The organism is Pseudoalteromonas sp. SANK 73390 (genome assembly GCF_054966645.1).
This window is the reverse complement of record NZ_ARPN01000088.1, coordinates 1-100,315: the sequence shown is the minus strand read 5'-3', so window position 1 is coordinate 100,315 and position 100,315 is coordinate 1. Positions and strand designations below refer to the sequence as shown.

Sequence of the window (100,315 nt, the reverse complement as noted above, 5' to 3'; positions counted from 1 at the left end):
CGCCACTATCGTATGTATTGCTTTTTCAAATGCTGCTTTATCTAGCTTCCCTTCAAGTAGCAAAGTGTTAAGCAAGTTATATTGCACCTCATTTTCTTCAAGCTGAGAAGCCAGCCACAGTCTTTGCTGAGAAAAAGATAAAGGTAATTTCTGTGTCCGCGCAATAGGCTCAATCTCAGCATATTGGTAAGTTCCGGCACCTTGCTCACATATTTTTGCCAGTGCCGATATGGTAGGGTTTGAGAAAAGCGTTCTCAAATGAAGATCAACTTTATATTTAGAACGAACGGTACTTAAAAACCGCATCGCTAACAGAGAATGACCACCAATATTGAAAAAATTGTCGTGTATACCCACCAGCTCAATGTCAAGTAAGCTCTGCCATAATTCAGCGAACTGAAGCTGTATAGCCGTTGTAGGTGCAACGTATTGAGTACGTGCTATTTGCTCTAAATTTGGTTCTGGTAATGCTTGACGATTCACTTTACCATTCGCTCTAAGTGGGTAGCGATCTAGAAATACAAATTGGCTTGGCACCATGTATTGCGCTAACTTGCCAGATAGCTGCTGCTTATAATACTCCACGACTTCAGCTTGCGATTGATAAAGCAATGAGGTTAAAAAGCCGGTAAACTTAGGGATCACATAAGCCACTAATTGTGCATTGTCATCAACACCACGAACAATAACCCTAACATCCTCAACTGACTCTTCTTCAAGTAGTTGAGCTTCAATTTCGCCAGGCTCAATCCTAAAACCTCTAATTTTTAACTGGTCATCAATACGGCCTAGATACTCATAGGTATAACTTTGAGTAAGTTCATCCCACACTCTTCGGCCCCAGTCTCCTGTTCGGTAAATGCGCAATCCGAATTCATCGCCAAAGCGATGAGCCGTAAATTTATCTTCGGTAAACTCTGGTTGATTCAAATACCCCGTAGCAAGGTTTTTACCGGATACACAGATTTCTCCTGGAATATGATCTGGCATCAGCTGCCCTGATGGCCCGAGTATCAATAAGCTGCAATTTGAAATTGGCTGACCTAGCGGAGCGTCCGCTTTTTCTGTCATTCCATCAAATTGCCAAGCAGTGACATCAGATGTGACCTCTGTCGAGCCATATAAGTTAATTACGTTAACGCTTGGTAGCGTGTTTTGAATATCTTGCGCAAGTTTACTCTTCAGCGCTTCACCACTGATGAACCAATATTGCAAAGATGCCAATTCTTCACTATTAGCAACCTCAATCAAACTCCTTGCCAAAGAAGGAGCGGTTACAATTCGGCTAATAGAGTATTCTTGTAAGCGTTTGAGCAGTAAATTGCCATCTAGTAGATCAGACTTTTGAATGAGTACCATGGTTTGTCCAGCCATTAAGGGAGTAAATAGCTCCCATACAGCTCGTATAAATGACACGGACGTTATATGACATGCACACTCATTATGCGAATAAGGGAATGCTTGATTACTCCAAGATACTCGATTTAGTAAAGCGAGATGCGAACCAATAACACCTTTAGGCGTACCAGTTGAGCCTGATGTAAAAATAATATGCGCAGGAGAACTACCACTAAGCTCAACCGTATGAGTAAAAGGCACATCCGCTTGTATGACCGTTTCTATCTCATGAATACCACTTGAGTCCTCAAATGCTTTTAAACGTAGCTCATCCACTAACGTCAATTTTGGTTCAGAAACTTCAAGCATCTGCGCGATGCGCCCATGTGGCAGATCTGTGGCAAGCGGAACATAGGCAGCTCCTGCTTTTAGTATACCAAGGATAGAGACCACCATATTAAGGCCTCTTTCCATGTACACACCCACGTATTCGCCAGGCAATACACCTTGATTTACTAAGTAGCCAGCAACGGAATCTGAACGCTGTTTCAATTCTTGATAAGTCAAACTATACGCGCTTTCCCCTTCCACACTGATCAATGCTCTTTTGTTTGGTATATCAACCGCATACTGGTCGATTTTTTGATGAGCAAAAAATGTATCTAGAGGGGCAACCTGGGGGGCAAGTCTACTTAGCATCGTGCCTATCTGTGCTGGCTGGGTATATTGTAAATGGTCCAAACAAATATCAGCATTCTCTGTTACCTGCTCTAGAGTAAACTGTAATACATCTAGAATCGCTTCAGCTGTGCTAGGTTTAAATAGCGCTTTCTTATACTCTAGACCAAGTATGATATTGTTATTTGCATGGGTCACATATAGAGTTAAATCAAATATGCTATTGTGTTCATCACCCGTTTCTTTAATTGGCCTATAAGGTTCAATTTGCAACTCACTATCAGCTGACGAGGCTACATTAAAATCTTCAAATACATTCAATAAAACTTGTATTAAGGGGTTGTAACTGGTGCTGCGTTCCACTTTTAACTTATCTACCAACATATCGAATGGTACTTTTTGATGTTGGAAGGCTTCAGAAGTGCCTTTTTTAACTTTCTGTAATAAAGTTTTAAAAGTATCGCTAGCCTCCAGCTCAGTTCTCAAAGGGATGGTATTAATAAACACACCAATTAGCGATTCAAGATCTTCGTGGTAGCGACCAGATACGGGCGTTCCCATAACAATGTCTCGACTATTTTGTAGTCGACTTAAGACAATATTAAAGGCGGCTTGTGCAAGAATAAATAATGTAACGCCCTGCTGATTACATAGCTTTCTGACCTCAGTGTATAAACTATCTGAGATCTTACGCGTTATTGTACCTGCAACATAAGATTGGTTCGCAGAACGTGAGGAGTCCAATGGAATACTATGTATTGCTGGCGCATCAGCAAGTTTACTTTTCCAATACTGGATATCTTTCTCAAGTAATTGACTATTACTTTCTTCACGTTGCCAAGCTGCAAAGTCAGCATACTGGATATGTATAGGGGCAAGCGGGCTTGGATTTCCTTTTGCAAATGATTGGTATAATTGATTAAACTCTTTACCAATAATATTCAATGACCAACCATCACACACTAAGTGGTGAATATTGAAAATCAGAACGTGCTCGGAACTATTGAGCTTAAATAGTAGAATTTTAATTAACGTATCTTCCATTAAATCAAATGAAAGAAACGCCTCAGAATTAGCTCTTTTGGCAATTTCAGACTCTTGCTGATTAACGTCTAAATTACTTAGATCCTGTGTTATAACTGGTAAAGAAATTTGCTCACGTACGACTTGATAAACCCCCCCCTCGCGTTCAATAATATTACTGCGAAGAGTTTCATGACGCTCTATAATTGCAGCGATAGTGCGATCGAAAATATCATGGTCTAAATCACCCAGAACTCGCAGGTTACTGATCATATTATATTGACGACTATCAGACTCTAGCTGCTGTACAAACCACATTCCCTGTTGAGCATATGACAGTGGGATAGAGTGGGTTCTATCAAATTTAGGAATGTCCAATGCATCATTTTGCTTTATTTGAGAGTGGCTACTCAAAAACTTAATGATCTCAGCCTTATTCTCTTTCAAGTAATCAACAATGTCTTTAGTTAAAAGCTGCTTGTTGCCCGCAACTTTGATGTCTGAACCATTAAGTCCAATTTTTATATTTTTTGACCGACAAAACAAAATAAAGTCTGTTACTAGCATTAATCAGCATCCACTCAAAAAAGCACGGTATAACATAACCACTTAATAACTATACTCGTGCCTTTAAAAACAAACTTTAGCCGTTCACCAAAGCTTGCTCTTTGTTTTTATTATTATCTTAATGCTGCTACGATTGGCATTCTAACAATGCCCAGTAGCGCAAAAAGGCCACCTATAAGGCTAATTAATATGGATACTGCAACGCCTAGCATTAGCGTCTCTGGCGTTGCCGTAAGCATAAAATTCACCTGTGAAAAGCTCATATCATTAACGGTTGATAGCTTTACTCCATCCACTAATAAATAAACCCCTAACACACCTATTAATCCACCTATCAAACCTAAAAAGGCGGACTCAAGCAAAATTGACAAACACACCTTGGTCGATGAAAAGCCAATAGCTTGTAACGTCGTTACTTCTACTCTTCTAGCAGCAATCGTTGAACTCATGCTACTCAACGTGACCAGTACAGTTCCAAGAGCCATTAAACCTAGCAATGGATATCCAATATAAGTCACAAATTTTTCAATATCTTCTGATTGACTGGCGTAGTATTGAGACTCTGTCATGATCGAAACTCGTAATCGTTTATCATTACTTAAATCATGCTGTAACTGCTCCAAGTCAGACTCACCATTTAGCTTGACCCGTACTGAAGAATATCCCCGGTCATACAACTGCCTTAGCAATAACGAGTCGAGCCAAATTTCAGACTCAAGCACACTGCCATTGTCTTCAAAGACACCAACTATTTGCCACTTTGTGTTGCCAATTTCCAACATGGAATTGAGTGCGACATTATCCAGTTTACTGAATATACTCCTGCCAATAATAAGCTCCGTAGTACCCCACTTAAACATGCGCCCGGCCAGCAGTTTTACATCTTTTCGAATTGTTAAAGATTCTTGACTTAATCCACGCAAAGCAACATTTATGGTGTTCTCAGCCCCGCCGACATTAAGATCAAAACTAGTAAACAACTCCTTCGCCGAGCGCTCTGGTCCAGCGATATCTGTAACAATATTGGCGTGAAAAGCGGGCATAAAGCTTCGCATTTCAGACTGAGCACCATGTTTTATAACAACAGCGATATCATCTGAACCAGCCAACTTCATGGTTGACTGAAAGCCATTTAATACGGAAAAAATCCCCATCAAAATCGCCACCGCGCCCGCAACACCAATAATAGCGACAAAGCTGCTGTACCAACGCTTGGGCAAACTCAGTAAGTTCACCATAAAAAGGTGGAGTACCTGTTTAAATCCTTGCATTTGCTTACCCTCTCAATACATCAATAATTTTCGCTTTGTTGACTCTTAGAGCCGGAATCATCGTCGTCACAATACTCAACAGTACAACAATGATAAGTGCTTCATTGACGGTACCTACATCAATGTTAATACCATCTAGCATGGGGTAGCTCACCAAAAGCGGCGCTGTAACCACTAATGTCAACTTGGCGATTCCCAGCCCTAAGGCAGCCCCTATTGAAAACAAATACAAACCTTGTGTTAAAATAAGCAAGTAAATATTTGAGCTATCAAATCCTAAGACTTTTAAAATTGTATACTCAGAAAACCTCTCTCTGATTGATGATGCAATGCTGTTACTCACGATTAATACCATGGTTATAAAAACAGCAAAAAGTACAACACTAAAAACAGTTTTCAATAACTCATATCGCTTTGTGAACTGTTTTTTAAATAAGTTTTCAGGTCGAGATCTTGTTGCTTGACTATAATCAGAAAAAAGATCATCTATTTGCACTGCCACTTGATTAACATCATAATCATCATTAATGCGAATAAGCAGTTCATCAGTATTTCCCTTTGAATAAAGATTCGCTTCTTCAAATAGGTCAAACCTCATTAAAACTTGGTTTTCAACACCAACTGAAGCCTTTTTATCTAACACTTCAACAATTAAGAATTGCCAAATAAACCCCTCTTTATTTGGCCATATACTTGAACCTATAGGAACAGTATCTCCAACTTTCCATTTAAACTTATCCATTAGTTCTTTTGTGACTAATATCCCATTTATAGTGCGAGTCCACTTATCTATAGCCTCGTCACTTATATTATATTCTGAATATATTTTGCTATACTCAACTGGGTCCACAGCATATTGAGCAAAGTCATTACTTTGTTCTTGATAATAAGCGCCAAACCAATTTTGCCGAGAAACAGCCAGTACACTATCGAACTTTTCTATTTCTTGTTTGTAAGTATACGGAAGAGACTTAGTTAATGTTAACCTGTTATAAGTGACGATCCTTTGGTCACTGTTGGTCAGTGAAGTCTTATCCGCATCGTAAATTTGGCTTAATGCGTTCATTAAGCCAAAGAGTAAAAACGCAAGCATGATAGAGAGTAAATTCATGGCTGTGCGCCCAGGTTGGCCAATAAAATTAAGCCATGACAATTGACCTAACTTCATGACATACCTACCTCTGTGACCTGGTTATTGGATAGAGTAACTTGGCGAGACGCAAAACTTGCTGCTATCGGGTCATGAGTAACCATGACAATTGTTTTACCATAATCCTCATTTAGGCTTTTTAAGATATTTAGAATTTCCTTTGCTGTTGTAGCGTCTAATCCCCCAGTTGGTTCATCGCAAATAAGAATGTCAGGGTTTGTCACAATAGCTCGTGCTATCGCCACACGCTGCTCTTGACCACCTGATAATTCTTTTGGGTAATGATGAGCATGCTCAGATAGACCAACTATCGCTAATGCTGCTTCAGCTCTCTTTTTTCTCTCTTTACTATTCAAAGGCTTGAGTAATAAAGGCAATTCAACATTTCGCTCTGCGGTCAGTACAGGAATAAGATGATAGGCTTGAAAAATAAACCCTATATGTTCTGCTCGCCAATTGGTTAGCTTACTATCAGTTAGTTTGTATACGTCAACATCTGCTAAACTTACTGAGCCAACATCCGGCTTATCTAGCCCACCAACAATATTTAGCAACGTTGATTTACCCGTTCCAGAAGGCCCCATTATTGATAAAAACTCCCCCCTATTAATCGATAAATCAAAATTATTTAAAACTGTAACTTCATGACTCCCTTTGGTATAACTTTTACAAACACCTGCTAGCTCTATGATTTTTTTATTTTTTTTCATTTTTATTTTCGTCCTTTACAAATTTTTAGTTTGCCTAGTTAAGAAACTAGGCTCCCTCAAGTATGGATAGCTCTTCATTGATCGCCTGAGCCATCCCCTCGATAGTTGGAATGTCGAAAATTTGATCAACCGTTAGCTCAACACCGAACCCCTTGTTTATTTTTGCTTGCAAACCTGTTTGCTGTAACGATGTACCACCTAAGTCAAAGAAATTATTGTCAATACTGATATCGCGAATATGGAAAACATCCTCCCAATATTTCAGTACTTGTTTTTGGGTGTCATTAGTAGGTGCAAGATAGTCTCGGGTTTCTTTTTTGTAAGTTTCTGGATTCGGTAGTTTTTTATAGTTAATTGTACCGTCTGAAAATCTCGGTAGTGATTCCAAGAAGATGTAAAACTCAGGAACTAGATTAGGTAATAAATTATCTTTGAGTGACGATTTACAGCGTTCGATCGCCTCGTAATAATCTTTATTGTCACTATAGTCATCTAAGTAACCAACAAAATGTTCAGTCTCCATATAAGCAACTAAAAACTCCCCGCCAGATAAATCATCCCTAACAATCACTGAAGCACTTACAATATTGTCGATACTCTCCAGATAGCCTTCTATTTCTGTAAGCTCGACTCGAAGGCCTGCATGCTCAACACGCCTATCATTACGCCCAACAATAACAAATTCACTATTATGCGTTTGATATGCCATATTACCTGTTCTAAAGGCAAATAACTGGGCACCTGATTGCGTATCCATTTGAATAAATGCATGTTCATTTAATTGTGTATCACCAACATACTCTGGTATTACTTGCTCACTCACAATGCACAGCTCACCTAACATGCCAGCACCTTGCACATGGTTATTGTGATTAAGCAAAATAAAGCGTCCTTGAGAGTCAAATGCATTACCAACATTATCAATATTTAGAGCATTAATTTTTAATTCTTTGATTGCATAAATAAGTGTTGACTCAGCCATATATCGCAAGAAATATGCATGTATATCTTTGTATTTCTTAAACGCTCTCATTTCAGACGCAGAAGGTTGCACACCATAAAAGTTGATTACTTGTACACTTGAAAAATCAAAGCCCCGCCCTTGCAATTCATCAAACTGCTTTGCTGTAAGGTTAATAAAAGTGGGGGCTGACTCTTCATTTAATAGCAACTCATAAACTTCATTGACCAATACACTGATATTTCCCTTAACTAAAGGCAGAAATAGCTCTAACAACATCAGATCATTACTCATCGCTGAACTGCACAACACACGTTCTAAAAACTCATCCGTATAGTGCTCATCACACAAGGTCAACAATCTGGAGAAGCGAGCCCGGCTGGTTTTGATATATGTCATTTTCCCTGAGGCATTCGCTACAAATGAAATGAACGCAGTCTGATCATTCGTGATAGGTTTAGATAAATAATCAGCAGATGTCTTATTAATCTTTTTAGCCACTTTTCGTTTATCTAAAATAATCACATTAGGCAGTTTGCTAGGCAGGTAGTCTTCCACCGATTCCTGCGTCACCACCATTTCTACATTGGCAAGCTCAAGCATAGAAACTATCTTGCTCGCTGGTTGATTCCAATCAACCAGCAAAAAGTTAGCACCAGATTTAAGTACTGCGAGTAAAGTTGCCACTAACAATGGGGTTTTTTCTAACGATATCGCAACTGTTGCATCCTTGTGTAAGGATTGCTCTTCTAAATAGTTAGCAATACAATTTGCTTGTGTGTTAAGTGCTTCATAAGAGACCTCTTCATCATCAAACACCAACGCACTTGTTGAAGGTATATTCCGTGCATTAAAGTCAAAACGTTCAACAAAGTCCTGAGTACTTTCATAGACAGCTGGAGGCATATCTAAAGCATTTTGTAATGTCAGCTCTCTTAGCTTAGTGCCAAGCTCATGTTCAGCATACCAACCAAGAACGTTGGCGAAATGCTGTGCCACTTGCTCTATTTCGCGACGTGTGTAGTTTTCCTGCGCAAATTCAAAGTTGACCGTAAGTGCATTATTTGAATTGAATGCTTTCACCGTCAGCGGCATGTTGTACGTCTGCTCAAGGCTTGAAGAAGATGACGACAACTCAGCAGTTGGGTCCTGTGTGGGCTCAGCGACGGTGTCATTATTTTGAATATTGTAGTAAATCAACAAACTCTCAAACAAGCTTGCCCTCGAGTCAAAATCACTAACAGATTTGATACGCTCTAGAGGAAAATAGTTATATTGTTGGCTTTGAGCATTGCTTTGATGAACGCGCTGCAATGCGTCTTCAATCGAGTCATTGTGATTAAAGTCTACCCGAACTGGTATCGAGTTAATAAACATACCAACAACCTGTTCAATCCCCGAAACTTCTGGGGGTCGGCCTGACACGGTTGTACCAAATACAACCTGATTAGCGTTACTATATAAGTTCAGTAGCTGAGCCCAAGCCAGCTGTAAAACACTAAAAAAAGTTGTATTACAACGCTTTGCTAAGTGTTCCAAGCTCGCTGTTACACCCTTATCCAATACCGTGGTAACTTCCGTATTTCCAGACAGGGTCTTCTCATCCGTAGATAGAATGGATGTCGCACTTCTAATACCACTTAAATAGTCTTGCCAAAATGACTCTGCCTGCTCGCTGTGTTGACCTTTAAGCCATTGCATATACAAGTTAAGCTGAACTGCCTCACCGAGCGTATCCGCTCTGTTGTGTAATAATGATTGATATATCTCAAAAACCTCATTGAGCACAATCGGAATTGACCAACCATCAACTATCGTATGGTGATATGTCCAAACAACTTGTGTTTTTTGTTGTGGTAATTGAATGAGCGTCACTCGCATCAAAGGCGGGTTTGCATAATTAAACCCTAGCAATTTATCTTTTGCGATGAACTCTGATATCGCACTGTCCACTTGTTCAGTATTCAAACTTGAAAAATCTAGCACTTGCCAAGGAAGGTCAATATTTGTAGACACAAGCTGGTGTACTTCGGTAGCTGCAAAACCAACAAATGCAGTTCTGAGGCTTTCATGTCTGGCAAGTACTTTTTGCCAAGCTTGACGCAATAAGGTGGAATCCAACTCACCATTGAGCTGATTTATGTACTGCATCACATAGACACTTTCAGAGTTACTTACCTGTTCTTCATGAAGCATACCTTTTTGCAGTGGTGTGGCGACGTAAAGAGAACTGACATTAGGGTAATCATCAACAATTTCCAAAAACTCCTCTTGCTCTAAATTTGCAAGAGGGAAATCTGACAATGCTAATTCTGACTTCGATGTTAAAAATGCAATTAACTCTTGTTTATGCTCTTTTAACTTAGCTATCAACGTCGCGTCTAAATTTTTTTCTTCATCAACCACTTTTAAATTATCGTTTGCAACGCCAATTTTAATATTTTTTCTTTTAGTTCTTTTAGTATTTGCTCGTACATTATAAAAACTCCTGCTTTTATTCTTTTCTATCACTTACTTTGATATTCATCTTATCGGTTACATACCGAAGAACTGACTATATGGTCAGCTCTAAATCGTGTTCGTCTTGCTCAATACCCTCACACTCCTCAGTGTCATCAGTTGCTAAAACTTTTAACGCTTCAATGGCTGAAGCAAATGCTGCCACCTTTGAATATTCAAATAAAAGTCCTACATCCACCGTTACACCGACTTGTTTTGAGAGCCTATTAGTGATTATCGTTGCCAGCAGAGAGTGTCCTCCAAGCGCAAAGTAATCGTCATGAATGCCCACTTGATCTAATTCCAGTACCTCTTGCCAAACCAAACACACTAATTTTTCTATTTCGCTTCTTGGTGCTACATAAGAACACAGTGATAATTGAGCTTCTGTCGGTTCTGGTAAGCGTTTAACATCGATCTTGCCACTTGTATTCACTGGTAGTGACTCCATCACAATACAAACTTGAGGCACCATGTAATCTGGTAAACGCAGAGCCAGTTTTGCTTTAAGTTCCTCAACAAAAGTAGCTTTACTCTGAGCATCAGCTAAGGAAGCGCCTATATACGCAACAAGTTCCCTTTCTTGTGATGTGCTGCTGCGCTTAATCTTGCAAAGTTTAACAACAGCCGCTTGAACTTGGTCTAGCTGCTGTAAGTGATACTCAACTTCACCCACCTCAATACGCATACCTCTGATCTTCACTTGGTTGTCCTTTCTACCGAGGTAAACTAAGTTGCCATCCGGTAGCCAGCTAACAATGTCACCGGTTTTAAACATCACTTCATTATCATCAGAGTAAGGGTTAGGTATAAAAGATTGTTCGGTTAAATCTGGTCGGTTTAGATAGCCATTGGCTAACGCTTTACCACTTACATAAAGTTCGCCCTTTGCACCTACGGGTACCAAAGACTTATCTTCGTTAAGCACGAGTAACTTAGTATTGGCAATTGGCTTACCGATAGGTACCATCCAGTTATCTAATGATTCTCTGTCTAAACGACCATTTGGAATTGCCATTAAGTCCATAAGCTCAGATAACCGACTATCTTGCTCCACTGTACTGGCGGCTACTGATAGCTGATCTTTCATAATTTCATGGAACATTTCATTCTGAACTAGTGGGTTAGAAATCACGACTCGAAATACCGAGATCAATTTGTCGTGATATCGCTTGTTAATAATTTTTGTGCGAGAGACAAATGTTTGCCCTCTTAAGAACTGCTCTTGTTGAATTGTGTCAGTTGCTTCGCTGATCTGATCATTTTGCATATCATCAAAGCGCTCTGTATTTAGCCCTCTCAACTCTCGAGGAATATAACGATAGTTAATAATATTGGTATGCGGCTCACCTATCAGCTCAAATGCCTCATGACTTTCTATCATCTCTTGGAAGTACTTCACTCGCTGCATACTTCTGTCGACCAAAGAGGCATAGCCTTGAGATGATATTAAGTGATAAGCAGCATGCAAAAGTAGTGACAGCGCGGGTCTGGACCCCTCTAAAGAATACTGACCTAAATCATAACTGCCATTTTGCGCCTGATAGTTCGTGTGTGTTGAAATGATCCCTGTATTTTCTATATCTTTGACTAAGCACAGACTAATACCTTGTGGTAGATAAAGTTGTTTGTGCGCACAAAGAGTAATTGAGTCAGCAAGTTCAACGCCCGCAATGCGATGCCTATGTTTATCAGAAAACTGGAATACCCCCCCCCAAGCTGCATCAACATGGAAATGGATCTTGTACTGCTTAGCAAGGGCATGCATATCTGGTAGTGGGTCAACGGTGCCCGTTTCAGTAGCTCCCGCAATACCAACCAGAGCGATAATCAACTCTCCATTTTCGTTACATTCAAGAATTTGATTTTCTAATGCTTTAATATCAACTTTTTGATCGTCATCTTGAGGAATAAGCCTAATATTTTGCTCTCCGATACCCAGCAGTATTGCCGCTTTTCTCATGGAGTAGTGAGCTAAACGCGAACTTAAAATCACCATGCGTTTGAACGGTGTTTGTTCCAGCAAAGAGAAGGCGCCTTGCATACCAATATCTCGGGCACTAAAGCCAAGCTGCATTAATGCTTTATTTCTCGCACATTGCAATAAAGTTATGTTAGCTAAGCTTCCACCACTTGTTACTAGGCCAAATACCTTGAATGGGTCTTGGATATTTTGTTTATACAGCGAATCGTCAAAGCCATAGAACTTTTGATGAGTCATAGCCAAAACCTGCCGCTCAAGTAATGACAGGCTTTTAGATGTTTCAACTTTCACCATATTTTGATTGAGCATAGAAATTAAGCGCGAAAATTCGGGCATAAAGTCCGGCAGTGCCGATGTCATATGGCCAATAAACTTACCTTCTGACACATTAACAATGTAAGGCATTACTTTTTCATTAATATAATCAACATAGTCTGCAAGGTCACAAGCCGTATTCGGAATTTCATGATCAGAAAAGTTACCTAACAATTCTCGCAATTCTGTTTTCGGGTGGGTGATGGACTCATTCAAATCCACTTGAAATTTGAAATTTTGCCCATCTTGCTCAACTCGCTTGAGTTCCACTTTGTTAGTGGTTGAGAAATACCTATCAACACTTTTATTTTGACCATGATGAACAACAAATGCAGTTACATCGGCACCAACCTCTGTTGAACCATAGAAATTCAACAAGCGAGTATGTGAAAGTAGCGCTTTAAACATAGATACTAAACTAATTGACAGTGCCTCACCGCTACTAACAACTAAGCTCAGGTTTGCCAACTCACCCACATTGTCATGTTGCATCATGCTCTGCAAAAATGAGGGTACAACGGTAATTCGGCTGACATTATGCGTAGCCAATAGTGCATTGAAACGTCTGGTATCAAGTATTTCTTGGTGTCCAACAATAACAATAGGCACCCCTGTGCTGAGTGGATGAAACAACTCAGCAACGTGATCAACAAAGTTGAGAGACGTTTTATGACACGCAACTTCGTAAGCCTGCATTGGATAGGCATTTTCAATCCATTGAATACGATTAACCAAAGTATCATGAGAAAGCTCAACGCCTTTTGGTATACCGGTGCTACCAGATGTATAAATCACACATGCAATACCTGGTGGCCCATAAAATTCTTGCGGTAAATCATCTGACTCTAGCAGCTCAATATCTTCATAAACAGCTTGCTCATTCAGAATGATAGGTGCAACGTTCTCCAACGACAAAGCAGGTATAATATCTGATGTTGTTATGACTCGTTTAAGTTGAGCGTCTTGAACAATATTGTTTAAACGATGCTGCGGATAGTCATGACCTAATGGCACATATGCTGCGTCAGCCTTAAGCACAGCTAACATCGCCGTAACAGAAGCAAAAGAGCGCTCTAAGCAAATACCGACAAGCTCACCTGACTCAACTCCTTGCTTAATCAAATAACGCGCAAGCTGATTCGCTTTTTGGTTCAATTGTGCAAAGCTATATGTTGTTTGCTCATGACGCACTGCAACTTTGTCTGGCCAATTAAGCGCTTGTTGTTCAAATGCTAAATGTAAATGACTTTGCTCTTTGAAGGTCTGGCTCGTTTTGTTCCAATCATGAATAAGTTGCTTTTGGGTCAACTGTGATACAACTGGTAAAGACTGAATGCGCTCATTTGGATTACGTATGATGCTTTGCGCAAGTACATCAAAGCTATCAGACATCCGCTTAAGAGAGCTTTTTCTAAATAAATCAGTATTAAAGTGCCAGTTGAGAACAATTCCTTTTTCAAACTCAACAGCATATAGCTCTATGTCGTATTGGATCGAGTTGGTATCTTGGCGTAAATTCTCTAATTCCAAATTAGGCAATGAGAGGCTTTCCCTGTCACTGTCTTGTAGTACAAATTGAATTTGAAATAATGGGCTGTGGCTTCGACTTCTCACTGGCTTAAGTTCATCAACCAACATATCAAAAGATACATCCTGATTAGCATACGCATCTAAAGTCATTTGTTTATTGCGTTGTAGCAGGTCGACAAAGCGCGGATTGTCACTGAGGTCGTTTCGCAATACTAACGTGTTGATAAAAAAGCCAATAAGCGGTTCAATTTGATTATGATTGCGTCCTGATATTGGCGAGCCAATCACGATATCTTGTTCATTACTATAACGGCCAATTAGCAGTGCAAATATCGTTTCTAACAACATGAAAAGTGTTACTTGCTGTTGTTCACAATACGACTTCAAGTTGGCTAATAAGTCGGTATCAAGTACTGTTTGTAAGCTGCTGCCAATATAGGTTTGCTTTGCAGGCCTTGGCATATCAAGCTTTAAACTATGCGCCTGAGGAATGTCTTGTAACTGCGCTTTCCAATATTGAAGCTGCTGCTCAATATCTCCCTCGTTCAGTAATTGACGTTGCCAGTTGGCGTAGTCATGGTACTGAATAGGTAAAGCAGCTAAGGAGCTTGGCTTATCGTTAATTAGTGTCTCATACTGAGCCGCGAACTCCTTTACAAGAACATTTAACGACCAACCATCTGCAACGATATGATGTAGATTATAAATAAGAATATGCTCTTCATCAGCTAGCTCTACTAAGTTAAATCGAGCCAAAATATCCTTTTCAAGATCAAAGGTTTTTAGCGCATCTTCTGCTATTAATGCCTTTAGTTGCTCATCTTGAATTGCAAATGTACTAGCACGCCAATCATGTTGAGTTAATGGCAACTCAAACGTTTCACTTAACACTCCTTGTGGCTCACCGTTCACAGAGTGTATCTGCGTTCTCAACACCTCATGGCGTTCAATAATTGTAGTTAGCGCTTGAATTAAGCAATGCTTATCTAAGCTCCCTTTTAATGCAAAGGCACCATTAATGTTAAACTGCGCACTTTGTCCCTCCAATTGATGCACAAACCAAAGCCGCTGTTGGCCATAAGATAAAACCAATTTATCTTCTGACGACATTGGTTGAATGGCCATTTCACAAGCCCGCTTTTCTTTGTCATCAATCGCACACGCTAACTCTCTTACAGTAATAAAGCTAAAAATATCACGCAGGGTTACTTTGCAGCCAAATATATCCGATAACTTATTTGCAACTCGCGTTGCCAGCAACGAATGACCACCCAAGGTAAAGAAGTTGTCATTTATACCGACTTGCTCCACATTTAATGCGGCTTGCCAAACGGAGCAAATAGCTCTTTCTGATTGCGTCGTAGGGCCAACAAAATCATTAACAAATAGATCTTTTGTTATCAATGCTTTAAGTGCCTGCCTATCTAACTTTCCATTGGCATTTAATGGCAGTGAAGGCAACATAACATAAGCATGCGGAAGCATATAATCAGGCAGGTTCGTACTTATCGTATTTTTCACCTGCTCAATGAATACAGGCTCATTCTTTGCTTGTGGGCTGTGAGGGTGTTTCGCAACCAAAAATGCAACTAACTTATCTTGTTCAGCTAAAACTAAAGCGTCTTTTATCTGCACATCAGCGAGCAAATACTCTTCAATTTCAGATAACTCAACACGCATGCCACGGATTTTTACTTGCTGATCAACTCGACCTAAATAATGTAACTGTTGATCGGCTCCCCACCTTACTAAATCCCCTGTTTTGAACAACCTTTGCCCGACAATAAAAGGGTTTTCAATAAACCTGTCTTGTTCCAGCTCTTTTTGTAAATAACCGGATGCCACTCCAGCGCCACCCACATAAAGTTGACCAACGGCACCATACGGTAAAAGGTTTCGAGACTCGTTCAATACATACAATTGTAAGTTATCTATTGGTCGGCCAATGGCAACCGACTCTTGATCCCTCCCAAGCGCCTTATCAAATAAATAATAGCTTGCATCTGCACCGACTTCCGTGGAACCGTATAAATTGAGTAGCTGAATATTTTCTAAACGGCTCATCACTTCGTTTGCCAATGATCTTGGCAATAATTCGCCACTGCTTATGATCATTTTTAAACTACTTAATATACTAAACTGAGGCGTATCAACCATTGCTTTAAGTAATGATGGCACCAGTGTAATACGAGAGATGCCCTCTTTACCCAATATCTGAATAAAGTTTTCTAGATTTATTTGTTGAGACTTATCGATAATAACGCTGACACAACCTACTGAAAGAGGGTGAAAGATCTCTGCTATATGGTCAACAAAGTTAATTGATGTTTTCTGCGCACACACATCGTGATAATCATTATTCTGAGAGATTAATGGGAATGTCTTTTGCATCCAGTGAATGCGGTTAACTAAATTACTATGTGATACCTCCACGCCTTTTGGTACACCAGTAGAACCAGACGTAAAAATTATACACGCGGTTGATTGCGCTGATATATTGATATCTAAGGCTTGCTCTGACAACGGTGCAATTTTTGACATGACCTTATTGCACTGCAAGTTAACCGCGTTCAACCCAAGCGTAGCCAACTTAGACTCACCTTCATTGTCACATATTACGGTTGCTAAGTTAGCTTGTCGCACGATTGCTTCGAGTCGATTTTCACTCAGATTTATTTCTAAAGGAACGTAGGCAGCACCTGCTTTTAAAATCGCCAAAATTGCTAAATTCATCTCAAATGAAGGTGCTACATTTACCCCAACTAGAGTGCCAACGCCCACCCCTTGGGAGAGCAAATAATGCGCTAGTTGATTTGCTTTTTGATCTAAGGCCCCGAAACTGAGGCTCTGTTCGTGACGTGTAAGTGCTTTCCACTGAGGATGCTCTTGTGCAACTGCTTCAAACAACATATGTAATGTCGAGTCCGACACGTCTGTTTGCTGGGCGTAGCCACTAACTTGATTTACTAATTGCTCAAATACATGTCCATCAACAGCTTGAAGTTTACCCACCTGCTGATATGGCTGTACTAATACATTTTGTAGTAGCTTGTTGAATGTCTCACCTAAGCGGCTAATAAACTCATGCTCAAAGAGCTCGGTATTATAGTGCCAATCACATGTTATCCCCTGCTCATGCTCCGTTGCATAAAGCTCAAGATCATATTTAATAGCAGCACCTTGTACATTGACAGGCTCAAGTTCTAACTCGTACAGGGATAGACCTGATTGCTCATTATTTTGTAAGGTAAATAATATTTGAAATAATGGGCTATAACTCATGCTTCTAGCTGGGTTGAGTTTCTCAACTAGCAGCTCAAAAGGAATATCTTGATGCTCAAACGCAGACAAGATCATTTCTTTATTGGCAAGCAATAAATTATCGAACGACTGCGCTTCTTCTACTTGGTTTCTAAGTACAAGCGTATTGACGAAAAATCCGATAAGTTTTTCAAGTTTAGAGTGATTTCGCCCCGCTATTGGCGAACCAATAACAATGTCTTTCTCACTGCTAAAAACATGTAATGTCACTGCTAACACGGTTTGTAAAAACATAAACAAGCTGACATCTTTTTCTAAACAAAACGCATTGATTTTGTCAGCAAGTGGCTTTTCAAGCTTTAGTAATAACTGGTTACCATGGTCACTTTGTGTAATCGGTCTCGTCTGTTTTAATGGCAAACTGTGTACCTGTGGCACATCTGAAAGCTGTTTTTGCCAATAGGCCATATGCTGCTCAAGTATATCGCCTTGCAACCACTCGTTCTGCCAACTTGAGTAGTCACTGTACTGAACTGGTAACGCTTCTAACGGGCTTTCAAAACCAATGCAATATGACTGATATAGATTACTAAACTCGTCAATTAGTACACCCAATGACCATCCGTCTGCAGCAATATGGTGCATATTGAACACCATCACATGCTTATCTTGAGCAAGCTGACATACATCAACTTTAAGTTGAATATCTTTTTCGAGATCAAATGCATACTGCATTTTATCTTCACAAAACTTGTCGATAAACTGCTGTTGCTCATGCTCTTTAAGATACATCGCACCATGTTGATATACGGGCGTATCAAAACTTTCATTAACGGTCAGTATCATTTCTTCATCACGCTGATGATATTGGGTCCGTAAAACTTCATGACGCATCACTATTGTTTGAATAGCTTGGTACACAGCTGAACAATCTAGCTTGCCTTTGACTAAAAAAGACCCAGTAATATTGTTCTTAACGCTACCTTGATCTAGTTGCTCCACCAGCCACATACGTTGCTGCGCAAACGACACGGGAATATTATCTGTGGCCCCAAGAGCGAGTAACTTTGGAACTTGTGAGGCATCACTTTTACCGTCCAGCATAGACCCAAGTTGGGCAATGGTTGATGCTGAAAACCAGTCTTTCAAAGATAAATCTTTATTCAAATCTTCACGAATTTTACTGATGATTCGCGTGGCCAACAATGAATGACCACCGAGACTAAAGAAGTCATCATTTACCCCGACCCTCTCAATTTTTAGCATAGACTGCCAAAGAGCAGATAAGTAAGTTTCCGTCTCTGTTGATGGTGCCAAAAAGGTGGTATGTTCGCCCTGTAGGTAGCTCAACTTAGGCAGTGCGTTTCTATCAATTTTGCCATTTGGAGTCATGGGCATGGCATCAAGGAAATGAAACAAGCTAGGCACCATAAAATCTGGTAACTGTTGTTTTAAAGTGCTTTTAAATTCAGTGATCAAACTAGATTGTTCAGCTTCATCGACCGACTCATGACACACTAAATATGCCACCAGCACCTTGTCACCTGAAGCCACGTCATTAGCTATTACAACGCAGCTCTTTACCTGCTCAAGTCGAGATAAATTCGCTTCAATTTCACCTAGCTCTATTCGAAAACCGCGCACTTTTACTTGTTGGTCAATTCGACCTAAAAACTCAAGTTCACCCTGATTATTCCATCGTACTAAGTCCCCTGTTCGATAAATACATCCTTGCTCAGAAAATGGGTTTGGCAAAAATTTCTCAGCCGTTAACTCTGGACGCGCAAGGTAACCACGGGCTAACCCTTGACCCCCTATGCACAGTTCTCCCGGGCAACCGATTCCGAGTAAATTCATTTTAGGGTCAACAACATAAAACTGCGTATTTGCTATTGGTCGACCTACTTTTACATTGGTATCAGTGATCTTATTAACGCCGGACCAAATAGTGGTTTCAGTCGGACCGTACATATTCCAAAGGGTGGCATCACTTTGCTTAGTTACATTAAGTAGTTGCTGAGCAAGATCGGCGGGCATTGCTTCACCACCGCACAACATTTTAAACCCTGATACAGCTTGCCATTTGCCGCTTAACATGACGGTTAGCCAACCTGAAGGTGTGGCCTGCATCATGTTAATCTCATTTGCATTGAGGTATTTAGAAATGAGCATGCCATCTTTAGTAACAGCAGATGAAGCAATATGTAGCTGAGCACCATTGACCAGCGGTAAATATAGCTCTAGAGCAGCAATATCGAAACCAATTGACGTTAATGCTAATAGACGCGTTTGCTCGTTGACGGCAAATACTTCTTGCATGCTATTAAGGAAATTTTGTAGAGATCTGTGTTCTATTACGACGCCTTTTGGCTTACCTGTCGAACCTGAGGTGTAAATTACATAAGCGACATTATTGGGATTAACATAAATTCCATGCTCAGACAGATTATCAACTGCATAACTGCTCAAAGTTTGTTGTAATCTATTATCGAAAACCAGACTTTCTATATCTTTTAAATTATCTAACAGAGGGTTTCCAGCATCACTAAGTAACAGTTTAACCTTGCTATCCTCTAGCATATATATCAACCTGTCTTTTGGATAGGTTGGGTCAAGCGGTACATAGCCTGCTCCAGATTTCATAATAGCAAGCGCTGCAATTAGCATGTTTATGCCACGCTCAAACGACAATCCAACCAAGTCGCCAGATGTAACCCCTTGCTCAACCAAATAATGAGCCAATTGATTTACTTTGGTATTTAGTTCTTTATAAGTAATTGTTTGTTGGTCAAATACAGCCGCAATTTTATTTTGAGAAGTGATTGCTTGGCGCTCAATGAGCTGATGGGTGCACTGTGAGGTCTCAAATACTTTTTCCGTATCATTAAATTGCTTTAACAGCTGCTTTTGCTCTGACGTGATCATGGAGTATTGCGCAATTTGCAAATCAGGTTGCTGTGCCACACTGCGCATCAGTAAAGCAAAGCTATCCATTAGATTAGTAATAGAGTCGCTATTGAACAGGCTACTATTGTAAATACACTTAAACGCAATTTCGCCTTTAGACTCTGATGCATAAAACTCAAGATCATGATTCACAGTGAATGCTTCATGCTCAATAGCGGTGATGCTCACATCACCGTCTTGCTCATCGGATATTTTAGTTGGCAGGAGTACAAAGAGCACTTGAAACAATGGGTTGTAACTTAAGCTGCGTTTGGGGTTTAATTTTTCAACCAATGAATCGTAAGGAACCTGCTGGCACTTAAATGTTTCTAGTATATTTTGCTTATTCTCAGCTAATAGCTGTGAAAACGTTAATGAACTATCACAATGAGTTCGTAAAACCAGAGTATTCAAAAAGCAACCAATCAACGAGTCAAATTCTGAACGATAGCGACCTGATACCGGTGTACCCATCACAATATCTTTATTATTTGAATAGCGACTCAGTAATACAGACAATGCCGTTTGCAAAAGCATAAACAAAGTAACATCATGTTGTTGACATAACTTCTCCACCATCTGCGTTGTTTGCTTATCTAGTCGAATAGATTGTTTGTTACCCTGCACTGATTGCATTGCAGTACGAGGATTATCAAGAGGAAGATCGTGCAGCTCAGGAATACCACTCAATTTAGCCGTATATTGCTCAAGTAAACTTTCAAAGGCACTACTTTGCAGCCACTCTCTTTGCCAATGAGCATAATCGATATAATGAAATTCTAATGCTTCAGGCTCTAACGGTAAGCCTCTTTGTGCTTCAAAATAATAACGACTCAGTTGCTCAAAAATAAGCTCCAACGATACACCATCAGCAGCTATATGATGCACATTAAGCATAACAACGGATTCAAAACCTGATAATTGCAATACCTTTACACGGATAGGGATTGCATTACTTAAATCAAATGCTTTTTTAATATCAATTGAGGCAACACGCTGAACTTCGATCTTTTGCTCAGATTTTGATAACGCCTTTAAGTCAGAAAACTCCAGCACGCCCTTAACAGGCTTTCTTACAGATTGCACGATTAAACCATCATCACTTTCATGATAAGTCGTTCTAAGCACTTCATGTTGGGCTATTAAGGTGTCTAACGCTTTTGAAAAAAGTTCTACATTGAATTTTCCCGTAACCTTAAATAACTGAGCTAAATTGTATTGACCACTATCTGGTCTTAGCTGATGAGTAAACCAAATTCTTTCTTGTGCGAATGAAAGACGGTTATCATCATCTCTAGTAACTTTTTGAATTTTTCCGCTTTCAACCTTACCAAGTTCAGATAGCTTTGAGATTAGAGCTTCTTTATGTAACTTTAACAAGCCTCTAATTTCATCATCGACAAAATTATGTTTATCCAGTATTTTTAGTTTACCGTCGGTAACAAAAACCTTAACACCGTTGTCGTTAAGTAGTTTAATTAATCCGTATAATTGCATTTATAAATCCCCAGTAGATTTAAGCTGGGAGCTATATCATGTATAGCTCCAAAATCAGCTTAAAAAGAAACGCTTGATAAATTTTTATTTTTCTTAGTAAAAACCACTATATTTTCCAGTCTTAGGGTCTCTTTGTGCATAATTGGTTGCTCTAACGCTTATACTCTCAGCGGAGCTTGGCTTATAGAAAAAAGCTTTACCTTCCTTTTTAAGGAATGTTTTCATAACTCTCTCTAAGATAAAACCTGTGCTTTTAGACAAGTTTTTGTCTAATTGAGAATATGCTTTACCATGTTTCAGAAGCTTCATACCGCAGACATATTTCCTTAGTTCCTTATCTGTTTTCGCATCTGTATTGATTAACTTATTGATAAAACCAAGCTTTCCTTGCCACATCAAGGCTGAACAGAGAAGCCAGTTGTCAACATAAATATCAATCATGCTATTAGAGCGATATACGGGAAATGAACTAGGATCATTTTTTTGCTCTAACCAAAATAACCTTGCAAGCACATTTTGCTCGGTAAGATTAATATTCATTTTTTTATGGTGACCATAATGTAGTGGGGAGTTATTAGACGCTTTTAAGCTGTCAGGGTGAGTCGCATCGTGAAAGCCATGCCATCTCATTATAAAGGCATAAGCACCAATTCCTGAGAGCATAGATGCAGCCAACATAACCAAGCCTAACATTGGAAACATATATGCTATTAAACAAAATACAATGATCCCTAATACGTAACCTCGGATAAACTTCTTCAGTATCTTTTTTTCTTTCTAGAATGGAAAAATCTAATAGAATCAATAGGTATAAACGATGTAAACAAAGAATACCAAGTTACTGATTTAATAAAATCTATGAAACTTGTGTGATTAAATCTCAAAGTAGATTGAAAATCTTTTGGACTATTGTTTTCCAAATGGTGGATATGTGTATGAGTACAAAAATAATAGTCGGCATACCAAAACGTCATCGGCCAGATCACATAAATCCGAATATATTCAACTGCAACAATAAACCAATCTTTGACTGATTTGGCATTCTCTTTTTTTACTAGTCTTCCCTTAGGTACATGTGAAGCGTGATGCTCAATAACCTCTTTGTCCATGAACACTGTATAGTAAGCAAGTGGCAAGAATACAGCCCAATACATGTAAGTGTAGTCATATAAAACCCATAGAAAAATCAACTGATAAGCTATGTGAAGCGTGATACACAAGTAAATAAACTGCAAACGCGAAGATAGCTTATTTATGATCAAATGCTCAGGCATAAAGTCGGCAAGAACAGTAAAAAAATCATGTGCCTTCCCCTGATTTGGGATCACCATTTTAAATAATGTGGCTATCAAGCTATAGGCAAAAGGAAGATATGCTGCTGCACACAACAGTTCAACCCAGCTCGGTAGATAAGAGGAAAAAGCCAATAACAATGTGATAGCAGGCAAAGCTAACAGATTTATTAAGCTTAAAAACATCAGCTTATTTTTACTTTGGTTCTCTAAATTACCCATTAGCAGGATATATGGAGACACCACAATACTGAATGTGATAGATGCCAACGGCTTGAACAAGAATTGATAGATACAACTCAAGATAAAAACCGGAATACAGTAAATAAGATCCAGATTAGTTAGTAATGTGATTGGTGTACTGCCACCTTTACCTGCATTTATTTTTATAGTTTTCATATTCTTATTTTCACTTTAATAATTTGATTCTTCCTGCCCGATTAGATCTCTTCTAATAGGGCTTCTTCGCACTCAATGTCAGTAGTTGTCACTTGCTTTAACATCACTTGCTCTTCGATATGCAATGCAAATAGCTCAACGGTAGAGTGTGTAAACAAAGCCTCTATTGAAACATCTAAGGCAAAGATTCTATCGACTCTCACTTTCACTCGAATCAGCATCAGAGAATCCCCCCCAGTTCAAAGAAGTTGTCATTTACTCCGATTTGCTCGATGCCTAAAACCTCCTGCCAAATTTCGCTGACTTGAGTCTGAGTCTGTGTCTTTGCTGGTACAAAATTTGAAGAAATGTTCGGACGTGCATACAAGGTCAGCTCAGAGCTAGGCTTATCAGCCTGAACCCATCGCTTTAAACGCGCATCAAGGTTACCCGTAGAGTTAATTAAATTTGAGAATGCACCGAATGCAAAAGCTTGCTTAAAGGCCTCCATACCTTCTTGCATATTCATCGTGTAACTTTTCGCACTGTATGTAGCCTTCGAAGAAGCTTCATCCTCTATTTGGCTAAAGTTCCAACCATCCCAATTCACAGCAAACCAATTCTCGTGACCTTGACTATGCATATGCTGGGCTAACGCATCTAGGTAGCTGTTACAAGCGGCGTAAATGGAATAACCTAATCCACCCAAGACACTCGACAGAGACGACATCAATAAACAATACTTCACATCTCGCTTTGCGAGTAGGCGAGCTAACACTTGCGCACCAGTTACCTTCGCATGATATAATTGTGTACACGCATCAAGTGAAATATTCGAAATACTATCTATGGTATTTTCCACACTGCCAGCGGCATGGATAACCCCCGTAACTCCCCCAAATTGCTCATCGACTAACGAAAATACTGCATGCATCGCCTCTAAATCACTCACGTCAGCCTGATAGATTCTTACTTCACAACCACGACTTTTAATCTTATTTAGTACTGTGATCTTTTTCGATATCGTGTTGTTTTCGGGGTGTTCGTCAAGCCAAGTATGCCAATCCTGTTGAGCTGGAAAGGCACTACGACTAGTCAGTGCTAAATTCACTTTCGCATGCTTTGATAAGTGCTCACATAACCCCAATGAGATACTGCCCAGACCACCAGTGATGAAAATGGTATCGCCATCCCTTGCTATTTGTTCACAACCAGCTTCGCACACAGTTTTGTCATTCACATCACTACCATTTAGTTGTGCATACTGCTTTTCCCAGCGAATATTGTTGCGATAGGCAATCTCTAATGACTTCTTAGGCAATGATACTTCTTGTAATAAGCGCTCAGCTAAACGACTCAAAGAGTCCGATTGAGATGCTTGCAAAACTGACTGCCCAATATCAACCATATGAGCCGTAGTATGCTCAAATTCCTGCGGAATAACTTTAATTAAAGGCGCAGCCATTGCCTGCTCACAGTTTATATTCTCATTCCCAGAAATACGCGCAATATCATTAACGACCACAGTCATATCAACCGGCGTAATAGGATAATTAGCTCGCAGCTGTCTAATGATATAAATCATACTTTCAAAGCTGCTATTGAATTGGGTTGGCAACCTTGCTTGTGAGCCTGAGCTGCTAAGGTTCGACAAATGCATAACAGAAATTGACTGCTTATCATTGACTGTCCAATGTTTAAACAGCTTTGTATAATCAGCTTCCTCGCCCAATCTGACTGTGCATTGAGCAAAACCCCTGGCTTCATCAGGTTCAAAGGAAAATGCACTCCCTTGGCCAATCAGCACAACATTATTGCCTTGCAAAGCTAATTCACTAGCGACAACACAAGCTAGACCAAACTGATCAGCACAAATAACCCAGTTTTGAGGTTTTTGTTGTACATTAGTTTGTTTTTTAAGAGGCCTCATTATCCACTGCGGCACAAAAAACCATTGCTCAACGTCATCGACTTTTCCTTCATGTTGATAACTTGATCGAACAGCGGATTTGGCGGTAGGTGAATCGATCCAATATCTTTTCTTTGTGTAACTGTATGGAGGTAATTTCACACGTTTACCGACTCCCCCTCCTTGTTGTTGATGCAATGCTAGCCAATCTATTTGTAAGCCTAAGGTCCAAAGCTTTGCAGCAACTGACAGCACTTTTTGCGTATCACTAACTTGCTCTTTTTCATGACGCATCGCCTGTATTGCGATAATGTTATTTTTCACACTACTTAAGTTCGAATTTGTCCGAGTTAAGAAGTTTGTTAGCCCAGCGCCAGGTCCAACCTCAATGAATATTTTGTTTGCACCTAAATACAAGTCATCTTGGATTAACGTACATAAACCATCGTGGAACTGCACTGAATTGCGCAAATGTTTAACCCAATAATCCGCCTCGGTAAAACACGCTGGATGAGCAAATTGACCTGTTAAATTGGAAACAATATGTTGCTTAGCTGGAGAAGCTTTAATGCTTGTTACCATACTTCTAAACTCTTCCAGTAATTCATCCATCATCGATGAATGATAAGCATGAGATGTATCGAGCTTTTTACATTGAACGCCTTGCTCCTTCAGTACTTCTGATATAGCCTGAACTTGCTCATTAGAACCTGACAACACACAATTTCTTGGGCCATTTACCGCAGCCATATTGAGTGATGAGCTTTCAATCAAAGTTTTAAGTGAGTCACTATCCAACTCAACGGACAGCATTGAGCCTGAATTAGCCCGTTGCATAAGCTTGCCTCTAGCGCACACCAACTTTATTGCATCAGCTAACTCAAACACATCGGCCAAACAAGCCGCAGTGTACTCACCTAAACTATGGCCAATGAAAGCATCAGGTATCACCCCTATCTCCATCAATGTTTTAGCTAACGCATATTCCACCGTAAATATGAGCGGTTGCGCGATGAGGGTCTGTTTAATATCACTTTGCGCTGAATCTTCCCAAACTAATGCTTTGAGATTCAAATCTAACTGTTCAATTACTAATTCATTACATTCATCAAAGTGGCGTTTAAAGACTTCTAAGTCTTGATATAGCTCTTTTGCCATAGCAGGGTATTGTGCGCCCTGACCTGGAAACATAAAAATAACAGATGGCTGATTTATTGCCTGTGGTGTATCTGCATAGCCTGACTTTTCCAATTCGCTAATCGCACTTGGTATATCATTGCACACGCCTGCCCAACGATACTTATGGGCAGTTCTGCCTACTTGCAACGTATAACAAATATCCTGCAAAGAAGTGTCAGCTTGAGCTTCATTTTGGTATTTAGCGAAGTACTGCTTTAAGTTTTGTATATTCTTCAAGAGTGACTCTTGAGTATTTGCAGATACCGTGAGTATTTGCTCACAACGATCACCTGGTGCGCTTTGATCTATGGTTGGTAAGTCCGCTTGCTGTAAAATTAAATGGGCATTAGTACCACCTATGCCAAATGAACTAACGCCGGCACGAGCTGGTGTATCAACGCTTGGCCATGGTAAAAGTTCGGTATTAAACTTAAATGGTGAATTATTTAGGTCAATAGCGCTGTTCAACTGACTAAAGTTTACCATTGGCGGAATCACTTGTTCTGCTAAAGCTTTGGCAGCTTTGATCACCCCCAACACGCCGGCTCCAGTATCGCAATGACCAACATTTGGTTTCACTGCCCCTAAATAGCAAAACGGGTAATCACTTTGTGAACCAAAGTAATTAAAGGCTTTTTTCAAACCTTCTATCTCAATAGGGTCGCCCACTTTAGTGCCTGTACCATGGGTCTCAATATAATTAAGTGTTGAGATATCAATATTGGCATCTTTGACAGCTTGGACGATAACTTTAGCTTGCCCAATCGCACTGGGCGCAGTAAACCCAGCTTTGTCTGCCGCATCATTATTAACTGCACTTCCTAAGACAACCGCATCAATCGTATCACCATCAGCAATCGCATCGCTGAGCCTTTTGAGTAATACTAAACCAACCGCATTACCTGTTCTGGTTCCATTCGATGACTTGTCAAAAGCACGACAGTGGCCATCTGGTGATAATATGCTGCCTTCTTCATAAATATACCCTGCCGCATTAATACCACTCACACCGGCACCACCTGCAATCGCCATATTGCACTCTCCACGGCGAAGGGCTTGGCATGCATAGTGAATGGTGACTAATGACGTTGAACAAGCTGTATTTAAGGAAACCGCGGGACCATTAAGATTTAACTTATAGGCTAATTTAGTGGCAATAAAATCTCCTGAGCTAGCTATATTCAAAGCTTTCGGCGGCAAGGGAGGTAAATTTTCAACTTGGCTGAGAATATTCTCATAGAGATAGCTATTATGGCCAACTCCGACAAACACGCCTACATTTCTTTGTGTGGTCCAATCCCCATACCCTGCGATATCAAGTACGTCATGTGCACACTCTAAAAGTAACCTATGTTGTGGATCTTGAATTTCAGCTTCACGAGGAGAAAAACCAAATAAGTCAGCATCAAACAGTTCAAGATCTTTAAGTAAAGCTCCTTTGCTCACATAATCCGGGTGATTACGTATCGACTGACTTACATATAACTTATCTTGTGAAGAATAATCTTCTATAAATTCATTACCTGTTTTAATATTCTGCCAAAAGTCTTCAACATTATCAGCACCAGGAAAAGTACCAGCCATACTAATTATTGCTATGGGTTCATGACTACTTGGCTGTGACGCTTTGCCTGACTCTGCATCAATGATCGGCTCATCAGTATTTTGCAATAAGAAGCGTGCTAAAGTAGCAACAGAGGTATAAGTAAATAAGTCAGTGGTAGAAAGTTCTTTATTTAGACGCTCAACAATGAGTTGTTTCACTCTCATCATTAACAACGAATTTCCCCCAAGATCAAAGAAATTATGTGTAACACCAACACTATCTAAATTCAGTACTTCCTGCCAAATTTCACAAAGCACTTTCTCTATATCGTGTTTAGGGGCTTTGTATTCATCTTTCCATAAGTCATTTTCAGTTGGCACAGGTAATGAGCTTTTATCTACTTTTCCATTGTTTGTTAGTGGTAATGACTGAATGAAAACAAAATAGTCGGGGATCATATAGCTGGGAAGCTTTGCTCTAAGCACTTGCCTAACAGATTCAACTAATTGACTTTTAAGCACCACACTTTCTACCTTGTCGTTTTCAACACCAGTCAGGTAAGCGACTAAGCGTGCGCCAAGCTTACTATCTTGGTACAAAACGACTAATGCATCTCCAATATCTTCGTTGCTGCCAATAACATTCGCAATTTCGCTAGGCTCAACTCGATAACCTCGAATTTTGAATTGCTCATTTTTGCGTTCAAGAAACTCTAGATTGCCATCAGGAAGCCAACGGGCAACATCCCCTGTTCTATATATTTTTTCATCAGGTAGATTAAGATTAGAGTGAGTAATAAAAGTCTCAGAGGTTTGTTGCTCATCCTGCACATAACCTTCAGCAAGCACTGGACCACTAATATAAAGCTCACCACTGACCCCTGTAGGAACAATCTGTAACTCTTCATCCAAAACGTATAAGCTTATGCCATTCATTGGCTTGCCGATTGGTACTGTATTAATTGGTAAAGGATCTTCTGGTGTAAGCGAATAAATGCTACACCCTACCGTTGCTTCAGTTGGGCCATATTCATTGATAAAGGTAGCTTGAGGGAAAAACCTCTTTTTCCATGTTTCCAAGGTCGAGGCTTGTAGTGCCTCTCCACCAATCACGAAGTTATGTTTTAATACTCTTGCAGGTTCACTCAGTGGCTTTTGACTCAGTGTATAAGAAAGCGCCATCAAGTGTGCTGGGGTTAATTTAAATAACAAAGGAGTGTCACTGGATCGTAATGTTTCAGCCAAATGATCTAGCATCGCGTCGGCTTCGGAAATGATTTTTACGGTTTTTCCATGGCACAATGGCATGAGCAAAGTTGTCACACTTGCATCAAAGTGCAATGGTAAACTGCCTACTGCTTGCTCTATATTATTATCAAAATAAAGCAGTCCACTATTTTCAATATAATGATAGGCTGCACGATGGCTGATCATCACACCTTTAGGTGCTCCAGTCGAACCAGAAGTAAAGATGATATATGCACAGGAGCTTAACGCAATATCTTCATTTAGATCTCCATCTGGCAAATTGACAAGCAAAGACTCTCTAACATCCTCATCTAGTACAAAAGTGATATCATCATCTGTATCACCTGTGCCATCATCTAAAATAAGTGCAGCTTGTGTGGTTTCAAGAATATGCTCCAACCTATTCTTCGATGTCTCTAATGAGACAGGCACATAACATGCACCCACTTTTAATACAGCCAACATGGCGATTGTTTGCTCTATACTCCGACCAAGTCTGAGAATAACCTTACTGTCAGCTAATACACCTTTGATAATCAATACTCGCGCCAGCTGATTTGCGTAGCTATTCACTTCATCATAAGTAAATAATTCACCACAGTCGTCGACTGCAATTGCCTCTGGATTAAGCTCGGCAAACTGTTCAAACAGACTATGAATACATTGAGTTGGGGTGGGCTGTTTCTTGCTCTGTCCCCACTCACAAAGTAACTTATTACTTTCAAGCTTGGATATCATTGATAAAGTACTGAGTGAGGTGTTGCTAAGCTCTGTATTTTTGAGCTCGCCAATGTGTGTAATTAATTGGCTAAAGTGTGACAGCAACATGTCTATAGTTGCTTGTTCAAAACGATCTGTTCGATAACTCAGCTCTATCTTAATCTCTTCACCGACTTTTATATCTAAGTTCAGTGGGAAGCCTGTTTGCGAATTAGTAAAGTTTCTATTTTTTAATATTAGTTCGACGTCTTCGTCAGCTTGTTCATTCTGGCTGTCATTTATTAGCGATGGGAAATTATTGATCACTAAAAGACTATCAAAGAGGTTGGCACCACCTTTTAAATTAGTTGTACCTTGAATTTGTGTTAAAGGTAAAAAACCATGTTCCTGCCGACCAATGTTAGTTTCACTTAAGTACTCTACTAATGATCCTATTGTAAGGTCATCTTCAAACTGAATCCGACATGGCACAGTATTAATAAATAACCCAACCATGGTTTCAAAATTTTCGATAGACGTTGGCCGACCTGATATGGTTGTTCCAAATACCACATCCTTTTGTTCACTGTAACGGCTAAGCAACAATCCCCACGCTAATTGTAATATTACATTTACTGTACACATTAGATGCTTAGCTGCTTGCTGTACCAACTCTGTTGTACGTGAGTCAATCTCGTATTTAACGATATTTGTACCGGGAGGTAGAGCCTTATTGGCAAATTTATCAACCGTTAAATGAGTTTTATCATTCATATTAAACAGATAGTTTTGCCAAAATTCCTTTGCACCACTTTGAGACTGTTGATTGAGCCAAGATACATACTTTTTAAACTCAACAGGGTCGGCTAAATGGCTTCTTTGCCCTAACAACTCACTTTGATAAAGCGTGATTAGCTCAGTCAAGATAACATTCAAACTCCACCCATCCACCACCGCATGATGGAACGTCCAGATTACGGTGTGAACTTGTTGTGCCGTTTTCACAATAGCCACACGAATTAAAGGCGGCTGAGTAAGGTCAAACTCTGCATCTAACTCTTGCTCTTGAACGGCCTTTAGTTGCGGCTCAATATCTCTTTCATCTAGCTGGCTTAAATCATAATTTGTCAAAGGTAGAGAAGCATCAGCTAACACTACTTGATGGATATTTTGTTGCTCCCCCCAAAAAAAGCATGTCCGCAAAATATCATGACGCTTAATGAGCAATTGCCATGCATTAGCAAACGCTTTAGGACAAAACGCTCCTTGAATATCGAGAGCAGATTGCAATGTGTAAGCCACCTTTTTATGTTCACTGGCACTATCTATTAACATTGCAGTTTGCATCGGAGTACTTATGTATATATCCGTTAGACTCGGATACTTATTTTTGATTGCCACCTTGTCAGCTGCTGTGAGTCGATCTAGCTGCTCTTTTTGGGCAGGCTCTCGATCATGCAAATATTCAATCAATTCAGGCTTATATTTCTTAACTAACTCGATTACCGAGTCGTCATACTGTTCATGGCTTGTAAATAGGTGCAATTGACCGTCAATAAGCTCGACACTGTGTGCTTTTTCATTAATTAAGCAAATAACTTTTTCAGGGGTCATATTTTCTCCAAATAGCTGATAGCTTCCTGAAAAAGGGGCTATCAGCTTAGAAATGTTACTTTTTTTCTTATTATTTTTTAAATTGTCGTTTCACAAGCCACTCTCACCTTTTCATCAAGCGATAAGTTGGGAGCGTGTTTAGGGGTAGTCACAGAGATAATTTTGCCACTTTCCATTTTTACTAGCTGATCTGCTTGATTAAAGTAACGGTCATCATGAGAAACGATAACCACTATCTTTCCTTTGGACTTCAGTTCGGGGATAATTTCATTATAAAAAATAGCTTTAAATTGTGGGTCTTGATCTGCAGCCCACTCATCAAATAAGTAGATATCTTTGTCTTCTAAGAAAGTAACTAATAAAGCAAGTCTCTTTCGTTGACCATCAGACAGCTTGGTCGTAGTGAACTTACCATCAACAATGTCCACTTTGCCTGTAAGTTTAAATTCTTTAAGATACTTTCTTATCAAGTTAGACTTATTTGCAGTTGCCCCATAGAGCTCAGGGAATAAATAGAAATCGGTATAAATAGTTGCGATATGCTGACGATACTGTTTTCGATTCAAATCCGTAATTTCAACATCATCAAAAGTGACACAACCACTATCAGGCACATAATGTAAAGTTAATAACTTTGCTAAGGTCGATTTGCCAGAGCCATTGCCACCGGTGATATAGGTTACATCTCCTCTATTTAACGTGATATTAATGTTAGAAATTTCAAATATATTCTCACTATCATCGTGACTATATTGGTAATGAAGATCTTTTATGTGGAGCTTGTTAAAAGGTAACGTTGGACTGCCATCACTGCATGGCTCACTGTGCAGTTCATTTAGGCATTTCCTCATCGACGCCATCGACACTCTGGTTGGAATTAGCTGCTCAATCGCGCTCATAATTCCAGCAATAGGTTCAGCCATATAAATTAAAATCATGATAATAGCGAGAAGGTTTGCCAGAGAAATACTTTCAACACTCACTAATAGAAATGCAATTGCGCCTAACAGCAGCATATGCATTAACTGTCCATACTGGTCTGCGAGCATAAACAGTGTATAACCCTTTAATTCCATTTTTCTGCGTTTGCTCTCAAGTACTAAAAGGTCTTCTCTTAAAATTTCTGCCTTTTCTTCATTTAATTTCAATTCCTTGTTGCCATATATCAACATTCGGTAGCTTTCAATAACTGGGTTAAGCATCTCTCGCACTTTTGTCAGCATCATTTCGCCAAAAAAGGTAATTAACCTGAATGTGACAACAACAAAAGTGATGGTCGCAAGCACAAACAGAAAGACATTTGCTTGCAGGTAAAATAACACAGTCATTAAACCAATCAGCATCACCGCATAACTGATCAGTACAGTCATCATCCTAGCGCCAAAAGTGATTCGCTCAACATCAGTAGTTAAAACTCCCAATATCCGCGCTGAGCCCACTTTTTCGATATTACTCACTGAACTATTGCTCACCTTTTTAGAAAAAAAAGCTTTTAGATCGAACGTTAACTGTGTAACCACGCGGTGCATCATTCGAGCTCCAATAGCCCTTAAGATTAATGCGAGAAATGCCAAAGACACGAAAAATATTGCGAATTTGGGCTCACGAACCTCATACCCCAAAAATAATGTTTCACTGTCTGAGTTCAAACTCATGAACTCTTCGCCATTTGAGATATTTATCGACATCAAAAGAATAGGTAGCAAAGCGACCTGAATAAGGCTCGCAAGGTTTGTGACACATAGACTTAAAAACACCCTATTTGGCGAGTTTTTGATTAAAAACCCCATCAAACTGGATGATTCGAAAGACAAATTCTTCACTGTTTTTTCCCCTAAGAATTTGCTGGCCCTATCAAGAGCCAGAAGTTATTAAATTTATCGTTTTTATTAATTATTGAAGTTCATTGGAATTAATTGCTTTTTAAGCATTTTTTCAAATTGATCATCATAATGCTCACTGAGGACATTTCCTGATTGCCCCGAGTTGGTGATATAACTTCCACTAGCTGGTTTTCCCAAGTCTATGACTTGGCGATATGTGGAGCCAAAATCTGACAGAAACCCTTCATCCTCGGAGAATTGCCCCGCAGCGACATTGATACTGTATTGGGTACCAGGAAATGGAGATTTACGATTGAAAAGCAGTTTGAAGAAATCGGTTTCATGAAAACTGCCATTTTTTAAAACCATGCTGTGCGCATTTCCCCAACGCCAGTTGTTCATATCAGTTCCAAGAAGCTTACTTAAATCAGATACTGTTTTGTTTAAAGCTAGACGGCCAATATCTTCACAAGATTCATACATTTCAGAGCTGTTGATATCACACCATTGTTGTAACTCTCCAGTAACAATCTTTTGAATGAATCGAGGCCTCATACTTGCTATAACCGAGCTGAGTTTTGCTCGTTTAGCCGGTGTAAGTCTCACCTCTCCAATAATGTCGTCTCTTACGATTAACTCATAAAAATGATGCTGCCAAGTATGGAAAATAGTGCCGCCAATCGTGTCACTCTCAAAACTACTATCCCAATTTTTAACATAAGATAACGCTTTTAAAAGCACCTCATCTTGTACACTTAAACCTTTCAAAAACTCAACAATGTCAATGGCTTGCAAACTTATAACATCACCTTGAAGTGCAGTGAAATCTGCTTCTAAAAATTTCTTACCATTATTTTGGGTCAGTAACTCTGTTATACGCTTTGCTCGATATCCAGGTGCCCAATCCGTTGATAAAACGAGTTCATTATCAGCAACCGCTTCATTCGCCGAAACAATGATGCCTGACTCAGGGTTAATGTTTTTAGGTAAGTCAGCAAAATCAATATAGCCTTTCCAATCAAAGCTAGAATCCCACCCTGGTAAAGGTAAGGCCCCATTTCCTTTCGATCTATTTGGCAATTTTCCGGCTACAAAATGTGCTATATTCCCTTTCGTATCGGAGTAAATGAAGTTTAAAGCTGGGTTTTCAAAAGTTTGCAAATGAGACTCAAACTGCTCAATTGTCTCACTTTGATTAATGCCTATAAGCGACTCAATTGACTTGTCTTGACTATTTAACGCCGTCCACCTTAATGAAGTAGGAAATTCAGACAACTGAATAATATCTGAAATCAATGGACCTTTATCTGTGAAACGAACTGTCCAAGTGACAGGCTTAAGCTCATCGCGCAAAAAAGCAGGAAAATCTGGCTTAATTTTGAACTTTTCCTCTACAAGGCGCATATCCTTCCATTGCCCATCCAATTTATATTGATTGTTATTATTTGGATTAATCCTTTCAATAAATAGGTCTTGCACATCGCCCGTTAAAGCCGTGACTCCCCATCCAATATGTTGATTCCGACCCATGAAAACAATTGGTAAGCCAGCAACTGTAGCTCCCGATACATTTAAACTCTGACCTTTAAGGTTTGCCAAATACCATAATGAAGGAATATCCATTGATAAATGAGGGTCTGATGCAAGTAATGGCAGGCCGCTCGACGTCAAATCTCCAGATACAACCCAAGCATTACTCCCCATTGCTTTATGACCTGACTTCAACGCATCTTCAATAAATGAACCAGAGTCAGGAATTAAACGCTCTTTTTTAATTGCCGTTTCTGCTACATAGCTATATAGCGCATCACTCAACTTATCAGGATATAGCATTCCTGCTTTTTCAATTCCAACTTGTTGAATAAGAGTATTAAATACCAACTCTTCAGTGTAATTTTTTGCTAGGTTAAGCTGTAATAACTTCATAACTAAAATACTATCTTTTGGCTGCCACATAGAAGGTTTGTGACCAAAGATATAAAACTCAACAGGTAACGTATAACTTTGCTCAAGCCAGTAATTTACACCTGCGGAGTACTCTTGGAGGATTATTTTTGATTGCTCATTCAAAGCAGAAAAATTACTTAGAGATAACTGTTCCAAACCAAGTGTTCGCATAAATATATCTTGTGCTAGATAACTTGCCCCAAACAACTCACTCATCCTACCTTGTCCCTTTAACCGCTGTGTCTCCATTTGCCACAATCGGTCTTGAGCATGCATATAACCAAGGGAAAAATAGGTTGATAAATCGGTCTCTCCTTGAATGCTCGGTATCGCATTTTCTGGATCTATATCAACATGAGCCATAACACCATTATGGGTCAATGAAACATTATTGGCTGGCACTTCAAGATCACTAGATAAGTATAAAAATACGACATATCCAAGAGACGCCAAAGGAAGCAATATAAATACGAGAAGCCTTGATATAAGTGGGAACATATCAAAAAATTTTTTTATCATTATAAAATCTCATTTATTACTTTAATTAAAAAACAGGGTTAATTAGAACAACACCAAAAGGCATGATTTTAATAAAACCTAAAATTTAAAGACGAAGCCTAATTAGAGAAAAACTTAAAAAGCTCAATCAAGAGAGTGCAAATCTAAACATCAAGCACAATATCAGTATGAAAAATATGCCAGCTTTAAAAAAACAATTAAACTGGCAGATTTACCACCAGAAAAAATTAAAGTTAAAAAAGCAAGACACTGTAAATAATTACAGATTAACTTTCCTAAAATTAATATATAATTATTCGTAGCTTTAGAAAGTAAATTATTAATTACTTTGAAGGAATGAGAGAGCAGGGTTATCTAACTTTCATTTCGAAGCTACATAACTCAAGTTACATTAAATATTTTCTTTATAAAAAGAATTGCAAAGAAGATAATAAGAAGGGTAGCCATACCTAGTAATTAAGATAAGGACAGCTTTAAAGCGACTCTAGCTTTACTATAAGGATATAATTTAGCCAACATTTTTGTTGGCTTTTTTATTGAAATAAAAAAGCCACAAAGTAATAGAAAAAACACTTATAACCTTACACTTCCAAGAAAACATAAATATTAATTGCAAAAATAGAAAAATCACTTCCATATATAAAAACCATCACACTATTAAAATAATTCCATTTCTGCATATCAATATGAAAAACATAAACAACATCAAGTTCGCATTAAATCAGTTTCACTTATAATCAATGAAATTTTCACTATGTAAGTAAAAATGTAATTAATGCTATATTTATAATAAAAACTCTAAATTATGTTATTTATTACACACTTTACTATCGCTTGCTGTCTGTTTGTACTGTGGGTTTTCTCAATACAATTTGTAAGGTGAAAGTTCACTGTTCGTTCAGCAATACCTAGTATCTGACTTATCTCCCAAGATGTTTTTCCTTCAGAAGCCCACAATAAGCAATCTTTTTCACGGTTCGTTATTTTAAAGCTGCTTGCACGACACCTAATTGCCGCATTTAGCAGATAAGGTGACAGAATAGTCCAAAACCAGTCTATGAGTTCAATATCTTTGTATTCAACATCGCTTGGAATGTTAAACACCAGAGCGCCCACTATGCCTGATACTCCTTTCATTGGTAAAATGTATAGTTGTTTTGACGATACTTTTGTTGTCAAAAAGTTTTCTAAAGGCACTAGACGAAACCCGCTTTTACAATACCTATAGATTTCTTCACTACCTAAATAACTCTCTACTGTTTCGCAATACTGTCCGTAAAAATACTGTCTATACGTCGTGGTTGACACTGGAACGTAGTCAATAAACGCTAGACATTCATAGCCTGAATCTATCGCAAAATTATTTAGGATAGACGACAGTTGCGCGTCATGATCGACAGCTTCAAGCATTGCTATAGAGTCTTTAACTGCCGCGCTGCTCTTGAATGGCTCATAAGATATAGTTTCTATTTTTCTTTTCACAATTAACTCTCTCATTTTAAGATGTTGAGACTAATGAAATGTAAGGCTTTCGAGATGTATTTTGAGGATAACCGCAACAATAGTCAAAAATCGAACAGCAAAAATAAAACCCAATAAATCAACATCTTAACGCTAAATATTATCGTAAAAATGATCTCAATATTGATTAATAATGGTATCTAAAAAGTGAGCTTTTATGTCACTTTTCAAAAAAGCACAGAGTACATCATTGCTATATGTGTAATTAATACCTTCCAGTAATAATCCTCAATATAACTAATACCAATAGCATTTTATAAATGTCTAACTATTACGACTGAGCCATTTTGTTCGCTAGGATGATCAATGTTTTAATAAGATTGGAATTACTACTGAAAGCAAGATTGATAGTTTTATTGGGCAGATTCACTTATCCTGAACAGAGGTCAATTTTTACATGTGAAATACACCAGCACTGTTCTTCTTGGGGATTTTTGCGTTGAATTTACCAGTAATAACCAACTATTGCGTACGCGCTCTCGCCTTGAACGACAAAAAAACTACAGCATAAAAAGATTAATTTTGGTAATTTAATGATTTTGTTTATTTTTTATAATCTATTATTCCGAGTTTAAATATATACTAACTTGCTAAATTAAGTAATCTATTTAGAGGAGATGAAACCTTGTCGGTAGCACAGATCTCACATCCGGCTACCACCAAAATGCCTTTATCCATATAGGCAAAGCAAAGGTTTTGCTATTTAGTTACTCTAAATAAGAAATGTTAACGCAACTAGCGCCAAGTTTGGTACGTAAAATAGTGAGTATTATTGCAAATTCGTTCCGCGAGTGCAGATAAGGATGTAAAAGCTAGTTGTAATATGAGATAAAGCAAGGCAACAGCACTTAGCAAGTTGAGCACTGCTGTGATTGAGTGTTTTATATATTACGATATGAGCTTAAATAAAGTGTAAAAAGAGAGGAAAAACTAGAAGGCCAGATATTTGTACTAATTACTATAATACGGCGTCCAAACAAGCTTGCTTTCTCGAATACATGGCTAAGTTTAAGCCTTGGCTGAGCTGGAACAGGGCGCTATAATTAGAAGAGGTAAGCGTTAAAGAAACCAGTAACTTACCCGGTTTAACCGCATCAACATTAAACTGCCAATAGCCGCTTTTACTACATGCCCAAAGTTGAGAGTTTTCCCGGTACTTTTGCATGTAAATATTATCAATAAAGTACCAGCCTAATACCAAGTCAGACTTAACTTTATACAACATTTCCCCTGTTGAGAAGCTACCACCAACTGAAAGCTGGTTATTGATATACTCTAAATAACCAGCAGTTCTGGACGTCATATGTCGACGCTCTTGATCTTCTCCTGTAGAGTAAGCTAAAAGGGTTTGACCTTTAATAACTTTATCTCCTTGACCCAAATCATAGCCCTGTACAACAGTCCCTTCCTCCCTAGAATAGTAGTACTCATGCGCAGGCTCCTGCAGTTGAAGCGTACCAACTACAGGTTCAGCCACCAACGATAGCACAAACATAAAATGAGTAAGGCCCAATTGTTCCTCCTTATGGAAACTTGCAACAGTAAATGTATAAATAGCCCGTCTAAAAGTTAAACTTAATCAGGAATTCTGGTAAGTGAAGTTTCTGTCTCTGATAATTGACCACCAGCAATATGCTTTGTTTGCTTTGCACCTAACACAGGGCTATGTGACAGTAATTTAACTTTCTTTGTTTTAAGCTTTAGTTTGAAATTAGATAACATAATATGTATTTCCTTTGTAGTTGTTGTATTTGAGAACGACTATTACATTAAACAAACTTTGCGCTTTTCAGTAATTATTAATCCTTACACTTGCTTTTATAAGGTTTCAATTAAACATTTGATTTTTATACTTATTTTATTTAAAAATCAAACATTACCTAAACCTTAGTGAAAACACCGGACAATCACTAAAATTTATGACTAATAAGTGGGTTAAAAAGCCTTTATTGCAGATGTACAAGTGATTTTAGAAGTTATTTTCTATTTCCTGAAACACATAACTTTTAAATAAAATACCAACCGAACAGCTTATCTTCTCAAACATTTGACTTCTTTTGATAGCACTAGGAGCTGTTGCTCTTTGAGGTATAAATTTGTTCAAATTAAAAGCTTTCATTACGTGAAATAAGCAATGCAGCATAATAGTTTATGTCAGTTGCGAATGACAAAGTGGTGGAAACCTTTGGTTGAGCTCTTTGGGCAGCCCTATTCGGGCATTTTTTCTACGTTATCGCCTGGCTTATTATAGTATAACTATGGATACAGGCTCTATCTTGGGAAAATACCCGAATGACTGCTGTAAAAACACACAACAAAGTTCAATAACCCCTAGGAAGCAATTGAAATATATACTCTTCGACCTCTATATTTACGGATCATAAATATACCGCCAAAAAATCTATGTTCAGCTTTATGAAGCCACCCTCACTTTATTTACAACATGTCTATTGGTTACAAATTAGCTATATTTACAGCATGTTGATCTAATAAAACAAATTTTTACCCTCTAGATGAACAGTATCTTGATGTACTTAGGGGGAAGTAGTGAGTTAGAGTGAGCGAACCATAATATGAAACCACTATAAATATCTGTATATTGATTACATAACTATCTATTTTTTAGTGAATTATATCAATCAGTTTTGTGTCGATAACTTAGTTAGCAACAAGGTACAAATTTCACTATTTTAGCTCAGAGCTCTGGATAAGCTAATTTACCCAATGAAGCTATTTGGGCTACTCTCTGCGTTGCATTCACTTGTAATATCATCTATTAAACGCCTTGATATTAAGAAAAATATCATCATTGATGACAAATAATGTAAATTATTACATCTTTACTATTTCAAAACCCTTACCCACACCTGAGGTTATTTAGCTGTCCTAAATTAGAAACTTTTCACGCAGTTAATGAGTCATGTAACTCCTAGAATAATCAATGTTATTAATAAAATAGGTATAATACGAAACTATTTGTTTTAAAGGTCATAACCAATTAAATAAAAACTCCTGCACATATGATAAACACTAAAATGCGAAAGAGTTTTATATAGCTACTAATTGATATGGGTTGTTATTTTACTTTTTCGCCAATTTTTATATTTAAAAGCTGATTTTCATTAGCTTCAAATACGTTCATCCACAATGCATCATCATGTTGCGTATAACTAATATCTTTAATGACAAATTTGGCATTATCGATAGCATGAATTTTTTCTACACTGCCTTTTTCGTCAGGATCTATACGATATATCCTCTCCCCATCAGAGTGATAAATGTAACCCCCACCAATAGCAATTGAATGTCTATATCGCGCTTTAGGTAAATCGAACTCTTGTAGCACTTTTCCTGAATTCATATCATAAAGTAAAATAGTATCATTAGAGGATAACGAAATTATTGTTTTATCATCAAAGCGGCCTATCCATAGTGCATTTAGTGTGGGTATAGGAATACTTTCCTTAGATTTTAATGAATATTTATATGAGCTACTATTAACCTTATGTTCTTCTAAAACCACATAACCTACATCTCTAGGACCCAAAAACTCTGCTGATATAACTCCACTACCTATCACAATGCTATCAACGAGCGAGAGGCTTGAATACTTATATATTTCAATTTTATGTCGGTAATGAACAAGCAATAAATCACTTTTTTCATGGTATCTAATACTACGAATGTTCCCAGGGGGTATATCTAAAACGTGACTATTCCCATTGTTATCAACTTGTGTAACAACCCGCTTGCTGCCATGTGCCGTCAATACCATATAGCCTTGTTTAAATTTTATTGGGCTTGCACTGCCTACACTCAACTGTATATCCGCATTCATCATCCCTTTGGCCGGGTCTAGCCTATAGATATAAGATACAAATGGATAACTCACTATCAACATCTCATCTTTGTTTAAAAACTGAAATATAGCGTAGCTTTGTGAAGTATTAAGCTTATCTTTTTTGACCAACTTCCTATCACTCAAACTATAACCGAAGACAGTATTATTTACATTATCAAACCATAACAGTAGATCTGATTCCACATCATAATTTACCGACCAAATTCGACTAGATGACTCTAGCAACTTAATCTGGTTGCCACCATCTGGGTCTGTCATATATAACTCATTAGTATCATATTGACGACGCTCAAATAGCAGGACTTCTTTTTCAGGAATATAAGTTAGAAATTGGTCTCCGTAAGAATTTAAGTTAGGAGAACTTATTTGAAACTCTTCACCTGTAGTTAAATCTCGACTTGTTAATGCGGCAAGCTCATCTCTATTACGATAACCAGATTTAGAGTAAATAATGCGTTCCTTACTGACACCACTGCCACGAACAAGGCCTCTCATATTACACTCAAATAGCATACGGTTGCCTTCGCTAAAATCGGCCCGAATTTGCCATATCTGGCATGTCTCTTCTGTTTTAGCTCGGTAATACAATATACTTGAATCTGTTGACCATCCTAATGGATAATAATTTACACCTTCTTCTCCTAAGCGTCGTTCGTAACCACCATCCAGCTCCTTTACCACTAACGAGTAATATTTAGTTCCCTGAGGTGCAAAAGAAAAAGCTAATAACTTTTTATTAAATGAAAGCCGTAAATACGCGTAGCGACCAGGCACCCATGACAAAACTTTCTCTTCGATGCTTTTCTTTGTTATGGGTAATTGGCTTTTTTGGGTAGGGTAATACGAAGCAACAAAATAACCGACTGCAATAATTAATACCATACTAATGAATACTGCAATTTTAAAGGGCTTCGCTGAGCCATTTTTCGGTGGTAAAGGTTTTTTGGGTATTAGTCGCCGATTCTCAACATAAGGCGTTTCTTCATTACCTAAGTCTTGATGGTAGATAACCTCTGGTTCAAGAAAGAAGCTGTAGCCTTTGCGATAATGAGTCTTAACCACAATACCTTTTTGCATCTCAGACTTTAAAATCTTGCGCAATTCAGACATAGCACGGTTAATAGCATTATCATCTACATATTTTTGGCACCACACATCATCAACCAGATCCTGACGAGTAATGATCTGTTCGTTATTAATAATAAAATAGCAAAGGAGTCTGAATAGTAGTGGTTCTAATTCTCTTTCTTCTGAACCATCATCAATACACTGCTTTTTGGGGTCTAAACTCCAAGCCCCAAATTTCACTTCCTTAACCTGTCGTGAAAATCTTACTTCATTCATTATCAGTAATGTAGTGTCCTTATATTCTATTCAGAATTGTACTGACTAATGCTTTAAACTCAATAAAAACATTCATAAACCACTAATTATCTGTAAATCTATCGTAACAAAACCCCACTCTGACTGCTCACATTTATGACTATTAATTTAATAATCGTCTAATAGCGTTTCCGAATAGTCTATATACTTGAATATTAAACTTATTAGAATAAAAAATAGAAAGAAACAAATCAATATCTAAATTACCTCACACCACAAAAGTACCAATTTAAGAAACTAAAAACAATAAAAACAATTGCGCAAAGACCTTCCATTCATATCAACGAGCTTAATTAAGCGATCTATTTTGAGGCTGAGACTGTGAAACCTTGTTGATAGCCCCGCTTTCGCATCCTGCTATCGCCAGGATACCTAGATTAATATCGGCAAGGCGGAATTTTGCTATTTAATTGTTTTCGATAATAAACCATTAATGCAGCTAGCAGAAAATTTAGTTCCTCAGAATGGTTAAGCCTTGTTACAGATTGGTATCAGTGCAAACTAATAGATACCTCTTTTTTACGCAGAATATAGTCATAAAAAAACCCGCACTGACCAGTGCGGGTTTTTAACCAGATAGGTTTGTATTTATTTGCGCAATTGACGGATAACACGTAGCTGAGCAATTGCTTCAGCTAACTGTGCAGCCGCAGCATAGTGATCAAGTTCACTTGCTCCACCTGCTTCCATTTGTGCTTGCGCTTCGCGTTTAGACTGCTCAGCAGATTGCTCGTCCAAGTCTTCACCACGTAATGCAACGTCCGCAAGAACGGTTACAATATTAGGTTGAACTTCAAGTGTGCCACCTGCAACATAGATGATTTCTTCTTCACCATCTTGTTTTACTAAACGCACCATACCAGGTTTTAGGCCAGTCAATAATGGGGCGTGACCTGGGTGAATACCCAGCTCACCTTCACTACCGGTCACTTGGATAGTAGAAACAGCGCCAGAGAATAAGTTTTGCTCTGCACTTACTACGTCAAGATGTACTGTCGAAGCCATATCAACCCCCTAAATTACATGTTTTTAGCTTTATCAACTGCTTCGTCGATAGAACCAACCATGTAGAAAGCCTGCTCTGGCAATTCATCAAAGTCACCATTTAAGATGCCTTTGAAGCCTGAGATAGTGTCTTTCAGTGAAACGTATTTACCAGATGCACCTGTGAATACTTCAGCTACGAAGAACGGCTGAGATAGGAAACGCTGGATTTTACGTGCACGAGATACAACTTGCTTATCTTCATCAGAAAGCTCGTCCATACCTAAGATTGCAATGATGTCTTTAAGCTCTTTATAACGCTGAAGAACTGTTTGAACGCCACGTGCAGTGTCATAGTGTTCTTGACCAATTACTTGAGGGTCAAGTTGACGAGATGATGAATCTAATGGGTCTACCGCAGGGTAAATACCTAAAGATGCGATATCACGTGATAGTACAACTGTTGCATCTAAGTGAGCAAAGGTTGTAGCAGGAGATGGATCCGTCAAGTCATCCGCAGGTACGTATACCGCTTGGATTGAAGTGATTGAACCAGCTTTAGTAGACGCGATACGCTCCTGAAGTACACCCATTTCCTCAGCTAGTGTAGGCTGGTAACCTACCGCTGATGGCATACGACCTAGCAGTGCTGATACTTCTGTACCTGCAAGTGTATAACGGTAAATGTTATCTACGAAGAAAAGTACGTCACGACCTTCGTCACGGAACTTCTCTGCCATAGTAAGACCCGTCAAAGCAACACGTAAACGGTTACCTGGAGGCTCATTCATCTGACCGTAAACAAGCGATACTTTATCAAGTACGTTTGAATCGTTCATTTCATGATAGAAGTCGTTACCCTCACGAGTACGCTCACCAACACCTGCGAATACTGAGTAACCACTGTGCTCGATTGCGATGTTACGGATAAGTTCCATCATGTTTACGGTTTTACCTACACCGGCACCACCGAATAGTCCAACTTTACCACCTTTAGCGAACGGACATACAAGGTCGATTACCTTGATACCTGTTTCTAGTAGTTCGATTGAACTTGATTGATCTTCATAAGAAGGCGCTGCACGGTGAATTGACATACGCTCGTCTTCACCAATTGGACCTGCTTCATCGATTGGCTGACCCAATACATCCATGATACGACCTAGGGTCTTTGTACCTACTGGAACTTTGATTGGCTCGCCAGTACCTTCGACTGCAGTGCTACGACGTAAACCGTCAGTAGTACCTAGTGCGATTGCACGAACAACGCCGCCACCTAGTTGTTGTTGAACTTCTAGAGTCAAACCAACTAAGTCGCCTTCTGTAATTTTTACTGCTTCATATACAGCTGGCACGCTATCTTGTGGGAACTCGATGTCCACAACGGCGCCGATAATTTGGACGACCTTACCTAAACTCATGTCTATTCCTCTCGTTAAACTTTGCCGAAGCGTTATACCGCAGCCGAACCACTCACAATCTCACTGATCTCTTGTGTGATTGCAGCTTGACGTGCTTTGTTGTAAACAAGTTGCAGCTCATCAATTAGGTCACCGGCGTTATCAGTTGCGGCTTTCATCGCAACCATACGGGCAGCCTGTTCAGAGGCAGCATTCTCAACTACACCTTGATACACTTGTGATTCAATGAAGCGTACTAACAAAGTCTCTAAAATAGACTCTGGGTTTGGCTCATACAAGTAGTCCCAAGCGTGAGCTGATACTTCTTCTTCAGCTTTTGGCAAAGGTAATAACTGATCGATTACTGGCTCTTGCTTCATGGTATTTACAAAATTGTTGTATACCACAAATAAACGGTCAATTTTGCCTTCTTCGTATGCTTCTAACATCACTTTTACAGGACCAATTACATCCTGAACAGAAGGCGTATCTCCAAGACCTGCTTTTTTAGCAAGTAGTTGACCACCAAAACGTTTAAAGAAAGCAGCAGATTTACCGCCTAAGGTTGCAAATTCTGCAGTTACACCTTTTTCTTTCCACGCTTGTACGTCTTGTGTCACTTTTTTGAACTCATTGGTGTTCAAACCGCCACACAGACCACGGTCAGTAGAGATAACAATATAACCAACTCGCTTCACATCACGCTCAACTAAGAACGGATGGTTGAAGTCAAGATTAGCTTGAGCAATACGACCGATCACTTTGCGTAAGTTTTCAGCATATGGACGGCTTGACGCTACGCGCTCTTGTGCTTTCTTCATTTTAGAAGCAGCTACCATTTCCATCGCGCTGGTGATCTTTTGAGTATTTTTAATACTCCCGATCTTGCTTTTAATCTCTTTTCCGCTGGCCATGACTCTCTCTCCGAATCAAGGTGAGTGTTAGCGATAACACCCACCATGCATAACTAAATTACCAAGTTTGCGTTGACTTGAACTTCTCAAGAAGTTCTTTCAACTGCGCTTCGATCTCGGCGTTATAGTTACCTGTTTCATTGATTTGAGCCATTAGCTCTGCGTATGTGCTATTCGCGTAACCGATAAGACCTTCTTCGAAATCACCGATTTTCGCGATTTCAACATCTTTCAAGAAGCCTTTTTCAGCAGCAAATAACGACAGAGACATCTCAGCAACAGACATTGGTGCATACTGTTTCTGCTTCATTAGCTCTGTTACGCGCTCGCCGTGCTCAAGCTGAGCTCGAGTTGCATCGTCAAGGTCTGAAGCGAACTGAGAGAACGCCGCTAGTTCACGATATTGAGCTAGCGCTAGACGGATACCACCACCTAGTTTCTTAACGATTTTAGTTTGCGCAGCACCACCTACACGAGATACCGAAATACCAGCATTTACTGCCGGACGGATACCTGCGTTGAATAAGTCAGTTTCTAAGAAAATCTGACCATCGGTGATTGAGATAACGTTAGTAGGTACGAATGCAGAAACGTCACCACCTTGAGTTTCAATGATTGGCAATGCCGTCAATGAACCTGTTTTACCTTTCACTTCACCATTCGTGAACTTCTCTACGTAATCAGCGTTTACACGTGATGCACGCTCTAAAAGACGTGAGTGAAGGTAGAATACGTCACCTGGGTATGCTTCACGACCTGGTGGACGCTTAAGTAGCAATGAAATTTGACGATAAGCAACAGCTTGCTTAGACAAATCATCATATACGATTAGCGCATCTTCACCGCGGTCGCGGAAGTATTCACCCATAGTACAACCAGCAAATGGCGCTAAGAATTGAAGCGCAGCTGATTCTGAAGCAGATGCAACAACAACGATTGTGTTCTCAAGTGCACCGTGCTCTTCAAGTTTACGTACTACGTTCGCAATAGTAGATGCTTTTTGACCAACCGCTACGTACACACATTTAACGCCTGTACCTTTTTGGTTGATGATAGCATCGATTGCTAGTGCAGTTTTACCAGTCTGACGGTCACCGATGACAAGCTCACGCTGGCCACGACCAACTGGGATCATTGCATCGATAGACTTATAACCAGTTTGTACTGGCTCATCTACTGATTGACGTTCAATTACGCCTGGTGCAATTTTCTCAACTGGTTCAAAACCGTCATTATCTAGTGCACCTTTACCATCGATAGGCTGACCAAGTGTGTTTACAACACGACCTAATAGACCACGACCAACAGGTACTTCTAAGATACGACCAGTAGATTGTACTTTTACGCCTTCTTTAAGGTCTGCGTAAGGACCCATAACTACTGCACCTACTGAGTCACGCTCAAGGTTTAGTGCAATAGCATAACGGTTGCCAGGAAGCTCAATCATCTCACCTTGCATACAGTCAGCTAGACCATGGATGCGGATGATACCGTCAGTAACAGATACAATAGTACCTTCGTTACGTGCTTCACTTACAACTTCAAACTGCTCAATACGTTGTTTGATCAGCGCAGAAATTTCTGTGGAATTAAGTTGCATGCTCTTTTTCCCAATTACGATTGTAGCGAAACCGCTAAGCGGTCAAGTTTGCCTCGGACAGAGCCGTCAATAACGGTGTCACCAGCTTTGATAACTAGACCGCTTACAACGGCTTCGTCAATGCTACAATTCAGCTTAACTTTGCGTGCGAAACGTTTTTCAAGTGCCGCGACCAATTTGTCTTGTTGCTCAGCAACAAGCTCAGTTGCAGAAACCACATCAACATCGATTTCTTTGTCATATTCTGCTTTAAAATCAGCAAAAATATCAGCAACTGCTGGAATGGCGGCTAAACGCTTATTTTCGGCCATCAGCTTGATAAGATTCTGACCCTGTTCGTTGAGTTGCTCAGCACACACTTTCAATAAAATGTCAGTTTGTTCTGATGCAGTCGGCATGCTTGAAAGCAAGGCTGACACTTGTTCATCGCTGGCCACTTGACCGGCGAAGAACAACATCTCATTCCAAGCTTCAACACTGCCTTTTTCAACGGCAAGTTCAAAAGCCGCTTTAGCGTATGGGCGAGCGATAGTAGTCAATTCAGACATGCTCATACCCTCCTAATTACAGCTCAGCGACAAGTTTTTCAACGATGTCACTGTGTGCGGCTTGATTGATTTCACGCTCTAAAATCTTCTCAGCGCCAACCACGGCCAGAGTAGCAACCTGCTTACGCAAGTCCTCTGTCACACGGCTACGTTCTGAATCAATTTCAGAGTGTCCTTGAGCAATAATTTTTTCACGCTCTTGCTGACCACGAGTCGTCTCTTCGTCAACAATTAGCGCTGCACGCTTTTTAGCTTGTTCAATGATATCAGCCGCTTGAGATTTTGCTTCTGTCAACTGCTCTGCAGCTTCTAGGCGCGCACGCTCAAGTTCTTGTTCAGCTTTATCAGAGGCAGCTAAACCATCTTCGATTTTTTTCTGGCGAGCTTCAATTGCACCATTTAGTGGTGGCCATACGTACTTCATACAGAATAATACGAAGACCGTAAATGCAATTAATTCACCGATAAGAGTGGCGTTTAAGTTCACAACCGCTCCTCCTTAAATAGTAAGCTGTTCAAAAAATAAAATTAAAGTACGAACAACAATACCATCGCGATACCAACACCAATCATTGCTACCGCATCGATTAGACCAGCTAGGATAAACATCTTAACCTGTAGTGAAGGTGCAAGCTCAGGTTGACGCGCACATGCCTCAAGGAATTTACCACCCATGTTACCGAAGCCAATCGCAGTACCGATAGCACCGAAACCGATAAGTAAAGCTACAGCGATGTACTTAAGACCTAATACTAGTTCCATTTTTTTCTCCAAAGTTTCAATTGTAAATTAAAGTTAAAAAATTAAATTATAAATATAAAAATTAGTGACTATTTTTAGCACTTGCCATGCTTAGGTATACCACTGTAAGCATCATAAATACGAATGCTTGTAGTACGATGACCAAGATGTGGAAAACAGCCCAAATAAAGTGCAACGGCAATTGCATTAAACCTACAGCGCCAATCAAGATGAAAATCAATTCACCAGCGTACAAGTTTCCGAATAAACGAAGTGCTAACGAGAAAGGCTTAGCGACCAGTGCAATTGTCTCAAGTAACAAGTTAAACGGGATCAATAACACTTGAACCAGCTTGTTGTTTGAGCTGAACGGGTGCAATGTCAGCTCAGCGATAAAACCGCCAATGCCTTTCATTCTAATTGAATAGCCGATCATCAATAAGAACACACCAATTGCAAGCGCAGCTGTTAAGTTAATATCAGTGGTCGGTACAATTTTCATGTACACATCATGTGGGTCCATACCAAATGCACTCTCGCCGACAAAACCAGCAAACGCAGGTAAAAAGTCAACAGGGATCAAATCCATTAGGTTCATTAAGAACACCCAAACAAAAATTGTTAGGGCTAACGGCGCAATTAGCTTGCTATTGCCGTGGTATGTGTCACGCACGTTGTCACCAACGAACTCAACTATCATTTCAATAAAGCACTGAAATTTACCAGGCACACCGGTGGTTGATTTTGAAGCGGCACTTCGGAAGATCCATAAAAAGACTAGACCTAAGCCGATTGACCATGCGAGGGTATCTATATGCCATGTCCAGAAACCACTGTCCGCACATGCTTTGTTGAAGGCCAAACCGGTATCGGTCGAACACATCTTAGCATTGGTCAAGTGGTGCTGAATATGGCTTGATAGAGTAACTTCTTCTGCAGCCATGTTTTATCCCAAAAGTTAATGATTAAAAAAAATCGGTGCAAACCATTGTGTGAACAACACCAGTATGTAGCAGCAAAAAAATGGCAAAGCCATGACTGAAAAATACTTAAATACCAGTGTAAACAAACACACAGAAAGCAAAAATTTTAATCCATTGCCTCGTTTTATCGAGTCAAATACTTGTTCTGCTTTACTTGCGCCCATATATCGAAACGCATACAAAGCAAAAACAAAATTAGGAAGTACCGAAACAAGCCCGCCAGCAAACGCTGAAGCGCCAGCTTGTACTCCCCAACCAACAAAAACGGTTACTGCTGCGACTACTGTCACTATTCCCTGAAGCATTATGCCTTTTAATGCGGCCCGACGATATGGGCTGGCTAACGATTGAGTCACTTTATATTAACCTTTATGGCACTGCATTGCATCAGGGCATGAAAAACTGGCGAAATTATACTTATTTTTGGTGATTTTGCAACTTGAAGGGGACAAATGAAGCGCTTTTTCGGCGCTACATTTGCGTATTTTTCACACTTTAGGAAGGTTGTTGCATATCTGACTGGATACGACCCAATATACCGTCTAATTCATCCAAACTTGCATATGAAATAACTAATTTACCCTTGCCTTTTTGGTTGTAGTTTATTTCTACCTTAGCCCCCAGATTTTCGGCCAGCTGTTGTTCTAACAGTTTGACATCTGGATCTTTTTCTTTTGCTTGCTTTTTATCCACCGGCTCTAAAATAGCACGCACTAGCTTTTCAGTCTCTCTTACAGTCAACGCTTTTGCAACTGCCGTTCTTGCAGCTTCTGATTGCGGTTCTCCGGTGAGTGCTAATAAGCAACGCGCATGGCCCATTTCTATATCACCGTGCTCCAACAAAATTTTAACATCATCATTAAGATTATTGAGTCTAAGTAAATTGGTGACCGTGGTACGAGATTTACCGACAGCCTCAGCAACTTGCTGATGGGTCAATTCAAATTCATGGAGTAACCTATCCAATGCAACGGCTTCTTCCATGGCATTTAAATCTTCTCGCTGAATATTTTCAATTAAAGCAATCGCGACCGCGGCTTCATCAGCTACATCTTTTAAAATACACGGTACGACATCAAGTTCAGCCAGTTGTGCTGCACGCCAACGACGCTCACCCGCAATAATTTCGAATTGATTTTTAGTTACACAGCGCACAACGATAGGTTGAAGCACGCCTTGAGCTCGAATTGAACTGGCCAGCTCCTCTAATGCCTGTTCAGACATATCTTTACGCGGTTGGTACTTGCCCGGTTGTAAAAACTCTATGGGGACATGCTGTAATTGCCCATCACTAAATCGCTCTACTGTAGTATCAAGTTCTTTACTATCGTGATGAACCGCAACAGGCTCTTTATCTGGAGCTGGTTTTGATGAACTGAGTAGGGCGTCCAAGCCTCGGCCTAAACCACGTTTTTTTACCGACATGTTATTATTATCCTCTTAGGCAACCGCTGCGGATTGTTTTTCTTTACGACGTAACATTTCGCCTGCCAAAGCTAAATAGGCTTTTGCACCACTTGATGCCCGGTCATAATACATTGCTGGCGCACCAAAACTTGGAGCTTCCGCTAAACGCACATTACGCGGGATCACCGTGCGGTATACCTTATCGCCAAAGTGCTGTTTTAGCTGCTCAGACACATCATTCGCTAAACGATTTCGTGGATCATACATGGTGCGCAAAATACCCTCTATCTGCAATTGAGGGTTCACTAGCTTAGCCAGTTGAGTAATAGTATCCATTAAGGCCGTTAGCCCTTCCAGTGCATAATATTCACATTGCATAGGCACTAATATTGAATCTGCTGCGGCCATCGCATTTACCGTCAACATATTTAACGATGGTGGGCAGTCTATAAAAATAAACTCATATTGATCTTGAATCGCTTCCAATGAATTGCGCAAACGTACTTCACGGGCAAACAATTCCATCAGCTTCACTTCTGCAGCTGTCACATCACCATTAGCGGCAATAAGATGGTATTCACCAGAGGTTTCTTTACAGATAACATCATCTAATGCTTGCTCTTCTATTAATAAATCATAAATGGTTGCGACATCACCATACTTGTCAACACCACTACCCATCGTCGCATTACCTTGCGGGTCTAGGTCAATTAATAATACCTTGCGCTTAGTTGCCGCCATCGATGCTGCTAAGTTAACAGCCGTCGTGGTTTTGCCAACGCCACCTTTTTGGTTTGCAATTGCAATGACTTTTGCCACGTTGCCCTCGAATACTAATCTTTAGAAAGAATAATTAAATGACGCTCTGCATCTAACTCTGGCACGTTAAGATGAATATCTTGCTGCAGTTTTACCCCTGCAGGTAATTGTTCAAGCTCTTGCGCCGGGAATTGTCCTTTAAGTGCCAAATAGTTTCCAGACGGGTCTATTAAGTGTCCACACCAATCAACCATATCTTGCAATGATGCAAAAGCACGACTAAGCACCCCATCTAATTTAACACTTGGTTGATATTCTTCAACACGAGACTGCACAGGAGTTACATTATCTAGTCCAAGTGCATGTTTTACTTGTGTTAAAAAACGTACTCGCTTACCTAAACTATCTAATAATACAAATTGCGTATGAGGCAGCGCAATTGCCAATACAATACCCGGTAATCCAGGGCCTGTACCAACATCAATGTAGTGTTGACCGTCTAGGTGAGGCGCAACCATTAAAGAATCCATGATATGTTTAACCATCATTTCTTTAGGACTGCGTACTGAGGTTAAATTGTAAGCTTTATTCCATTTGTCTAGTAACTCAACATAATGCACTAATTGCTGTTGTTGATGTTCACTTAGCGCAATGTCCGTTTGCGCTAATAAAGAAGTCAATTGTTGCTGTAACACAGTATTCCTATGCCGCTACGCAGACTTGCGCAGTAGCCCTTGCTTTTTCAGATACACTAATAATAACGAAATAGCGGCCGGGGTGATACCAGAAATACGCGAAGCTTGGCCTATAGTCTGTGGACGCACATCAGTTAACTTGGCGACAACTTCATTAGATAAGCCACTTACTTGTGAATAATCATAATCTGTTGGCAATAGGCTTTCTTCGTGACGAAGCTGTTTATTTATCTCGTCTTGTTGACGTGCAATATAACCTGCGTATTTAGTTTGGATCTCAACTTGCTCAAGAGCTTGAATATTAGTTGAATCAGATGCAAAACCATCGATAGCCATTAGATCATGATAAGCAACTTCAGGACGACGAATAAGATCCTCTAAACTCGCTTCGCGCGCTAAAGGCGTTTTAAGTAAATTGTTAACTTGATCAATTGCATGATGATCTTTGTGGATCCAAGTTGATTTAAGTCGTTGAGATTCAAGTTCCATCACTTCTAACTTATCGTTATAGGCAGCCCAACGATTATCATCAACAAGGCCAAGTTCTCGACCTTTTTCAGTTAAGCGTAGATCAGCATTATCTTCACGTAATAATAAACGATATTCAGCACGACTAGTAAACATGCGGTACGGCTCTTTTGTACCAAGTGTAGCTAAATCATCAATCAATACACCGGTATAAGCTTGGTCTCGACGCGGTGTCCAAGCATCTAAACCTTTTACTTGCAGTGCCGCATTCATACCTGCAATTAAGCCTTGTGCAGCCGCTTCTTCGTAGCCTGTTGTGCCATTAATTTGACCCGCAAAAAACAATCCATTAATAAATTTAGTTTCTAAAGATTGCTTTAAATCACGGGGGTCAAAAAAGTCATACTCTATGGCATAACCAGGACGACAAATATGTGCATTTTCAAAGCCTTTTATTGATTGAACTATTTGTAATTGCACATCAAACGGTAAACTGGTAGAAATACCATTTGGATATAATTCATAAGATGTCAGCCCTTCTGGCTCTACAAATATTTGATGCTTATCTTTGTCTGCAAAACGTACAATTTTATCTTCAATGGAAGGGCAGTAACGTGGACCAATGCCTTCTATTACACCTGCATACATAGGAGAACGGTGTAAATTTTCACGGATCACATCATGCGTTTGTTCATTTGTATAAGTGATATAACATGGGATCTGTTGTGGATGATCTGATTGTTTGCCCATAAATGAAAATACCGGCGTGGGTGTATCACCTGGTTGTTCTTGCATCACGGAAAAATCAACAGTACGTGCATCAATACGAGGAGGAGTACCTGTTTTTAAACGATCCACTCTAAACGGTAATTCACGTAGACGTTCTGCAAGTGCAATTGAAGGTGGATCACCTGCACGACCCCCTTTAAAGTTTTCCATGCCAATATGAATTTGACCACCCAAGAAAGTACCAACGGTTAAAACAACCGAATTGGCAGAGAAACGCAGTCCCATTTGAGTTACTACGCCTTTTACTTGATCTTGTTCAACAATCAAATCATCACAAGATTGTTGGAATATTTTTAAATTTTCTTGTTTTTGCAAGATATTTTGAATAGCTGCTTTGTAAAGCACTCTATCAGCTTGTGCTCTAGTGGCTCGCACCGCAGGGCCTTTAGATGAATTAAGAGTTCTAAATTGAATACCGCCTTGGTCGATGGCTTTCGCCATAGCTCCACCTAATGCATCAATTTCTTTTACTAAATGACCTTTGCCAATACCACCAATGGCAGGATTACATGACATCTGACCTAATGTGTCCATATTGTGAGTTAACAATAATGTGTTCATGCCCATACGAGCTGAAGCCAATGCTGCCTCGGTGCCTGCATGTCCACCACCTACTACAATTACGTCAAAATGTTCATGATAAATCATTTACGGGATCCTACTTAAAAACAACCAGCAAATTCTGAGAGGGAGCGTATTCTACCTAGAAATGCGAAGAAGTGAAATGTTTAAATAATGAGCAACACATAAAAAGGTTAAATTAGATCTCTAATAATATATAAGGATCTTTTTAAAGATCTTTTATTAGATCTTATTATTAGTGATCGCATTTTCTGTGGGTAAGGCTGTATTAGCATTACAAATCAATCATTTACGCCTGATCAATAGGTGTGAATTAGATCGGATCAAAGGGTAAATAAGCTCTGATCAAAACGGCTACTTATACACAAGGGGAGATCTGAAGATATTTATCCCATGGATAACTATGTTTAGATCACCCTTTAGATCAAGTGTTATCCACAATTATAAATAATATAAAGTAAAATTGTGTATAACTTATTGACAAGATCTTTATTTACCTTGTGGTAACACTGTAACAAGCTGAGGAAGCCAAGCTAATGCAGTATCTTCTGGCAATGCTTCATCTAACACATTGATCTCTAAATTTGGTAATAGCTGTTTAGCACCCTTATTGCTAAGCAATTGTTCGCAATTTCTAGCTGCATGGTTATAGGTGTCGTAGCTTGTGTCACCGAGACCGACAATTGCAAACTGAATGTGATCTAAATTATCTTGCTGATCTAGTTGGCTAATAAAAGGTAATAGATTTTCTGGGTAATCACCTGCTCCATATGTTGAGGTAACCACCAGCCAAACTGGCTGGGTGATATCATTCAACATAGGTGTTTCGTGTAGAACTGCATTAATATCTTGATCTTGCAGTACTTCTTTAAGCTGCTCTGCGACATATTCAGCCGAACCCATTTGACTACCAATGATGATCTCTAAATGTTGCATGCGTTAAACACCCTCGTTGCGAATGTCGACATCATAAAGACCTTGTGGAAGAAGTAAAGAGGCGTCAATTCTAATTGGATAAAAAATAACGGTCAAAAAATCCTCTAAATTGGGTTTTTATATTTAACTATATGAAAATAAAGAAGGTAATAATTTATTCTTACATGGTTTTGGGTAAGAAATTTGTGGATAAGCTGCTTGTATATTCTCTATAAAATTATCATTTCACCTTATATTTCTGAAAGAATTATACGTATTCTAGTTTAAACTTGTGTATATAAAGATTAAAAGTGGCTATGTGGACAGTCTGAGTGTGTATAAACTTTAAGTTGATAAATATGATCACGTTTTTAGATCTATTTAATTTGATCTATATAAGAAAACAATCTAAAAAAAGTATAAAAAAGATCGTTTCTCAGGTTTGTTTATAGGAGCTCGCTTACTTAAAGTGCTTTTTAACTTTATTTTTATAAGATGAGTGTCAATTTTCTGCACTAAAAAGCATTGTTAAGCGTTTTAAAATGGCAACTGGAGCGGTTGATGTTGAAATAGCGCACTATGATCTTGGTCATTGAGTGCAGCAACTATCATTCTTTGTATTAAATCTATACAGTGATCTGACAGAGTATTACCAAAAGATAGCCGTTTTATGCCCCAATGATGCAATTGTTCATTGTGGTTACAATACGGTAATGCCAATACATTTAATGGAATATGGAGTTGCCGACTTAGTACTTTTATATCGTGTCCGTTAATGATACCGGGTACAAATACACCATCGACTCCGCTATTTTCATAGGCTTTTGCATGAGAAAGAGTGTCTGTAAAATGATGAACAGGTGATAAGTGTGTATCGATACGCGCATTTATAAATACCTGTGAGAAACCAGCGCTGTGTAAAGTGCGTTTGATAGCGCTAAAAATTTCACTTTGTTGGTCCAGATCACGTAATTGGCCGGTTACTTTGGAGCTATCTTCAATGTTAATGCCCACAGCACCAAGTTCTACGATAGCTAAAACATGCTCACAGATGGCATGGATGTCATCAGAAAACCCTGATTCGATATCAACGCTTACACCGATGTCTACCGCATTAATGATCTGTTTGGTTTGCATTAAAAAAGCATTAAAAGCACATGATTCACCATCATTTTGTGTTCGTTCATTAGCCATTCCCAACTAGTTGTCCCAATTACTTGGCAACCTCCTTGCTGTAGTAATACTGCAGGGAGTGGGTCCCAAGGATTAAGCAATTTAAATAGTGTTGTTTGATTGTGAAGCTGATGAAAGTGATGGTATTTATTCATATTTACGAGTTCTTTATAATTTTGTAACACGAATATAAAGAGCCGTTTGTATGTGTGCTGGCTGTAATTGGAACTGAACTATAACCATAATAGCTCTATAGTAGAAAGGGTCAGCAAGGTTGCGCTTGTCATTTATTAGCGCTAGGCTTGTTTTTAGACACATAAACCAAGGATAAAAAATGGCCGAGCAATCAATAAGCTGCAAGCGTTCAAGTTGCAGTAATTGTGATAATGCAGATTCGCTTGGATTTGATTTTACCATGGCATTTCAGCCAATTATCGATGCTGAAAAACAACAGATATTTGGCTATGAAGCGTTAGTTAGGGGTATAAATAATGAATCTGCTTGGTCTGTTATATCGCAAATCAATAACGATAATAGATATACCTTTGATCAACTATGCCGAGTCAAAGCCATTGCCCTTGCTGCAAAACTAGAGATAAAGAGCTATTTAAGTATTAATTTTTTACCTAATGCTATTTATAAACCCGAGCGTTGTATTCGCACCACATTAGAAGCGGCAAATAAGTATAACTTTCCAACCAATCGCATTATGTTTGAATTTACTGAAGTTGAAAAATTTGAAGATTTTCAACATGTTAAGTTGGTCGTGAAATATTATCAGTCATTGGGCTTTTTAACCGCTACTGATGACTTTGGTGCTGGCTATTCAGGGCTAAATTTATTAGCGGATTTTCAAACCAATATCGTTAAATTAGACATGGCACTGGTGAGAAACATTGATAAAGATAGTGTACGCCAAGTGATTGTTAAAAATTGCTTGAATATGTTTAATGAACTCAATATTACCGCTTTGGCAGAAGGCATTGAAACGTTAGGAGAATATCAATGGCTACGCGATGCGGGAATCGTCTTAATGCAGGGTTATTTGTTTGCCAAACCCGGATTTGAATGCTTGCCTGAGGTGGATTTTTCGACTCTTTAGCTGCAATACACTGAAAAGTATATCCGTGCCAGTTTAATGCGAGGCTGGACAGCCTCGCATGTAAGTTGAATTAACCTTGTTATTTACCGATACAAAACGAGCTAAAGATTTTACCCAATAAATCATCTGAACTAAATTCACCTGTGATCTCATTAAGGTGTTGTTGAGTGAGACGCAACTCTTCTGCCAAAATTTCACCGGCTATGTGCATCTCTAATTGGGTTTGACCAATGTCTAAATGCTCAGCGGCGCGCGCTAGCGCATCTAGATGACGGCGACGGGCCATAAAGCCGCCTTCAGTAGCACCTTGAAAACCAATACATGCCTTAAGGTGCTCTCTAAGTAAATCAATACCTTGAGTATCTTTGGCGCTTAAGCGAATAAGCGTATGTTCATCAGCGTTATCAATCCCGACAGTTTCACCGCTTAAGTCTACTTTATTGCGGATCACGGTAATATCCATACCTTTCGGTAGCTGTTTAATAAAATCGGGCCAGATTTTAGCGGGATCAGTTTCTTTGGTGTCTGTACCATCAACCATAAATAGTACGTGATCAGCTTGGCGAATTTCACCCCAAGCACGTTCAATGCCTATTTGTTCTACTTTATCAGGGCTTTCTCGTAACCCTGCCGTGTCGATAATATGTAACGGCATGCCATCTATATGAATGTGCTCACGCAGTACATCACGCGTAGTACCTGCAATATCGGTAACAATAGCCGCTTCTCGACCAGCTAATGCATTGAGCAAACTTGATTTACCTGCATTAGGGCGACCTGCTATTACTACCCGCATACCTTCACGTATAATGCTGCCTTGTTTGGCTTGTTTACGCACCTCAGCTAATTGTTCAATAATGGTATTTAAGTCACCACTGACTTTACCATCGGATAAAAAGTCGATTTCTTCATCGGGAAAGTCAATGGCGGCTTCTACATACATACGTAAATGAATAACTTTTTCCACCAGCGTATTAATATGCTTTGAAAAGTCACCTTGTAGTGAGTGCAGGGCACTTTTTGCCGCTTGCTCACTGGTGGCGTTAATTAAATCAGCAATGGCTTCAGCCTGTGTTAAATCCATTTTATCGTTGATAAACGCGCGCTCAGAAAATTCCCCTGGTTGCGCTAGGCGGACCTTTTCTATTTGGCAAATCTCTTTTAGCAACATGTCAATCACCACCGGGCCACCATGGCCTTGCAGCTCTAACACATCTTCACCTGTAAATGAATTTGGGCCTTGGAAGAATAGCGCAATACCTTGGTCGAGCTGTTCACCATGTAAGGTGTTAAATGATAAATATTCTGCATAACGGGTTTTTGGGCATTTTCCCATTATTTGCTTGGCCACGGTGCGTGCTAAAGTGCCTGAAACGCGAATAATACCTACACCGCCACGCCCTGGAGCGGTAGCTTGTGCGACTATGGTGTCTTGTGAATTCATGATGATAAAAGATTTGCAGTTACTATTGAGCAAATTGTACAGCAAAGCGGCAGGCTCAGCCATGCGCTAAGGTTGTTTATCTTTGTGTTGGTGTGCAAACATGACAGGAGAGCTCGGTTTTTGTATATTAGTGGGTAGGATAAACCCAGATTAGCTAAGGAATGCCACGTTAGTGTATCAATTCAAGCAGTTTCAATTTGACCCCCAGTTAGAAACGCTTAAATGGGATGAGCAAAGCCGTATATTACGCCCAAAAGTTGCCCAGTTATTGGCGTTTTTTTTAGCAAACCCGAATCAGTTGCTTACCAGAGAGCATCTTCTCAGTAGTCTTTGGTTACATGGTGAATATCGAGATGCGGCGCTGACACAAAGCATTCAAGAACTAAGAAAGATATTATGTGATAACGCGCAGCAACCTGAGTTTATTAAAACGATGCCGCAAAAAGGCTATATGTGGGTTGCCGCAGTAAAACGTGTGCCTTTGCCTGCTGAACAAAGTAACACTAAGTTTTGGAAAATAAAATATACGCTGTTGGTATTGGGTTTTATTTCGGTGCTCGGGATTGCAATTGGGTCGGTGTATTATACTAAGCAGCAAGGACCAATAGCATCTTCTCAGCAGCAGTTACCGCGATTATTGGTTGCATCAGTTGAAAATTTAACCGGGCAAACGCAGCTGGATTGGTGGGGATATGCTTTGCAGCAGCAGCTAAAACAAGCCGCTCATCCGTATTTTACTGTACTCGATGAAGTTAGTTTTTCTGATCAATCTTTGCTTGATGTAATGCGTCATAATGCTGATATTGGTTTTAGTGCCAAGCTTACTCAACAGCAGCAGCGTTATGTTCTACATTATCAAATTAACCGTCGTGAGCAACCACCACAAAAAGGCCAAATGATAAGTGAAGACTTACATACACCTATTAATGATATTGTAAATCAACTAGTGGCTATTTTAAGTGGCCACACCGAAGCGATATGGACTGAGTCAGTCTCTGATGTTAGACAATCGCGACAAAATTACTTAGCGGGACTCCATGCGTTAACGTACCAAGGAGTAGGGGCAGCATTACCATATTTTAAGGCAGCTTTGGCGCATGATGAAAATAATCATGCGGCACGGCTTGAACTAGCTAATGGGTTATGGAAAGTGGGAAGCTGGCAAGCGGCGCTGGCGCACTTTGAACACATTGATAACTTAGACCCAAGTAGTTACTTATTTATTCGTTATCATCTTTACCTTGGCCGCTATTGGTTATATCGAGGAGATTTTGCGCAGGTAGAAGTTTCACTAAAGCATGCCATGGCAACAGCCCAAGCATTAAACCACCAGCGGTTACTCGCACGTAGTTATCAACTTCAGGCGGACTTAGGCTGGTTACAGCTTAATTGGCAAAAACACAGTAAAGCTATGCACAGTGCTAAAGTTTTACTGGGTGCTGGTGCTTTTAGCCATTCGGAGTCACAGCGTGCTTTTTACCTAGCCAATCCACCTCAAGCTGGGTTAGAGCAAAGCGCAGAGCTTGATATGGCAGATAATTTAAAGGTAGTTACAAAGGCGATTACTTATTATCGCCAACAAGGTCAACAGGCGTTATTAATGTTGAGTTATTTTGCATTGGGGCAGAATTATTTGGCAACCCTGTCTGTACGAGAAGATGCGCTAGCTCAAGCGTTAGATATGGCAACACAACAAAATAATCAGTACATTAAAAATAGTATTTTATTGTATATGGCCTTTTATGCTATTCAGCTGCACCAAGGGGAGCGTGCATTAGCCTACTTGGTAGAGCTAACGCTTGATGAACAAACAAATTCGCAATTGTTAGTACAGCAGCAGTTTTTAACTGCGATGGCCAATATGGATATTGCTCTGAGTTCAACCATGGTTGAACAAGACGCTTGGCATCGAGCAACAACGGCCTTTGAGTTGTTATTGTTAAGGTCGCAGCTTGACCCAATAACACGTGCAAATACGCAGCTTATGCTCGCGTGGTTATTGATTGCTAAGCAAGACTACGCACAAGCAGATATGTTAATTGTGGCAGCTCGGTTGGTATACAAACAATATGAGCTAACTGATAGTTATGCTTTTACGCGTTATACACAAATGTATATACAAGTTGCGCAAAGTAATTATCTTCATGCAATTACAATAATGGGTGTTGAGCCTGAGCAAAAACTTGAGGCACTTTATGGTAGTTATGCATATGCGCAGCTAGGGCAGACTGATAAAGCGCTTATGTTATTGCGTAACACCAAGCAAAAATTTAGCCGACAGTGGCAACCGCAAGACGAGGCTTTAGCTGATAAAATAGCGATTAGGCTGAATAATGGCGGTGGCAGATTGTTAACTCTAGCACAATTGCCGCCACCATATAGTGTGTATTGTCAGTCTGAATGGGTGTTGGAGTAGGGTGCTAGTAAACGTTTACTGGGTGCCGACGCGCCTCGATATAGTACCTCATTGTTTTTATCGAGTAACAACCAGTAAGGTAAACTAGTGATATTAAAGCGTCTAAACAGTGCATTATATGTATCAAGTAATACGGGGTGCTTTACATTGAAGCGTTGTTGATAGGCTTTTACATCAGCCAATGATATGTAAAACGGTTTGATCACGGTGAGTTTTTGTATTGTATTTAGTGGTGCAATACTATTGTGTATCTCGGCTTTTTGCTCGCATTGCGGTAAATGCCGGGCAGGACACAATGCATCAGCGAATAATATTAACCGTATTGTTGAGCTGGCAGTTTTAAAGTCATGTGGTTTAATGTCTAAATCGTGTAATTGCAGATGCTGCGCTTTTATTGCTATGTTCTCGTTTGGAGGTAAGCTCGGTGGTTCACTTAATAGCTGTTTATCTACGACTTTCCCCTGTGCGATACGGATAATAGTGGGGGTATTACGCACACCAAAGCGCATCCCCAATGTATTCTCTTTATCAATTTTCAGCGATTTATATTGTGGGTAAGCATTCACGAATTTGGCAATATCTGCAGGCGTTACATTCATATCTGGTTGTAGAAATTGCCTTGGATAATCACTCGTTGGCAACGTACTTAGCTGAGTATATTCACTCCAAATATCGATAAATACCAGCTCTTTGGTGCTATTTAACTGAACTTGTAAGGCAAAAACTGTGTGGTTATACAAACATAGTAGTAACAATAGCACGGCTTTATTCATGGTTGTTCTCCTTGGGTAAATAAGCCGATAGTACGCTGTTTAGTTCATCATTTATTAATGCAGTGCGGTAGATTTCTCGTCCTTGTTCATCAAGCAAAATATGAGTGGGGGTACCAATGACATTAAATTTTTTACTCAAGCTGCCATCATGATCAAAGGCTGTGGCAGTGTGATAGTCGTGCTTGTCTAAAAACCGTTTTACCAGCTCTGGCGATTGGTTTAACCCTATATTCACTGATACCACATTCAATTTTGCTGATCGGGCTTTAAATGTTTGCTCTAGATGTGGCATTTCTTCAATACAGTAGCGACACCAAGTTGCCCAAAACTTTAAATAGGTTACTTTACCTAAGGTGCTAATCTTCTCGCCTTGTAGCGTGGTTGTTTGTATTTGTAGCGGTTCAGCTTGGCAGTTCAGATTGTATAGACCAAATAGCAAAGCTATGAGTGGGTAGTGAAGTTTCATCGTTCTCTCCTGATATAAATAGTTAAAAGTAAATACTTTGTCCGGCCTTAATGAGGTAAAACTGTGCCACCAGCACCAGCATTATGGTGAATAAATTAGGGGCTAAGGTGAGCCATTTACCTGATTTTGGTAAACGCTTAAGTAGGTGACTCGATACGCCAATAGCGAACAGCAAAGCGCTCATACCCAAGGCGAAAGAAAATAATAACCCTGCACCTAGCCAAGCTTGTTGTTGTTCGGCTGCAAAGAGTAGAAGCGCTGCTAATACTGGAGATGTACATGGGGCTGCAACCAAGCCACTGACAGCGCCCATTAAAAAAGTATGATGCTGGTGGTTAGAATGCTCAAAAGGCAATGAAGGCAATCGTGCCCAGCCTTTGATGACAAGTGCCATATATAAGAGTAAATTTGCAAAGCCAATTTGCAGCCACGGATTACTGGCAACCTGTCCAAATAGCTGACCAGTTAACGCTGCGAGTAACCCTAATGATGCGTATAACAGTGCAAAGCCAAGACAATAATAAGCGGCGTTGCGTATATGCTTTGCTTGGCTGTGACCTTTTGGTGCAAGTGAAGCTACAGTGATTGGAATTAAGGGGTAAACACAAGGTGATAGGCTGGCTAACAGGCCTGCAAAAAAAGCACCGACTAGTAGCCACCAGCTATGATCCATAGATTGTAATTGTGCTAATAAAAAGCCGTTATATTCGTCAAACATACTTAACTTAGAAATAAAAATTAGGAATGGCGAGTATTCAAAAAAGTCCGCAGTGGCACCATCAAAAGGGTATAAAATCGAGATAAAAAAACATCAAATTATTGATATATATAATTTTTAAAGGAAGAGTGTTTTTGACAGAAGATGAGTTAGTAGAGGTCAGAGAAATAAAAACGCCCGCAAAGCGGGCGTTCATAAAAAGTGCTAAAAGGTTATCTTACTTTTAAGCCTTTTTTCTCCATACCACGGTAGATAATCAGCATTTGTGCGATAGTGATTAAGTTAGATACTAACCAATACAACACTAAACCTGATGGGAATGGGAAGATAATAAAGAAGAAGGTAAACACCAATGGCATATATGTCATCATCTTTTGCTGCATAGGATCTGTGACCGTCATAGGTTGCAGCTTTTGCGTTAGGAACATACTGGCACCAAATAATAATGGCAGCACATAGTATGGGTCTTTTGCAGATAAGTCAGTTAACCACAGCATAAACTCTGCATGGCGTAATTCGGTTGATTCTAAGAATACATAGAATAAGGCCAAGAAAATTGGCATTTGTAGTAATAGAGGCAAACAGCCACCCATAGGGTTTACTTTTTCTTTGCGGTATAGCTCCATAGTTGCTTGACCAAACTTCTGGCGGTCATCACCATAGCGCTCTTTTAATGCTTGCATCTTAGGTTGTAGCATACGCATTTTAGCCATGGAGGTGTATTGCGCTTTGGTAAGTGGGTATAAAGCAGATTTAACTAAAATGGTGATTGCAATAATGGCCACACCCCAGTTACCGACAACACCATAGATTAGTTTAAGCAACACAAACAAAGGCTGTGAAATAAAGAATAACCAACCATAGTCGACCGTTAAATCTAAATCAGTATGGATAGCTTCTAGTGCATCACTGTCTTTTGGTCCCATATAATAAGTAGCAGTGAGTATGCTGTTACTACCTGCTGCGATATTCGTCGGTTCGTTTTTAATACCAACAATACCTTGGCCATTACGCAATAAGGTATAAATGGTGTTATTAGTTGTTTGATTTGGCACCCAAGCACTTACAAAATAGTGCTGGATAAAGGCTATGTAGCCACCTTGGGTGCTTTTATTGAGCTTCGCATCGCTCATATCATCAAAGCTGTATTTTTCATACGGCTCTTCCGATGTACCATAAGCGGCACCTAAATAAGTTTGATCTACCATACTGCCTTTATTTTCAATGGTGCGCTTTACTTGGGTATAAAGCTGTACTTGAATAGGGTCAGCTGAGGTATTGTTTATATCATACTCTAGCGCAACATCGTATTTGCCAGCTTTAAATACATACGTTTTGGTAAAGCTAACCCCTTTGCTATCAACAAAAGTTAGAGGTACGCGCAGCTCGTCACCATTTAATGTATAAGCCGTTTGTGCACTTTGATAAACAGGACGACCATCACGAGAAGCATCAGGTCCATTTAGGCCAATCAAACCACTTTGTGAAATGTATTGTTTGTTTTTAAATTCGCCCAGTAATAAGTAAGGCTCCTCGCTGCCGTGGGTCTCGGCATGCTGGAGAAGTTTCGCCTCAACAATATCACCGCCCTTGGTATCAATTTTTACTTCAAACACATCTGTGATCACTGATACGGTTGAACGAATGGCCTTTGTTGCTGCAACAGGCACATCTCCTTGGCTTGATGAAGCCGGAACGTCATCTGATACAGGGGTTGATGAAGGGGTGGTCACTTGCGTGGTGGCACTGGTATCGATTATTGGTTGGTTGTAAGTATTGTTCCATTCTTGAAACAACAAATACGACACAAGCAATAAACCGATAAATAAAAACGTGCGTTGTGATTCCATAACAGCTCTTATTTCTCGTGTTGGTGTTTAACTTGGGTTGATTTATCAGGCACGGGATCATTCCCACCTGCGCTTAAAGGGTGACATTTTAATATGCGTTTAACCGCTAACCAACACCCTTTTCGCAATCCGTGACAATTAATTGCCTCAATTGCATAACTAGAGCAGGTTGGGTTAAATCGACAGTGTGGGCCCAACATAGGGCTAATAAAGCGTTGATAAACCTTAATGATAAAAACTAAGGCAGTTTTTGGTAACGCAATTAATTGTGTATACCAACACTGAAACACTTTATTTGTCATTGCCACATTAACTATGTTCAAAAGGTGAGCTAAAGATACCTTAAATACCGTTTTAAAGCTATGAACTGGGGGGATTATCGCGCTTTTGCTGTTTATTTGCAGGCGATTTATTTGCTTTGGCATTGTTAGCTGGACGCTTTTTGAACGGTTTAGGTTTTGGTGCACCAGGTTTGCAACGCTCATTGATTTTTCGCCACAGTTTATCAAGTTGCTTAGTTAACTCTTCATTACTTTGTTCGGCAATACCACTTTTAACCATTAAAACGATATCAATGTTATCAAGTTGGTGTTGGCTTAAACGAAAACTTTCGCGAGCAAGTCGTTTAATGCGATTACGTTGACAGGCGAGTTTACAGCGTTTTTTAGCCACAGTTAAGCCTAGACGAGCACGTCCAACATCATTAGGTTTTGCAAGTAAAGTAAAAAAAGGAGTTGCTGCGCGAGCAGGTTCTTGAAATATTCGAGAGTAATGCGAGGGAGTTAACAGACGTAACTCCCTGCCAAAGCTAAAGCTTTCCACTTATATTAAGCAGAAAGTACTTTGCGGCCTTTAGCACGACGACGTGCTAGTACTTTACGGCCATTTACAGTTGCCATGCGAGCACGAAAGCCGTGAGCACGTTTGCGTTTAAGAACGCTAGGTTGAAAAGTTCTTTTCATAACATTTCCGTCCGATCGGTTAAGTTTAAAACATCCTATGCAGGTCGCGATCCTGGCACAGGTGCCATTACGAGCGCGAGATAGTAATGCCGACAGGCCCTAAAGTCAATCATAATCTTACGCGCTGGTGGTTTTTTACTCTGAGCGTACAAATAAGCCTGTTAGTTAGGGTTGCCACTATTATATAGCAAGATCTTGCAACTCACCTAACAGATCGTGATCGATCTGATCTAATTGAAGTTTTCCACAGGCCTTGGGTGAAATATGGCACAAAGCTATGGAAAACTAAAATAGATCGTAAATTACAGGTGAGATCTTGATGGATTTTTGCTATGATCTACTTCTTGGATCTAAAATAAAATTAATATAAAAACAATAACTTGTATTTTTTTATCAACAAGATCCTCATTTTTAAAAAAGTCAATGTTGATGTTGTGGATAAGATCACTTCATAATACTCGGCTTCCACGAATAATTTTATGATAATAAACGGTAATTCCTGATTATATTGATGCCTTTAAGGTGTCCGGGAATATTAACTGCTTTTGGAGTTCAGAGTGTATCTGTCGGTTTGGCAAAGTTGTTTATATGTATTGCAAGATGAATTACCATCACAGCAATTTAGTATGTGGGTTAGACCACTACAGGCAGAAAGTACCGAAGATACCTTAACGATTTATGCGCCTAATCGTTTTGTATTAGACTGGGTCCGTGAGAAGTATCTTAATCGTATTAACGAGTTACTGATAGAAATTTGCGGTAACGAAGCGCCTGAGTTGCGCTTTGATGTGGGTAGTAAGCCTATTTTAGGGCAAGCAGTATCTAGTGATAAGCCTGCACAAGTGCAAACTGCAGTACATCATGCTAATGCAGGTCATGCCCCTACGCAGCGAGCACCTGAAAAGGTAGAGCCAGCGCCAAAATCAGCTTATAAACCGAATATCAAAGAAAATTACACATTTGATAGTTTTGTTGAGGGTAAATCTAACCAACTTGCAAAAGCGGCTGCAACACAAGTTGCTGATAACCCCGGCTCAGCATTTAACCCTGTTTTTATATATGGTGGCACGGGTTTGGGTAAAACCCATCTGTTGCATGCGGTCGGCAACGGTATTTTAGATAAAAAACCTGATGCAAAGATTGTTTATATGCATTCAGAGCGCTTTGTGCAAGACATGGTAAAGGCATTACAAAATAATGCTATTGAAGAGTTCAAGCGCTATTACCGTAGCGTGGATGCATTGATGATTGATGACATTCAATTCTTTGCTAATAAAGAACGCTCTCAAGAAGAGTTTTTTCATACCTTTAATGCTTTGTTAGAGGGGAATCAACAAATTATTTTAACTTCGGACCGTTATCCAAAAGAGATAGAAGGTGTTGAAGACAGATTAAAATCACGTTTTGGTTGGGGGCTAACTATTGCGATTGAGCCACCAGAGCTTGAGACGCGTGTTGCCATATTAATGAAAAAGGCGCAGCAGAGTAATATTAATTTACCACATGAAGTGGCATTTTTTATTGCTAAAAAATTGCGTTCTAATGTCCGGGAACTTGAAGGGGCGCTCAATCGAGTTATCGCCAATGCAAATTTTACTGGTCGGCCAATTTCAATTGATTTTGTTAAAGAGGCGCTACGTGATTTATTGGCATTACAAGATAAGCTGGTTACGATTGATAATATTCAACGTACCGTTGCAGAATATTATCGTATTCGAGTTTCTGACTTATTATCTAAGCGGCGTAGCCGCTCTGTTGCAAGGCCTCGTCAGGTTGCAATGGCATTATCAAAAGAACTGACTAACCATAGTTTGCCAGAGATAGGCGATGCGTTTGGCGGCAGAGACCACACCACAGTCTTACATGCTTGCCGTAAAGTAAAATCACTTCGTGATGAGTCTCACGAAGTAAAAGAAGATTATCAAAACCTTATCAGAACATTGTCATCCTAAGGGCTGTTTAAGTTATGCAAATTACCATTTCAAGAGAGCAGTTTTTAAAACCGCTCATCCAAGTGTCTGGCGCAATAGAGCGCAAGCACACGCTTCCTATTTTATCTAATGTGTTGTTAGAGATAAAAGACGGCACCTTGGCAATGACAGGTACTGACTTAGAAATTGAGTTGGTTGCAACTATTAACTTAGAGCAACCGTGCAATGATGCTAAAATTACTTTGCCTGCAAAAAAGTTACTCGATATTTGTAAGAGCTTACCAGATGGTAGTGAGCTTAAGCTTGAAAGCCAAGAGCATCAATTACTGTTAACCAGTGGCAAGAGTCGCTTTTCACTCACAACTTTGGCCGCTGAAGACTTTCCTAATCTGGAACAATGGGATGGTGAAGTTGAATTTCAGTGTTCTCGTTTAGAACTTAGAAAGTTATTAGAAAGTACGCATTTTTCGATGGCGAATCAAGATGTGCGTTATTACCTCAATGGCATGTCATTTGAAGTTGATAATAGTGAAATAAAAACAGTTGCAACTGATGGCCACCGTTTAGCTATTGCGCAAAAAACGTTGAGTGCCTCTGTAAATACACAGCGTCAATTAATCATTCCAAGAAAAGGCGTGCAAGAGATTATGCGCTTGTTGCCAGCAGATAATGAAAGCGTGATGATTCAATTTGGGGCCAATCATGTTCGCTTGATTGATGCTGAGTTTACTTTTACCAGTAAATTAGTTGATGGTCGCTTTCCTGATTATCGCCGAGTACTACCGCGAGGTGGAGATAAGTTAGTGCATGCAAATCGTGAATGGTTACGCAGTGCATTTCAACGTGTTTCAATTTTATCGAATGAAAAGTTCAGAGGCGTGCGGTTAAACTTGTCTAGTGGCTTTTTAAAGATCAGCGCTAATAATCCTGAGCAAGAGCAGGCTGAAGAAGTCGTTGAAGTAGGTTATCAAGGAGATGATTTAGAAATTGGTTTTAACGTCTCTTATGTGCTCGATGTGTTGAATACATTGAAAACTGAAGATGTACAATTTACTTTGCTTGATTCAAACAGCAGTGCCTTAATTGAAGGTGTTGGTGACGAAGAGGCAACTTATGTTGTAATGCCAATGCGTTTGTAATATGAGCTTAACGCATTTAAGTCTCGGTGATTTTCGTAACATCGAGACGCTGGCTTTTGAACCCAACCCCGACATAAATATTATTTATGGGGCAAATGGCAGTGGTAAAACGTCATTACTTGAGGCCATCTACTTTCTATCTCATGGTAAATCTTTTCGTACTAATAAGCATAAAATCCTGATCCGCCACGAACAAGTACACTGTGTTGTTCATGCTAAAAAACAAATACATAACTTGTCTATACCTGTTGGTATTAGTAAAAATAATAGCGGCGAAACAAGGCTTAAGATCCAAGGGCAATCCAGTAGGAAAATGTCTGAATTAGCGCAACTCATTCCTGTTCAAGTAATTACACCAGAGAGCTACGAATTATTTTTTGGTGGGCCAAAGGAGCGACGCAAGTTTTTAGATTTAGGAGTGTTCCACGTGGAACATGCTTTTTTTAATACATGGCGAAACTTTAATAAAATACTTAAGCAACGTAACGCTCTTCTTAAATCTAGGCCTGTAAATTATGCTGAGCAGGTTCAATATTGGGACAAGGAGTTCGTTAGCCTTGCTGAACAAATAAATAACTACAGAAAAGCGTATATAAGTAGGTTTGAGGCGCTATTTTTTGATAAAATAGTACGTCAAATACCCATATTTTCTGAGTTAGAATTACGTTATGATGCTGGGTGGAAAGATTGTCTTGCATCACAACTCAAGCAACAATTTGAACGCGACACCAAGCTTGGCTATACAAGTCGAGGACCTCATAAAGCTGACTTTAGTTTTTATAGTAAAGGTCATGGTGTGGAAAATATTTTGTCTCGTGGTCAGCTTAAATTACTTTTGTATGCACTTAAAGTGACTCAAAATAATTTGATAGCATCACAGACAGATAAGCAGTCAATACTGCTTATTGATGACTTACCTTCAGAGTTAGGTGAAGAAACGATGCAGAGTGTTTCTGCTTTATTGGCACAATGTCAGTCACAACTGTTCATTACAGCCATCACCGCTGAAAGTATTTCTGCTGTTGTGGAACCGATGCAAAGAGCATGTAGTATGTTCCACGTGAAACATGGCAGCTTAATAACAAAATAATTGGAAGAAACCATGTCTGAAAATTACGATTCGTCCAGTATTAAAGTACTGAAAGGATTGGATGCAGTTAGAAAGCGTCCAGGAATGTATATAGGGGATACCGATGATGGGACTGGTCTACATCATATGGTATTCGAAGTTGTTGATAACTCAATCGATGAAGCATTAGCTGGCCACTGTGACGATATCTTTGTCACAATTCATACCGATGGTTCTGTTTCTGTACGCGATAATGGGCGAGGTATTCCTACTTCAATTCATGAAGAAGAAGGTGTCTCTGCTGCAGAAGTTATCATGACTGTTTTACACGCGGGTGGTAAGTTTGATGACAACTCATATAAAGTATCAGGTGGTCTACACGGTGTAGGTGTATCGGTTGTAAATGCACTTTCTGAAAAACTACAATTAACAATTCGCCGTGAAGGCAAAGTGCATCAACAAAAATATTCTATGGGTGTGCCGGATGCGCCATTGGCAGCCATTGGTGAATCAGATACTACGGGTACTGAACTTCGTTTTTGGCCAAGTGGTGAAACATTCACAGATTTGAACTTCCATTACGATATTCTAGCTAAGCGATTACGAGAACTATCGTTTTTGAACTCGGGTGTGAGCATCATTTTAAATGATGAACGCGAAGAGAATAAGCAAGATCACTTTAAATATGAAGGTGGTATTCAAGCATTCGTAGAATACTTGAACCGCAAAAAAACACCAGTACATCAAAGTGTTTTCCACTTTACTACGGAACGTGAAGATGGCATCAGTGTTGAAGTGTCAATGCAGTGGAATGATGGCTTCCAAGAAAATATTTACTGCTTCACAAATAATATTCCTCAACGTGACGGTGGTACGCACTTAGCAGGCTTCCGTGCTGCGCTAACGCGTACATTGAACACTTATATGGAAAAAGAAGGGTTTAATAAAAAAGCAAAAACAACCAGTAATGCTACAGGTGATGATGCTCGTGAAGGTTTGACCGCTGTTGTTAGTGTTAAAGTACCTGACCCGAAATTCTCTTCACAAACCAAAGATAAATTGGTTTCAAGTGAAGTTAAATCGGCCGTTGAACAAGCAATGGCTGAGAAGCTTACTGAGTATTTACTTGAGCACCCTGCGGATGCTAAAACGGTTGTCGGTAAAATAATTGATGCAGCACGTGCGCGAGAAGCTGCTCGTAAAGCACGTGAAATGACTCGCCGCAAAGGCGCAATGGATTTAGCCGGTTTACCGGGTAAATTGGCTGATTGCCAAGAGCGAGATCCTGCTCAATCTGAACTATATATAGTGGAGGGTGACTCTGCTGGCGGTTCTGCTAAGCAGGGTCGTAATCGTAAAAACCAAGCTATCTTACCGCTCAAAGGTAAAATTTTAAACGTTGAGAAAGCACGTTTCGATAAAATGTTATCATCACAAGAAGTTGCTACGCTTATTACTGCGCTTGGTTGTGGTATTGGTCGTGATGAATATAACCCAGAAAAACTACGCTATCATCGTATCATTATTATGACCGATGCGGACGTCGATGGCTCTCACATTCGTACTTTGCTATTGACTTTCTTCTATCGCCAAATGCCTGAAATCATCGAGCGTGGTTATGTTTATATTGCTCAGCCACCATTGTATAAAGTGAAAAAAGGTAAGCAAGAGCAATACATTAAAGATGATGCCGCATTGACTGTTTACCTTACCGCTTTAGCATTGAATAATGCTGCTCTGTACCCAAGTGAAGGGGCTGCTGCGGTTGAAGGGGATGCTTTAGCTGAAATCGTTAATGACTATCAAAATACCGTTAAAATTATTGAGCGACTTAATCGTAAATATCCAGCTTCAGTGACGAATCGTTTAATTTATCAAGCTGAGCTCACTGAATCTGATTTATCTGATCAAGAAAAAGTAAAAGCATGGACAGATGCATTGATTAATGACTTAGTTGATTGCGATGAAGATGCCACTATTTTTAGCTCAGATGTTAGCTTTGATGATGAGCGTCGTATGTATTACCCGGTGGTGAAAATCCGTCAGCACGGTGTCGATAAGGCTTATACATTAGATTATAACTTTCTTACCTCTAAAGATTATGTTCGTATTGCGCATACAGGTAAGAATATCAGTAATTTGTTTACTGAGGGTGGCTATATCCAGCGTGGAGAAAAAACATATCCAGTTGATAACTTTGTAGATGCACTTGAATGGTTGATTGGTGAATCAAAACGTGGCTTGTATACACAACGTTATAAAGGACTGGGTGAGATGAACCCAAGCCAGCTTTGGGAAACTACCATGGACCCATCAGCACGAAGAATGCTAAAAGTTACTATTGAAGATGCGATTGCTACTGACCAACTATTTGCAACGCTTATGGGTGACCAAGTTGAACCGCGTCGTGAATTTATTGAAACCAATGCATTACGTGTTGTGAATCTAGATGTATAAAGCAGATTATTAATATTAAAAAAAGCAGCGATTCGCTGCTTTTTTATTTTCAGCACAAAAAAATCACGTATAAAGTGAGTGAGTTAAATCCATTAGTTGATTTGAACAATGAAGGCTTAAAGTTTCCTACGTTCTAATCAATAAAAAACAGTGTAAAAGAGGTGTATTAAATGGCTTTTTTGCACTTTAACGCTTAAAACGTGACACTGCTCGCGGTATACTGAGCGTAATTTTCAATCATTATTCCTTGCTGGCGCGTATTTGCATACCGCTTGGTTCAAGGGTAATAAGATCCTAATTATAATTAAGCCAACTATGCAAAAATATGACGTAAAAACCTTTCAAGGGTTGATCCTGGCTTTACAGGATTATTGGGCACAGCAAGGTTGTGTAATTGCACAGCCTTTAGATATGGAAGTTGGAGCAGGGACATTTCACCCTTTGACATTCTTAAAGTCAATTGGTCCAGAGCCAATGTCGAGTGCGTATGTTCAACCATGTCGTCGCCCTACAGATGGCCGCTACGGCGAAAACCCGAACCGCTTGCAGCAGTACTATCAGTTCCAAGTGGTACTTAAGCCATCACCAGAGAATATTCAAGAGCTTTACCTTGGGTCTTTGGCAGCTATGGGTATTGATACCCTAACCCATGAGGTGCGTTTTGTTGAAGATAACTGGGAGTCGCCAACATTGGGGGCGTGGGGCTTAGGTTGGGAAGTGTGGCTTAATGGAATGGAGGTAACGCAGTTTACCTACTTTCAGCAGGTTGGTGGCATTGAATGCGCGCCAGTAACCGGAGAGATCACATACGGCCTAGAGCGTCTGGCCATGTATATACAAGGTGTAGATAGTATATATGACTTAATATGGACGGATGGTCCTATGGGACGGGTGACATATGGTGACGTGTTCCATCAAAACGAAGTAGAGCAATCGACTTACAACTTCGAGCACGCTGATGTTGATGCATTATTTTTGCAGTTTGACCAATGCGAAAAAGAAAGCCAAAAGCTTATAGAAGCCAGTTTACCTTTACCTGCTTATGAGCAAGTGATGAAGGCGTCACATGCCTTTAATTTACTAGATGCGCGACATGCCATCTCAGTAACTGAACGCCAGCGCTATATTTTGCGTGTACGTGCATTATCAAAAGCCTGTGCACAGGCATATTATGATGCTCGTGAAGCCCTTGGTTTCCCGCTTTGTAAGGATTAAGCATGTTGACTGAAAATCTATTAGTAGAAATTGGTACTGAAGAGTTACCACCAAAAGCCTTACGAAAACTTGCTGAGGCATTTGCCGATAATATGGCGAGTGAATTAACGGGCCTTGAATTAAGCTACCAAGCAATTAGCTGGTATGCCTCGCCGCGTCGCTTAGGTGTAACCGTAAAGGGGCTTGAAACACAGCAACAAGATAAAGTTGTTGAAAAAAGAGGCCCTGCAACAAAAGCAGCATTTGATGCCGATGGTAATCCGACTAAAGCGGCACAGGGTTGGGCGCGTGGCTGTGGTATAGATGTATCACAGGCGCAAACGTTAGAAACAGATAAAGGTGCATGGTTAATGCATCGCGCTACGGTAAAAGGCCAACAAGCAAGCGAACTCCTTGCTGATGTGATCAATAAGGCGCTTGCGAAATTACCAATCCCTAAACCAATGCGCTGGGGGGCAAATAAAACACAATTTATTCGCCCAGTTCACACCGTTGCGGCATTACTTGGCAGCTTACAGATTTTAGGTGAAGTTTTAGGTAAACAGATAAGCAACCAACTGCAAGGTCATCGCTTTCATCATCCTGAGCGTGTTACTGTAGCGCATGCTGATGAAGTGTTTGAGGTGCTAAAAGGTGCCTATGTTATTGCTGATTACGAAGTACGTAAGCAACTTATTAGAGAACAAATTGAAGCCGCAGCGGCCAAAGTAAATTCAAAAGTTGCCATGGATGAAGATTTACTTGAAGAGGTTACGTCGTTGGTTGAATGGCCCGTGACGTTAACTGCATCATTTGAAGAAGCGTTTTTAGATGTACCAGATGAAGCGCTTATTTACACAATGAAAGACGACCAAAAATACTTTCCATTACTGGATGAACAAGGCAACTTGATCAACAAGTTTTTGTTTGTTTCTAACATTGAAAGTAAAGACCCTAGTGTGGTTATCTCTGGTAACGAAAAAGTGGTACGTCCTCGTTTAGCTGATGCACAGTTCTTCTTTGAAACAGATAAGAAGAAAACGCTGGAAAGTCGTTTAGCATCGCTAGAGTCGGTATTGTTCCAAAAGCAACTGGGTACACTCAAAGACAAGTCTGAGCGTATTGCGGCATTGGCAGGTTACATTGCTGAGCAAGTTGGTGCAGATAAAGTGTTGGCTGAGCGCGCCGGTTTGCTAAGTAAAACTGACTTGATGACTGAAATGGTTATGGAGTTCACTGATGTACAAGGCGTAATGGGTATGCACTACGCCCGTATTGATGGCGAAGCAGAAGAAGTCGCGTTGGCACAAAATGAGCAGTATATGCCGCGTTTTGCTGGTGATGATTTACCTTCAAACTCAATTAGCTATGCAGTTGCACTGGCTGACAAGTTTGACTCCTTAGTGGGTATTTTTGGTATTGATCAAGCACCAAAAGGTGATAAAGACCCATTTGCATTACGTCGTGCAGCTATCGGTGCATTACGTATTATGGTAGAAAAAGAGCTAGCATTGGATATCAATGATATTGTTGCTAAAGCGCAAAGTTTATTTGCTGATAAGATCAGTAATGACAAGGTCGCTGATGATGTGCTGGAGTTCATGCTTGGTCGTTTTCGAGCTTGGTATCAAGATGAAGGCATTAGCGTTGATGTGATTCAAGCGGTACTTGCGCGTCGTCCTACAGCCCCTGTAGATTTTGACCGCCGCGTTAAAGCGGTAAGCCACTTCCGTTCGCTACCACAAGCAGATGCTTTAGCTGCAGCAAATAAACGCGTTAATAATATTCTTGCTAAGAACAATGTCACATCTGATGACTCACAAGTTAATCAAGCATTATTAAGCGAAGAGGCTGAAAAGGTATTGGCGAAGCAGGTTGCTCAGCTAAGCGCTGAATTAGCGCCAATCTATGCCAAAGGTGACTATCAGCAAGCACTAACACGATTGGCTAGTTTACGAGATGCAGTTGATAGTTTCTTTGACAATGTAATGGTAATGGCTGATGACGAAGCGGTGAAGCAAAACCGTTTAGCATTACTGAGCCAACTAAGTAGTTTGTTTTTAAATACTGCTGATATTTCTGTATTACAGAACTAGTTAAAACTCGATGTAATAAAGCCAGCATCATGCTGGCTTTTTTGTTTAGCTAAGCGACTTATTAACTGCGTTAAAAATTACTCAAGTAGAATAATTACATACCGTAATTTTTGCTTAGCTACTAAGCCATTTATCTATCGAAATTGGTATTATTTATTTCAATCTGGCTTTGGTATAAGTGATTTACGGCAGGCCAATAAGGTTTATTGCGTAAGCAAGTATTCACTAATTAAAATATAGTCTGGGTTGATATTTTTGGAGTAGCGATTATGAAAAAGCACGTTATGGCTGTGTTGTCAGTACTATGTTTGTCAGCTTGCTCAAGTCAGGTGAGTGTACAAAGCGGCTCAGGCAGTGAGGTTATGAATGCGGGTACACTTGACCGTGCTATGTATTTACGCGGTGACTTTACACTATGGGACTTTGAACCTCATTATATATTAAAGGAGCAGAGTGCGGGTATTTATACGGTAAAAGCTAAATTTATGACACCGGGTAAGGTATATGAATTTAAAATTGCTGATGAACAATGGAGCCAAGGGTATAACTGTGGATATAAAGTACAGGGGGCATTAAAGCTGGGCCAAGCTAAACTGGCTGATTGTAATACTCTTTATAATTACTTTACTTTTATGCCAAATAAGAAAGGCTGGTACACTATTACTTTTGATTATAGAGATAGTCAGTCACCGACAGTAACAATTAACATGAGTTACTAATCAACGGCCTTTTTTCAATACATATCGAAAAGGGGCTTGTGCTACTTCTTTAGCTAATAATGTGTGATCCATAAACTCACAGAAGCTCGGAATATCACGCGTAGTCGATGGGTCATCAGCAATAATGAGTAGCGTCTCTCCTTTATCCATCTTACGGACCATACCACGGATCATCATAACAGGCTCTGGGCAGCGTAGCCCAAGTGCATCGAGTGTATGATCAGGATTAGAAAATGGCATACCTTAGTCACTTCACATTAATTGATAAATTAGTTAGCTATTTTAACCACAGTCGCGATACAAATAAACTGATGCTGAAAAAAACACAAGAAAAAAGGTAAAGCGACTAATCACTTTACCTTTGTCACCAAGTTGAATTGGGTTACAAGGGGGTGTTAATTATCAACGCGCTCAAATACGGTCGCAATACCTTGGCCTAAACCAATGCACATTGTTGCTAAACCATAGCGTGCGTTTTTCTCTTCCATAATATGAATTAAAGAAGTGCTAATACGTGAGCCTGAGCATCCTAATGGGTGGCCCAACGCAATCGCACCACCATTTAAGTTTACTTTTTTATCTGCTACTTCAAGTAAACCTAAGTCTTTAAGTACTGGTAAAGATTGTGCTGCAAATGCTTCGTTAAGCTCTGCCACATCGATATCATCAATGCTAATACCCGCTTGCTGTAATGCTTTTTTACTCGCAGGCACTGGACCGTAACCCATAATCGATGGGTCGCAACCTGCAACGGCCATTGACTTAATACGTGCACGAATTGGTAGGCCAAGCTCTTTTGCTTTGCTTTCGCTCATTACTAGCATGGCAGAAGCACCATCAGATAGCGCGGAAGAAGTGCCCGCTGTTACCGTACCTGAAGCTGGGTTAAATACAGGACGTAACTGACTTAAGCCTTCCACGGTGGTTTCTGGGCGAATTACTTCGTCGTGCTCTACGAGCACTGGTACGCCATTGTCGTCATGACCTTCCATAGGTAAGATTTCTTTAGCAAAACGACCTTCAACGGTTGCTGCATGAGCACGCTGGTGTGAACGGTAAGCGAAGTTATCTTGCTGCTCTCGGCTAATACCATGTAAGGTTGCAAGGTATTCTGCCGTTAAGCCCATAACTCCAGCAGCTTGTGCTATTGACGTTGAAAGGCCTGGGTGGAAGTCAACACCGTGAGTCATAGGTACATGTCCCATATGCTCAACACCACCAATCAGATAAGTATCGCCTGCACCAGTCATAATAGCGCGTGCTGCATCATGTAGTGCTTGCATTGAAGAACCACATAAACGGTTTACGGTGACAGCTGGCACTGAGTGTGGAATACCTGCTAATAGTGCAGCATTTCGTGCTACGTTAAAGCCTTGTTCAAGTGTTTGTTGTACACAGCCCCAGTAGATATCGTCGATAGAAGCGGGGTCAACACTTGGGTTACGCTCTAATAAACCTTTCATTAAATGCGCACTTAAATCTTCAGCACGGCGATGTTTAAACACACCGTTTTTAGAGCGACCCATCGGGGTACGAAGACAATCTACGATTACCGCTTGTTGCATTGCTGACATGTTACTGGCCCTCCACTGAATAGAACACTTTACCTTCGTTTGCCCATGCTCGGGTTTGCTCAGAAACCTGATAAATCGCACCAAGGTGCGCATATTTATCAGCCATTGCGACAAAGTTAGCTAGGCCAATTTGGTCGAGATATCTGAATGCGCCGCCTCTAAATGGTGGGAATCCGATGCCATAAATGAGTGCCATATCCGCTTCTTGTGCAGATGCAACGATGTCTTCTTGTAAACAAAGTAGCACTTCATTGAGCATGGGGACCATACAACGCTCGATGATCGTTTGCTTATCAAACTCTTTGCTTGATTCGCAAATAGAACTAAGTAGTTCAACTGACGCAGCATCTTTTGATTTTTTCAAGCGACCTTTTCTATCTGGCGCATACTGGTAGAAGCCTTGTTTATTTTTCTGACCGAAACGCTCCGCGTTTGCAAGTATTGCAACCGGGTCTTTTTCTTGACGTGCCATACGTTCAGGGAAGCCATCAGCCATAACACCAGTACAATGGTTAGCCGTATCAATACCTACAACATCAAGTAGGTATGCAGGGCCCATCGGCCAGCCAAAGATATTTTCCATGACTTTATCAACTTTAGTAAAGTCCGCACCTTCAACCACTAATTGACTAAAGCCTGCAAAGTAAGGGAACAATACGCGGTTAACGAAAAAGCCTGGGCAGTCGTTTACTACAATCGGTGATTTACCCAGCTTCAATGCGTAATCTACAACGGCATTAATGGTTGCTTCAGAGGTTTTTTCACCACGAATAATTTCAACGAGTGGCATTTTTGGTACCGGGTTGAAAAAATGCATACCACAAAAGTGTTCAGGGTTTTTCAACGCTGACGCAAGTTCATCAATACGAATTGTTGAAGTGTTTGAGGTTAAGATTGTGCCTTCAGGTAGCTGCGCTTCAAGTGCTGCTAATACGGTTTGTTTAACCTTAGGATGTTCAACAACGGCTTCAACAACAATATCCGTGTTCTCTAAGTCACGCTCTTCAAGGGTTGGTTTAATTTTACCAAGGGTTGCGACCATTTTATCCATGGCCATATGACCACGCTGTACTTTTTTACCTAAAATGGTTGCAGCTTCATTCATACCTAAATCAAGTGCTGCTTGGTTGATGTCTTTCATCACAATAGGTGTGCCTTTATAGGCAGATTGATATGCAATACCGCCACCCATGATGCCCGCACCTAATACCGCAGCTTGTTTGATTTCAAGCGTTGATGCTTTAGCTTGCTTTTTAGCAACCCCTTTAATGTACTGATCAGCTAAGAAAATGCCCGTTTGCGCAGCAGCTTCTTTGGTTTTAGCAAGCTTTGCAAAATTGGCATTTTCAATTGCCATGGCTTCAGTGCGGTTAGCGTTTGCAGCTGCTTGAATAGTTTTTACTGCCATAACTGGCGCTGGATAGTGGCCTTTGGTTTTACCCATAACCATGCCTTCGGCCATCGCAAAGCTCATGCCTTGCTCAACACGATTCATTTTTAATGGGCTAAGCTTTACTTGGCGCTTGGCACGCCAATCAAGCTTACCGGCAACAGCTTGCTCTAGCATACTGATTGCACCATCTAACAGCTTGCTTGGGGCAACGACACCGTCTACTGCACCAACTTTTAGGGCTTCTTCAGCGCGGTGCTCTTTGCCTGTTGTGATCCACGTCATCGCATTGTCAGCGCCGATTAAGCGAGGTAAGCGTACCGTGCCACCAAAGCCTGGCATAATACCGAGTTTAACTTCAGGTAAACCAATTTTGGCTGTGTTGCTTGCTAAACGGTAGTCGCAGGCGAGTAGCCATTCGCAGCCACCGCCTAGTGCTAAGCCGTGAATTGCAGATGCTGTTGGAAAAGGAAGATCTTCAATCGCGTCAAATACATCGGTTGCGTTTTTTATCCAACCAACTAATTCTTCTTCTGGACGTTGGAAAGTTGGAAGAAATTCAAAAATATCAGCACCAATAATAAAGTGCTCTTTATCACTGGTGAATACCATTGCGTCAATATCGTCGCGTTGGCTTAATGCTTGGAATGCTTGCGCACACTCTTGAAGGGTTTGCTGAGATAGTTTGTTAACCGAACCTGGCATACAAAACTTAAATTCAGCGATTTTGCCTTTGCAAAAATCAACAACAAAGGACTCGCTCTTGTATAACATGCTTGTTCTCCCGTGTAGTTACACTGGTACGATGAGTTGCTATTTCACCCAGTTTGGCTGCTTTAAATGAAAAATGCAATGAAAAATTTACTCAGCGTTTACCCATATCTTAAAAAGTGTACGCTTTGGTGATATGGTGGCTAAGTCTCTTTTTATAAACTTACAGCCTAGCCAGTATTTGCGGGTTTTGCTTGGTAAGTTGGGTTGCAAGGATGGCCACACTTTGACGCGCCTACCTTGCACGTTTTTAAGACAATTAACGATTTGAAGGTCATTATGAAGCCATGGTTCTTAAAGGTTGCTGTAACTGGTTTGACGGCGATAAGCTGCTTTTCTTTTGCAAACAGTGACCACGACGCATTTAAAAAGGCGGAGAGAATAGCTTGGTCGGGTAATTATAACGCCTTTACTCAGGTGCTCAATCAGCTAGAACACCCGCTAAAACCCTATGTTGAAATGGCGTTTTTTGAACGTCACCCCAAGCTTAAATATCAACAGCAAATTGGGCACTTTTTAACGGTATATGAAAGTACTCCATTAGAATGGCCTGTTCGTGAAAGTTGGCTTAAATATCTAAAGCGCAGAGACAAAAAAGCATTGTTTATTGATTATTATCAAGATACCAACGATGCTGCATTACATTGTACGTATTTACAATATCAACTTGAGCTAGGTGCGCCTAAAAAAGCTATCTTAGAGCAAGTGTCTGATTTGTGGGTGGTAGGTAAGTCGCAACCAAGTGCGTGTAACACTATTTTTAATAAATGGCAGCAGGCTGGATATTTAACCTCAGACCGACTCTGGTCGCGTATCACCAAAGCTGCGCAAGGGGGACAGGTGTCGTTACTGCGTTATTTAAAAACGCTATTACCTAAAAGCGATGCTTATTTAGCCGATCTATATACCACCGTTCGGCGTGATCCCAGTGCATCAGCTGGTTTATATCGCTATAAAAAGCGCAATGAAAAAGAGGCGCAAATTGCGGTGTATGGGGTGCGAAGACTCATATGGCGAGACCAAAAGCTCGCATTGCGGGCTTGGGATAAGCTGCAGGGTATGTTTGATTTCACCGAGCAACAAAAAGACAGCGTAGCCTATCGTTTTGCGTTAGCTTTGGCGTCCAAAGGTCATTCCGATGCTCGGTTTTGGTTAAATAAAGTTAAGCCAGAGCAACAAGACGCTAAGTTGCGTCAATGGATGATGAGCAATATGCTCAAAGAGCAGGATTGGTCAGGTATTGCAGCATTATTCACGGGAATGACAAATCTAAGCCATGGGCAAACCTATTGGCTTGCCTATAGTTATGCACAACGTGGTGAGATAGATAGAGCCAATAGGTTGTGGCAAGGCATTGCGAGTGAGCGAGATTATTACGGCTTCTTGGCAGCAGGGCGCTTGGGGTTGGATGTCTCTTTAAATACTAAGTCGCTAGATGTTCAGCCAAGTTTATTGACTAAAGTCTCTCAAGCACCGGGGTTTAAACGTGCCAAGGCACTTTACGAATTAGGTCGCTTCACTTCGGCACGTCGTGAATGGAACTATTTGACTAATACGTCGAGTGTGGCCGAAAAACTGGCTGCTTCTATTCTTGCCGCCGAGCTAGATTGGTACGACAGCACCATCTATACCTTAGCGCAAATTAAGGCATGGGATTACGTTGAGTTACGTTTTCCGATTGCCTTTGAAAAGTACTTTAGCCGCTATAGTAAACGCAATCATGTTGATATGGCTTGGAGTATCGCAATTGCGCGCAGAGAGAGCTCATTTGCACCTGATGCACGTTCTCATGCCAATGCATATGGCTTGATGCAGTTGTTACCTAGCACTGCCCGTTATATTTCTAAGCAGCGTGTTTCAAAACGAAACTTGTTACAGCCTGCGACTAACATTCGCTTAGGTACAGACTACTTAGAGTATTTAAAAAAGAAAAATCAGGGTAATGAAATGCTCGCAACGGCTTCGTATAATGCCGGATATCATCGAATTAAAAAGTGGCTACCTGATGAAGCGATACCCGCAGAGTTATGGATTGAGCTGATCCCTTATCGAGAAACCCGAGATTATGTGAAAAATGTGTTTGCTTATCGTCAGGTATATCACACCCGATTAGGTCGAGAAGGCAATATTGTGGCCCCATTGTTAGAAATGCGCATTGGTGGCTAAGGGGATGTGTATTCGATAGTGCACAGCTTGACACAAAGGTGTGGGGTAATCTGGCGACTTCGCTGGATTGCATTTTCAAGCCTGTGTTAGACTCAAAATCATCGCAACTAATAAAACGGTTAACCATGGAACAATTAGCACAATATTACGCTGGACACATTGCTACTTTGCAACAGCGCACGAAAACCATTCTTGAGCAAGAAGGGCTTGAGGGTTTAGTGATCCATTCAGGTCAAGCAAAGCGCCAATTCTTAGATGATATGTATTATCCATTTAAAGTTAACCCGCAATTTAAAGCTTGGTTACCAGTGATAGATAATCCGCATTGTTGGTTAGTTGTGAACGGGTTAGATAAACCTAAGTTGATATTTTATCGCCCTGTAGATTTTTGGCACAAAGTGCCTGATGAGCCAAATGACTTCTGGGCGGATTATTTTGATATTGAATTACTGGTTCAGCCAGATCAAGTTGAGAAGTTTCTGCCTTATGATAAAGCCAATTTTGCGTATGTTGGTGAGTATTTAGAGGTTGCACAAGCGCTGGGTTTTACCAATGTAAATCCTGAAGCGGTAATGAACTATTTGCACTATCACCGTGCGTATAAAACACAGTATGAATTGAGCTGTTTACGTGAGGCAAACCGTTTAGCAGTGACTGGCCACAAGGCCGCGCGTGACATGTTTTATGCTGGAGGCTCTGAGTTCGCTATTCAGCAAGCGTATTTAAATGCCACTGAACATATGGAAAACGACACACCCTATGGCAATATCGTTGCGCTTAACAATAATTGTGCCATCTTACATTACACGCATTTTGAGCGTCAGGCGCCTAAGCAACATCGCTCGTTTTTAATTGATGCGGGTGCAAACTTCTATGGTTATGCGTCTGATATTACACGTACATATGATTTTGCCAAACAAGGTGAGTTTGCTGAGTTAGTAAAAGTGATGAATGATCATCAAATTCAGTTGGGTAAACAGCTCAGTCCGGGCAAGCTTTATGGTGAATTACATATTGATTGCCACACCCGAATTGCCCAAGTGTTAGCTGACTTTGATATCGTAAAATTGCCAGCGCAAGACATCGTTGCCAAAGGCATTACGTCTACGTTCTTTCCACATGGCTTGGGCCATCACCTTGGGTTGCAGGTACACGATATGGGTGGTTTTATGGCGGATGCGTCAGGTTCTCATCAAGCACCTCCTGAGGGGCATCCATTCTTACGCTGCACGCGAAAGGTTGAAGCTAAGCAAGTATTTACAATTGAACCAGGACTTTATTTTATTGATTCGTTACTTGGCGACCTTGCGCAAACGAATAATAAACAATACATCAATTGGGATAAGGTGGAAGAACTTAAGCCATACGGTGGTATTCGTATTGAAGACAATATTATTGTCCACGAAGACAGATTAGAAAATATGACGCGTGATTTAGACTTGGGCTAAGCTCTCGGTGTATGATTGAGGGGAGCACAAGGCTCCCTTTTTTGTTTGTAAGGTGTTAAATGATTGATGTCTGAATACCAAATCCCCGCTGCAACTGTGAGCTACCACGAAGAAATAAAAAAAAGCACTTTCATCGTTCATTTGGCCCATACGCCGAATATTGAGGATGCTAAAGCTTTTATTAAACATGTTAATGACCAATACTCAGACGCAAGACATAATTGTTGGGCGCATGTTGCTGGGCAACCAGGTGGTAGTCATGTCTATGGCTTTTCGGACGATGGAGAGCCAAATGGTACGGCAGGTAAACCAATGTTAAATGTATTGGTAGGCTCTGGGCTTGGAGAGGTAACGGCAGTCACTACACGCTACTTTGGTGGCATCAAACTGGGCACTGGTGGTTTAGTACGTGCATATGGCGGTACGCTTAATAATGCTCTGGCACAATTACAGACGAGTTTGAAAATTCCCGCAACCTACCTAGTTGGCAATTCAGACTACGCTCTACAAGGGGTGATTGAGCAGCACCTCAATACCCACTTTACGGTGCTAAATTTGGATAAACAGTACGGGGCATGTATAGGTTGGCGCATTGAAATTGATCTTCGGCAAGCTGAACAAGCATGCCAAGAAATTTTAGATTTAACGCACGGTGTGGTTGAGTTAAAAATCAAAGCGTAAGACAATCAACATTCTATAACTTTAAATGACTGATAAGCGAAAAGCGGCATGCAATTTCGTACCATAATAAAAATACTTGGCCAATTGGTCGCACTATTTAGTATCACCATGGTGCCTCCGGCGTTGGTGTCTTTAATTTATAAAGATGGTGGCGGGGTGCCATTTGTTTTGGCTTTTGTGTTTAGTATCATAATTGGCTTAATGGCTTATTATCCAAACCGAAAAGAAAATGGTGACCTCAAAGCCAGAGAAGGCTTTTTGATTGTGGTTTTATTTTGGTTAGTACTGGGTTTTTTTGCTGCGGTACCTCTTATTTTTTTACAATCACCTAATTTATCTCTTGCTGATGCCGTATTTGAGGCTTTTTCTGGGCTCACCACAACGGGGGCAACCGTGTTAACGGGTATTGAATATTTACCTAAATCGGTCTTATTCTATCGCCAACAGTTGCAATGGTTAGGTGGTATGGGGATCATCGTTTTGGCGGTGGCGGTGCTACCGATGCTCGGTGTCGGTGGTATGCAGCTATATCGTGCTGAAACACCTGGGCCCGTTAAAGATTCTAAAATGACGCCGCGAATAGCCGATACAGCAAAGCATCTATGGTATATCTATGTATCGTTAACTGCTGCTTGTTCGATTGCTTATTGGGTAGCAGGTATGGGCTGGTTTGATGCGATATGCCATGCCTTTTCGACGATTGCGATTGGTGGGTTTTCTACCTATGATGCTTCTATGGGGCACTTTGATAGCCCTGCGATTAATTTTATATGTGTGTTGTTTTTATTAATTGCCGGCATTAACTTTTCTTTGCATTACGCTGCGGTATCAAGTCGTAACGTCAGAGCATACCTTCGAGATCCAGAGTTTAAAGTGTTTTTACTTATTCAGCTGGCGCTAGTGGTGATTTGTTTTGCGGTGCTCTCTTCCAATCAGGTTTACAGCAATGGCGATGAGACCTTAGATCAAGCCTTATTTCAATCTGTTTCAATTAGCACGACCGCAGGGTTTGCCACTGATAACTTCTCTGCTTGGCCATTGTTTTTACCTATCTTACTTATTTTTTCAAGTTTTATAGGTGGATGTGCTGGCTCAACAGGTGGGGGAATGAAGGTTGTTAGGGTCTTTTTACTTTATTTGCAAGGCGTTCGAGAGCTTAATCGCTTGGTTCACCCTCGTGCAATTTATTCCATTAAGCTTGGCCGAAAAGCATTGCCTGATAGAGTAGTGGAAGCAGTTTGGGGATTCTTTTCAGCCTATGCGTTGGTCTTTGTTATTATCATGATAGCTTTACTGGGCACAGGGCTTGATAATATTACCGCGTTTTCTGCCACTGCGGCATGCTTAAATAATTTAGGGCCTGGTCTGGGCGCCGTGGCAGCGCATTATGGTGATATTACTGATGCTGCTAAGTGGATTTTAACTATAGCGATGGTCTTTGGTCGGTTAGAAATATTCACACTTTTAGTACTGTTTACCCCTACATTTTGGCGTGGCTAAGTGGTAGTCTAATTATTGATATTGCCGTATTTAGTGTTTTTAAATGCGGCTATAATCAATAATTACAATTCTTAATCTGTTCTAAGCTTAATCTGCTATAGCCTAGACATGTATAGGTTATCTCTATGTTTAAAAATAAGTCCTCTTCTGGTTATCAAAAAATTGAGCTGATTTCGGTGGGCAATGTTGTTGACCTTGAAATTCTTATGGCCGCGAATTCTAAGCGAGTAAAAACGGAATTTATCGGCTATCTGGAGGGGCAGTATATAATTTTAAATTATCCAAACCAAAAGCTATTGGGTAAAGCGGCTGAACATGTCAAAGAAGGGGCTTCTGTGATTGTGCGTGCTGTGGCTGATCATAGCGATGGGCAAATTATTGCGTTTAAAACGGATGTTAAAGCCGTCGCCTATACTCCAACGAAGTTGATTTTTCTTTACCCCCCGCAACAAGTTCAAAGTCAAAGCTTACGACATCAAATACGTATACCTACCTTGATCCCCGCCACTTTAGCAACCGATAGCACTAACCTTGATGGCGTAATTAAAGATATATCTCATACGGGCTTATTGTTTAGTGTTTTGGGCTCTCAGGTTGACTTACCAAAACTCAATGGTCAATCATGTCATGTGGTCATTGCGGATAAGAAAAAACAAGAGACTCGCCTTCAGGGAGAAATATGTAGCACGACTTATCAAGATGATGCGTTATTACTTGGCATTAAGCTAATTGCTGATGAAGGTAAAGTAGAGGCTCTGATGCAGCAGTGCCTCATTGATTTGTCGGCACTGCATGACAAGTAAGGCTATTAAACAAAAAGGGCGCTTACTTGGAATAACTTTTCGACCACACTGATGTGGCGTTTATCAATCAAAAACATGATAACGTGATCGCCCGACAGTATCGATGTATCGTCATGTGCAATTAACACTTCATCATCACGTACAATGGCTCCGATAGTGGTACCGACGGGGAGTTTGATTTCGCCGATGGTGCGTCCGACCACTTTTGAGGTGTTTTCGTCGCCATGGGCAACCGCCTCAATAGCTTCTGCAGCCCCTTTACGAAGCGAATATACATTCACTATATCGCCTCGGCGTACATGCGTTAACAGTGCAGAAATAGTGGCTTGCTGGGGAGATATTGCAATGTCTATTTCTCCTCCTTGGACTAGGTCAACATAGGCACCACGCTGAATAAGTACCATGGTTTTTTGCGCGCCCATACGTTTAGCCAGCATCGCAGCCATAATGTTGGCTTCATCATCATTGGTGACCGCAATAAAGACATCAACTTGCTCGATGTGCTCTTCTGACAAGAGTTCTTGATCTGACGCATCACCACAAAATACCACGGTGTTATCGAGCATTTCAGACAGCTGTGAGGCACGTTTCTGGTTACGTTCAATTAATTTAACGCTATGGTTGCGCTCTAAAGACCGTGCTAAGCCCGCACCAATGTTACCGCCTCCAGCTATCATAATTTTTTTGTATGAACGCTCAAGTTTTTGCAGCTCATTCATAACTGCTCGAATGTGCTTGGTTGCAGCGATGAAGAAAATTTCATCATCGGCCTCAATCACGGTGGTCCCGAGCGGTTTAATGGCTTTACCTTGGCGGTAAATAGCTGCAACTCGAGTATCTACATTGGGGATGTGTTCTTTAAGCGTTGAGAGTGCATACCCGACTAATAACCCACCATAGTAGGCTTTTACCGCCACCAATGACAGCATGCCTTCAGCAAACTGTAATACCTGTAAAGCACCGGGGTAGTCTATTAACCGACGAATGTACTTGGTGACCAATTGCTCTGGGGCAATATAATGATCAACAGGTAAATCATCATTTTGGAACAGCTTCTCTTTGTACTTTAAATATTGCTCTGAGCGAATTCTAGCTATTTTAGTGGGCGTATTAAAAATACTATAAGCTACTTGGCAGGCTATCATATTCACTTCATCAGAGCTGGTTACCGCGATAATCATATCAGCATCTTCAGCACCGGCTTGTCGAAGTACATCTGGATGGGCACTATGACCGGTTACACCTTGTAGATCGTACTTATCTTGCAGTTCACGCAGCCTATCTCCGTCAATATCGACAACGGTGATTTCATTTTGTTCACCGACTAAGTTTTCTGCTAATGTTCCTCCGACTTGGCCGGCACCTAGGATGATGATTTTCATAGTGGTAACTTATTGTTGTTTTGTTATTTTTGCATAGTAAAAGCCATCACTAAGCCCAGGAAGTAGTTGTAACCCCGGTGTTGTTGGCGTGTCACTTTCGTGTAGCGGCTGGTGGATTGCATCAGCGGTGCTGTTTAAAAAGTTTGCTACTTGTTCACTATTTTCAGCGGGTAGGACTGAGCAGGTGGCGTATATCAATGTGCCGCCCGGCTTTAACAGTGGCCAGATGTTTTCTAAGATTTTCTTCTGCAACACTGCTAAGTCGTCAATATCAGAGTTGCGTCTTAGCCATTTTATATCTGGGTGACGGCGAATAACACCAGTAGCTGAGCAAGGTACATCTAACAATATACGATCATAGGCTTGTCCATCCCACCATTCATTGGGTGTTGACGCATCGGCATGAATGCAGTTTGCTTTAAGTTCCAGACGCTGTAAATTATCTTCAACTCTAAGTAATCGCTCACTATCAGCATCAAGTGCGTCAACATTTGCTTTGGCAAGTTCTAAAATATGACAAGTTTTTCCGCCAGGCGCTGCGCAAGCATCTAAAATACGCTCATTATCTTGTGGGTCTAAGTAGCGCGCAGCAAGCTGAGCGGCAGCATCTTGTACAGAGCATGCTCCTTCTCGAAAGCCTGGTAAGCTATAAACATCACACGGCTTATCTAACACAATGCCATCTTCAAAACGAGGTTCTAGGCTATGCTCAATACCGGCGTCATCTAGTAATTCGCTGTATTCATTCACACTATAGTGGGCACGATTGATGCGTAACCACATTGGGGCTTGTTCTTGGTTCGCCGCTAAAATATCTTGCCAATGCTCTGGGTAAGCTGCTTGTAGTTTTTTCATAAACCAGCCCGGGTGGTTATATTGGCATACTGAGACTCGAGCTGCGCTTTCTTGTAATTCACTAAATTGGCGCTGAAAAGTACGTAAGATCGCATTGACTAGGCCTTTTAGGCCCGGAGCACGCATGCTTTGTAATGCGTTGACTGTTTCGGCAACTGCAGCGTGTTCTGGCGTGCGCATATACTGAAGTTGATACATACCCACATAGAGTAAAAATTGGAATACGCGGCGTTTGCCCTTTAATGGCTGATCTAATAATTGTTGGCAATAATGTTCTAAAGTGGGTAAGTACCTAAGTACGCCGTAACAAATTTGCTGTAATAATGCTTTATCTTTTGGGCTTAGCTTTTGCGCAGCATAAGGCAGCTGAGCACTTAGAGATTGTCCTTTATCGACAACTTGAAATAGGGTTTCTGCTGCAAGCGCACGAACGTTCGTCATTAGTGACCTACCTTAGAGCCCGGAGTTACCCAATCGGCACGGCCATTTAAAAAATCTTGTGCTGACATAGGCTTTTTACCCTGCGGTTGTAGTTGTGTTACTTTGAGTGCTTGCTCGGAACAGGCTATAACAATGCCATTTTTATCACTGCTCAATATGGTTGCAGGCTCGCCTTGAACGTCAACAACCTCAGCTTGCCAAATTTTAACGGTTTGCTGTTGCAAAGTGGTAAAGCATACAGGCCATGGATTGAAAGCGCGTATGTTTAATGAAATTTGAGAGGCACTCATTTGCCAATCAATATCGGCTTCTTCTTTGCGCAGTTTTTTAGCATAATTCGCTTGGGTATTATCTTGCACTGTAGCGACCGCCGTACCGTTACTTATTTGTTCTAAAGTTTTAAGTAATGCAACAGGGCCTAGCTCAGCTAACTTAACGTATAAACTTGCGCTGGTGTCTTGGTCGGTGATTGAACAAGTAGCAATATGTAGCATATCGCCTGTATCTAAGCCTTCATCCATTTGCATGATAGTAACACCGGTTTGTTTATCGCCTGCCCACAATGCACGTTGAATTGGTGCAGCACCTCGCCAGCGTGGCAAGATAGAGCCATGCACATTTAAACAACCCATCTTTGGCGTATCTAAAATAGCTTTTGGCAACAAGACACCATAGGCTACCACCACCATAATATCTGCATTAAGTTCAGCTAACTGGGTTTGAGCTTCAGGCGTTTTTAATGACTCTGGTTGGTAAACTGGTAAATCATGCTCAAGGGCAAGGGTTTTAACTTCGCTTGCTTTGAGCTTTTTACCACGACCAGCAGGGCGGTCTGGGGTGCTGTAAACGCCAACAACATCATGTGGCGAATTAATAAGTGCGCTTAAATGACGCGCAGCAAAATCTGGCGTACCGGCAAAAACAATGCGTAATGGCTTGGTCACTGAACTATCCAAAATAAATGTATGAGGTTAGGGGGAAGTGTTTGCTGCTAGCGAGCAGCAAACTTGGCTTCTTTTTCAAGTTTTTTCCGAATACGCTGGCGCTTTAAGGGCGACAAGTAGTCGATGAACAACTTACCCATTAGGTGATCCAGTTCATGTTGTGTACATATTGCAAGTAGGCCATCGGCGTCATAGCTGAATTCTTCACCTTGTTCATTTAACGCTTTCACGGTAATTTTTTCAGCGCGGTCTACTTTAGCCCAAGAGTGAGGCACAGATAAGCAGCCTTCTTCACTGGTGGTAGAACCGTCTTTTTTGACTATTTCAGGGTTAATTATAACCAATGGTTCGTTGCGCTCTTCAGATACATCTATCACCACAATACGTTGGTGAATATTAACCTGAGTCGCGGCTAAACCAATGCCATTTTCGTCATACATGGTTTCTAACATATCTTTGACGATTTGACGTACTTCATCGTTTACTTCAGTGACAGGTTTTGCGACTGTGCGCAGACGCTCATCTGGAAATCTAAGTACTTCTAACTTTGCCATGGTTACCTTTTATCGTTAAGCTTAAGTGCAAAATATTATATGTTCTTATTTTAGCCATTCGCGTTCCCCTTTAACAGGTTTTGGTTGATAATATCGAAAAATAACTCAAGGAAGCCGTAATGAAACTCTCATTTGCAGCTATTATCGTGGCAACTTGTATTGCTGTTCCTGTTTTTGCTCAGGATAAGCTTAATGTTAAAGCTGATGCACCGACGCAATATGTCGTTAAAGAAGGTGATACATTATGGGATATTTCTAGACTGTATTTATCGTCTCCTTGGCAATGGCAAACATTATGGCAGCAAAATCCACAATTGGATGACCCTCATTTAATTTATCCTGGTGATGTCTTATCGTTGCAGTTTGATACACAAGGACAGCCAATGCTTTCTTTAGAAAAGAGCATAATAAAACTCTCACCAACGGCGCGAGTTAATGTCCAAAAAAGTACCGCTATACCAACTTTACCAATGTCCTTGATAGAGCCATTAATTTCATATGAGCAAGCGCTTAGCGAAAGTGACCTAAGTGACCATCCTTATATCCTAGGTGCTAACTATAATGTGAAGCTCGCCACCCAAGGGCATGTGTTGTACGTAAAAGGGAGCCTCACACAATATACTCACTACGGTATTTATCATGTTGGTAGTGCGTATGTAGACCCCGTAACGAATGAGACGCTGGCTTATGAAGTACGTCTTGTTGGTACCGGTCGGGTATTATACAAAGGTGATCTTACACAAGGTAAACCTGCAAAAGTACGAGTAGAAACCGCTAAGCAGGAGATTAAAGCTCGTGATATTTTGATGCCTATCTCTAAAGGGCATAGTTTCTCTGTGCAATTTAATATGCTAAGGCCATCGCATGCACTGGAAGGAGAAATTATTGCTAGTGAAAATAAACTCAGCGAGTTTGGTTCGACCTCGGTGGTGATATTAAATTTAGGTCGTGATCAACAACTTAAAGAAGGTCATATACTTGATATTAATAAGCGTTCACCTACAGTTATTGAAGGCAATCAAGGGCCACGCTATGTCGAAGATGCGAACAGCTTAGAGAAATTTTCAAAAAAAGTGAGAGAAGCATTTGGGTTAGAGAATAGCCAAAATAGTGTGGTTTGGAATATGCCAGAAGAAAAAGTCGGCGAACTGATGGTATTTAAGGTCTACGACAAAGTTAGCTATGCACTAGTGACTCGCGCACTGCAACCAATACGAATTGGAGATAGTGTTAGTGTAAACTAGTTGCTTTAATGCTCTAAGGAGGGAGCATGAAAAACTTAACGGCACTACAGTGCCTAGCATTGCACGCCTGCAAAGGGCTTGGTATGGCGACTATAAACGCCCTACAAGCAAAGTGCGAACTTTCATCACTATTTCGCTTGTCATTTAACGAATTGAAACTATTGGGTTTAAATGATGCATTAGCACAGCAACTACGCAGTATCGATTGGGATAATTTACAGCGTATAGAAGTGCGTTGTGCGCAATTAAACATCACTATCGTTAGCTATTTTGATAAACACTACCCCACGTTACTTAAAGAAATTGTCAGTGCGCCATTCGTTTTATTTTGTAAAGGGAATATACAGCTACTCGGTAAGCCTCAAATTGCAATTGTTGGGAGTCGCAGTGCCAGTGGCACGGGGCTTGAAATTGCAGCAGACTTTGCTTATCACTTAAATCAAGCAGGGTTAGTTGTTACCTCAGGCCTTGCTCGAGGTATCGATGGAGCTGCACATAAAGGTGCATTGGCTCAAAGTGGTGCAACAATTGCTGTATTGGGCACCGGGGTTGATATTGTTTATCCAAAGCGCCATAACTTGTTATATGAGCAAATATTAGCGCAAGGGTTATTGGTGAGTGAATTTTTTCCCGGTAGTGGCCCTTGTGCCAATCACTTCCCACGGCGCAATCGTATTATTTCTGGTTTGTCTCTTGGGGTGGTATTAGTGGAAGCGCAAATAAAAAGTGGTTCTTTAATTACAGCGCGGTATGCGCTTGAGCAAAACCGAGAGGTTTTTGCAGTCCCAGGTTCAATAAAAAGCCCTTTGTCACAAGGCTGTCATTACCTACTAAAACAAGGGGCAATATTAACTGAATGCGTAGAAGATATCATTGAAGATGTGAGCTTTTTGTCCCAAAACGGTCTATATAGTATAGAGAGCGTGATAAAAAGTGATGCACCACAGGAGGACTGCCCAGTATTGCAAAACCTTGGCTTTGAGGTTACCTCGATAGATACCTTAACGCAAAGGACCCAGTGGCCAGTAGAACGTGTAATAGCACGCTTATTGGACCTAGAGCTTGAAGATAAAGTAGAACGCGTCCTAGACGGCTACATTAAATTAGCGAGGGGTTAATCATGTTTGATATCTTAATGTATCTATTTGAGAACTATATCCATAATGAATCGGATATCTTTGTTGAGCAAAATGAGTTAACGGATGAGCTACTTAGGGCAGGGTTTAACCAAGAAGAGATTTATAAAGCCTTAGACTGGCTAGAGCAGCTCGCTGATTTACAACACAGCGACGAAATTCCTTATTTAAACAGTAAAGCAGACAGTGCCATTCGTATTTATACGGAACAAGAGTGTCAAATGTTAGATGTTGAATGCCGAGGCTTTTTAATGTTTGTTGAGCAAGTTGGTGTGATTGATTCAGTTACCCGAGAAATGGTGATAGACCGTTTGTTTGCGCTGGAGAAATCCGCTATAGGATTAGAAGATTTGAAATGGGTAATTCTTATGGTGCTATTCAATGTACCGGGCAAAGAGCAGGCCTATGCGCAAATGGAAGATCTTATTTTTGATGAGCCGGGTGGTTATTTGCATTGATAATTTTAGGGTTGGCCCTTGACCCTAAAATTATGGCAGTTATATTAGGCGCAAAATTGTGCACTGGCTAAGGTATTATGAGTAAAATTGATCATTCTTTATTTGATGCGAGTCGTCATGCGTTAGAAAAAGAGTATGAGATTTGCCCCGACTGCGGTGCTGAGCTAGTGATCAAGCATAGCAAAAATGGTCCATTTCTTGGATGTGCAAATTACCCTGCGTGTGAACACATTCGTCCATTGGCCAGCCACGATAATCATGATATCAAAGTGCTGGATGACTCACCTTGCCCTGATTGTGGGCATTCATTAGTTATTCGCAATGGTCGTTATGGTATGTTTATTGGTTGTACTGCCTACCCTGTATGTCATTATATTGTGCATGATGAACTTGAGCCTGATCAGGAGCAAGCGGTTGGTTGCCCTAAATGTCAAAAAGGATTACTAACTAAGCGTAAGAATAAGTATGGTAAATTCTTTTATTCTTGTGATCGATACCCTAAATGCAAGTATAGCCTAAACCAGCAGCCCGTTGCTCATACCTGCCCAGAGTGTGGTTGGGGTGTCATGTTGCAAAAGCAACGTGCAGGTAAAGCTATGTTACAATGCCCACAAAAAGCCTGTCAGCACAAAGTTGAGAACCAAAGTGAATAACATTAATTTGGATGCAGCCCTAGAAGCAATGAATGCTGGTGGCATAATTTGTTACCCTACCGAGGCTGTCTTCGGCCTAGGGTGTGACCCAGATAATGAAAAGAGTGTTACTCAGTTGCTTAATGTAAAGCAAAGAGATATTTGCAAAGGGCTGATTTTGATTGCTGATAATTATGGGCAATGTTTATCTTATGTAGATGATGCAAAAATCCCGATGGATAAACGGGCCGATATTTTTTCTTCTTGGCCGGGGCCAGTCACTTGGTTACTGCCTGCTAAAGCTAGTACGCCAAAGTGGTTAACAGGGAGGAATGACACAATAGCGATACGTATTAGTGCGCACCCTGTAGTTAAAGCGTTGTGTCAAAAGTTAGGCAAACCACTGGTTTCAACCAGTGCTAATATTTCTGGTCAAGAGCCAGTACACTCTCTTTTGCAAGCTCGTCAAACTTTTGGTGAGCAAATCGCGTGCTTCGTTGCAGGTGACTTAGGCGGCAATGCTGCTCCAAGCCAAATCAAACATGCACTCAGCGGTGCAACTATCCGAGGAAATGAATAGCAAATATGAGCAAGGTTAATCTGGACACGGTTAAAACATTTCTATTGTCATTACAAGATTCTATCTGTGCAGGCCTAGAGCAGGCTGATGGCAAAGGTAAATTTGTAGAAGAAATTTGGCAGCGTGAGGAAGGGGGCGGTGGTCGTACCCGTGTTATCCGTGATGGTGCAGTGATAGAGCAAGGTGGTGTGAACTACTCCCATGTATTTGGCAATTCAATGCCCGCATCAGCAACCGCACATAGGCCTGAACTTGCAGGTAGGAGCTTTCATGCTTGTGGTGTGTCTTTAGTTATTCATCCTAAAAACCCACATATTCCGACTAGCCATGCCAATGTACGATTCTTTATCGCAGAAAAAGAGGGAGAAGCTCCTATTTGGTGGTTTGGTGGTGGTTTTGACTTAACCCCATTTTACCCTGTTATGGAAGACGTAAAGCATTGGCACCAAGTGGCAAGTGACTTATGCGCACCTTTTGGTGAACAAGTTTATACGGATTACAAAAAGTGGTGTGATGATTACTTTTATCTCAAACATAGAGATGAAACACGTGGTGTGGGTGGACTGTTCTTTGACGATCTAAACCAGTGGGGCTTTGAAACAAGTTTTGCCTTTATGCAAGCGGTAGGTAAGGGCTTTTTAGATGCTTATCTACCGATTATAGCGCGTCGCAAGGACACCTCTTTTGGAGAGCATGAACGACAGTTCCAACTATATCGTCGTGGTCGTTATGTGGAGTTTAACTTAGTGTGGGACAGAGGTACGTTATTTGGCTTGCAAACAGGTGGGCGCACAGAGTCAATTCTTATGTCTATGCCACCGTTGGCAAGGTGGGAGTACAACTTTAGCCCCGAGCCAGGTTCGGCGGAAGCAAAGTTGTACGAGCACTTTTTAAAGCCACAAAACTGGCTAGCAAGTTAAAAAATAGAAAAGGCGCTCGCTGGGCGCCAAAATACAGTGTAATAAAGCTAATCTATTTTAAAGCTTCTTACCTGCTCATCTAAAGAGCGTGCAAGGTTTAGCAATTCCTCACTCACTTTTTTGCTGCCATGGGCATCAACTAATGATTGCTCTGCGTTATCTCGAATGGCTACCACACTTTGATTAATTTCTTCTGCGGCCAAATTTTGTTGTTCGGTGGCATCCGCTATTTGTAAGTTTAAGTCGTTTATTTCATGCATTTGATTGGAGATGTCTTTGAGTGCTTGTGCGACCTTTTTGACTTGAGCAGCTCTATCGTCAGCTTCTTCACATGATGCACTCATTGCTTGCACGGTTTGTTGTGCTTCTGTTTGTAATTTATCTATGGTGCGTTTGATTTCATCTGTGGAATCATGAGTACGTGTTGCTAGGGTTCTTACTTCATCAGCAACGACCGCAAAACCTCTACCAGCTTCTCCTGCACGTGCGGCCTCAATGGCTGCATTAAGGGCCAATAGGTTGGTTTGCTCGGCAATACTGCTGATCACTTCCAGTACTTTACCCACCTCTAATGTCTGTGCTTGCAGTTGACTCACTTGCCCAGCAGCTTGGCGTACATCATGCGCCAGTTGGTTAATACTTAGTTCCGTATGTTCGGCAACGGTCATGCTTTGCTCTGCGAGATGGTTGCTACTATCTGACTTTTCAGAGGCAAAATGCGTGGTATTCTTTACCTCACTTGATGAACTCTCCAATTCATTGATTGCAGCGGCTACAGAGTCAGTGCCTTGCTTTTGTTCTTGAATAGCTTGTTCTGTGGTATCAGCGGAAGTATAAATTGTCTCTGCCGATTGTATTAATATTTGTGAAGTATGTGACACTTGGCTGATGTTCTCTTTGAATGAAGCCATCATTTTATTAAAATTAATAGCTAACCGGCCGAGTTCATCATCGACGGTATCGTCAATGCTTAAACTTAAGTCTTTATTTTGTGATGCAAGACGCATAGTTCGCCCTAATGTTCTTAGGCGCTTTATGAATAGCTTACGAAATAAACTGCCAAGGCTTGCAAAGGTAACCACAAAAATAGTGCTAAGCAGAGCCGTATTTAGCAATGTATTAGAGGAAACGGTAGCATCAATATCTTCTAAAGAGTAGCTAATTCTAACTGCGCCAAGCACATCACCTTCGCTTGCTTGGTGGCAGCCTAAGCAGTTTGTGCCTTTGTAGTCACTACTGGCAATCATCGGTTTAAGGTATGTCATGATGCGTTTATCATCACGTTCTTCAATCATTACTGACTCAATACCCTTAAGTGCCCGTCGTTCGGCTTCACTACTAGGTGATTGATTTGCATTCCCTGGACCATAAAGCTTTACAACCTTTTTACCGCGAATGATGTGCGCATCGTCAATATTAGGGTGATTACGTAGCTTCTGACTTAATATCTCTCTATTGGCCATTGTACCTGTGAGCATCATGGTATTGATCGAGTCAAAATAGTTATCAGCCAACAAGTGAATATTATCAGATACGGTATCTTGGGCCAGCTTTTGTTGTTGACTCGAGCTACTTATAATACTTGCTGTTAGGACTAAAATGCCGGTTACTGCAAGTAGGGCATAAATTTTATGTTGAATAGAGGTCACACGCATCGCACAGTTCTCCTTTTAAGGATGCGTATTATGTCTAAAGGTGTAAAAGTAAGTTTTGACTTAGCGCAAAAAGCCGACCGTTTTCGTGTGCTACCAATGATACTCTAATGCTGATTTATCATGTGGCTGGCTAGCTGTGCTAATGATTGTCTTAGCCCTTCTCTTAATAATGGGTTGTCTATTTCAAGGTCTAGCGCTTTATTCATGCAGTACATCCACTGGTCGCGCAGGTCTTCATTAATAGCAAAGGGCATGTGTCTTTGTCTAAGTCTTGGGTGGCCATATTTTTCCACAAATAAATCAGGGCCGCCTAACCAGCCCGATAAAAACTCGAAAAACACTTCTCGTATTCTATCTAAAGGTTGTGGATGCATATCATATAAGGGTTTTGCGTAGGAGTCTGTGGCCATAATATCGTAGAATCGATCAGCCAGAGCGCGAGCTGCCGTTTCACCACCCATAATTTCATAGGGTGTTTTTTCAGGAGAAGGGGCCGCATCTGTTGATACTTTACTTGCATCTTTTTTAAAGATGCGTTTAATTAACTGCTTCATAATATTGAAAACTTCTTAGGCATAGTTATGGATAAGTACGCGGTGTTTGGACACCCCATAAAGCATTCTAAATCACCGATGATCCACCAAGCTTTTGCAACACAGTGCAAGCAGCAGATCAGCTACGAGGCGATTTTATCACCTTTAGATGGCTTTAAAGAATCAATAAAGCAGTTTTTTGCATCAGGTGGAAAGGGCGCGAATGTAACTTTGCCTTTTAAAGAAGAGGCGTTTGAGTTAGCCAATCAATTAACTCAAAGGGCGCAGCTTGCTGGGGCCGTAAATACACTTAAGTTATTAGATAATGGTTTAATATTAGGGGATAACACCGATGGTGCGGGGTTAGTTGCTGATCTGAAGCGCCAAGGTGCAGAGCTTGATAATGCAACTTTACTATTATTGGGTTCTGGTGGTGCTGCTAGAGGTTGTATTTACCCTTTATTGCAGGCAGGAATAAAACAGATCGTGATTGCGAACCGCACTGCCAGTAAAGCGCAAACACTCGCACAGGAGTTTGCACAATTTGGTGATGTGGTTGGGGTTGGGTTAGATAGCATTAATCAACAACCTTATTCAATAATTGTAAACTCAACCTCTTCTAGCGTTACGGGGTCTGTGCCGGATATACCGTCTTCGGTACTTCAATCATGTCTGCTTGCATATGATATGTTTTATAGTGAACAGCAAACGAGTTTTCTGCAGTGGGTTGGCGAACATAATAAACAAACTACTTTAGTTGATGGAATGGGCATGTTAGTTGGTCAGGCAGCTGAAGCATTTGTGGTTTGGCGTAATACTAAACCTGATATTGAATCAGTCATAAGAGAAATGAAACAAGGAGTATAGCAGTGAATCAAGGCATCTTATTTAACGATGATGTTAATGCTAACGATAATAAATTGGTATTTACGGCTATGGTCAATGGCATGATGGTCAAGTGTGTATTAGCAGTACCCTTACTGAATAGTGAGACGGCAATAAAACACTTTCAAGACCATCAATTTGATTATGAGATGCAAGCTGAGCAGCTCATAGAAGATGAAATGTATGAATTAGATGGCAGTATATTACTTACACTCCTCTAAATATTCGTTTTTCAACTGAACGTAGTTTTGTGCTGATACTTTTAAAAAAGCAAGTTCGTTTTCATTTAGTGGACGCGTCTTTTTCGCTGGGCTACCCACATATAGGTGGCCTGACTCTAAGGTCTTATTGGGTGGAATAAGCGCACCACCGCCAATTATCACGTCATCTTCGACTGTCACGTTGTCCATAACAATAGCCCCCATACCGACAAGAATTCGGTTGCCAAGCGTGCAGCCATGAAGCATAACCTTATGACCAACAGTAACATCGTCACCAATGATTAATGGGTAACCATTTGGGTTCATTTTGCTCGCGCGAGTTAAATGCAACACGGATCCATCTTGTACATTTGTTCTCTCACCTATCTTTATATAGTTAACGTCGCCTCTAGCGGCGACTAAAGGCCAAATGCTACTGTCTTTACCTATAGTAATATCGCCAACAAGTACTGATGACACGTCTACGTAAACGCCTTGTTCAAGTGTCGGGGCAATCCCTTTATAACTTCTAAGCATATATTCCTCTGCAAAACTGGTTTCTATTTGTCTAGTGTAGAGCTTCGCTTAAGAAGAAGCTACAGTGTATAAAGTCGCTTTTA

General features: G+C 40.4%; 71 protein-coding genes. 22 read left to right on the top strand and 49 right to left on the bottom strand.

Translation table 11 applies throughout. The features are described 5' to 3' along the window. The 31 genes from SANK73390_RS11290 to SANK73390_RS11140 all read right to left on the bottom strand — a co-directional run. Positions 1-3,606, bottom strand: a 3,606-nt coding sequence (locus SANK73390_RS11290) for an amino acid adenylation domain-containing protein (RefSeq protein ID WP_462766119.1), incomplete at its 3' end; no start/stop codon positions are given. A gap of 113 nt (positions 3,607-3,719) precedes the next feature. Next, positions 3,720-4,877, bottom strand: coding sequence for an ABC transporter permease (locus SANK73390_RS11285; RefSeq protein ID WP_462766118.1), 1,158 nt, complete (start codon positions 4,875-4,877; stop codon positions 3,720-3,722). Positions 4,878-4,881: 4 nt separating this feature from the next. Then, the gene (locus SANK73390_RS11280; protein WP_462766117.1) at positions 4,882-6,045 is read right to left on the bottom strand and encodes an ABC transporter permease; all 1,164 of its coding nucleotides are present in this window, start codon (positions 6,043-6,045) and stop codon (positions 4,882-4,884) included. After that, positions 6,042-6,737 carry an ABC transporter ATP-binding protein gene (locus tag SANK73390_RS11275; RefSeq protein WP_462766116.1) on the bottom strand — a complete coding sequence of 232 codons (696 nt, stop codon included), beginning with the start codon at positions 6,735-6,737 and terminating at the stop codon, positions 6,042-6,044. The genes SANK73390_RS11280 and SANK73390_RS11275 overlap by 4 nt, the downstream gene beginning before the upstream one ends. A 46-nt stretch (positions 6,738-6,783) precedes the next feature. After that, positions 6,784-10,209: a condensation domain-containing protein gene (locus SANK73390_RS11270; protein ID WP_462766115.1), complete on the bottom strand. Its 3,426-nt coding sequence runs from the start codon at positions 10,207-10,209 to the stop codon at positions 6,784-6,786. 43 nt (positions 10,210-10,252) lie between these two features. Further along, positions 10,253-21,730 (bottom strand): amino acid adenylation domain-containing protein, encoded by an 11,478-nt coding sequence (locus SANK73390_RS11265; protein ID WP_462766114.1) that lies wholly within the window; start codon positions 21,728-21,730, stop codon positions 10,253-10,255. A gap of 93 nt (positions 21,731-21,823) precedes the next feature. Next, positions 21,824-22,408 carry a hypothetical protein gene (locus tag SANK73390_RS11260; RefSeq protein WP_462766113.1) on the bottom strand — a complete coding sequence of 195 codons (585 nt, stop codon included), beginning with the start codon at positions 22,406-22,408 and terminating at the stop codon, positions 21,824-21,826. An 80-nt stretch (positions 22,409-22,488) separates the two neighbouring features. After that, a complete protein-coding gene (locus SANK73390_RS11255) occupies positions 22,489-23,421 on the bottom strand; it encodes a hypothetical protein (protein WP_462766112.1) in 933 nt (310 codons plus the stop codon). Between the two features lie 41 nt (positions 23,422-23,462). Further along, entirely contained in the window at positions 23,463-23,642 is a 180-nt protein-coding gene (locus SANK73390_RS11250; RefSeq protein WP_462766111.1) for a hypothetical protein, read from the bottom strand. Next, positions 23,642-31,594: an amino acid adenylation domain-containing protein gene (locus tag SANK73390_RS11245; protein ID WP_462766110.1), complete on the bottom strand. Its 7,953-nt coding sequence runs from the start codon at positions 31,592-31,594 to the stop codon at positions 23,642-23,644. The genes SANK73390_RS11250 and SANK73390_RS11245 overlap by 1 nt, the downstream gene beginning before the upstream one ends. A gap of 77 nt (positions 31,595-31,671) precedes the next feature. Further along, positions 31,672-33,249, bottom strand: a complete 1,578-nt coding sequence (locus SANK73390_RS11240) for a cyclic peptide export ABC transporter (RefSeq protein WP_462766109.1) — start codon at positions 33,247-33,249, stop codon at positions 31,672-31,674. 234 nt (positions 33,250-33,483) lie between these two features. Then, positions 33,484-35,883: a penicillin acylase family protein gene (locus SANK73390_RS11235; RefSeq protein WP_462766108.1), complete on the bottom strand. Its 2,400-nt coding sequence runs from the start codon at positions 35,881-35,883 to the stop codon at positions 33,484-33,486. A gap of 798 nt (positions 35,884-36,681) precedes the next feature. Continuing rightward, on the bottom strand, positions 36,682-37,365 hold the full coding sequence (locus SANK73390_RS11230) for a helix-turn-helix transcriptional regulator (protein WP_462766107.1): 684 nt from the start codon (positions 37,363-37,365) through the stop codon (positions 36,682-36,684). Positions 37,366-38,362: 997 nt separating this feature from the next. Beyond that, complete coding sequence (locus SANK73390_RS11225; protein ID WP_462766106.1) at positions 38,363-38,917, bottom strand: hypothetical protein; 555 nt, start codon at positions 38,915-38,917, stop codon at positions 38,363-38,365. Between the two features lie 62 nt (positions 38,918-38,979). After that, positions 38,980-39,126: a hypothetical protein gene (locus tag SANK73390_RS11220; RefSeq protein ID WP_462766105.1), complete on the bottom strand. Its 147-nt coding sequence runs from the start codon at positions 39,124-39,126 to the stop codon at positions 38,980-38,982. Positions 39,127-40,480: 1,354 nt separating this feature from the next. Further along, positions 40,481-42,574 carry a winged helix-turn-helix domain-containing protein gene (locus tag SANK73390_RS11215; protein ID WP_462766104.1) on the bottom strand — a complete coding sequence of 698 codons (2,094 nt, stop codon included), beginning with the start codon at positions 42,572-42,574 and terminating at the stop codon, positions 40,481-40,483. 663 nt (positions 42,575-43,237) lie between these two features. Beyond that, positions 43,238-43,654, bottom strand: coding sequence for a F0F1 ATP synthase subunit epsilon (locus SANK73390_RS11210; RefSeq protein WP_462766103.1), 417 nt, complete (start codon positions 43,652-43,654; stop codon positions 43,238-43,240). Between the two features lie 14 nt (positions 43,655-43,668). Beyond that, on the bottom strand, positions 43,669-45,054 hold the full coding sequence (gene atpD, locus SANK73390_RS11205; protein ID WP_261594183.1) for a F0F1 ATP synthase subunit beta: 1,386 nt from the start codon (positions 45,052-45,054) through the stop codon (positions 43,669-43,671). 32 nt (positions 45,055-45,086) lie between these two features. Beyond that, positions 45,087-45,947, bottom strand: a complete 861-nt coding sequence (atpG, locus tag SANK73390_RS11200; RefSeq protein WP_261594182.1) for a F0F1 ATP synthase subunit gamma — start codon at positions 45,945-45,947, stop codon at positions 45,087-45,089. A gap of 58 nt (positions 45,948-46,005) precedes the next feature. Next, positions 46,006-47,547 (bottom strand): F0F1 ATP synthase subunit alpha, encoded by a 1,542-nt coding sequence (gene atpA / locus SANK73390_RS11195; protein WP_261594181.1) that lies wholly within the window; start codon positions 47,545-47,547, stop codon positions 46,006-46,008. Positions 47,548-47,561: 14 nt separating this feature from the next. Continuing rightward, entirely contained in the window at positions 47,562-48,095 is a 534-nt protein-coding gene (atpH, locus tag SANK73390_RS11190; RefSeq protein WP_261594180.1) for a F0F1 ATP synthase subunit delta, read from the bottom strand. A 16-nt stretch (positions 48,096-48,111) separates the two neighbouring features. Continuing rightward, positions 48,112-48,582, bottom strand: a complete 471-nt coding sequence (gene atpF / locus SANK73390_RS11185) for a F0F1 ATP synthase subunit B (protein ID WP_462766102.1) — start codon at positions 48,580-48,582, stop codon at positions 48,112-48,114. A 41-nt stretch (positions 48,583-48,623) separates the two neighbouring features. After that, positions 48,624-48,857 carry a F0F1 ATP synthase subunit C gene (gene atpE, locus SANK73390_RS11180; RefSeq protein WP_004335261.1) on the bottom strand — a complete coding sequence of 78 codons (234 nt, stop codon included), beginning with the start codon at positions 48,855-48,857 and terminating at the stop codon, positions 48,624-48,626. Positions 48,858-48,918: 61 nt separating this feature from the next. Then, positions 48,919-49,779 carry a F0F1 ATP synthase subunit A gene (gene atpB, locus SANK73390_RS11175; RefSeq protein WP_462766101.1) on the bottom strand — a complete coding sequence of 287 codons (861 nt, stop codon included), beginning with the start codon at positions 49,777-49,779 and terminating at the stop codon, positions 48,919-48,921. Positions 49,780-49,794: 15 nt separating this feature from the next. Next, entirely contained in the window at positions 49,795-50,175 is a 381-nt protein-coding gene (locus SANK73390_RS11170; RefSeq protein WP_462766100.1) for an ATP synthase subunit I, read from the bottom strand. 139 nt (positions 50,176-50,314) lie between these two features. Next, on the bottom strand, positions 50,315-51,244 hold the full coding sequence (locus SANK73390_RS11165) for a ParB/RepB/Spo0J family partition protein (protein ID WP_462766099.1): 930 nt from the start codon (positions 51,242-51,244) through the stop codon (positions 50,315-50,317). Between the two features lie 15 nt (positions 51,245-51,259). Further along, positions 51,260-52,045 (bottom strand): ParA family protein, encoded by a 786-nt coding sequence (locus SANK73390_RS11160; protein ID WP_462766098.1) that lies wholly within the window; start codon positions 52,043-52,045, stop codon positions 51,260-51,262. 14 nt (positions 52,046-52,059) lie between these two features. Beyond that, on the bottom strand, positions 52,060-52,680 hold the full coding sequence (gene rsmG, locus SANK73390_RS11155; RefSeq protein ID WP_462766097.1) for a 16S rRNA (guanine(527)-N(7))-methyltransferase RsmG: 621 nt from the start codon (positions 52,678-52,680) through the stop codon (positions 52,060-52,062). 15 nt (positions 52,681-52,695) lie between these two features. Further along, complete coding sequence (gene mnmG, locus SANK73390_RS11150) at positions 52,696-54,585, bottom strand: tRNA uridine-5-carboxymethylaminomethyl(34) synthesis enzyme MnmG (RefSeq protein ID WP_462766096.1); 1,890 nt, start codon at positions 54,583-54,585, stop codon at positions 52,696-52,698. Between the two features lie 423 nt (positions 54,586-55,008). Continuing rightward, entirely contained in the window at positions 55,009-55,455 is a 447-nt protein-coding gene (gene mioC / locus SANK73390_RS11145; RefSeq protein ID WP_462766095.1) for an FMN-binding protein MioC, read from the bottom strand. A 516-nt stretch (positions 55,456-55,971) separates the two neighbouring features. Beyond that, a complete protein-coding gene (locus SANK73390_RS11140; protein WP_462766094.1) occupies positions 55,972-56,628 on the bottom strand; it encodes an isocitrate lyase/phosphoenolpyruvate mutase family protein in 657 nt (218 codons plus the stop codon). A gap of 313 nt (positions 56,629-56,941) precedes the next feature. Here SANK73390_RS11140 and SANK73390_RS11135 point away from each other — a divergent pair, with 313 nt between their 5' ends. Further along, entirely contained in the window at positions 56,942-57,709 is a 768-nt protein-coding gene (locus SANK73390_RS11135; RefSeq protein ID WP_462766093.1) for an EAL domain-containing protein, read from the top strand. 79 nt (positions 57,710-57,788) lie between these two features. Here SANK73390_RS11135 and mnmE read toward each other — a convergent pair whose 3' ends face one another. Continuing rightward, positions 57,789-59,153, bottom strand: a complete 1,365-nt coding sequence (gene mnmE, locus SANK73390_RS11130) for a tRNA uridine-5-carboxymethylaminomethyl(34) synthesis GTPase MnmE (protein WP_462766092.1) — start codon at positions 59,151-59,153, stop codon at positions 57,789-57,791. Between the two features lie 172 nt (positions 59,154-59,325). Here mnmE and SANK73390_RS11125 point away from each other — a divergent pair, with 172 nt between their 5' ends. Next, complete coding sequence (locus tag SANK73390_RS11125; protein ID WP_462766091.1) at positions 59,326-61,569, top strand: winged helix-turn-helix domain-containing protein; 2,244 nt, start codon at positions 59,326-59,328, stop codon at positions 61,567-61,569. Here SANK73390_RS11125 and SANK73390_RS11120 read toward each other — a convergent pair. From SANK73390_RS11120 to rpmH, 7 genes are all read right to left on the bottom strand, one after another. After that, complete coding sequence (locus SANK73390_RS11120; protein ID WP_462766090.1) at positions 61,545-62,342, bottom strand: TlpA family protein disulfide reductase; 798 nt, start codon at positions 62,340-62,342, stop codon at positions 61,545-61,547. The genes SANK73390_RS11125 and SANK73390_RS11120 overlap by 25 nt on opposite strands. Next, a complete protein-coding gene (locus SANK73390_RS11115) occupies positions 62,335-62,808 on the bottom strand; it encodes a TlpA disulfide reductase family protein (RefSeq protein ID WP_462766089.1) in 474 nt (157 codons plus the stop codon). Before SANK73390_RS11115 ends, SANK73390_RS11120 begins: the two co-directional genes overlap by 8 nt. A gap of 22 nt (positions 62,809-62,830) precedes the next feature. After that, positions 62,831-63,526, bottom strand: a complete 696-nt coding sequence (locus SANK73390_RS11110; RefSeq protein ID WP_462766088.1) for a cytochrome c biogenesis protein CcdA — start codon at positions 63,524-63,526, stop codon at positions 62,831-62,833. Positions 63,527-63,738: 212 nt separating this feature from the next. Then, positions 63,739-65,376: a membrane protein insertase YidC gene (yidC, locus tag SANK73390_RS11105; RefSeq protein WP_462766087.1), complete on the bottom strand. Its 1,638-nt coding sequence runs from the start codon at positions 65,374-65,376 to the stop codon at positions 63,739-63,741. Positions 65,377-65,384: 8 nt separating this feature from the next. After that, a complete protein-coding gene (yidD, locus tag SANK73390_RS11100; RefSeq protein WP_462766086.1) occupies positions 65,385-65,678 on the bottom strand; it encodes a membrane protein insertion efficiency factor YidD in 294 nt (97 codons plus the stop codon). A 58-nt stretch (positions 65,679-65,736) separates the two neighbouring features. Beyond that, complete coding sequence (gene rnpA / locus SANK73390_RS11095; RefSeq protein ID WP_462766085.1) at positions 65,737-66,198, bottom strand: ribonuclease P protein component; 462 nt, start codon at positions 66,196-66,198, stop codon at positions 65,737-65,739. A 5-nt stretch (positions 66,199-66,203) separates the two neighbouring features. Further along, positions 66,204-66,338: a 50S ribosomal protein L34 gene (gene rpmH / locus SANK73390_RS11090; RefSeq protein WP_004335215.1), complete on the bottom strand. Its 135-nt coding sequence runs from the start codon at positions 66,336-66,338 to the stop codon at positions 66,204-66,206. A gap of 557 nt (positions 66,339-66,895) precedes the next feature. Between rpmH and dnaA the strand changes: the two genes are divergently transcribed. From dnaA to SANK73390_RS11055, 7 genes are all read left to right on the top strand, one after another. Continuing rightward, a complete protein-coding gene (dnaA, locus tag SANK73390_RS11085) occupies positions 66,896-68,290 on the top strand; it encodes a chromosomal replication initiator protein DnaA (RefSeq protein ID WP_462766084.1) in 1,395 nt (464 codons plus the stop codon). 14 nt (positions 68,291-68,304) lie between these two features. Further along, positions 68,305-69,408 carry a DNA polymerase III subunit beta gene (gene dnaN, locus SANK73390_RS11080; RefSeq protein ID WP_462766083.1) on the top strand — a complete coding sequence of 368 codons (1,104 nt, stop codon included), beginning with the start codon at positions 68,305-68,307 and terminating at the stop codon, positions 69,406-69,408. A gap of 1 nt (position 69,409) precedes the next feature. After that, entirely contained in the window at positions 69,410-70,498 is a 1,089-nt protein-coding gene (recF, locus tag SANK73390_RS11075; protein ID WP_462766082.1) for a DNA replication/repair protein RecF, read from the top strand. 12 nt (positions 70,499-70,510) lie between these two features. Further along, positions 70,511-72,934: a DNA topoisomerase (ATP-hydrolyzing) subunit B gene (gyrB, locus tag SANK73390_RS11070; protein ID WP_462766081.1), complete on the top strand. Its 2,424-nt coding sequence runs from the start codon at positions 70,511-70,513 to the stop codon at positions 72,932-72,934. A gap of 315 nt (positions 72,935-73,249) precedes the next feature. Further along, positions 73,250-74,149, top strand: a complete 900-nt coding sequence (glyQ, locus tag SANK73390_RS11065) for a glycine--tRNA ligase subunit alpha (protein WP_462766080.1) — start codon at positions 73,250-73,252, stop codon at positions 74,147-74,149. Positions 74,150-74,151: 2 nt separating this feature from the next. Continuing rightward, positions 74,152-76,224, top strand: coding sequence for a glycine--tRNA ligase subunit beta (gene glyS / locus SANK73390_RS11060; RefSeq protein ID WP_462766079.1), 2,073 nt, complete (start codon positions 74,152-74,154; stop codon positions 76,222-76,224). Between the two features lie 269 nt (positions 76,225-76,493). Beyond that, a complete protein-coding gene (locus tag SANK73390_RS11055) occupies positions 76,494-76,943 on the top strand; it encodes an early set domain-containing protein (RefSeq protein WP_462766078.1) in 450 nt (149 codons plus the stop codon). Here SANK73390_RS11055 and tusA read toward each other — a convergent pair whose 3' ends face one another. The 3 genes from tusA to fadB all read right to left on the bottom strand — a co-directional run bounded on the left by tusA (position 76,944) and on the right by fadB (position 80,681). Then, entirely contained in the window at positions 76,944-77,183 is a 240-nt protein-coding gene (tusA, locus tag SANK73390_RS11050; protein ID WP_462766077.1) for a sulfurtransferase TusA, read from the bottom strand. It lies immediately after the preceding gene. Positions 77,184-77,338: 155 nt separating this feature from the next. After that, positions 77,339-78,508 carry an acetyl-CoA C-acyltransferase FadA gene (gene fadA, locus SANK73390_RS11045; RefSeq protein ID WP_462766121.1) on the bottom strand — a complete coding sequence of 390 codons (1,170 nt, stop codon included), beginning with the start codon at positions 78,506-78,508 and terminating at the stop codon, positions 77,339-77,341. Between the two features lie 10 nt (positions 78,509-78,518). Beyond that, positions 78,519-80,681 (bottom strand): fatty acid oxidation complex subunit alpha FadB, encoded by a 2,163-nt coding sequence (fadB, locus tag SANK73390_RS11040; protein ID WP_462766076.1) that lies wholly within the window; start codon positions 80,679-80,681, stop codon positions 78,519-78,521. Between the two features lie 276 nt (positions 80,682-80,957). Between fadB and SANK73390_RS11035 the strand changes: the two genes are divergently transcribed. The 5 genes from SANK73390_RS11035 (at position 80,958) to SANK73390_RS11015 (ending at position 87,276) form a co-directional block, all read left to right on the top strand. Beyond that, positions 80,958-82,844 (top strand): transglycosylase SLT domain-containing protein, encoded by a 1,887-nt coding sequence (locus SANK73390_RS11035; RefSeq protein ID WP_462766075.1) that lies wholly within the window; start codon positions 80,958-80,960, stop codon positions 82,842-82,844. Positions 82,845-82,969: 125 nt separating this feature from the next. Next, positions 82,970-84,292, top strand: a complete 1,323-nt coding sequence (pepQ, locus tag SANK73390_RS11030; protein WP_462766074.1) for a Xaa-Pro dipeptidase — start codon at positions 82,970-82,972, stop codon at positions 84,290-84,292. Between the two features lie 66 nt (positions 84,293-84,358). Next, positions 84,359-84,973 (top strand): YigZ family protein, encoded by a 615-nt coding sequence (locus SANK73390_RS11025; protein ID WP_462766073.1) that lies wholly within the window; start codon positions 84,359-84,361, stop codon positions 84,971-84,973. A gap of 48 nt (positions 84,974-85,021) precedes the next feature. After that, positions 85,022-86,473 carry a TrkH family potassium uptake protein gene (locus SANK73390_RS11020; RefSeq protein WP_462766072.1) on the top strand — a complete coding sequence of 484 codons (1,452 nt, stop codon included), beginning with the start codon at positions 85,022-85,024 and terminating at the stop codon, positions 86,471-86,473. 125 nt (positions 86,474-86,598) lie between these two features. Then, positions 86,599-87,276 (top strand): flagellar brake protein, encoded by a 678-nt coding sequence (locus SANK73390_RS11015; RefSeq protein WP_462766071.1) that lies wholly within the window; start codon positions 86,599-86,601, stop codon positions 87,274-87,276. A gap of 5 nt (positions 87,277-87,281) precedes the next feature. Here the strand turns inward: SANK73390_RS11015 and trkA are convergent, their stop codons facing one another. From trkA to def, 4 genes are read right to left on the bottom strand one after another with little or no spacing between them, the layout of a single operon-like run. After that, positions 87,282-88,658, bottom strand: a complete 1,377-nt coding sequence (trkA, locus tag SANK73390_RS11010) for a Trk system potassium transporter TrkA (protein WP_462766070.1) — start codon at positions 88,656-88,658, stop codon at positions 87,282-87,284. Between the two features lie 9 nt (positions 88,659-88,667). Further along, the gene (gene rsmB, locus SANK73390_RS11005; RefSeq protein WP_462766069.1) at positions 88,668-89,954 is read right to left on the bottom strand and encodes a 16S rRNA (cytosine(967)-C(5))-methyltransferase RsmB; all 1,287 of its coding nucleotides are present in this window, start codon (positions 89,952-89,954) and stop codon (positions 88,668-88,670) included. Beyond that, on the bottom strand, positions 89,954-90,898 hold the full coding sequence (gene fmt / locus SANK73390_RS11000) for a methionyl-tRNA formyltransferase (RefSeq protein ID WP_462766068.1): 945 nt from the start codon (positions 90,896-90,898) through the stop codon (positions 89,954-89,956). The genes rsmB and fmt overlap by 1 nt, the downstream gene beginning before the upstream one ends. Positions 90,899-90,945: 47 nt before the next feature. Further along, complete coding sequence (gene def / locus SANK73390_RS10995) at positions 90,946-91,452, bottom strand: peptide deformylase (protein ID WP_462766067.1); 507 nt, start codon at positions 91,450-91,452, stop codon at positions 90,946-90,948. A 119-nt stretch (positions 91,453-91,571) separates the two neighbouring features. Here def and SANK73390_RS10990 point away from each other — a divergent pair, with 119 nt between their 5' ends. The 6 genes from SANK73390_RS10990 (at position 91,572) to hemF (ending at position 96,422) form a co-directional block, all read left to right on the top strand. Beyond that, entirely contained in the window at positions 91,572-92,696 is a 1,125-nt protein-coding gene (locus tag SANK73390_RS10990; RefSeq protein WP_462766066.1) for a LysM peptidoglycan-binding domain-containing protein, read from the top strand. Between the two features lie 26 nt (positions 92,697-92,722). Then, complete coding sequence (gene dprA / locus SANK73390_RS10985) at positions 92,723-93,814, top strand: DNA-processing protein DprA (RefSeq protein ID WP_261594142.1); 1,092 nt, start codon at positions 92,723-92,725, stop codon at positions 93,812-93,814. Positions 93,815-93,816: 2 nt separating this feature from the next. Then, positions 93,817-94,290, top strand: a complete 474-nt coding sequence (locus SANK73390_RS10980; protein ID WP_261594141.1) for a DUF494 family protein — start codon at positions 93,817-93,819, stop codon at positions 94,288-94,290. A gap of 77 nt (positions 94,291-94,367) precedes the next feature. After that, complete coding sequence (locus SANK73390_RS10975; RefSeq protein ID WP_462766065.1) at positions 94,368-94,943, top strand: DNA topoisomerase family protein; 576 nt, start codon at positions 94,368-94,370, stop codon at positions 94,941-94,943. 28 nt (positions 94,944-94,971) lie between these two features. After that, positions 94,972-95,502 carry an L-threonylcarbamoyladenylate synthase type 1 TsaC gene (gene tsaC / locus SANK73390_RS10970; protein WP_462766120.1) on the top strand — a complete coding sequence of 177 codons (531 nt, stop codon included), beginning with the start codon at positions 94,972-94,974 and terminating at the stop codon, positions 95,500-95,502. Between the two features lie 5 nt (positions 95,503-95,507). After that, the gene (gene hemF / locus SANK73390_RS10965; RefSeq protein ID WP_462766064.1) at positions 95,508-96,422 is read left to right on the top strand and encodes an oxygen-dependent coproporphyrinogen oxidase; all 915 of its coding nucleotides are present in this window, start codon (positions 95,508-95,510) and stop codon (positions 96,420-96,422) included. A gap of 47 nt (positions 96,423-96,469) precedes the next feature. Here the strand turns inward: hemF and SANK73390_RS10960 are convergent, their stop codons facing one another. Together SANK73390_RS10960 and SANK73390_RS10955 are read right to left on the bottom strand one after the other, a co-directional pair. After that, positions 96,470-98,077 (bottom strand): methyl-accepting chemotaxis protein, encoded by a 1,608-nt coding sequence (locus tag SANK73390_RS10960; protein ID WP_462766063.1) that lies wholly within the window; start codon positions 98,075-98,077, stop codon positions 96,470-96,472. A gap of 104 nt (positions 98,078-98,181) precedes the next feature. Beyond that, positions 98,182-98,631 carry a group II truncated hemoglobin gene (locus tag SANK73390_RS10955; RefSeq protein WP_462766062.1) on the bottom strand — a complete coding sequence of 150 codons (450 nt, stop codon included), beginning with the start codon at positions 98,629-98,631 and terminating at the stop codon, positions 98,182-98,184. Positions 98,632-98,658: 27 nt separating this feature from the next. Between SANK73390_RS10955 and aroE the strand changes: the two genes are divergently transcribed. Next, positions 98,659-99,477 (top strand): shikimate dehydrogenase, encoded by an 819-nt coding sequence (gene aroE, locus SANK73390_RS10950; protein ID WP_462766061.1) that lies wholly within the window; start codon positions 98,659-98,661, stop codon positions 99,475-99,477. Between the two features lie 2 nt (positions 99,478-99,479). Beyond that, positions 99,480-99,716 carry a DUF1488 family protein gene (locus tag SANK73390_RS10945; RefSeq protein WP_462766060.1) on the top strand — a complete coding sequence of 79 codons (237 nt, stop codon included), beginning with the start codon at positions 99,480-99,482 and terminating at the stop codon, positions 99,714-99,716. On the opposite strand, the gene SANK73390_RS10940 is transcribed toward SANK73390_RS10945, so the two are convergent. Further along, positions 99,699-100,232, bottom strand: coding sequence for a gamma carbonic anhydrase family protein (locus SANK73390_RS10940; RefSeq protein ID WP_462766059.1), 534 nt, complete (start codon positions 100,230-100,232; stop codon positions 99,699-99,701). The two genes, SANK73390_RS10945 and SANK73390_RS10940, sit on opposite strands and share 18 nt — an antisense overlap. Positions 100,233-100,315 lie beyond the last annotated feature (83 nt).

Coding starts and splice junctions, on each gene's coding strand:
- SANK73390_RS11250 (WP_462766111.1), bottom strand. CDS start 23,642: ATGCTGATTCGAGTGAAAGTGAGAGTCGATAGAATCTTTGCCTTAGAT.
- SANK73390_RS11015 (WP_462766071.1), top strand. CDS start 86,599: ATGTTTAAAAATAAGTCCTCTTCTGGTTATCAAAAAATTGAGCTGATT.
- recF (WP_462766082.1), top strand. CDS start 69,410: ATGAGCTTAACGCATTTAAGTCTCGGTGATTTTCGTAACATCGAGACG.
- aroE (WP_462766061.1), top strand. CDS start 98,659: ATGGATAAGTACGCGGTGTTTGGACACCCCATAAAGCATTCTAAATCA.
- SANK73390_RS11165 (WP_462766099.1), bottom strand. CDS start 51,244: ATGTCGGTAAAAAAACGTGGTTTAGGCCGAGGCTTGGACGCCCTACTC.
- SANK73390_RS11240 (WP_462766109.1), bottom strand. CDS start 33,249: ATGAGTTTGAACTCAGACAGTGAAACATTATTTTTGGGGTATGAGGTT.
- SANK73390_RS10990 (WP_462766066.1), top strand. CDS start 91,572: ATGAAACTCTCATTTGCAGCTATTATCGTGGCAACTTGTATTGCTGTT.
- gyrB (WP_462766081.1), top strand. CDS start 70,511: ATGTCTGAAAATTACGATTCGTCCAGTATTAAAGTACTGAAAGGATTG.
- SANK73390_RS11055 (WP_462766078.1), top strand. CDS start 76,494: ATGAAAAAGCACGTTATGGCTGTGTTGTCAGTACTATGTTTGTCAGCT.
- tsaC (WP_462766120.1), top strand. CDS start 94,972: ATGAATGCTGGTGGCATAATTTGTTACCCTACCGAGGCTGTCTTCGGC.
- atpD (WP_261594183.1), bottom strand. CDS start 45,054: ATGAGTTTAGGTAAGGTCGTCCAAATTATCGGCGCCGTTGTGGACATC.
- atpB (WP_462766101.1), bottom strand. CDS start 49,779: ATGGCTGCAGAAGAAGTTACTCTATCAAGCCATATTCAGCACCACTTG.
- SANK73390_RS10980 (WP_261594141.1), top strand. CDS start 93,817: ATGTTTGATATCTTAATGTATCTATTTGAGAACTATATCCATAATGAA.
- atpE (WP_004335261.1), bottom strand. CDS start 48,857: ATGGAACTAGTATTAGGTCTTAAGTACATCGCTGTAGCTTTACTTATC.
- mioC (WP_462766095.1), bottom strand. CDS start 55,455: ATGCAACATTTAGAGATCATCATTGGTAGTCAAATGGGTTCGGCTGAA.
- SANK73390_RS11260 (WP_462766113.1), bottom strand. CDS start 22,408: ATGTTGGCTGCATCTATGCTCTCAGGAATTGGTGCTTATGCCTTTATA.
- atpH (WP_261594180.1), bottom strand. CDS start 48,095: ATGTCTGAATTGACTACTATCGCTCGCCCATACGCTAAAGCGGCTTTT.
- SANK73390_RS10940 (WP_462766059.1), bottom strand. CDS start 100,232: ATGCTTAGAAGTTATAAAGGGATTGCCCCGACACTTGAACAAGGCGTT.
- SANK73390_RS11245 (WP_462766110.1), bottom strand. CDS start 31,594: ATGACCCCTGAAAAAGTTATTTGCTTAATTAATGAAAAAGCACACAGT.
- SANK73390_RS11275 (WP_462766116.1), bottom strand. CDS start 6,737: ATGAAAAAAAATAAAAAAATCATAGAGCTAGCAGGTGTTTGTAAAAGT.
- SANK73390_RS11115 (WP_462766089.1), bottom strand. CDS start 62,808: ATGAAACTTCACTACCCACTCATAGCTTTGCTATTTGGTCTATACAAT.
- fadB (WP_462766076.1), bottom strand. CDS start 80,681: ATGTTATACAAGAGCGAGTCCTTTGTTGTTGATTTTTGCAAAGGCAAA.
- dprA (WP_261594142.1), top strand. CDS start 92,723: ATGAAAAACTTAACGGCACTACAGTGCCTAGCATTGCACGCCTGCAAA.
- SANK73390_RS11025 (WP_462766073.1), top strand. CDS start 84,359: ATGTCTGAATACCAAATCCCCGCTGCAACTGTGAGCTACCACGAAGAA.
- tusA (WP_462766077.1), bottom strand. CDS start 77,183: ATGCCATTTTCTAATCCTGATCATACACTCGATGCACTTGGGCTACGC.
- atpA (WP_261594181.1), bottom strand. CDS start 47,547: ATGCAACTTAATTCCACAGAAATTTCTGCGCTGATCAAACAACGTATT.
- yidD (WP_462766086.1), bottom strand. CDS start 65,678: ATGACAAATAAAGTGTTTCAGTGTTGGTATACACAATTAATTGCGTTA.
- SANK73390_RS11020 (WP_462766072.1), top strand. CDS start 85,022: ATGCAATTTCGTACCATAATAAAAATACTTGGCCAATTGGTCGCACTA.
- SANK73390_RS10960 (WP_462766063.1), bottom strand. CDS start 98,077: ATGCGTGTGACCTCTATTCAACATAAAATTTATGCCCTACTTGCAGTA.
- SANK73390_RS11135 (WP_462766093.1), top strand. CDS start 56,942: ATGGCCGAGCAATCAATAAGCTGCAAGCGTTCAAGTTGCAGTAATTGT.
- SANK73390_RS11235 (WP_462766108.1), bottom strand. CDS start 35,883: ATGATAAAAAAATTTTTTGATATGTTCCCACTTATATCAAGGCTTCTC.
- mnmE (WP_462766092.1), bottom strand. CDS start 59,153: ATGAATTCACAAGACACCATAGTCGCACAAGCTACCGCTCCAGGGCGT.
- SANK73390_RS10975 (WP_462766065.1), top strand. CDS start 94,368: ATGAGTAAAATTGATCATTCTTTATTTGATGCGAGTCGTCATGCGTTA.
- dnaN (WP_462766083.1), top strand. CDS start 68,305: ATGCAAATTACCATTTCAAGAGAGCAGTTTTTAAAACCGCTCATCCAA.
- pepQ (WP_462766074.1), top strand. CDS start 82,970: ATGGAACAATTAGCACAATATTACGCTGGACACATTGCTACTTTGCAA.
- atpG (WP_261594182.1), bottom strand. CDS start 45,947: ATGGCCAGCGGAAAAGAGATTAAAAGCAAGATCGGGAGTATTAAAAAT.
- hemF (WP_462766064.1), top strand. CDS start 95,508: ATGAGCAAGGTTAATCTGGACACGGTTAAAACATTTCTATTGTCATTA.
- SANK73390_RS11035 (WP_462766075.1), top strand. CDS start 80,958: ATGAAGCCATGGTTCTTAAAGGTTGCTGTAACTGGTTTGACGGCGATA.
- rpmH (WP_004335215.1), bottom strand. CDS start 66,338: ATGAAAAGAACTTTTCAACCTAGCGTTCTTAAACGCAAACGTGCTCAC.
- mnmG (WP_462766096.1), bottom strand. CDS start 54,585: ATGATTTATCATGAACATTTTGACGTAATTGTAGTAGGTGGTGGACAT.
- fadA (WP_462766121.1), bottom strand. CDS start 78,508: ATGCAACAAGCGGTAATCGTAGATTGTCTTCGTACCCCGATGGGTCGC.
- yidC (WP_462766087.1), bottom strand. CDS start 65,376: ATGGAATCACAACGCACGTTTTTATTTATCGGTTTATTGCTTGTGTCG.
- rsmB (WP_462766069.1), bottom strand. CDS start 89,954: ATGACGAACGTTCGTGCGCTTGCAGCAGAAACCCTATTTCAAGTTGTC.
- SANK73390_RS11280 (WP_462766117.1), bottom strand. CDS start 6,045: ATGAAGTTAGGTCAATTGTCATGGCTTAATTTTATTGGCCAACCTGGG.
- SANK73390_RS11220 (WP_462766105.1), bottom strand. CDS start 39,126: ATGTTATCTAATTTCAAACTAAAGCTTAAAACAAAGAAAGTTAAATTA.
- trkA (WP_462766070.1), bottom strand. CDS start 88,658: ATGAAAATCATCATCCTAGGTGCCGGCCAAGTCGGAGGAACATTAGCA.
- SANK73390_RS10955 (WP_462766062.1), bottom strand. CDS start 98,631: ATGAAGCAGTTAATTAAACGCATCTTTAAAAAAGATGCAAGTAAAGTA.
- SANK73390_RS11255 (WP_462766112.1), bottom strand. CDS start 23,421: ATGAAAACTATAAAAATAAATGCAGGTAAAGGTGGCAGTACACCAATC.
- SANK73390_RS11140 (WP_462766094.1), bottom strand. CDS start 56,628: ATGGCTAATGAACGAACACAAAATGATGGTGAATCATGTGCTTTTAAT.
- SANK73390_RS11210 (WP_462766103.1), bottom strand. CDS start 43,654: ATGGCTTCGACAGTACATCTTGACGTAGTAAGTGCAGAGCAAAACTTA.
- glyS (WP_462766079.1), top strand. CDS start 74,152: ATGTTGACTGAAAATCTATTAGTAGAAATTGGTACTGAAGAGTTACCA.
- SANK73390_RS11265 (WP_462766114.1), bottom strand. CDS start 21,730: ATGCAATTATACGGATTAATTAAACTACTTAACGACAACGGTGTTAAG.
- SANK73390_RS11120 (WP_462766090.1), bottom strand. CDS start 62,342: ATGAATAAAGCCGTGCTATTGTTACTACTATGTTTGTATAACCACACA.
- glyQ (WP_462766080.1), top strand. CDS start 73,250: ATGCAAAAATATGACGTAAAAACCTTTCAAGGGTTGATCCTGGCTTTA.
- SANK73390_RS11285 (WP_462766118.1), bottom strand. CDS start 4,877: ATGCAAGGATTTAAACAGGTACTCCACCTTTTTATGGTGAACTTACTG.
- SANK73390_RS11110 (WP_462766088.1), bottom strand. CDS start 63,526: ATGTTTGACGAATATAACGGCTTTTTATTAGCACAATTACAATCTATG.
- def (WP_462766067.1), bottom strand. CDS start 91,452: ATGGCAAAGTTAGAAGTACTTAGATTTCCAGATGAGCGTCTGCGCACA.